Origin of the sequence: Chitinophaga sp. RAB17 (genome assembly GCF_052114225.1) — a bacterium.
Lineage (GTDB): Bacteria > Bacteroidota > Bacteroidia > Chitinophagales > Chitinophagaceae > Chitinophaga.
This window is the reverse complement of record NZ_JBFREI010000004.1, coordinates 461,372-576,714: the sequence shown is the minus strand read 5'-3', so window position 1 is coordinate 576,714 and position 115,343 is coordinate 461,372. Positions and strand designations below refer to the sequence as shown.

Annotated in this window: 103 protein-coding genes and 1 riboswitch (2 of these 104 running past the window's edge); of the genes, 46 read left to right on the top strand and 57 right to left on the bottom strand. The window is 45.3% G+C overall.

The window, feature by feature from the left end; all coding sequences use genetic code 11:
• The 4 genes from AB4Z08_RS17680 to AB4Z08_RS17665 form a co-directional block, all read left to right on the top strand.
• Nucleotides 1–2,613, top strand: the 3' portion of a protein-coding gene (locus AB4Z08_RS17680; RefSeq protein ID WP_441575090.1) for an efflux RND transporter permease subunit. It extends 492 nt beyond the left edge of the window; 2,613 of the gene's 3,105 nt are visible here — the last part of the coding sequence; its start codon lies off the left edge, out of view; its stop codon occupies nt 2,611–2,613.
• Nucleotides 2,610–3,842, top strand: a complete 1,233-nt coding sequence (locus AB4Z08_RS17675; protein WP_441575089.1) for a TolC family protein — start codon at nt 2,610–2,612, stop codon at nt 3,840–3,842. Before AB4Z08_RS17680 ends, AB4Z08_RS17675 begins: the two co-directional genes overlap by 4 nt.
• 80 nt (nt 3,843–3,922) lie before the next feature.
• Complete coding sequence (locus tag AB4Z08_RS17670; protein ID WP_441575088.1) at nt 3,923–5,101, top strand: efflux RND transporter periplasmic adaptor subunit; 1,179 nt, start codon at nt 3,923–3,925, stop codon at nt 5,099–5,101.
• 132 nt (nt 5,102–5,233) lie between these two features.
• Nucleotides 5,234–6,862 (top strand): hypothetical protein, encoded by a 1,629-nt coding sequence (locus tag AB4Z08_RS17665; RefSeq protein WP_441575087.1) that lies wholly within the window; start codon nt 5,234–5,236, stop codon nt 6,860–6,862.
• A 1-nt stretch (nt 6,863) separates the two neighbouring features.
• Here the strand turns inward: AB4Z08_RS17665 and nfi are convergent, their stop codons facing one another.
• From nfi to AB4Z08_RS17650, 3 genes are read right to left on the bottom strand one after another with little or no spacing between them, the layout of a single operon-like run.
• Nucleotides 6,864–7,553: a deoxyribonuclease V gene (nfi, locus tag AB4Z08_RS17660; RefSeq protein WP_441575086.1), complete on the bottom strand. Its 690-nt coding sequence runs from the start codon at nt 7,551–7,553 to the stop codon at nt 6,864–6,866.
• A gap of 24 nt (nt 7,554–7,577) precedes the next feature.
• Nucleotides 7,578–8,786 (bottom strand): DUF763 domain-containing protein, encoded by a 1,209-nt coding sequence (locus AB4Z08_RS17655; RefSeq protein ID WP_441575085.1) that lies wholly within the window; start codon nt 8,784–8,786, stop codon nt 7,578–7,580.
• 22 nt (nt 8,787–8,808) lie between these two features.
• Complete coding sequence (locus AB4Z08_RS17650) at nt 8,809–9,474, bottom strand: MgtC/SapB family protein (RefSeq protein ID WP_441575084.1); 666 nt, start codon at nt 9,472–9,474, stop codon at nt 8,809–8,811.
• A gap of 132 nt (nt 9,475–9,606) precedes the next feature.
• On the opposite strand from AB4Z08_RS17650, the gene AB4Z08_RS17645 reads away from it, so the two are divergent.
• The 3 genes from AB4Z08_RS17645 (at nt 9,607) to AB4Z08_RS17635 (ending at nt 12,035) form a co-directional block, all read left to right on the top strand.
• Nucleotides 9,607–9,804 (top strand): hypothetical protein, encoded by a 198-nt coding sequence (locus tag AB4Z08_RS17645; protein WP_441575083.1) that lies wholly within the window; start codon nt 9,607–9,609, stop codon nt 9,802–9,804.
• Between the two features lie 74 nt (nt 9,805–9,878).
• Nucleotides 9,879–10,121 carry a hypothetical protein gene (locus tag AB4Z08_RS17640; protein WP_441575082.1) on the top strand — a complete coding sequence of 81 codons (243 nt, stop codon included), beginning with the start codon at nt 9,879–9,881 and terminating at the stop codon, nt 10,119–10,121.
• A 141-nt stretch (nt 10,122–10,262) separates the two neighbouring features.
• Nucleotides 10,263–12,035 carry an ABC transporter ATP-binding protein gene (locus AB4Z08_RS17635; protein ID WP_441575081.1) on the top strand — a complete coding sequence of 591 codons (1,773 nt, stop codon included), beginning with the start codon at nt 10,263–10,265 and terminating at the stop codon, nt 12,033–12,035.
• 174 nt (nt 12,036–12,209) lie between these two features.
• Here AB4Z08_RS17635 and AB4Z08_RS17630 read toward each other — a convergent pair whose 3' ends face one another.
• Both AB4Z08_RS17630 and AB4Z08_RS17625 read right to left on the bottom strand, forming a co-directional pair.
• Nucleotides 12,210–12,683 carry an acyl-CoA thioesterase gene (locus AB4Z08_RS17630; protein WP_441575080.1) on the bottom strand — a complete coding sequence of 158 codons (474 nt, stop codon included), beginning with the start codon at nt 12,681–12,683 and terminating at the stop codon, nt 12,210–12,212.
• Nucleotides 12,684–12,713: 30 nt separating this feature from the next.
• Nucleotides 12,714–15,203 carry a TonB-dependent receptor domain-containing protein gene (locus AB4Z08_RS17625; RefSeq protein ID WP_441575079.1) on the bottom strand — a complete coding sequence of 830 codons (2,490 nt, stop codon included), beginning with the start codon at nt 15,201–15,203 and terminating at the stop codon, nt 12,714–12,716.
• Nucleotides 15,204–15,551: 348 nt separating this feature from the next.
• Between AB4Z08_RS17625 and AB4Z08_RS17620 the strand changes: the two genes are divergently transcribed.
• Nucleotides 15,552–16,310, top strand: a complete 759-nt coding sequence (locus AB4Z08_RS17620) for a DUF695 domain-containing protein (protein ID WP_441575078.1) — start codon at nt 15,552–15,554, stop codon at nt 16,308–16,310.
• 152 nt (nt 16,311–16,462) lie between these two features.
• Here the strand turns inward: AB4Z08_RS17620 and AB4Z08_RS17615 are convergent, their stop codons facing one another.
• Nucleotides 16,463–16,624, bottom strand: a complete 162-nt coding sequence (locus tag AB4Z08_RS17615) for a DUF1328 domain-containing protein (RefSeq protein ID WP_441575077.1) — start codon at nt 16,622–16,624, stop codon at nt 16,463–16,465.
• Between the two features lie 323 nt (nt 16,625–16,947).
• Here AB4Z08_RS17615 and AB4Z08_RS17610 point away from each other — a divergent pair, with 323 nt between their 5' ends.
• A complete protein-coding gene (locus AB4Z08_RS17610; RefSeq protein WP_441575076.1) occupies nt 16,948–18,696 on the top strand; it encodes a hypothetical protein in 1,749 nt (582 codons plus the stop codon).
• A 39-nt stretch (nt 18,697–18,735) separates the two neighbouring features.
• Complete coding sequence (locus AB4Z08_RS17605; RefSeq protein ID WP_441575075.1) at nt 18,736–19,800, top strand: NAD(P)H-dependent flavin oxidoreductase; 1,065 nt, start codon at nt 18,736–18,738, stop codon at nt 19,798–19,800.
• Here AB4Z08_RS17605 and AB4Z08_RS17600 read toward each other — a convergent pair.
• Genes AB4Z08_RS17600 through AB4Z08_RS17585 form a run of 4 tightly spaced genes read right to left on the bottom strand, consistent with a single transcriptional unit; the run spans nt 19,797 to nt 24,506 of the window.
• Entirely contained in the window at nt 19,797–20,348 is a 552-nt protein-coding gene (locus AB4Z08_RS17600; protein ID WP_441575074.1) for a putative glycolipid-binding domain-containing protein, read from the bottom strand. The genes AB4Z08_RS17605 and AB4Z08_RS17600 overlap by 4 nt on opposite strands.
• Before the next feature lie 3 nt (nt 20,349–20,351).
• Entirely contained in the window at nt 20,352–22,646 is a 2,295-nt protein-coding gene (locus AB4Z08_RS17595; RefSeq protein ID WP_441575073.1) for an FdhF/YdeP family oxidoreductase, read from the bottom strand.
• Nucleotides 22,639–23,487 (bottom strand): formate dehydrogenase accessory sulfurtransferase FdhD, encoded by an 849-nt coding sequence (gene fdhD, locus AB4Z08_RS17590; protein WP_441575072.1) that lies wholly within the window; start codon nt 23,485–23,487, stop codon nt 22,639–22,641. Before fdhD ends, AB4Z08_RS17595 begins: the two co-directional genes overlap by 8 nt.
• 8 nt (nt 23,488–23,495) lie before the next feature.
• A complete protein-coding gene (locus AB4Z08_RS17585; RefSeq protein ID WP_441575071.1) occupies nt 23,496–24,506 on the bottom strand; it encodes an NADP-dependent oxidoreductase in 1,011 nt (336 codons plus the stop codon).
• A gap of 149 nt (nt 24,507–24,655) precedes the next feature.
• Here AB4Z08_RS17585 and ypfJ point away from each other — a divergent pair, with 149 nt between their 5' ends.
• The gene (ypfJ, locus tag AB4Z08_RS17580; RefSeq protein ID WP_441575070.1) at nt 24,656–25,522 is read left to right on the top strand and encodes a KPN_02809 family neutral zinc metallopeptidase; all 867 of its coding nucleotides are present in this window, start codon (nt 24,656–24,658) and stop codon (nt 25,520–25,522) included.
• A gap of 102 nt (nt 25,523–25,624) precedes the next feature.
• Here ypfJ and pncB read toward each other — a convergent pair whose 3' ends face one another.
• The gene (gene pncB, locus AB4Z08_RS17575; RefSeq protein WP_441575069.1) at nt 25,625–26,800 is read right to left on the bottom strand and encodes a nicotinate phosphoribosyltransferase; all 1,176 of its coding nucleotides are present in this window, start codon (nt 26,798–26,800) and stop codon (nt 25,625–25,627) included.
• Nucleotides 26,801–26,863: 63 nt separating this feature from the next.
• Between pncB and AB4Z08_RS17570 the strand changes: the two genes are divergently transcribed.
• On the top strand, nt 26,864–27,259 hold the full coding sequence (locus tag AB4Z08_RS17570; protein ID WP_441575068.1) for a hypothetical protein: 396 nt from the start codon (nt 26,864–26,866) through the stop codon (nt 27,257–27,259).
• Nucleotides 27,260–27,263: 4 nt separating this feature from the next.
• Here the strand turns inward: AB4Z08_RS17570 and AB4Z08_RS17565 are convergent, their stop codons facing one another.
• The gene (locus AB4Z08_RS17565; protein ID WP_441575067.1) at nt 27,264–28,094 is read right to left on the bottom strand and encodes an ion transporter; all 831 of its coding nucleotides are present in this window, start codon (nt 28,092–28,094) and stop codon (nt 27,264–27,266) included.
• A 136-nt stretch (nt 28,095–28,230) separates the two neighbouring features.
• Here AB4Z08_RS17565 and AB4Z08_RS17560 point away from each other — a divergent pair, with 136 nt between their 5' ends.
• Genes AB4Z08_RS17560 through AB4Z08_RS17550 form a run of 3 tightly spaced genes read left to right on the top strand, consistent with a single transcriptional unit; the run spans nt 28,231 to nt 29,810 of the window.
• Nucleotides 28,231–28,683, top strand: coding sequence for a MarR family winged helix-turn-helix transcriptional regulator (locus AB4Z08_RS17560; RefSeq protein WP_441575066.1), 453 nt, complete (start codon nt 28,231–28,233; stop codon nt 28,681–28,683).
• 28 nt (nt 28,684–28,711) lie between these two features.
• Nucleotides 28,712–29,155 (top strand): DinB family protein, encoded by a 444-nt coding sequence (locus AB4Z08_RS17555; protein WP_441575065.1) that lies wholly within the window; start codon nt 28,712–28,714, stop codon nt 29,153–29,155.
• 7 nt (nt 29,156–29,162) lie between these two features.
• Nucleotides 29,163–29,810 (top strand): phosphatase PAP2 family protein, encoded by a 648-nt coding sequence (locus AB4Z08_RS17550; RefSeq protein WP_441575064.1) that lies wholly within the window; start codon nt 29,163–29,165, stop codon nt 29,808–29,810.
• On the opposite strand, the gene AB4Z08_RS17545 is transcribed toward AB4Z08_RS17550, so the two are convergent.
• The 3 genes from AB4Z08_RS17545 to AB4Z08_RS17535 all read right to left on the bottom strand — a co-directional run bounded on the left by AB4Z08_RS17545 (nt 29,799) and on the right by AB4Z08_RS17535 (nt 32,445).
• Complete coding sequence (locus AB4Z08_RS17545; protein ID WP_441575063.1) at nt 29,799–30,287, bottom strand: hypothetical protein; 489 nt, start codon at nt 30,285–30,287, stop codon at nt 29,799–29,801. The genes AB4Z08_RS17550 and AB4Z08_RS17545 overlap by 12 nt on opposite strands.
• 752 nt (nt 30,288–31,039) lie before the next feature.
• Complete coding sequence (locus AB4Z08_RS17540) at nt 31,040–31,873, bottom strand: phosphatase PAP2 family protein (RefSeq protein ID WP_441575062.1); 834 nt, start codon at nt 31,871–31,873, stop codon at nt 31,040–31,042.
• 56 nt (nt 31,874–31,929) lie between these two features.
• Nucleotides 31,930–32,445: an FUSC family protein gene (locus tag AB4Z08_RS17535; RefSeq protein WP_441575061.1), complete on the bottom strand. Its 516-nt coding sequence runs from the start codon at nt 32,443–32,445 to the stop codon at nt 31,930–31,932.
• Between the two features lie 96 nt (nt 32,446–32,541).
• On the opposite strand from AB4Z08_RS17535, the gene AB4Z08_RS17530 reads away from it, so the two are divergent.
• The 3 genes from AB4Z08_RS17530 (at nt 32,542) to AB4Z08_RS17520 (ending at nt 35,566) form a co-directional block, all read left to right on the top strand.
• Entirely contained in the window at nt 32,542–33,618 is a 1,077-nt protein-coding gene (locus AB4Z08_RS17530; protein ID WP_441575060.1) for a PCMD domain-containing protein, read from the top strand.
• Between the two features lie 80 nt (nt 33,619–33,698).
• A complete protein-coding gene (locus AB4Z08_RS17525) occupies nt 33,699–34,778 on the top strand; it encodes a PCMD domain-containing protein (protein ID WP_441575059.1) in 1,080 nt (359 codons plus the stop codon).
• 17 nt (nt 34,779–34,795) lie between these two features.
• Nucleotides 34,796–35,566 (top strand): porin family protein, encoded by a 771-nt coding sequence (locus tag AB4Z08_RS17520; protein ID WP_441575058.1) that lies wholly within the window; start codon nt 34,796–34,798, stop codon nt 35,564–35,566.
• 98 nt (nt 35,567–35,664) lie between these two features.
• On the opposite strand, the gene AB4Z08_RS17515 is transcribed toward AB4Z08_RS17520, so the two are convergent.
• On the bottom strand, nt 35,665–37,188 hold the full coding sequence (locus AB4Z08_RS17515) for a S10 family peptidase (RefSeq protein WP_441575057.1): 1,524 nt from the start codon (nt 37,186–37,188) through the stop codon (nt 35,665–35,667).
• 72 nt (nt 37,189–37,260) lie between these two features.
• Nucleotides 37,261–38,079 carry an AraC family transcriptional regulator gene (locus tag AB4Z08_RS17510; RefSeq protein ID WP_441575056.1) on the bottom strand — a complete coding sequence of 273 codons (819 nt, stop codon included), beginning with the start codon at nt 38,077–38,079 and terminating at the stop codon, nt 37,261–37,263.
• Nucleotides 38,080–38,165: 86 nt separating this feature from the next.
• Here AB4Z08_RS17510 and AB4Z08_RS17505 point away from each other — a divergent pair, with 86 nt between their 5' ends.
• From AB4Z08_RS17505 to AB4Z08_RS17495, 3 genes are read left to right on the top strand one after another with little or no spacing between them, the layout of a single operon-like run.
• The gene (locus AB4Z08_RS17505; protein ID WP_441575055.1) at nt 38,166–39,500 is read left to right on the top strand and encodes a TolC family protein; all 1,335 of its coding nucleotides are present in this window, start codon (nt 38,166–38,168) and stop codon (nt 39,498–39,500) included.
• Between the two features lie 3 nt (nt 39,501–39,503).
• Nucleotides 39,504–40,574: an HlyD family secretion protein gene (locus AB4Z08_RS17500; RefSeq protein WP_441575054.1), complete on the top strand. Its 1,071-nt coding sequence runs from the start codon at nt 39,504–39,506 to the stop codon at nt 40,572–40,574.
• Between the two features lie 2 nt (nt 40,575–40,576).
• Nucleotides 40,577–42,175 (top strand): MFS transporter, encoded by a 1,599-nt coding sequence (locus AB4Z08_RS17495; RefSeq protein WP_441575053.1) that lies wholly within the window; start codon nt 40,577–40,579, stop codon nt 42,173–42,175.
• Nucleotides 42,176–42,184: 9 nt separating this feature from the next.
• On the opposite strand, the gene AB4Z08_RS17490 is transcribed toward AB4Z08_RS17495, so the two are convergent.
• Nucleotides 42,185–42,925, bottom strand: coding sequence for a LytR/AlgR family response regulator transcription factor (locus tag AB4Z08_RS17490; protein ID WP_441575052.1), 741 nt, complete (start codon nt 42,923–42,925; stop codon nt 42,185–42,187).
• A gap of 6 nt (nt 42,926–42,931) precedes the next feature.
• Nucleotides 42,932–44,074, bottom strand: coding sequence for a sensor histidine kinase (locus tag AB4Z08_RS17485; protein WP_441575051.1), 1,143 nt, complete (start codon nt 44,072–44,074; stop codon nt 42,932–42,934).
• 298 nt (nt 44,075–44,372) lie between these two features.
• Between AB4Z08_RS17485 and AB4Z08_RS17480 the strand changes: the two genes are divergently transcribed.
• From AB4Z08_RS17480 to AB4Z08_RS17455, 6 genes are all read left to right on the top strand, one after another.
• Nucleotides 44,373–46,835: a TonB-dependent receptor domain-containing protein gene (locus tag AB4Z08_RS17480; protein WP_441575050.1), complete on the top strand. Its 2,463-nt coding sequence runs from the start codon at nt 44,373–44,375 to the stop codon at nt 46,833–46,835.
• Between the two features lie 114 nt (nt 46,836–46,949).
• Nucleotides 46,950–47,474, top strand: a complete 525-nt coding sequence (locus AB4Z08_RS17475; RefSeq protein WP_441575049.1) for a hypothetical protein — start codon at nt 46,950–46,952, stop codon at nt 47,472–47,474.
• A 297-nt stretch (nt 47,475–47,771) separates the two neighbouring features.
• Entirely contained in the window at nt 47,772–48,377 is a 606-nt protein-coding gene (locus AB4Z08_RS17470) for a hypothetical protein (protein WP_441575048.1), read from the top strand.
• An 18-nt stretch (nt 48,378–48,395) separates the two neighbouring features.
• Nucleotides 48,396–49,046 (top strand): hypothetical protein, encoded by a 651-nt coding sequence (locus AB4Z08_RS17465; protein WP_441575047.1) that lies wholly within the window; start codon nt 48,396–48,398, stop codon nt 49,044–49,046.
• Nucleotides 49,022–49,822 (top strand): sensor histidine kinase, encoded by an 801-nt coding sequence (locus tag AB4Z08_RS17460; RefSeq protein WP_441575046.1) that lies wholly within the window; start codon nt 49,022–49,024, stop codon nt 49,820–49,822. Before AB4Z08_RS17465 ends, AB4Z08_RS17460 begins: the two co-directional genes overlap by 25 nt.
• Nucleotides 49,819–50,475 carry a response regulator gene (locus tag AB4Z08_RS17455; protein WP_441575045.1) on the top strand — a complete coding sequence of 219 codons (657 nt, stop codon included), beginning with the start codon at nt 49,819–49,821 and terminating at the stop codon, nt 50,473–50,475. The genes AB4Z08_RS17460 and AB4Z08_RS17455 overlap by 4 nt, the downstream gene beginning before the upstream one ends.
• A 98-nt stretch (nt 50,476–50,573) precedes the next feature.
• Here the strand turns inward: AB4Z08_RS17455 and AB4Z08_RS17450 are convergent, their stop codons facing one another.
• The 6 genes from AB4Z08_RS17450 to glk form a co-directional block, all read right to left on the bottom strand.
• Nucleotides 50,574–51,968, bottom strand: coding sequence for an alkaline phosphatase family protein (locus AB4Z08_RS17450; protein ID WP_441575044.1), 1,395 nt, complete (start codon nt 51,966–51,968; stop codon nt 50,574–50,576).
• Between the two features lie 118 nt (nt 51,969–52,086).
• Complete coding sequence (locus AB4Z08_RS17445) at nt 52,087–52,746, bottom strand: hypothetical protein (protein WP_441575043.1); 660 nt, start codon at nt 52,744–52,746, stop codon at nt 52,087–52,089.
• Nucleotides 52,747–53,443: 697 nt separating this feature from the next.
• Nucleotides 53,444–53,863, bottom strand: a complete 420-nt coding sequence (locus tag AB4Z08_RS17440) for a RidA family protein (protein WP_441575042.1) — start codon at nt 53,861–53,863, stop codon at nt 53,444–53,446.
• A gap of 36 nt (nt 53,864–53,899) precedes the next feature.
• Nucleotides 53,900–54,307: a VOC family protein gene (locus AB4Z08_RS17435; protein ID WP_441575041.1), complete on the bottom strand. Its 408-nt coding sequence runs from the start codon at nt 54,305–54,307 to the stop codon at nt 53,900–53,902.
• A gap of 50 nt (nt 54,308–54,357) precedes the next feature.
• A complete protein-coding gene (locus AB4Z08_RS17430) occupies nt 54,358–55,644 on the bottom strand; it encodes a voltage-gated chloride channel family protein (RefSeq protein ID WP_441575040.1) in 1,287 nt (428 codons plus the stop codon).
• A gap of 43 nt (nt 55,645–55,687) precedes the next feature.
• Nucleotides 55,688–55,759, bottom strand: a riboswitch (Fluoride riboswitch).
• Nucleotides 55,760–55,771: 12 nt separating this feature from the next.
• Nucleotides 55,772–56,827 (bottom strand): glucokinase, encoded by a 1,056-nt coding sequence (glk, locus tag AB4Z08_RS17425; RefSeq protein WP_441575039.1) that lies wholly within the window; start codon nt 56,825–56,827, stop codon nt 55,772–55,774.
• Nucleotides 56,828–56,995: 168 nt separating this feature from the next.
• Between glk and AB4Z08_RS17420 the strand changes: the two genes are divergently transcribed.
• Entirely contained in the window at nt 56,996–58,777 is a 1,782-nt protein-coding gene (locus AB4Z08_RS17420) for a glycoside hydrolase family 15 protein (protein WP_441575038.1), read from the top strand.
• Nucleotides 58,778–58,878: 101 nt separating this feature from the next.
• On the opposite strand, the gene AB4Z08_RS17415 is transcribed toward AB4Z08_RS17420, so the two are convergent.
• The 4 genes from AB4Z08_RS17415 to AB4Z08_RS17400 all read right to left on the bottom strand — a co-directional run bounded on the left by AB4Z08_RS17415 (nt 58,879) and on the right by AB4Z08_RS17400 (nt 64,710).
• Nucleotides 58,879–61,065 carry a bifunctional alpha,alpha-trehalose-phosphate synthase (UDP-forming)/trehalose-phosphatase gene (locus AB4Z08_RS17415; RefSeq protein ID WP_441575037.1) on the bottom strand — a complete coding sequence of 729 codons (2,187 nt, stop codon included), beginning with the start codon at nt 61,063–61,065 and terminating at the stop codon, nt 58,879–58,881.
• Nucleotides 61,066–61,291: 226 nt separating this feature from the next.
• On the bottom strand, nt 61,292–62,191 hold the full coding sequence (locus tag AB4Z08_RS17410; protein WP_441575036.1) for an EamA family transporter: 900 nt from the start codon (nt 62,189–62,191) through the stop codon (nt 61,292–61,294).
• Complete coding sequence (locus AB4Z08_RS17405) at nt 62,184–62,801, bottom strand: CGNR zinc finger domain-containing protein (RefSeq protein WP_441575035.1); 618 nt, start codon at nt 62,799–62,801, stop codon at nt 62,184–62,186. Before AB4Z08_RS17405 ends, AB4Z08_RS17410 begins: the two co-directional genes overlap by 8 nt.
• Before the next feature lie 277 nt (nt 62,802–63,078).
• Entirely contained in the window at nt 63,079–64,710 is a 1,632-nt protein-coding gene (locus AB4Z08_RS17400) for a hypothetical protein (RefSeq protein ID WP_441575034.1), read from the bottom strand.
• A gap of 108 nt (nt 64,711–64,818) precedes the next feature.
• Here AB4Z08_RS17400 and AB4Z08_RS17395 point away from each other — a divergent pair, with 108 nt between their 5' ends.
• The 4 genes from AB4Z08_RS17395 to AB4Z08_RS17380 are packed head-to-tail and all read left to right on the top strand — an operon-like array spanning nt 64,819 to nt 68,381.
• Nucleotides 64,819–65,706 carry a decaprenyl-phosphate phosphoribosyltransferase gene (locus AB4Z08_RS17395; protein ID WP_441575033.1) on the top strand — a complete coding sequence of 296 codons (888 nt, stop codon included), beginning with the start codon at nt 64,819–64,821 and terminating at the stop codon, nt 65,704–65,706.
• Nucleotides 65,706–67,037 (top strand): FAD-binding oxidoreductase, encoded by a 1,332-nt coding sequence (locus AB4Z08_RS17390; protein ID WP_441575032.1) that lies wholly within the window; start codon nt 65,706–65,708, stop codon nt 67,035–67,037. The genes AB4Z08_RS17395 and AB4Z08_RS17390 overlap by 1 nt, the downstream gene beginning before the upstream one ends.
• A 28-nt stretch (nt 67,038–67,065) precedes the next feature.
• Nucleotides 67,066–67,797 carry an SDR family oxidoreductase gene (locus tag AB4Z08_RS17385; RefSeq protein WP_441575031.1) on the top strand — a complete coding sequence of 244 codons (732 nt, stop codon included), beginning with the start codon at nt 67,066–67,068 and terminating at the stop codon, nt 67,795–67,797.
• Nucleotides 67,794–68,381: an HAD family hydrolase gene (locus AB4Z08_RS17380; protein WP_441575030.1), complete on the top strand. Its 588-nt coding sequence runs from the start codon at nt 67,794–67,796 to the stop codon at nt 68,379–68,381. The genes AB4Z08_RS17385 and AB4Z08_RS17380 overlap by 4 nt, the downstream gene beginning before the upstream one ends.
• Nucleotides 68,382–68,493: 112 nt before the next feature.
• Here AB4Z08_RS17380 and AB4Z08_RS17375 read toward each other — a convergent pair whose 3' ends face one another.
• The 9 genes from AB4Z08_RS17375 to AB4Z08_RS17335 form a co-directional block, all read right to left on the bottom strand.
• Nucleotides 68,494–70,197: a sodium:solute symporter gene (locus AB4Z08_RS17375; protein WP_441575029.1), complete on the bottom strand. Its 1,704-nt coding sequence runs from the start codon at nt 70,195–70,197 to the stop codon at nt 68,494–68,496.
• Between the two features lie 133 nt (nt 70,198–70,330).
• Nucleotides 70,331–70,507 carry a hypothetical protein gene (locus AB4Z08_RS17370; RefSeq protein WP_441575028.1) on the bottom strand — a complete coding sequence of 59 codons (177 nt, stop codon included), beginning with the start codon at nt 70,505–70,507 and terminating at the stop codon, nt 70,331–70,333.
• Nucleotides 70,508–70,520: 13 nt separating this feature from the next.
• On the bottom strand, nt 70,521–73,001 hold the full coding sequence (locus AB4Z08_RS17365; RefSeq protein ID WP_441575027.1) for a PIG-L family deacetylase: 2,481 nt from the start codon (nt 72,999–73,001) through the stop codon (nt 70,521–70,523).
• A gap of 193 nt (nt 73,002–73,194) precedes the next feature.
• A complete protein-coding gene (locus AB4Z08_RS17360; protein WP_441575026.1) occupies nt 73,195–74,640 on the bottom strand; it encodes a RagB/SusD family nutrient uptake outer membrane protein in 1,446 nt (481 codons plus the stop codon).
• Nucleotides 74,641–74,647: 7 nt separating this feature from the next.
• Entirely contained in the window at nt 74,648–77,890 is a 3,243-nt protein-coding gene (locus AB4Z08_RS17355) for a SusC/RagA family TonB-linked outer membrane protein (protein ID WP_441575025.1), read from the bottom strand.
• Between the two features lie 220 nt (nt 77,891–78,110).
• A complete protein-coding gene (locus tag AB4Z08_RS17350; RefSeq protein ID WP_441575024.1) occupies nt 78,111–79,139 on the bottom strand; it encodes a FecR family protein in 1,029 nt (342 codons plus the stop codon).
• A 108-nt stretch (nt 79,140–79,247) separates the two neighbouring features.
• Nucleotides 79,248–79,814 (bottom strand): RNA polymerase sigma factor, encoded by a 567-nt coding sequence (locus AB4Z08_RS17345; RefSeq protein ID WP_331967645.1) that lies wholly within the window; start codon nt 79,812–79,814, stop codon nt 79,248–79,250.
• Between the two features lie 147 nt (nt 79,815–79,961).
• Entirely contained in the window at nt 79,962–80,291 is a 330-nt protein-coding gene (locus AB4Z08_RS17340; protein WP_106531455.1) for a DMT family protein, read from the bottom strand.
• Nucleotides 80,292–80,472: 181 nt separating this feature from the next.
• Nucleotides 80,473–81,027, bottom strand: a complete 555-nt coding sequence (locus tag AB4Z08_RS17335; protein ID WP_441575023.1) for a carboxypeptidase-like regulatory domain-containing protein — start codon at nt 81,025–81,027, stop codon at nt 80,473–80,475.
• 255 nt (nt 81,028–81,282) lie between these two features.
• Between AB4Z08_RS17335 and AB4Z08_RS17330 the strand changes: the two genes are divergently transcribed.
• The 3 genes from AB4Z08_RS17330 (at nt 81,283) to AB4Z08_RS17320 (ending at nt 86,282) form a co-directional block, all read left to right on the top strand.
• On the top strand, nt 81,283–81,825 hold the full coding sequence (locus AB4Z08_RS17330; protein WP_441575022.1) for an RNA polymerase sigma-70 factor: 543 nt from the start codon (nt 81,283–81,285) through the stop codon (nt 81,823–81,825).
• A gap of 71 nt (nt 81,826–81,896) precedes the next feature.
• On the top strand, nt 81,897–82,877 hold the full coding sequence (locus AB4Z08_RS17325; RefSeq protein WP_441575021.1) for a FecR family protein: 981 nt from the start codon (nt 81,897–81,899) through the stop codon (nt 82,875–82,877).
• 21 nt (nt 82,878–82,898) lie between these two features.
• Nucleotides 82,899–86,282, top strand: coding sequence for a SusC/RagA family TonB-linked outer membrane protein (locus tag AB4Z08_RS17320; protein ID WP_441575020.1), 3,384 nt, complete (start codon nt 82,899–82,901; stop codon nt 86,280–86,282).
• Nucleotides 86,283–86,456: 174 nt separating this feature from the next.
• Here AB4Z08_RS17320 and AB4Z08_RS17315 read toward each other — a convergent pair whose 3' ends face one another.
• Both AB4Z08_RS17315 and pyrR read right to left on the bottom strand, forming a co-directional pair.
• Entirely contained in the window at nt 86,457–87,386 is a 930-nt protein-coding gene (locus tag AB4Z08_RS17315) for an aspartate carbamoyltransferase catalytic subunit (RefSeq protein ID WP_133809654.1), read from the bottom strand.
• Nucleotides 87,387–87,437: 51 nt separating this feature from the next.
• Nucleotides 87,438–87,968 (bottom strand): bifunctional pyr operon transcriptional regulator/uracil phosphoribosyltransferase PyrR, encoded by a 531-nt coding sequence (pyrR, locus tag AB4Z08_RS17310; protein ID WP_441575019.1) that lies wholly within the window; start codon nt 87,966–87,968, stop codon nt 87,438–87,440.
• Between the two features lie 203 nt (nt 87,969–88,171).
• On the opposite strand from pyrR, the gene AB4Z08_RS17305 reads away from it, so the two are divergent.
• Nucleotides 88,172–88,690: a peroxiredoxin gene (locus AB4Z08_RS17305; protein ID WP_441575018.1), complete on the top strand. Its 519-nt coding sequence runs from the start codon at nt 88,172–88,174 to the stop codon at nt 88,688–88,690.
• Nucleotides 88,691–88,717: 27 nt separating this feature from the next.
• On the opposite strand, the gene AB4Z08_RS17300 is transcribed toward AB4Z08_RS17305, so the two are convergent.
• From AB4Z08_RS17300 to prfB, 3 genes are all read right to left on the bottom strand, one after another.
• Nucleotides 88,718–89,092, bottom strand: coding sequence for a hypothetical protein (locus tag AB4Z08_RS17300; RefSeq protein ID WP_441575017.1), 375 nt, complete (start codon nt 89,090–89,092; stop codon nt 88,718–88,720).
• 88 nt (nt 89,093–89,180) lie between these two features.
• A complete protein-coding gene (gene pruA / locus AB4Z08_RS17295; protein WP_441575016.1) occupies nt 89,181–90,812 on the bottom strand; it encodes an L-glutamate gamma-semialdehyde dehydrogenase in 1,632 nt (543 codons plus the stop codon).
• 160 nt (nt 90,813–90,972) lie between these two features.
• Nucleotides 90,973–92,068, bottom strand: a protein-coding gene (gene prfB / locus AB4Z08_RS17290; RefSeq protein WP_441575015.1) for a peptide chain release factor 2 whose coding sequence is annotated in 2 segments (ribosomal slippage) — nt 90,973–92,007 and nt 92,009–92,068 — 1,095 coding nt in all. Because the reading frame shifts where the segments join, the coding sequence is not laid out codon by codon here.
• Nucleotides 92,069–92,202: 134 nt separating this feature from the next.
• Here prfB and AB4Z08_RS17285 point away from each other — a divergent pair.
• The gene (locus AB4Z08_RS17285) at nt 92,203–93,006 is read left to right on the top strand and encodes a hypothetical protein (protein ID WP_441575014.1); all 804 of its coding nucleotides are present in this window, start codon (nt 92,203–92,205) and stop codon (nt 93,004–93,006) included.
• 44 nt (nt 93,007–93,050) lie between these two features.
• Entirely contained in the window at nt 93,051–94,709 is a 1,659-nt protein-coding gene (gene pgi / locus AB4Z08_RS17280; RefSeq protein WP_441575013.1) for a glucose-6-phosphate isomerase, read from the top strand.
• 133 nt (nt 94,710–94,842) lie between these two features.
• Here the strand turns inward: pgi and AB4Z08_RS17275 are convergent, their stop codons facing one another.
• From AB4Z08_RS17275 to AB4Z08_RS17235, 9 genes are all read right to left on the bottom strand, one after another.
• The gene (locus AB4Z08_RS17275; RefSeq protein ID WP_133809646.1) at nt 94,843–95,283 is read right to left on the bottom strand and encodes a DUF3276 family protein; all 441 of its coding nucleotides are present in this window, start codon (nt 95,281–95,283) and stop codon (nt 94,843–94,845) included.
• Nucleotides 95,284–95,440: 157 nt separating this feature from the next.
• Nucleotides 95,441–97,237 (bottom strand): ABC transporter ATP-binding protein, encoded by a 1,797-nt coding sequence (locus tag AB4Z08_RS17270; protein WP_441575012.1) that lies wholly within the window; start codon nt 97,235–97,237, stop codon nt 95,441–95,443.
• 154 nt (nt 97,238–97,391) lie between these two features.
• Nucleotides 97,392–97,967, bottom strand: coding sequence for a DcrB-related protein (locus AB4Z08_RS17265; RefSeq protein WP_441575011.1), 576 nt, complete (start codon nt 97,965–97,967; stop codon nt 97,392–97,394).
• 60 nt (nt 97,968–98,027) lie between these two features.
• Nucleotides 98,028–98,957 carry a phosphoribosylaminoimidazolesuccinocarboxamide synthase gene (locus AB4Z08_RS17260; RefSeq protein ID WP_441575010.1) on the bottom strand — a complete coding sequence of 310 codons (930 nt, stop codon included), beginning with the start codon at nt 98,955–98,957 and terminating at the stop codon, nt 98,028–98,030.
• A gap of 123 nt (nt 98,958–99,080) precedes the next feature.
• A complete protein-coding gene (locus AB4Z08_RS17255) occupies nt 99,081–100,448 on the bottom strand; it encodes an exonuclease domain-containing protein (RefSeq protein WP_441575009.1) in 1,368 nt (455 codons plus the stop codon).
• A 3-nt stretch (nt 100,449–100,451) separates the two neighbouring features.
• Entirely contained in the window at nt 100,452–101,627 is a 1,176-nt protein-coding gene (locus tag AB4Z08_RS17250; protein ID WP_441575008.1) for an ABC transporter permease, read from the bottom strand.
• Nucleotides 101,620–102,792, bottom strand: a complete 1,173-nt coding sequence (locus AB4Z08_RS17245) for an ABC transporter permease (RefSeq protein ID WP_441575007.1) — start codon at nt 102,790–102,792, stop codon at nt 101,620–101,622. Before AB4Z08_RS17245 ends, AB4Z08_RS17250 begins: the two co-directional genes overlap by 8 nt.
• Nucleotides 102,789–103,778 (bottom strand): HlyD family secretion protein, encoded by a 990-nt coding sequence (locus tag AB4Z08_RS17240; RefSeq protein WP_441575006.1) that lies wholly within the window; start codon nt 103,776–103,778, stop codon nt 102,789–102,791. The genes AB4Z08_RS17245 and AB4Z08_RS17240 overlap by 4 nt, the downstream gene beginning before the upstream one ends.
• A 13-nt stretch (nt 103,779–103,791) precedes the next feature.
• A complete protein-coding gene (locus AB4Z08_RS17235; protein ID WP_441575005.1) occupies nt 103,792–105,246 on the bottom strand; it encodes a TolC family protein in 1,455 nt (484 codons plus the stop codon).
• A 323-nt stretch (nt 105,247–105,569) separates the two neighbouring features.
• Between AB4Z08_RS17235 and AB4Z08_RS17230 the strand changes: the two genes are divergently transcribed.
• The 8 genes from AB4Z08_RS17230 to AB4Z08_RS17195 all read left to right on the top strand — a co-directional run bounded on the left by AB4Z08_RS17230 (nt 105,570) and on the right by AB4Z08_RS17195 (nt 110,042).
• Nucleotides 105,570–106,103 carry a YceI family protein gene (locus AB4Z08_RS17230; RefSeq protein WP_441575004.1) on the top strand — a complete coding sequence of 178 codons (534 nt, stop codon included), beginning with the start codon at nt 105,570–105,572 and terminating at the stop codon, nt 106,101–106,103.
• Nucleotides 106,104–106,212: 109 nt separating this feature from the next.
• Complete coding sequence (locus AB4Z08_RS17225; protein ID WP_441575003.1) at nt 106,213–107,145, top strand: ring-cleaving dioxygenase; 933 nt, start codon at nt 106,213–106,215, stop codon at nt 107,143–107,145.
• 1 nt (nt 107,146) lies between these two features.
• Nucleotides 107,147–107,776 (top strand): alpha/beta hydrolase, encoded by a 630-nt coding sequence (locus AB4Z08_RS17220; protein ID WP_441575002.1) that lies wholly within the window; start codon nt 107,147–107,149, stop codon nt 107,774–107,776.
• Between the two features lie 9 nt (nt 107,777–107,785).
• Complete coding sequence (locus tag AB4Z08_RS17215; RefSeq protein ID WP_441575001.1) at nt 107,786–108,187, top strand: OsmC family protein; 402 nt, start codon at nt 107,786–107,788, stop codon at nt 108,185–108,187.
• A gap of 2 nt (nt 108,188–108,189) precedes the next feature.
• Complete coding sequence (locus AB4Z08_RS17210) at nt 108,190–108,633, top strand: (4Fe-4S)-binding protein (protein WP_441575000.1); 444 nt, start codon at nt 108,190–108,192, stop codon at nt 108,631–108,633.
• Between the two features lie 10 nt (nt 108,634–108,643).
• Nucleotides 108,644–108,916, top strand: a complete 273-nt coding sequence (locus AB4Z08_RS17205) for a GNAT family N-acetyltransferase (RefSeq protein WP_441574999.1) — start codon at nt 108,644–108,646, stop codon at nt 108,914–108,916.
• A gap of 138 nt (nt 108,917–109,054) precedes the next feature.
• Entirely contained in the window at nt 109,055–109,630 is a 576-nt protein-coding gene (locus tag AB4Z08_RS17200) for a YeeE/YedE family protein (RefSeq protein WP_441574998.1), read from the top strand.
• 1 nt (nt 109,631) lies between these two features.
• Nucleotides 109,632–110,042, top strand: a complete 411-nt coding sequence (locus tag AB4Z08_RS17195) for a DUF6691 family protein (protein WP_441574997.1) — start codon at nt 109,632–109,634, stop codon at nt 110,040–110,042.
• 72 nt (nt 110,043–110,114) lie between these two features.
• Here the strand turns inward: AB4Z08_RS17195 and AB4Z08_RS17190 are convergent, their stop codons facing one another.
• From AB4Z08_RS17190 to AB4Z08_RS17170, 5 genes are all read right to left on the bottom strand, one after another.
• The gene (locus tag AB4Z08_RS17190) at nt 110,115–110,687 is read right to left on the bottom strand and encodes a DUF4142 domain-containing protein (protein WP_441574996.1); all 573 of its coding nucleotides are present in this window, start codon (nt 110,685–110,687) and stop codon (nt 110,115–110,117) included.
• 240 nt (nt 110,688–110,927) lie between these two features.
• Nucleotides 110,928–112,052, bottom strand: coding sequence for a zinc finger domain-containing protein (locus AB4Z08_RS17185; protein ID WP_441574995.1), 1,125 nt, complete (start codon nt 112,050–112,052; stop codon nt 110,928–110,930).
• An 87-nt stretch (nt 112,053–112,139) separates the two neighbouring features.
• Complete coding sequence (locus AB4Z08_RS17180) at nt 112,140–113,252, bottom strand: SPFH domain-containing protein (RefSeq protein ID WP_441574994.1); 1,113 nt, start codon at nt 113,250–113,252, stop codon at nt 112,140–112,142.
• An 82-nt stretch (nt 113,253–113,334) separates the two neighbouring features.
• A complete protein-coding gene (locus tag AB4Z08_RS17175) occupies nt 113,335–114,180 on the bottom strand; it encodes an alpha/beta hydrolase (RefSeq protein ID WP_441574993.1) in 846 nt (281 codons plus the stop codon).
• Nucleotides 114,181–114,667: 487 nt separating this feature from the next.
• Nucleotides 114,668–115,343 carry the 3' portion of an SGNH/GDSL hydrolase family protein gene (locus AB4Z08_RS17170; protein WP_441574992.1) on the bottom strand. The gene runs 80 nt beyond the window's last position, so 676 of the gene's 756 nt are visible here — the last part of the coding sequence; its start codon lies beyond the right edge, outside the window; its stop codon occupies nt 114,668–114,670.

Sequence of the window (115,343 nt, the reverse complement as noted above, 5' to 3'; positions counted from 1 at the left end):
GGTACACCCGGTGTGGCAGAAGTCAACAGCTTTGGCGGTTTGCTGAAGCAATACCAGGTAACCCTGAATCCTGATAAACTGCGCAGTTACCAGCTGAGCATTGCAGATGTGTTTAATGCACTGGAAAGAAATAACCAGAATACAGGCGGTGCTTACATAGATAAAAAGCCTAATGCTTATTTTATTCGCAGTGAAGGCCTGATTGGCAATCTGGCGGATATAGAGAAGATTGTGGTGAAGAATATCCCGAACGGATTGCCTGTGCTCGTACGGGATGTGGCGACGGTACAGATAGGTGATGCCGTACGTTACGGGGCATTGACCCGCAATGCAAGTGGTGAGGCCGTAGGCGGCATCGTGATGATGTTGAAAGGAAAGAACTCCAATGAGGTGGTAAAAGCAGTAAAAACCCGGATTGCACAGATACAGAAGACGTTGCCTCCGGGAGTGGTGGTAGAGCCTTTCCTGGATCGCAGCGAGTTTGTAGGCAGGGCAGTAGGCACGGTACAGAAGAACCTCATAGAAGGGGCGCTCATCGTTATTTTTGTATTGGTGCTGTTCCTCGGTAACCTCCGCGCAGGGCTGATTGTAGCCTCGGTAATTCCTTTATCCATGTTGTTTGCCATTTCCATGATGTACCTGTTTGGGGTATCCGGTAACCTCATGAGCCTGGGAGCGATCGACTTCGGACTTATTGTAGATGGGGCGGTGATCATTGTGGAAGCTACGCTGCACCACCTGGCCGGTAGAAATAAATCTAAAGGTCTGTTACGGTTATCACAGGCGGAAATGGACACGGAAGTATACGATGCTGCCAGCAAAATACGCAGCACTGCTGCTTTTGGTGAAATCATCATCCTGATCGTTTACCTGCCTATCCTCGCGCTTACAGGTATCGAAGGGAAGATGTTCCGCCCGATGGCACAAACCGTTTCTTTTGCCATCCTGGGCGCGTTTATACTATCACTCACCTATGTACCGATGATTTCGGCCTTACTGCTGAGTAAAAATCTGGATAATAAAGTAACGATCTCGGATCGTATGATGCGTTTCTTTCAGCGTATATACGACCCTGTTATAAGGGGCGCACTACGTGCAAAAGCCCTGGTAACGGGTACTGCCATCCTGCTTTTTGTAATAGTATTATTTTTATTTGGTAAGATGGGGGGAGAATTTATTCCTACCCTGGAAGAGGGCGACTTCGCCGTAGAAACCCGCTTACTCACGGGGAGTTCATTGTCAGAAACCATTGACAAAGTAAGTCTGGCTTCCGGCATATTGATGAAGCAATTTCCGGAAGTAAAAGAGGTGATCGGTAAAATAGGCGCCGCGGAAATCCCCACGGACCCTATGCCCATGGAGGCCTGCGATCTGACCATTTTATTGAAACCTAAAAAAGAGTGGATCAGCGCCCGCAGCCGGGAAGAGCTGGCCAATAAAATGCAGGAAGCGCTGGAAGCTATACCAGGCGTCAGCTTCGGCTTTAGTCAGCCTATACAGCTGCGGTTTAATGAACTGATCTCCGGCGTAAGACAGGATGTGGGGATCAAAATCTTTGGGGAAGACCTGGCCACGCTGGCCGGGCTGGCAGATAAGATTGGCGGCATTGTAAACCGTACAACCGGCGCCAAAGACCTTTATGTAGAACAAACAGGCGGCTTGCCACAGATAGTGGTAACAGCTGATCGAGATAAGATAGCCCGTTACGGACTGGACATTGCCACCATTAACCAGGCGATCAACACCGCCTTCGCCGGACAAAGCGCCGGACTGGTATATGAAGGCGAGAAGCGCTTCGACCTGGTACTCCGGCTGGATCAACAGAGCCGTCAGAGCCTGGCAGATGTACAAAACCTATACATTACCACTCCCTCGGGCAACCAGGTACCGCTGGCAGAAGTAGCCAACGTGAGTATGACGATCGGGCCTAATCAGGTGCAACGGGAAGATGCCAAACGCCGCACCATTGTAGGTTTCAACGTACGCGGACGCGATATTGCCAGCGTAGTTACCGACATTGAAAAAGCGATAGATAAAGAAGTGAAATTACCAGCCGGCTATTTTATACGATATGGCGGTCAGTTTGAAAATCTGAAAGAAGCCAATCAGCGTTTATCCGTGGCCGTGCCCATTGCATTGTTACTCATTTTCGGATTGTTGTATTTCACTTTCCGATCTGTAAAACAGTCGTTGCTGATTTTCACTGCCATCCCTATGTCGGCCATAGGAGGGGTGTTTGCCCTGTTACTAAGAGGACTGCCTTTCAGTATTTCTGCCGGCGTAGGATTCATTGCCCTGTTTGGCGTAGCGGTATTGAATGGTATTGTGCTGATAGGAGAATTTAACCGTTTAAAACAATCAGGCCTTCGTGATCTGAATAGTATTGTACTAAATGGAACGGCTACACGCTTACGGCCAGTATTGATGACAGCATTTGTTGCGTCACTCGGATTTTTGCCGATGGCCCTGGCCACCAGTGCAGGTGCGGAAGTACAGCGGCCGCTGGCCACTGTCGTGATCGGAGGATTGATTACTTCCACATTGCTGACACTATTGGTATTACCCTGTTTATACATCTATTTTGAAAAAGGCTTTTCAAAACAAAAATTATGAGCATCAGGATATTCATCTTATTAATGTTTCCATTTTCGGTATTGGCACAAACGCAGCCACTCACCATGGAAACTGCTGTGCAACAGGCTTTACAGCAAAATAAAGGACTCAAATCGGCAGATGCGTCTATCGATTATTACCGGAAACTGGTAGGTACCAGTGCCGAACTTCCCAAAACGGAATTGAGTCTGCAATATGGGCAAACGAATAGTTATGTTTCCAATGATAATAATTATAGTGTCTCCCAAACGATACCCTTCCCGTCTTTATTTGGTGCCAGGAAGCAACTGAATAATGCACAGGTAGAGAAGGCCGTATGGTTAAAAGCTTCCACAAAAAATGAACTCGTTTACCAGGTGAAACAGGTATACGTACAGTTGCTGTACCTGCAGGAAGTCAGGGCATTGATCGTTCACCAGGATAGCCTGTTTACCAATTTTGCCCGCAGCGCCGATCTGCGCTACAGAACCGGGGAAAGCAGGATGCTGGAAAAAACAGCAGCAGAAGGCAGATTAAATGAAGTGCGTAATTCCCTGCGGCAAAATGAAGCAGATATCAAGATCTATACTGCGCGCCTGCAAGCCCTGTTGGGTACCACCACACCAGTGACTATTTCTGAGTCTGTGATCCCGGAAGCCAATATGCTCCTGAGCAGTGACTCCGTAGCCGTAGCGGCTAATCCGCAACTGCAATACCTGAAACAGCAAATCAATATTGCAGAGAAACAGCAGAAGGTATTCAAAGCCGCTATACTGCCGGATATTACCGTGGGCTATTTTAACCAGTCATTTATAGGTAACCCGCTAAATACCTCCGGATCGCCGCTGGCGACCAATAGTAACCGGTTCCAGGGATTCCAGGTAGGACTGGCGTTACCACTCTGGATGGGTCCTCTCAAAGCAAAAGTGAGGGCGGAAGAAAAGCAGCAACAAGCCGCTAGTCTGCATTACGATAATAACGTGATTCAGTTGCAATCGCAATATGAACAGGCCGTACAGCAGTTTATTAAAAACCGCAACAGCCTGGAGTTTTACCAGCGTACCTCGTTGCCCAATGTAGAATTGTTATTGAAACAATCCGAGAAATCATACAGTAGCGGCGATATTGGCTATGCCGAATACTTTCTGAACCTGGAACATGCGCTGGCTGCTCAGCAGGGCTATTTGCTGGCACGCAACGATGTAAAACAGGCAGAGTTGTATATGGCTTTCCTCGCAGGACAACCGTAACTAAGACGTAGCACTGTTAGTAATAAACCGACTGCTTCGTCTTAACCGGCCGGCAGTCAACATTCATAAAACGATCCATCATGCAACAATTAAAAAAATATATCCTCCTTCCTGTTATAGCAATGGCTGCTGCCATGTTAGTGGTTTCCTGCGGTAATAAGCCGGACGCCAATAAAGCGACGGAGGCCCACGACCATGAAGAAGAAGCCGGGGTAGTAGAACTGACCGCCGAGCAATTTAAAACAGTGGGCATCACCTATGGTAAACCGGAAAGCCGGCAGATCAGCGGCGCTGTAAAAGTAAACGGACTACTGGATGTGCCTCCGCAGCAGCAGGTGAGCATTGCAGTGCCTATGGGTGGCTTTGTAAAACAAACGAGTTTACTGCAGGGGATGCGGGTAAAGCAGGGACAGGTAATAGCTGTCCTGGAAAATCTCGACTATATACAAATGCAGCAGGATTACCTGGAAGTAAGAAGCCAGCTGGAATATGCCACGAAAGAACACGAGCGTCAGCAGGAGTTGGCCAAAGAAAACGTAAACGCCCTGAAAACATTGCAACAGGCCAAGGCTACATGGCAAACCCTGCAAGCTAAAGAGAATGGGCTGAAACAGAAATTAGCGGTGTTGAACATCAATCTCGCCTCTCTGGAAAAGGGGAATATACAACGCACTGTAAACATCACTACGCCTATCAGTGGGTACGTTACACAGGTAAACGTGAACCTGGGGCAGTTTGTAACGCCTGCGGATATCCTGTTTCGTATTGTGAATACAGAGCATCTGCATGCCGAGCTAACCGTATTTGAAAAAGATATTCCCAAGCTGAAACTTGGGCAACTGGTGCGTTTTACTTTGGCGAACGAAACTACCCAGCGTACAGCCACCGTGCATCTCATAGGCCGTGAAATCAGCCCGGAAAGAACAGTGAGGGTACACTGCCACCTGGAGCAGGAAGATACGCAATTGCTGCCAGGCACCTATTTACAGGCCATGATTGAAACCGGCGCCGGTAACGTGAAAGCATTGCCCGATGCAGCCGTTATTAATTTTGAAAACAAGGCGTATGTGTTTATGAAAAAGCCAGCCACAGATAGTAGTTTCCATTTTAATATGGTGGAAGTGCAAAAGGGCAACAGTGAACAGGGATACACAGAAGTTAGCTTTCCTAAAGATACGCCGGACGCTGATATCGTAGTAACGGGTGCATACGATCTGCTGGCCAAGCTGAAGAACAGCGGCGAGCATGAAGGACATTAGACGGTTTTTTATAAGGTGATCTTCAGGCAGCTACAGCTGCCTGAAGATTTTAACCCGGATTCCGCCACAAACGTTCCTATGCTTTAAGATTTAAATAATTTCATATATTTGAAATTATTAATCAATAAAGCGATGAGTTATTTAAGATGGCCGGTCCTTTTAGGGGCATTACTCTTCAGTACCCTGGCATTTGCCCAGGTACCTGTTGTAACATTAGGGCCCGATTTCGGGGAGCCGGGAGATGGTTGGGATAAACTGATGCAGTTAAAGAATGGTAATACCTTCTACCTGCATTTTTCAAAAAAAGAAGGGCTGTCGGTATCAGTATATAATGCGGCGCATGAATTAACAGTAACGGATACACTCCACACACAGCAATGGAACAGCAGCGATCTGGAGTCCACGGAAATAGATGGTATTTATGAAATAAACGGGCAGCCGGTTATCTTCCTGCAACAACTGGTAAAATATAACCCGGTGTTATACCGGTTGGTACTGGATGGCGAAACAGGTAAACTTGTACGTGAAGACAAGCTCGGGGAATTGCCGTCTATTCAGCATCGCAGCGTGTTTGTAGAAGACAACCTGGCATCGCATGATATTTATGTAGAGAAAGATCCTAACAGTGACTATTACGCAGTGGCGTTATTTTCCGGGGCTGCTATTCAGAAAAATGACAGCATTCATGAACGCATACAAATCCTGCATTTTTCACCCACACATGACATCATCAATAAAGGTTGGTTTTACGTAGCAGATACTTCGTATAGCTATTTCAGTTATATCAGTATGGCGGTAGCGGGCAAAGCGCAGGTATACCTTGGTACGGTAGCATTCAATGCTAAACGTGCGGAAGGGGATGCTGGTCCCAGGGTGCTCTTTTCCATGTTGTCGGCAGACTCGGCCACCTTCGCCCATCATGTGCTGGATTATACTGCCGGCGCAGGTAATGTAGGCGGTTATATTCAGGCAGCGCCGGCAGTCGGGCAGGTACGCATGGTATTGTATATACCTGCTAAGCAAAAAGAAGGTGGCAGCGGTATCATCATGAATACTTTTCAGGCGGCTACCGGCAAGTTGAAGAAGCATGTACAACTGGCATTTCCGGAGCTGGCCCGCAACGTAGAACTTAATCTGGGGTATAAAGATCCCTATAAAGGAACACCACAACGGTTACTACTAAACGAAGATGGCAGCAGCACTTTGTTAATGGAAAATCTTTCTTTCTTTAAGCAGGGGAATTCGCAGATTAATAAACTCCATACTAACCTGGGAGATATTGGTATTGCCCTGCTGGACACTATCGGGAGAGAGAATACCACCATGGCTGTTTCCAAATACCAGGTGATTACAGGCATCTGTGAGCCCTTCCAGTTGCAGCGCCGTACTAAAAGTGAATGGATGTTCCGCAACAAAATTGCAGCGCTCAATACCAACACCTGGCTTTCCTATGATTATATTCCGCGCCCGGATGTTTCTTTTGTATTGTTCAATGATTACCTGCAATACCTGGATACCGGTGGGTCCGATAAAGTCCGTAAGCCGTTGAAATTCGCTACAGACGCTAATTTCGTTTGTTACCGTTTTTATAAAGGAAAAATGGAAAGACTATTTTTATTCGGCGTTCCGGAAGTAACAAAAGGATATGCATGTATGATGGGCGCAGCAGACTACAATGCACAAAACGGCGTATATGCTACAGTATTGATTTCCCGTAAAGGATTGGATAAGAAAGCAAACATTGCTTGGATAAAATTCTAAATTATAGCTCACTCCATCCTGCAGGAATTTCTCCCAGCCGGAATTGATTCACCGCATTGTGCGCCAGGCGTGTAGGTTCCGGCAGTCGGTATCCTTGAATGCATTGCTGTAAGATATCGAGGCTACCAGCAACATCTGTCAGGTGACCCGGAGATATAAAAATTGGTTTGACCTTATTTTTGCTGCGCAGTACATGACCCAATATTTGCCCCTGTTTATCTGTCAATGGCGTATGGCTGCCTTTCTCCGGTGCAGGTTCTTCATAATTACCAAACAGTTTTTTCTTGGCACTGCCTATCGTGGGCTGGTTGGTCAGTACACCAAAATGTGTAGCAATGCCCATGCGCCGCGGATGCGCGATGCCATGACCATCTACTACTAAAATATCTGGTTTTACAGGAAGCTGCTCCCAGGCATCCAGCAGGGCGGGCACTTCCCGGAAAGCAAGGAAGCCAGGTACATAAGGAAACAATACTTCCTTTTTTACGAGGCTATAGCCAACGGGTGTAAGCGATGGAAACTTTAGTAATACAATGCCCGCATATACGGTGGTGCTGAATTTATTAAACGAAATATCAGCACCTGCTATGTAATTTATCGGACCCTGATAGGGAACGATCTGTATTTCGGATTGCATTTCCCGCTGAATACGGGTGGCTTCTGGTACCGTTAGCTCATTATAGTTGATCATGAATTCCGCTGTTTATGATTCCATTCAGAAAAGCTTCAGCTGATCACCGTTCTTTGGTGGGGCTGGTTTTACCGCCTTCCCAAAAACAGTTCTGCCGCCGTATCGCCAGGAGTCTTGTCGTTCCTGTTCTACGACTTTATCAAAATTGGTATTCGGCTCAAAGTCCTTTTCTATTTGCTGGGAGAGGGCAGACAGTTTGCGTATAGCATCCTTCTTATCGGACTCACCTATTTTGGCCTTATGCAGGGCTTCTTTGAGCGTATGAATGGTTTCATCGTAAATCCTGGTAGGCACCGGGAAGGGATGACCATCCTTACCTCCATGGGCAAACGAAAACCGGGCCGGGTCTTCAAACCGGGAGGACGTGCCATGTATTACTTCACTTACCAGCGTGAGTGACTGTAACGTTCTCGGACCTACGCCTTCCAACATCAGCAGGGCTTCAAAGTCGGCTGGATTCGTATCATGTGCCAGTGCCAGCACACTGCCCAGTCTTTTCAGATTCACATTTTCTGCTCTCACATCGTGGTGAGAAGGCATCAACAGGTTGCGTATCTCCGGCAACAGGTGTACGGGCTTTTCCTTTGTCAGCTGGAGAATACCTGATTTGGTGGCGTTGGCCTGCAGATCGGTCAGGTTCAGGATCTGTCCCTGGTTACGTCCGTAAATAAAAGTATGAGGAGCCTCGGTAAACGATTTAAAGGCAGAAGAATGCCAGTGGTAACGCCTGGCCATACTGCTCGCATCATTCATTCCCTGTTGTACCACTGCCCATTCGCCATCGTCAGAGAGGATAAAAGAATGCAGGTATAACTGGAAGCCGTCCTGTATGGCGGTATTGTCTACTTTGGCAGTGAGCTTACTGCTATATACAAGCTGATCTCCCGGCAGGCCGGTTTTATGCGCAATGGCAGTCAGTTCCGCCGGTGTTTGTTTACTGTAGCGACCTTTACCTCCACAGATATAAATACCCAGTTCGGCTGAGCGGGGATTAATGGCTTTCTTTAAAGCCCCCATTACGCTGGTGGTTATTCCTGAAGAGTGCCAGTCCATGCCCAACACACAACCCAGGGCCTGAAACCAACAGGGATCGCTAAGCCGCTTTATCACTTCCCCTTTACCGTAGTCGGTCACAATGGCCTCTACAATAGCGCCGCCCAAAAGGCTCATGCGCTTTGCCAGCCAGGGTGGTACCTGTCCATAGTGTAAAGGCAGATCTGCATATGATGGCATATCAAATTAATTAAGAAGATGGTTACAATGGATTCGCCTGCACCTGGTACTGAAAGATATTTGCATTCTGTAGCAAAAACTCGTCTAGCTTTTCCATTTTGCTGCGGTGGCCCCGCACTGCGTAATTTACTTCTATGATATTTTCTTTCCGGACTACCATCAGTTTTCTATACTTCAGATGGAACCCCTGTAGGATATTGTCAACATCCATGTGTGGAAATTTCTCTTCATAAAAGTAAAGTGTGTAGAGACGCTTATCATTTATTTCCGCAATTTTTCTTTCCAGTATTTCCAGTGTTATCAATACGATGAGTGAGCCCACCAGCGCCGCTATGGCCAGCCAGTACTGGCTCATTCCAACCGCCATCCCTATCGCGGCAGCAATCCAGATGGCAGCCGCAGTGGTAATACCATCGATCGTATAATCTCCTTTAAAAATTACACCTGCACCGATGAAACCAACGCCTGTAAGGATGTTGGAGGCTACACGGTCCGGAGAATTGGGGAATCCCAGTTCTGCAGAAAGTATGGTAAATACCGCACTGCTCATACATATCAGCGTCATGGTACGCATTCCTGCGGCCTTGCGTTTATATTCCCTTTCCAGCCCCAGTAATGCTCCCATAACCAGTGCTATCAGCACTTTCAGGATCTGATCTTCTTCTATGACCTGCAAAACATGCTTCATACGGTGAAAATATATTATTACAAATGTACGCGTTGGCACAATTCTTTCCTGTAAGAAAAAATGACAGCCATTTAAACTGTTTGTCCTGATGAGTGTTATGACGACAGTTGCTAACCATAAATTTATTTTATAATGGAACCCTTTTTCTATAAGACTTGTGTGGTATTATGTATAGCCGGAATGCTCAGCATTTTTCTTTTTGCCTGTAGCGGCTCTAAGGAAGCCAGCAGGGAAGCTGATTCTGCTGCGGTGTCTATCCCTAAAGTTGATAGCACCAGCGTGATTCCCGTTGATACTACCAGGACCAGGCCCGATACCGCCCGATTATAATCAATGATCCTGTTTAAGGTGTGACTTTGTTAACTATACGAACCTGATTTACTTCACCCTTAAACAACGGTATTATGAAAAAAGTCACGAACACGTTCATGCTGGCCGGAGTAGTAGTGTTATTCCTCGCAGCATGCGGCAACGGTAATAAGCCGGCATCAGATTCAACGGTCACTATAGAAGATACAGCAGGCCTCATAAATCCAGACACGGTTCCGGCAGCGCAAGCGCCACCCGGGGCTATCAATCCCGGGGAAGATTCTTCCCGTTTCGGTACAGGTGCCGGGGATTCTTCCAAAAACAGACCGCGGCGTTAATTTCGCAGCATGACGCCTCCGGCGTTTGTTTTTCTGCAAAAAGAGAAACAAACACCGGAGGCGTTATAAATTTTATACCGCTTTTTGCAATATATTTGGATACACTTCGTCTACCTCTATTAACAAAGACTTATATCCGAAATGCAAAACGACCTTACATCCACGTCACCCAAAAAGCCCATTAAAGTGGCGTCCCTGAAAAAAACATTCCGTCTGTTCCGTTATGTTAAACCCTACTGGCCAGAATTCGCACTGGGCTTGCTTTTTCTCTTTATTTCCAGCCTTGCCGGACTAGCTTTCCCAAAACTATTGGGCAACCTGGTAGATCCTGGCAGTAATACACATCTGATTAATGGCATGAATAAGGCTGGCGTCATGATGATTGCCGTACTGATCGGGCAAGCCATTTTCTCCTTTTTTCGTATTGTATTATTTGTAAATGTAACAGAGAAAACACTGGCCACACTCCGCCAAACCATTTACAGTCACCTGATCCGGCTGCCCATGAAATTTTTCCTGGAAAGAAGGGTGGGAGAGCTGAGCAGCCGCATCTCATCTGATATTTCGCTGTTGCAGGAAACATTCACCACTACCCTGGCTGAATTTATCCGGCAAATGATTATCATCATCGGAGGTGTAGTCATATTACTGATTACCTCTCCTCAGCTGACCGCCTTTATGCTGGCCATTTTACCGGTAATGATGTTAGGCGCCGTATTTTTTGGAAAGTTCATCCGCCGCTTTTCCAAAGAAGTACAGGAAAAGGTAGCTGCTTCCAATACAGTGGTGGAAGAAACGTTGCAGGGAATTCTGAACGTAAAAGCATTTGCCAACGAATTTTTTGAAATAGCCCGTTATCGTCAGCGGACCAATGAAGCCGCCACTATTGGGATAAAAAGTGGTAAGTATCGCGGTGCTTTCTCTTCTTTTATCATCATGGGTATTTTTGGTGCGCTGGTAGCGGTGATCTGGAGAGGGGTAGCCATCGGCATGCCCACCTCCTCCCTGTTATCTTTTGTGTTGTATTCCCTTTTCATAGGCGGCTCCATTGCTGGTCTGGCGGAGGTATATACCAACCTGCAGAAGAGCATCGGGGCAACAGAACATTTATTGGAAATACTTGATGAACCGGCAGAACCCATCACACCGGTAACAGAAATTGCACGGGAAAACCAATTGGATGGGCAGATCAGCTTCCGCAATATCTCTTTTCATTATCCTTCCCGTCCGGATCTTTCCATCATGAATAACGTGTCATTTGATGTATATGCCGATCAGAAGGTAGCATTGGTAGGCCCTAGTGGTGCAGGTAAAAGCACCATTGTATCCTTACTGTTACGCCTGTACGATCCGGTGAGCGGCAGCATCCTGTTTGATGGTAAAGAAAGTACTTCTTTCCCTTTATCACAGCTGCGTTCACAAATGGCAGTGGTGCCGCAGGATGTATTCCTTTTTGGCGGTACGATCGCTGAAAACATTGCTTATGGTAAACCTGGCGCCACCTTTGAAGAAATGGAAGCCGCAGCGAGACAGGCCAATGCCTGGGAATTCATACAGCGGTTCCCGTTAGGACTAAACACAGTAGTAGGTGAAAGAGGCATACAGCTTTCCGGTGGACAGCGGCAACGCATCGCCATAGCGAGAGCGGTATTAAAGAATCCCCGTATCCTGATCCTGGACGAAGCTACATCTGCACTGGACTCCGAATCTGAAAAACTCGTGCAGGATGCATTGGATAAACTGATGGAAGGACGCACCTCTATCGTCATCGCACATAGACTCGCCACCGTAAGACAAGCCGATAAAATTATTGTGCTGGACAAAGGGCATATAGTAGAAGAAGGTACCCACAGCGAATTAATAGGACTTGATGGATTGTACAGAACACTGAGCGATATGCAGTTTGCGAGTTAAGCTGTTAGCCGTTAGCTGTTAGCTTTTAGCAAATGCAGCGGAGACCAAGATATATTTTAATAGAAGAAGCCCTTCCAATATGCGGAAGGGCTTCTTCTATTGATATTAATATAATCTTCGCTTGTTTCCGCTGCATTTGCTAAAAGCTAAAAGCTAACCGCTAACAGCTATTCCTCACATATATGGTTTCATTTCTTCATCAATATCTTTACGTAAATCCATTAGCTTTTTCGCATAGCCTTCCATGCTGATTTCACTGGCGGTTTGTGGGATCCATTTAGGCACTGTCACTGTTTTACCGGTATCGTCTACGGCTGCAAAAACCATCACGCAATGGGTCGTCTTTGTTTTTTGCTGTTGTCGCGGATTGCCGGCAAATACATCAATGGAAATATGCATGCTGGTGTTGCCGGTATAAATAATTTTAGCGTTTATTTCTACCAGGTCTCCGATAGAAATAGGCTTAAAAAAACGAATACCTCCCACATAAATTGTAACAGCATACTGTCCGCTCCAATTGGCCGCACAGGTATAACCTGCCTGGTCAATCCACTTCATAACAGAGCCTCCATGTACCTTTCCGCCGAAGTTTACGTCTGATGGCTCGGCCAGGAAACGTAGGGTGATAGTGTGATAAATAGAATCCATAAGTGTTGTTTACGGACTACAAATTACGAATTAAAAATTATCACCTCCGCCCATTTCACCATTGTTTTCTTTGGACTTGTTATTCTTCCTTTTAAACAGGTTGGTGTCCATTTTGCCGAAACGCCAGGTAGCATTCAGTTTCAGCTCACGGGTAAGGCGTTTACGGTAGTTTTCCTGCTCTGAAAAAGAGGTGGTGGTATAAGAAAGATTACGGTCAGTATTGAAGATATCACTGATGCCAAGTGAAATAGACAGGGCTTTGTTTTTCAGCATATCTTTTTTGATCGCCGCATCTGCAGACCATTTCGGCTCCCTTTCTCCCTGTGGCATAATTTGTTTGGACTCATATTCCGCACTGACCTGAAAGGTGAGGTTCCAGGGCAGCTTAGTGTTGCTGTTTAATTTACCGAACCAGGTAATCCCCTGGTTAGATAAGTTGTTACCATTGCTGGTGGCATCGATCTTTGTCTGAGCGAGGTTGATGTTGGTTGTCAGATCCCAGCTCTTCGTCAGCTGACTTCTCAGGGTAAATTCTGCTCCGTAGGAATTCCTCGTACTGGCGTTGATAGGATACTGCAGCAATACATGTTGTACCTGTCCGTTCAGATTAAGGGTGGTATCTACATAAAAATCTGTGATGGCATTGGTGGTATTACGATAGTATAAAGATACCAGCAGGTTATGCTTATGCGCAAAATCTTTCAGGTATGACAACTCAAAGGAATTGGTGAATTCAGGCTTCAGATCCGGATTACCGGTGCTGGCGCTTTGGCCGCTATAGTCGATCGTAGGCAGCAGGTCCCTGAACCAGGGGCGGCGTATACGGCGGCTGTAATTCAGTTGTACTTCGTTATCTCCCTTGAATTTCTGTGACAGGAAGACGCTGGGGAAAAAGCTTACCGGGTAGCTGATCTTATAGGAAGATTTTTGTCCCAGTCTTGTTTCACCATCGTAGTTAGACTGCTCTGCTCTTAAGCCCACCTGGTAGCCGAAATTATCTTTGGCGCCGGTATAGCTTATATATCCCGCATTGATCTGTTCCTGGTAATGATAATTATTGGAGAGGGCAGAGTCCAGGGTGAATGTACCGGAAGGATAGTTCTGTCCGTAGGTATTCGTGAAATTATCAAACTTGCGGGTGTTGCTGCGCAGCCCCATTTCAATTTTGGATCTTTCCGTCAGCGGTCTCACGTAATCCAGCTGGGCGGTAAGATAGGTCGTTTTTCCTTCGCCGCTGCCATTGCGTAATTCCGGCTTCTTTGGGTCATAGATCGGCTTGCCGGACAAGTCGAAATATGTCAGTGAATAGTTAGAACTATTGTCGCCTGTGGCATAGTTATAAGTGAAATCGGCGGTCAGTTCTTCACCTTCTCTGGCAAAAGTATGTTTGTATCCCAGCTGAGTGGTATAGTTACGGAAACCGTTTAATGTATTGTCGATACCGGTTCCATAACGCACTTTCTGTTGTTTGGCATCCAGTTCATTCACTGTTTGCTCATTGTACTTATTAAAGTTACCGCCGGTAATATTCTCTGAAACTGTAATGGTATTGCGGTTATCAATGAACCAATCGAATCCTATACGGCCAGTCTGAAATTTGCGATAGAAGTCACCGTCTTCCAGTTGTTCGGTGTAGGTAGTGGTATCAGCGCCTATATTTTTTCTGTACAGGCGGCTGGTCATCGGTGATTTACGGTTGCGGACATTGTAGTTGAGGAAGAAATTGAATTTCTCCTGGCGAAGGTTGAAATCAATGCCACCATTGGTGCTGCCGAGGGAGGTAGCGCCCGCGCTGATCACACCGTTAATGCCTGCTTTTTTATTTTTTTTCAGCACGATGTTTAAAATGCCGCTCATGCCTTCTGCATCATATTTGGCTGAGGGATTCGTCACTACTTCAATATTCTGAATAGCATCTGCAGGGATCTGATCCAGCGTGAGGGTAGATGGGCGGCCATCAATAAAGATAGTAGGCGTACCATTGCGAACGGTGACGTTGCCGTCAATGTCCACGTTTACAGAAGGCACCTGTTTTAATACATCTGTGGCAGTACCACCAATGCTCGACAGGTTTTTATCTACATTAAATACCCTTTTATCTATCGCCATGGTAAAGGCAGGTCTTTCGCCTACTACATTTACCGCAGCGAGTGATTTTACATTTGCTTTCAGCTTTACATTGCCAATATCAATGCTGCCGGTTTTGGCAGAAAGAACAGCGACTTTATAAATCGTCTCATATCCGATAAAATTAAACTTGAGGATATATTTGCTGAGGGCAATATTTTCGAAACTGAAATCTCCGTTTGTTTTGGAGAGCATGCCTGTTTGCACGGAAGAATCCGGACGTAACAATGCTACAGATGCGTACTCAATAGGTTTGCCGGTTTGTGCATCCAGGAGTTTACCATAAATAACACCAGTGCTGGTGGGGGCAGCCTTCCCTCCGGGTTGTTGTGCCATAGCGGTAAAACAACATAACAATAGCCAGCCTGTAAATAACGATACAATTTTTCTCATAATAGCTTCCAACAATTTATAGCCCCGTAAAATTAGTTTTTATGAATGAGGAAATACCCGTTTTTGGGATGAAAGGTTGAATGGAACCCTTTACAGTCCGCTGTTTCAACTACAGAATTGAGCAGGATTCTTTGTGGTAGCAGGTTGCGGGAAGATTGGGTAAAAATACCCCAAATGTTAATTAGTGTTAAGCCCTCCTTATATCCGGCGTAATTGTATGGAGGCCAACGTAAAGCATACGCTAAATTTTGTGGATAAAAAAGGGTTCAATACAAGTTTATCTTTTCCGTTGTAACGGAGAGCAACGTATCTTTACAGCCAGCTGTTGCGTTATTTTAATTTTTTTATATGCATAAGGATTACCGCCCGGACTGGGATATTTATACGTGCCATATTGAAGAAAGTCCAGCAGTAATAGGCCTTGACCTTGATCTGAGACGATTTGCGCCATTAAAGGAAAAGCCGAATGCCATATATATAACAGTATATCTTAACAATCCACGTGAGGACGGATTCCCGCAGAACGATGAATTTGCCATCATGGGTGAAATTGAGGACAGTTTGGTGGAGCAGTTGCAAACCAGGCTGGATGCGCATTTTGTAGGTCGTACTTTTTCCAATGGTGTACGTGACTTTTACTTTTATGCGGGTACTACATTGCTGCATGATAAATTCATTGCAGATGCAATGATTAGTTTCCCGGATTACAGGTATGATTACGGTGTGAAGGAAGATAATAACTGGGAATTATATTTCGATTTCCTCTTTCCCGACGTATACGAATTTCAACGTATACAAAACAGGAAAGTTTTACGTATGCTCCGGCAGCACGGCGATGCTTCTGAAAAAGAACGTCCAATTGAACACTGGATTCATTTCAGAACAGAGGAAGATAAGGTCGCCTACTGGGAACATATTAAAGAAAATGGTTTTACACTTGCCAGAGAAGATAAAACAGATAACCCGGAGTTTCCCTATAAACTATGTATTTCCCGCCCGGACAAAGCCAGCGAGGCAACAATAGATAGTGTAGTGATGAGTCTTTGGGAACTGGCACAACAGGTAAATGCAGAATATGATGGCTGGGAAACGAGTATAATGAAATAGCTGTTAGCAGTTAGCTTTTAGGAAATGCAGCGAACATCGGCATATATGAGGTAGCTTTTGGCTTTTAGCAAATGTTATGTTGAGGATCATATGCCGATGTCCAACATAACATTTGCTAAAAGCTAAAAGCTAACTGCTAACAGCTGTTAAAACTATTTTCTCAGCATCCCTGCCAGTAAAGAAATTGCAAATAACACAAGGAAAATAAAGAACAGAATCTTGGCAATAGAAGCCGCGCCTGYTGCAATACCACCAAACCCAAATACGGCGGCAATGATGGCGACGATAAAAAAGATGAGTGCCCAGCGTAACATAAGTAGATGCTTTTATGGTGAACAATTGGTATCTGTAACTTTCTTACAAGTCATTCGTTCAATTTTTTATACAATTATCATTCCGCAAGAACAATATTTGCAGTAGTTGCAATTCCAGTTTTTTTCAATATAATTGTTGCCTGCTGCTAGCCTTGATGAATTATTTTAAAATATGGCCTACACTAACTGTCTTCTGCTGGCTTATTAGCCTGCATTGTCCTGCATTGGTATCTGCAGAAGGACTACAGTCCCCGCATTCAGGGGATACTATCCCGCATAAAGGTAGTGGCCTGTTTAGAAAAATCGGGGAATACCGCGATTCCATGCGCAACAAGGAGTACCGCCAAACGCTTATTAAGCGTATTACCAGGCAGGATGAACCCGTACGCTCCAACGATAATGACAGTACTATTATTAAAAGTGAGGCATATTTTACCCCCTTTGCGGGCAAAGTGATCAGAAATATCTACTATAGGAAGGTAAAAGTATTTGGTCCCAGCAACATCAATGATACCACTTTCTCCACCAGCATGAAATTAATTCACCTGGCCAACCGCCTGCATTATGACTCCAGAGAATGGGTAATCAGGCAATCGTTGTTTTTCAGGGAGAATCAAATGCTGGATCCTTTTGAGATGGCAGATAATGAACGTTATCTGCGTAACAGACCTTTTATCCAGGATGCCCGCTTATATATCCGAAACATGGATGGAGACTCCCTGGATGTGGAAGTCGTAACAAAAGACCTCTTTGAATATGGTGTTGACCTGTCACAGTTCAGCGCAAAAGATATCCGGGCAAGTGTGTCCAACAACGATCTGTTCGGAGCAGGGCAGGGCCTTAAAGTAGGTATGCAATGGCGTTCTGATTATTCTCCTACCTGGAATACCGAAGTACGCTATACGAAATATAACTTGCTGGGATCTTTCATCGATATGACCGTAGGGTACACTACCCTGAATAATTATGCCCAGCTGGACACCAATTCCTTTGAAGGTGCCGTGTTTATTAATTTAAACAGACCTCTGTACCGTAATGCAGCCAAGCTGGTAGGTGGTTTCGCCATGTCTAAAAACTGGTCTATCAATATCAGGGGAGCTATACCTTCAGAAGGAGACAGCATTTTCAGGGATTATAATTACACTGTCATAGATGGTTGGATCGGTTATAACTTCATTAATCACTATAAACATGACGGCACCATCGGCAGTAAGCCCAACTTCGCCGTGCTGGCCAGGCACTATAATTTATCTTTCCAGCGAAAGCCGGATCAGCTGAGGTATAAAGACGATCCACTTTATAACGACCATCGCCTTTATCTCCTGGAGTTGCAGGCATACCGGATTGATTATTTCAAAGCACACTATTTCTTTGGTTTTGGCCGTACGGAGGATATTCCTCTTGGCTACAATATCAGCGGCACCAGTGGCTGGGAGAGCTGGAAGGGGCGCAGGCGGCTGTATACAGGTTTGGAAGCACAGAAATTCTGGACCACCAGGCATTACGGGCTTTTTAACACCACTATCGGATTGGGCACCTATTGGTTGAAGTCCACAACAGAAGATGCTGTTATACATGCCAGACTGGAGTATTATAGTCGTTTGATCAATATCCGCAAAGCGCGTTTCCGGCAGTTTTTTAATGTTGATTATCTGGGTACTCCTAATCCTTTCTTTAATAAGCCGCTTAACATCAACATGGAATACGGCATATGGGGCTACAAGAACACTACCTTGAATGGTTTCCAACGACTAAACCTGGGTTCAGAAACGGTGTATTATAGTCCGCTTAAATTACTCGGTTTCAAATTTAATTTCTTCACGGCCCTGCAGGCGTCTGTACTCACCAAAAACAATGATGACCTGCTAAGAAATCCTATGTATCTTGGTATAGGGGGTGGTTTCAGGGTACGTAACGAAAACCTCTCCCTGAATACGATTAAAGTATCCGGCTACTACTATCCAAATGCACCGGACCCTATGAAGAAACTGATGCTGGAGATCACCACCATCGTGGATTTCCGTTTCGATGTTTCTGCATTGCGGGCACCTACTGTCCTGAATTTCCGGTAAGCGAAACTTCCGTATTTTTATAGTACTAAATTGTTGGTCATGGAATGGAAGAATGAATTAACCCGCCTGTTAGGCATTACTTATCCGTTGATACAGGCACCGATGTTAGGTATTACGACTCCCGCAATGGTAGCAGCTGTGAGCAATAGCGGCGGCCTGGGGTCTTTGCCGGTGGGAGGTTTGCCTCCGGAAAAAGTAACAGCGTTAATCCGCGAGGTAAAAGCACTCACGCAGCAACCGTTTGCTGTCAACCTGTTTACCTACGAACCCGCTTCCTGGCATGACCGCAAAGTTTTCGATGACATGCAGGATTTCCTCCAATTCCTTTGTGGGGCCAATGGTTTGGCAGCACCACCAGTGAATTTTGACAGCGTACCCTATTATTCCTGGAAAGTGCAGTTGCCTGTGCTGATAGCTGCGGGTGTTAAATACGTGAGCTTTACTTTTGGAATGCCGGATGCTGAAGGATTTGCGTTGCTGAAGGAGCATAAAATCTGGCTCATGGGAACGGCCACCAGTGTGGAAGAAGCGGTTGCGTTGAAAACCGCCGGAGCAGATGCTATTATTGCCCAGGGAATAGAAGCAGGTGGACACCGCGGTTCTTTTCTGCCCGGGGAGTTGCCAAAGACGGGTACCATGGCGCTGGTGCCGCAGGTAATTGATCGTGTACGCATGCCCGTTATTGCTGCCGGAGGTATTATGGATGGCAGGGGAGTAGCTGCCGCAAAAATGTTGGGCGCTGCGGCCGTACAAACCGGCAGTATTTATCTGCGTGCCCACGAAAGTGCCGCTACACCTGCGCATAAAGCTGCCCTGGCAGGTATAACGGATACGGATACACTACTTACACGCGCATTCTCCGGCCGCTGGGCCAGGGGAGTCCGCAACACCTTCATTACAGAAGTAGAGGCCTCGGGCCTGCCTGTCAGTGGGTATCCTTACCAGGACGTACTCACCCAGCCCATTCGCAAAGTGGCCAGGGAGCTGGATAATACGGCGTTTATAAATATGTGGGCAGGACAGGCTGCCGGCAAAGCCAGGGCCTGGAGCACGGCAGATATTTTTGCAGAACTGGTGCGGGAAACAGAGTTGTTGCTGCCTTAGTAATAGATACGTTTAAAGATCCCCGGATAATCTTTCACAATACTGTTTTCATCAAAAGGCAGGTCTGCCTTGAAGTCAGTCGTTACATTATCATATTGGTATTCCTGCTGGCCAAGTTTTGTGTAGCGCTGTTGTACTTTCTGTAATTCAAACTCAGGTAAATTGATATAGAGAATGTCCAGCATGATGCTTTCGTTGGCCTCCAGCTGCAGTCGCTTTACCGGTAAGGTATTGGTAAATGGTGTAAGTGAAATATCAATGTCGATGCAGTTATCAAAAGCATCAATATGGTTATTGTCTTTATCAAACCAATGACCATGGAGATCAGAGGTAAGCCGCAGTTCTGTTGGCGATAAGCCGTTTTGCCGGATATAAAAAGAGGAGACCTGCCAGGTTGGGGTAATCGCTATTTCATAATGAATACAGAATGGTTGTTCCTCTCTGACTCCGTTGATGCAGCCGGAAGCCAGCTTGCCTTGTGCGTTGTCCTGCAGGGTGAAATATTCCGTAGCCGGCCATTGTACCGCCTGCCATATGATGGGTTGCATGCGCTAATTTTTTATATTCGAAGATTTTATTTTTATAATCACGAGTTTGGACGTCGGTGTATTGCTTTTTGCAGCCACACTGTCTACCGGCACCAACACATTCGTTTCCGGAAAGTAAGTAGCTGTGCACTTTTCCGGTATGTCGAATGATACAATAATGAAGCCATAAGCTACACGTTCCGTCTGGCCGTGATAGTTATATAAATCCACGATGTCTCCCGGGTGAAAGCCCGCCGCAGCGATATCCGCAGGATTCATAAATATTACCCGTCTTTCGTGGTATACGCCCCGATAGCGGTCATCTAAACCGTAGATCGTTGTATTGAACTGGTCGTGGCTACGGATGGTCATCATCATGTATTCATCGATGGCCAACGGCGTTGTCAGTACCGCCGCTACGTTGAAATTAGCTTTTCCGGTAGAGGTATTGAACTGTCCTTTGCGTGCACCATTTGGAAGATAGAAACCGCCGGGATGTCTTACTCTTTTATTGTAATCATCGAAGCCGGGAATTACTTTTTCGATAGCATCACGTATGGCATCGTAGTGAAGGGCATACGTGGCCCAGGGAACATGTGATGCTTCGCCAAGCAAGGCTGTTGCCAGTTCACAGACAATCGCCGGTTCACTTTTTAAGGCGGAGGATACCGGCTGCAGATTGCCTTTGGACATCTGTATCACGCCCATAGAGTTTTCGCAGGTAACAAACTGTTGCTCATTTTGCTGCATATCTTTATCGCTGCGTCCAAGGCAGGGCAGTATAAGTGCTTCTTTACCATGCACTACATGACTGCGGTTTAATTTCGTAGATACGTGTACGGTAAGCTCGCAATTGCGCAGTGCCTGGGCTGTGTACAGGGTATCCGGTGTGGCAGAGAGGAAGTTGCCACCCATGGCCATAAACACCTTGGCATCGCCACGATGCATGGCATTAATGGCATGCACCACATCATAGCCATGTTCCTGCGGGGGCTGAAAACCGTATACAGACTGAATCTTTTCCAGGAAAGCGGCAGAAGGCTGCTCATAAATACCCATAGTCCTGTCGCCCTGTACATTGCTATGACCACGTACCGGGCAGGTGCCGGCGCCAGGCTTGCCTATACTGCCTTTCAGCAGTAATAGGTTTACTACTTCCCGGATGGTGTCCACTGCATTTTTGTGTTGAGTGAGTCCCATGGCCCAGCAGGCAATGATCTTCTTTTTATGGAAAAGTGCCTCTGCCGCCTGTTGTATCAGTTCAGGGGCCACACCACTATCTGCCATCAGTTGCGATAGCGTTTGTGTTTTCAGGTGCGCAATATAAGCTTCAAATCCCTTTGTATTGGCATCAATAAATGGCTGGTCAAATACGGTGCCCGGTGCACGTTCTTCCTGCTGTAACAGCAGCAGCGCCAGGGCTTTCAGCAGGGCCATGTCACCGTTGATTTTTACCTGAAGGAAAATATCCGTCAGGTGCGCCTTTATATTGAGTACCCCTTTTACGGTTTGTGGATTTAAGAAATTCAGCAAGCCGGTTTCCCGTAACGGATTAACGGAAATGATGGTAGCGCCGTTTGCCTTTGCTTTCTGTAACGCGGTAAGCATGCGCGGATGATTGGTACCAGGATTTTGTCCGAGGATAATAATCACCTCTGCCTCATAAATATCTTCCAGTGTCACAGATCCCTTGCCTATTCCGAGGGATTCACCCAGGGCTACACCACTGGACTCATGGCACATGTTGGAACAGTCGGGGAGGTTGTTGGTACCGTATTCCCTGACCATGAGCTGGTACAGGAAAGCCGCTTCATTACTGGTTCTGCCGGAAGTATAAAAAATGGCTTCATCCGGCGAAGCCAGCTGATGAAGATGCCGGGCAATTAATTGATAGGCATCTTCCCAGGAGATGGGCGCATAATGAGTAGCATCCGGTGCCAGGTACATGGGCTGAGCAATCCTGCCTTTTTTGCCTATCTCATAATCCGTTAATAATCCCAGTTCATCGATACTGTATTGCGCGAAGAAGTCGGGTGTTAGTTTTTTGGTAGTAGCTTCTTCAGCTACGGCTTTAGCGCCATTTTCGCAGTATTCTGCGATGCCGGATCTTTCATCATCCGGATCAGGCCAGGCACAACCCGGGCAGTCAAATCCATCTTTCTGATTCAGTTCCAGCAAGGCTTTCATGCCACGGAAGGCATTCATTTCTTCCAGGATATGCCGCATGCTGGATACAACGGCAGGAATGCCCGCCGCTACTGTTTTCGGAGGCCCCAGTTTAATACCGGTAAACCGGACTGGATTTTCTGCACTATCCATGAGTGGTGATATTTAATTTGAAATCAATTCTTTCCGGGCCGCTGTAAATATTGAACCGTTGTTCTTTTAAGAAGCCCAACAGGGTGATGTTCCACTGCGCCGCCATTTTTACGGCCATGCTGGAAGGAGCGCCTATGGCGGCTATTACAGGTATTTTCGCCATCGCTGCTTTTTGAATCAGCTCAAATCCGGCGCGGCCACTTAATAATAGTAAATGATTTTTTAAAGGCATTAAATGCTGTGCCATGGCAGCACCTATAATTTTATCTACTGCATTATGGCGACCTATATCTTCCCGCAATATCAGCAGGTGACCACTGTTATCGAAGAGCGCGGCAGCATGCAATCCGCCGGTGGTATCAAATAGCGCCTGTTCATTTCTTAACAGGGCAGGGAGACCGAATAAGCTGTCTGCAGAAAAACGGATATCGTTGTCATTAACGGAAACGGCTGTATGAATATCGGAGATGGCCGTTTTACCGCAAACACCGCAGGCGGCGGTAGCGGTAAAGTTGCGGGCAGTATTGCCTAATTGTGCAGTTACGCCGGGTTTCAGGTGTACGGTAGCAATATGGTCATCCTTATCTTCCGACAAAATTATTTCCTGGATATCATCCTGACCGGAAATAATACCTTCTGTAAAGAGAAAGCCGGCAGCCAGTTCCATATCTTCCCCCGGCGTACGCATGGTGACGGATATGTTTTGCTGCCGACGGTTATGAGAAGGCCCATGCACCAGTCTTATTTCGAGTGGTTCTTCTGCCGCCAGTATATCACTCGTGTCGGTGATACTTTCTACGGCTACTTTTGTAACGCGGGTATGAACAATTGCATTTGTCATACTCAAAATTACACTTTCACTACCATCTTACCACTGTTCTTGCCTGAAAATAATCCCAATAGTGCATCGGGTAGCCGATCAAATCCTTCTTCTACTGTTTCCGTGTATTTTATTTTGCCCGTCTTCACCCACTCAGATAGTTGTTTTACTCCTTCCCCAAAACGGGTGGCATAGTTACCAATAATGAAGCCTTGCATCAATATGCTACGGGTAACCATAACAGGCTGGATACGAGGACCTACCGGTACTTCTGTTTCATTATACAATGCAATCTGACCGCATAAGGGTACCCTGGCAAAGAAGTTGAGGTGCCTGATAACAGCATCTGAAATATCTCCGCCTACGTTATCAAAGTAAATATCTACGCCATTGGGACAAGCCGCAGCCACGGCGGCGTCCATATCTGTATTGCCTTTATAGTCAATGGCCGCATCAAAGCCAAAGGTATCAGTCAGCAGTTTGATTTTCTCGGCTCCGCCGGCAATGCCTACTGCGCGGCATCCCATTATTTTGGCTATTTGTCCTACTACAATGCCCACAGCGCCGGCAGCGCCGGAAACCACCACTGTTTCTCCCGCTTTGGGCTTACCGATATCCACCATCCCAAAGTAAGCAGTTAAACCGGGAACACCCAATAGTCCAAGGTAGTAGGTGAGGGGAATGCTGTTATCTATTTTCCGGAGATGATTGGCCGGGAAAATAGTGGCGGTTGCCCAGGGTAGAAAAGGACGAGGACCGCTGCTCATCACTGTTTCGCCAGCTTTGAAGTGGTCGTCTTTGCTTTCGATTACTTCCGCTACGCCACCGCTTTCAATGGGTTCGCCCACCTGGAACGGAGGAATATATGATTTGGCATCGTTCATACGGCCACGCATATACGGATCTACAGAAAAATAGAGCGGTTTTACCAATACCTCACCAGGCATAAGTTCAGGGAGGGTCGTTTCCACCGTTTTGAAATCAGCAGCCTGGGGTAATCCTTTGGGACGGGCGGCGAGCAGAATCTGTTTTATTTTCATACACGGAGGTATTTAGACGTAAATAAAAGCAATGAATAATTAACAGGCAAAAAATGCTTTTGTTTAGGACAAGGGAAAAGTGGGTGAATACATATGAAAAATGTACATTCGGGTTGAGAAACTTCACCACTTAATTTTAAAATCTATTTATGCGTCTTGATGATGAAGAAATGAGCGACAACGTCGAGAAACGTTCCGGTGGCGGCATGCGCAACATTGGTATCGGCGGCGGTATTGGCGGCATTATCATTATAGTGCTGGCGATGCTCTTTAAACAGGACCCGCAACAGGTAATGCAGGCGGTACAACAGGTGCAGGGCTCCGGAGAGGGGCAGGGAGGTACTGCTGAAAAGCTCACTAAAGAAAATGCCTCGCCGTTTGAGGTGATGTCTTCCAAGGTGTTGCGCAGTACGGAAAGGGTCTGGAAACTGGAATTCCAGCAAAAGAACAAGACTTATGAAGTACCCCGCATGGTGTCTTTTGAAAAAGGTACTGAATCCGGTTGTGGTTTCGCGGAATCAGCCATGGGACCGTTTTACTGTCCTGCGGATCATCGGGTATACCTCGATGTTTCGTTCTTTAACGAACTGGAACAGCAATTCGGTGTAAAAGGCGACTTTGCCAAAGCATATGTTATCGCACACGAGGTGGGCCATCACGTACAGAATCTGCTGGGAATCAGCGGAAGAATGCAGGCGATGCGCTCCCGGTTGAGTGAGAAGGAATATAATAAGCTGTCCGTCATGCTGGAGCTACAAGCCGATTTCCTCGCCGGGGTATGGGCTTATCGTGCCAACCAGATCAAACCATTCCTGGATCCGGGTGATATTGAATCCGGTTTGAATGCTGCCAGCGCCGTAGGGGATGACCGTCTGCAACAGGCGAGCACCGGGCAGGTGGTACCAGATGCCTTTACACACGGCACTTCCGCACAACGGATGTTCTGGTTTAAAAAAGGTTTTGAATCCGGGGATGTTTCCCAGGGGGATACCGGTATTGGGCTGGGGAGCTGGTGAGAGAAAATTACGAATTAGGAATTACGAATTACGGATTTGTGGGTAGACAACAGCAGATGATCAACATTTGCTATCTACCCACAAATCCGTAATTCGTAATTCCTAATTCGTAATTCCTTGTAGCGTCTCAATCGCCTGTTCAATCATTTTTTCGTCCCCGGTATATTTCCCGCTCACATCTGACAACTTCACTACTGGCGTCCATCTGGGCGCATCTTCAGGAAGGGCTTCATACATTTTAATCACGATATTCAGGGCCGGTAATCCCACATCATTGGTGAAATTGGTGCCAATACCGAATGACATTCCTATTTTCCCCCGGCAATAGTTGGCGATGGTAGCCACTTTTTCATAGTCCAGGCCATCTGAGAAAATAATAGTTTTGGTGAGCGGATCTACTCCCTTCCCTTTATAATGGGTGATGGTGCGGTCTGCAAACAGGATCGGGTCTCCACTGTCGTGACGCACGCCATCAAACAGTTTGGCGAATTTTTTGTCGAACTGCTCGAAGAAGACCGGTGTGGTATACGTGTCAGACAAGGCGATGCCCAGGTCGCCCCGGTATACCTGTACCCAATTTTCCAGTCCAAGCATATTGGCCATCTTAAAGCCGTATTTGGCGGCATGGAACATAAACCATTCGTGCGCATGTGTACCCACTGGCTTTACACCATTGCTCATAGACAGGTGAATATTACTGCTGCCGATAAAACAACCGTGACCATAGTCCCGGAGCGTTTTTACCACCAGTTTGTGCACGGCCAGCGAATGTCTGCGTCGTGTGCCGAAATCGGCAATAGTAATACCCATTTGTTTGTATTTCTCAATTTTTTCACGGGTAATCCGGATCACTTCTTCATCTGCTACCCGTTGTTGTCCGGTTAACTGGTAATAGAGTTCGCAGATAAGAGACATCAACGGCACTTCCCATAAAATGGTTCTATACCAATAGCCATCGGCATGTACTTCCAGTTCTTCTCCATGTTGTGCAATATGCACTTCTGCGGGATTATAGCGATAGCCCTGCAGGAAGTCCAGGTAGGTAGGATCCAGGTAAGGGCAGGTAACTGCGAGGTATTGTTTTTCTTCGGCAGTAAGTTGCAGGTGTTGCATATTATTCACGGCTTCTCTTAATGCTTCCGCAAAACCGGGAGGAAAGGCATGCTTGCCACGGTTAATAAAAGTATAACGGGCACGAGCCTTCGGGAATAATTTTATAACACCATGTTGCATGGTGAACTTGTAGAAATCATTATCGAGGATAGATGTGAGGATCATTATTTGCTGTTTAGATTCACAATAAAATTATATTTTTGTCATTAAATCATATTGTTAGTTACCATGCAGAACATTAAAGTAAAGTGGCCCCTTAACCCACAGGAAACCGTACTGTACAAAGTAAACGCCGTTTATCTCAAAAGTACCTGGCAGGCCAAACAAGGCGCCATATGCCTGACCAACGAAAGGATTGTGTTTGAAACAAAACCAATGATGATGTTTATGTTATTCGGCATCATTGGCTGGCTGCTTACCAAAAACAAAAAAACCGATGAATTCCAGTTGTCTGATATTACCAATTTCCAAAGAGGTAAACAAGGATTCAACAAGAAGGTAGCCGAGTTTGATCTGATTGATGGTAAGAAGTATCGTTTTGGACTTACCGGTAAATGGGAAGATTTTGATCTCGCTTACCAGAAAGCCATATTGGATGTACAACCGCTTTTCAGTGTGAAATAAACGCTTAGAGTTTAGTACCGCAATATTTGCAATAGTCCGCATTGGTGTCGTGTCCTTCACGCATACAATGCGGACAAATTCTGTGATCTACTTCTTCTTTGTTACGTATTCTGCTCATTTCTACCGTGACTATGCCGGTAGGTACTGCAATAATAGCATATCCCATAATCATAATAATAGCTGAAAATGTTTGTCCCAGCGGGGTGATGGGGGCTATATCTCCATAACCAACGGTGGTGAGGGTCACTACTGCCCAGTATACACTTACAGGGATGCTGGTGAAGCCGGAATTATGTTCAGATTCTATCACATACATGATAGCACCCAGCACAACGGTTAGCAATCCAATAAAGAACAGGAATACGAATATTTTTCTTTTACTTTTTTCCAGTGCCAGTGATAATTGTTTGCTTTCATTGAGAAAAGGCACCAGTTTAAAGATCCTGAAAATACGCATCAGGCGCAGGATACGGATGGTGAGCAGAAAATGGGCACCACCATAAAAAGCTTCCACATAAGTTGGCAGGATACACAGTAAATCCACTATGCCATAAAAACTGCGCATATAGGCGCTGGGCCTGTAACTACACCATACCCTGAACAGATATTCAATAGTGAAGATGATGGTAAATACCCATTCCAGTAAATGAAAAAGATCGCCGTATCGTGTCTGCAGCGGCACTACACTTTCCATCATTACTACTGCTACGCTGATAAGTATGGCGATGAGCAGTATGATGTCAAATATTCTTCCGGCAGTAGTGTCAGCCTCAAAGATGATGCTGTGCCACTTCTCCTGAAAGGGACTTAGTTGCCGTTTCGAATCGTTAGTCATCCTGCTGAGTTATGATGTTTAAACAAAAACTTGTTTATTTATGTTTAGTGAAAAATTATTAATTAGTTGAGATGCAACCGTTTTTTAACTTTGTATACTCCATGCGTGATGAATTGTTTAATCCTTTAACCATATTATGGCGAAATCTGATATCAGTGCGAAACTGCGCATGAACATTGCGAGCGCGGTTATTAGAACACATACTGCCTACCGGCTGAGATTACTGAATGTTTTTATGCAGGCCGGACTGGATCTTACGCCCGACATGTACTTTATTTTGCGTTACCTGTGGGGCGAGCAGGATGGCAGCCGTCAACAGGAACTGGCTGATAAAACAGGCAAAGATAAAGCCAGTCTTACCAAGTTATTGGACAACCTTGAAAAGCGGAACCTGGTGAAACGTACCGCTGACGAAACTGACCGGCGGAGTAAACGGATTTGGTTGACTGCAGCAGGTAAGAAATTAAAGGAAAAAGTATACCCGTTGGCGTTATCTGTAGTGGAGATGGCAGAGAGAGGGATTTCCAGGAATGAACTGCAGCAGGCGCAGGGAGTATTGGAATGTATTTATAATAATATTAAAAGATGATCATCGAAGCTTTTCCTATCTTTAGATTATGCTTACCGGTATATTGATTAATTTATTTGAGCGGGATCTCAGTAAACTGGAACAGGAGATCGCCGCGTATGACACCTCAGCAGCTGTATGGCGGGTTCCTCCCGGCATCACCAATGCTGCAGGCAATCTGTGTTTACACCTGTGTGGTAATCTGCAACATTTTGTGGGTGCTGTACTGGGAAAAACGGGGTATGTACGTAACAGGGAGCTGGAATTCAGCGACAGGAATGTGCCAACAGAAGACTTGCTGGTATTGATCAGCAGCACACGGCGTATAATCCTTACCGTTATTGCCGGCTTAACAGAGGAAGACCTGGAAAAAATTTACCCTGAAAAGGTGTTTTTTGATTCCATGACTACCGGGCATTTCCTGGTGCATCTGAGTACACATCTTAGTTATCATCTCGGGCAGATTAATTATCATCGCCGTTTAACCCAGTAGTTATTGCATGAATGCTTTTCTGCAGAAATTTATTAAAGTATATCAGCAGCTGAAATACTTTATATGGCCATATGCCGCCGTTGTATTTGTTGTGCTCTTTATCCGCCTGCTGTTCACTAACCGGGTAGACGCCTATTTTTTTATTAACGGGTTGCATACGCCGGCAGGAGATTTCCTGTTTCCCTATATTACAGAACTTGGAAGTACATCCGCCGCCGTATTGATTTCCCTGCTATTGTTACTGATCCGGAAACGTATGGGCGCTGTTATGGCTACGGCCTACCTGTTTACCGCTACCATTAGTTTCACGATCAAAGCGCTGGTAGGTTTTCCCCGCCCGCACCGCTATTTTACCGGCCGTTTACATGACATCTATTTTGTACCCGGCGTTGTTGTACTTGATAATTTCAGAAGTTTCCCTTCCGGACACAGTGTATGTGCATTCACCGCAGCAACGGTGCTGGCCTACTATGCCAAAAATAGATACCTGGGGCTGCTTTATCTCGTGTTGGCGATGCTGGTGGCTTATTCCCGTATGTATATGAGTCAGCATTTCCTGGAAGACGTAACAGCCGGATCTTTGGTGGGCGTATTTTTCACGATGGTATGGCTTAGTTTCTTCGGTCGTAAAGAAGCGCAACTATCAGGACAATAAATCTCTCTTCTGTTCAATTTCCTGTATAAGGGAATCCTGGTGTTGTTTCAGCATATCATTGTATAGCCTGGCCGGATTTGTGGGCTCGGGTACTCTTTCCTTATACCATACAGGTGTAGGTGTATATCTTGCCCATAATATTTCATAGCCAATATAGATCTGGTATTTGCCTTCTCTTACATTATCCGTGTGGCCCAGGCGTCTTTCCTCCCCGGGAGCCAGGTTTTCAATCAGGCGAGCCTGATGGGTGGTGCCCATCGTGGTAGTGATGACCTGGTCAATAGCTACTGTCATAAATCTTTTGTCTGACAGGTTTTTAACACTCCGCAAATATTTGGAGACACTGAAAACGCTGTTGGAAACACCCACTATCCTGGCGGCCTGCATGGCATCTTCTCCTGCAACAGGCTTTAATTTCTTTTCCTTAAAATTAGCGCTGCGGAAGCTTTGGGTTCTGAAATGGATATACCACATCATGAAAAAAAAGAAAATAATTACCGGAACATACATAGTTAATAGCTTTTGAGGACGGGGTTTGTTAAATCATAACTAGGCTACAGCAGGTCAACAGGATTTTAATTATCATTTTGATAGTGCTAAAATAACGGGAATCATTCATGGAATTGTAAATCCGATGTTAAAGAAAGTAAGATTATATTACCTCTTCACGGTAGCTTTTCGTAAAAATGAGTATTTTTTTCTGACGTTAACAATTAAATCACAAAATTTCTCGATAGAATCCTGCAACTTTGCCCCATTGCCAAAAACAGGTGTTTGTAACCAGGTCAGCTTTAGGGGTTAACCCCCATCTATTCTTCGCTTAATATTCCCCAAATTTTTTTAATATATATTAGTTGGGCATTTGCATGTCAATAAACTCATCCGGTTGTCGGTATGAGATATTTTTATCATGATCGGGAGATGGCGGACCAGGTTGGGATAAAGCTACAGTCTGGTAGCTGGAGCAGTCCTACTATGGCCGTTTCTCACCTCCATTTACCTTCTTATTCGGTAGTGCATCCGGAAGTCATCCCCGCATCAAGTCCACCTCATCCCCGTATCAAGTCCACCTCATCCCCGTATCAAGTCCACCTCAGCTGCTGTACTTCTATAGGTACATAGCGGGTGCCAGGCATAGGCTCGACGGGGCCTATATAAGGAAAAGGTAATGCTGACTATAATGATGGGGTTCTAATGAACTATTCCCAGGTTTTCAACCTGATCCGGGATTACCGTGGGAAGAAGATAAAACTAAGTCCGGCGCTGTGAAACTGGGGGTTATAGAATGGCATGATCACCTTGTCGGCCTTCCGGGAGCCGTCTTTAAATAAGGTTCGCTGTATCCAGGGATACATCCAGTAGGCGGCTTTGGTGCTTAACATGCCCACACCGGCGCCAGCCACTACATCGCTCAGCCAGTGTTTATTATTGTACATTCTCAGAGCCCCTGTGGCAGTAGCAGCCAGATAGCCGGCTACGCCATACCAGGGCGACACGTCTTTATATTCCTGCCGGAGGAATTCTGCCGCGGCAAAGGCGGTGGCGGTATGGCCGGAAGGGAAAGAAAGGAAATCGGATCCATCGGGACGTTCCTCATGCGACCAGTGTTTCACACCTTCTACGGTTCCAGCGGTCAGGATAGCTGAAATACCCAGGATAATGGTCCGGTCGCGCAAATTGTGTTTACCGTGTACACCGGCAGCATTCAGTATATATACTGCGGCTACGGGCGCATATTGCAGGTAGTTGTCGATATGTGTCCGAAAGGTGGGATGGTCCTCTTTCAGTTCTGCTTTAGTGGTGGTGTTGAGATCCCGGAGAGTTGGATTGTTCAGGGCAATTAAGCCATAGCCTATCATCGCTGCGGGAACAGCAATTTCAGCTACCGTTACGTGAAATCCGGATGTCCGGGTTTGGGTAAGCGGGTATTTAGGGACGGCTGTTACCATGCGAACGGAATCTTTTCCGGAAGGCAGGGAATCGGTATCCTGGGCTACTGCTACGCTGCTGGAGCAGGTAAAGGCGCCCAATGCCAATCCTGCTGAGAATATCATTTTCTTCATGCATCACTCCTTAGTCAGCCAAATGTATAGGCTAATTCTGGAGGAATTCTGAATCCCTATTCACCACCCCGGTCCAATTTAGGCAGGATCATTTCTGCTGTTTGCTTCGTATACTTATTATGGAAGATAAAGGTAATGAGTAATCCCAGGAGGCAGCCGGCCAGTACAGACAACACTCTTTCTACTGCGGTATCCCATACATGCGCACCGGCTTCATGTGTCATCACAATAATGGTAGCTGCCAGGGCAGTGCGGGTCGCGGCTTCAAGGTTGAGCAGGTTACAGATGATCACTGTAATGAAAACAGCTGTACACATCATCAGGATCATATTGGGATGCAACAGGATTAAAAGGAACCCGGAAATGCCACCTACTACATTGGCTTTAATGCGTGTAACCGCTAACGTTACTGCATCAGATCCATCGGGAGACAACACCAGCATCACAGAAATTAATACCCATATGATGTCTTTATAATCAAATGCCCATGACAGGCCAAGTACTACCAGCACGCCTGTGACGCATTTCGCCGCATAAATTAATAGCCGCTTTATTCGCTGTTGATCAACCATGTTGCAATGATAATAATTTATGGAAATATCCAGCGCAGGAAATAAATTGAACTTTTGACCGTTAGGGGTTGTTGTAATTACTCAACCAATAAGCGCATGAATATAAGAAAACTATGCTACCTGGCCACACTGATGTTATCGTTTCACGCCTGTATAAAAGATGCACCCATTAACCCGGAAGCTGATATTGAAACCTTTAGGATAGACCGCCAATATTTAACCGGAGACGTTTTCATAGACCAGGCAAATGCCAGAATTGTTTTGTCACTCACACCGGAAGCTTTTGATAGCGGTGTAAGGCCAACGATTACTGTTTCTTCGGGAGCATCTGTAGTGCCTGCATCAGGCGACTCACTGAAATTTAATGGCACAGGTACGAAGCAGTATGTAGTTACTTCTGCTAATGGTGCCAATAAGAAAACATATACAATCGTGGTTGCCAACTTAGGTGTATTTGCATGGGATTTTGAGCACTGGCTGGTGAATGATAAAGATAAATATCAGTATGTGGTAGAAATAGATAGTACTATAGCAGACACCAGTGAGTCATGGTCATCCGGTAATCCCGGGGTGGCGTTATCCGGTGTAAAGAAAGATCCGCTGGAATATCCGTTGCGGGCTACCACAGATGCTTATCACGGAAAATATGCTGCGGAGTTACTGACACGTGGAGGTACGGCATTATCAAACCTGGTGGGTATTAAATTATTTGCTGGTTCTCTTTTTCTCGGTGTATTTGATCCCACAAATGCGTTTGTGGCGCCGTTGAAAGCTACGCAATTCGGACAGCCCTACCTGGGTAAGCCTTCCCGTTTTACAGGTTATTATAAATATCAGCCGGGAGAGAAATACCAGGATAAGGCCGGAAATATTATTGCAGGCATGAAAGACAGTTGTTCGATTTACGCGGTATTGTACAGAGGAACGGTTCGTCTTGATGCAACTAACATTAACACATCAGACAGGATACTTGCCCGTGCCACTATCCCTGATGGTGGGCCCAGGAGCGCCTGGACAAAATTTGATGTACCGTTTGTAGAATTACAATCATATACAGGCAATGATAAAATGATGATGGCGATTGTAGCTTCTTCGAGTAAAGATGGGGATACTTATAAAGGCGCTATAGGCAGTCGTTTGGTGCTGGATAGCGTGCAGATTGTTCCGCAATAAATCATTCATGTGCAGCTATAGATGTGGTGCCTCCATTCATCTTTCGTACCTTTGCGAAGTTTTAACAAATCGAACGGAAAATGAATGTACGGAAACTATGTTGTATAGCGGCCTCGGTGGGCCTGCTACAGTCGTGTATTAAGGATGCGCCTCTCAATCCCGAAGCAGACATCGAAACTTTCACGGTAGCACAGAATCAATTGACAGGAGATGTTTTTATTGATCAGACAAAATCTCAAATCCGCTTGTATCTGACAGAGGAAGCTTTTGAAAAAGGAATTGCACCTGTTATCAAGGTAAGTGCCGGTGGCCATGTGTCACCTGCATCCGGCGATACACTGCGGTTTGACAATACCGGGATTAAAAAGTATGTAGTTACTTCTGCAACGGGAACAGAAAGAGCATATACAGTAGAGGTAGTGCAGACCGGTGTCTGGAAATTTGGTTTTGAAAGATGGGATACGTTGGTGGCTCCATCCGGCGGCTCCTGGAAATATGTAAACCCATTGGCAGAAGACGGCCGTAATATCTGGGCTTCGGGCAATATTGGCATCGCCATCACAGGCGTAACAGCAATCAATGATTTCCCTTTGCATGTCAGCACCAATGCTTTTGAAGGTAAGTATGCTGCTGAAATGGAAACCATGCCAGGTAATGCCCTGTCCGGATGGATGGGTATTCACCTGTTTGCCGGATCTATGTTCCTCGGCAATTTCGTAACCGACTACCTGATGGAAAATCCGCTGAAGTGTACCCAGTTCGGACAACCTTACAGGGGCATCATGCCTAAAAGTTTTACCGGGAATTATAAGTACCAGCCAGGTGCGCAGTTCATAGACAAAGAGGCGAATCCTGTGCCTGGACAAATCGATAAATGCTCCATCTATGCAGTATTATACAGTGGTACTACCAGGCTGGATGCAACCAATATTCTTACTTCCGACAGGGTAATCGCTACGGCTATATTGGGAGATGGAACCGCAAAGAGTAGCTGGACACATTTCGATATTCCGTTCACACCTGTTGCCGGTAAATCGGTCATTCCGGGCGAGCCCTTAATGTTGGCGATCATCGCCTCTTCCAGTGCGGAAGGAGACCATTACAGAGGTGCTGTGGGCAGCAAACTGGTATTGGATAATTTGGAAATTGTACACGAGTAAAGATTATATCTGAGCATATGAATATAAAAATATCAGGACTGATGCTGGGTATGCTGATGGCAGCTACTACCTTATTTGCACAGGATAACGGAAACGAACAAACGAAGAATAGCGGATTTAAGCGCGGGCTGGAACATCGTATCCTGGCGGGATTTAATTTCGGAGGAACTGCGCCGGTGGGCTTTCCCAATACCATCCGCAAAATAGAAGGCTTCTGGCCGGAATTCAGCCCGTCATTGGGTTATGAATTGTCTTTCCGCGCTACGGCTAAATGGGGAGCTGCAGTAGCCGTTAAACTCGATTACAAAGGAATGGGTACGAAAGATGAAGTACAGTATTTTCCTACTATCATCACCACCAGTGATGGAGGTCGTTTCGAAGGCGATTTCAGTGGTAAAAATAAAACCATTGTACGTAATGCGTATGTATCTTTTCCAATAAGTGCTGTCTTTACACCAAACGACAAATGGCGCTTTAACCTGGGAGGTTATGTTGCCTGGTTATTCAGTTCTAATTTCCACGGAACCGTTTCTGATGGCTATATCCGCAATGGGGGACCTACAGGGGAAAAGGTGATCATCTCAGAAGCAACCTTTGATTTCGGTACAGAAGTGCGCTCTTTCGATGCTGGTTTACAGGGTGGTGCGTCCTATCGGGTAGGTAAAAAACTCAGTATCAATGGTAACCTGGATTGGGGCCTGCGTCCTATCTTCCCAGGTGATTTCAAGGGTATGTCTTTCCCATTATATAATATCTACCTCACACTGGGAGTGGCGTATAAAATATAAGGGCTTACTGTTAAAGTATTGCGACTGACCCCATTTAGCGTTTAGGCTTTAGCGTTTGATTAACGCTAAAGCCTAAACGCTAAAAGCTAAAAGCCGGTTCAGTATTTCGCTGCCTGTCCTGTTTTAGGCAGAGAGGCATTTATAAATGCCCGGATATCATCATTACCTGTTGTCAGATCATCTTTGCGCAGGTACATCATATGACCACTGCGGTAGCCACGCCAGGATAGACGGTCTTTCAAACGCCCACCCGGATCCATTTGCCACATACTGTATTTAGCATTGAAGTAATCACAGGCGCCATCATAATAGCCGGATTGGATCATTACATGCAGGTAAGGATTAGCCGCCATTGCATCGCGCAGGTTTTCACCGGTATTGTCGCCATTGTTATCCCATGGATGTACCGGGCCAAACATCATGTACTTCAAATCAGTATGGAATTTCAATTCTTCTCTGAGGTAAATATTAATAGCAGGTGTAAACGCATGTAACCAGGAGGTCAGCTCTGCATTATAGTCCGGACCGTTCCCCGCATCTTCCCGATCGATACCCCTGTAGCGGGAATCCAATCTACCTACCGTATATCCTTTATCTCTCAGTAATTCTTTCCAGAAGAAACTGGGAGGTACATTCAGGTTATGCTGCAAAATTACTTTCTCCGATAAGCCGGAGTAGCGGGCCATTTTAGCGGCTATATTTTTACGCTGCTGCTCTTCCAGAAATCCACCCTGACTGATAGCTGGGATCAGTTCATGAATGGTAAATGCTTCTACCTCCGGTAAAACAGCAGTGAGGTCTTTCTGTTGCAGATCGGCTGGTAAGGCTTTATGATACCAGGCAGTAGCGGCAAAATAGGGGAGCCGCAAAGCAGCATCCACAGGCCCGTTGCGCTGAATTCCAAGTTCAGTGGGGGAGACCAGGATAACGCCGTTCAGGTACATCCATTGTGCATTCTGTAATTCCAGTGCCAGTCCGGATACACGGGTGGTACCATAGCTTTCGCCTATCAGGTATTTGGGAGATGCCCATCTGTTCTGACGGGACACGAAAGTATTGATCCATTCAGCGAGATACCGGATGTCTGCATTAACACCAAAGAACTTTTCCCTGGGCACATCTTTCCCAAGTAGCCTGGAGAAACCCGTGTTGGCAGGATCTATGTAAATGATATCTGCAATATCAAGAATGGACTCGGGATTTTCGTGTATGCCATAAGGTTGTACAGGATATCCTTCCTCATCGATGTTCAGCAACCGGGGACCGGTGTAGGCGATTTGCATCCATACAGAAGGCGTACCTGGTCCGCCATTGAAAGAGATGACCAACGGCCTTGTATTGCGGTCTTTCACATCGGTTCTTTCGTAATAGGTGTAAAATAGCCCTGCCAATACTTTGCCGTCCTGGTCCCAAACGGGTTGAGTACCGGCAATTGCTTTGTAAGGAATCTTTCTGCCTTTCACCGTTACATCGTGATAAGTAGTAACCGTGGTATCCGGATTAAGCGTCACCGACCAATGTGAGGGCAGATCTTCTTTTAAGGAAGGAGCCGGCAGACTCTTCTTTTGTTGGGCCTGTACAGTTGTCAGGCTCACCATGCCCGCCATTAGCAAGGGTAGCATGATTGGCTTTCTCATTAAATTCATGAAGCAGATCTTGATTGACTTTAAAGATTGTGTAAAAGCCCGATAAATTCAAACACTTTGGGATGGACGGTTTCCCTTTGGTTGAAAGTCACTGGGTCTTTTTCCCACCAGTTTATAGAAGGTATTGCTGAAGGCAGAAACGCTGTTATACCCGGTATCCCAGGCGATTTCGTTGATGGTTTTCTCCGTTTCCAGGAGGTAGCCCATGGCTTTAATCATCCTGGCCAGTTTCAGGTATTGAAAGAAGGAAATATCCATGGTGGAGCGGAATAACCGTGTCAGCGTACGTTCACTGTAGCTGAATTCGTGTCCTACGCTTTCCAGCGATAAGGGTTCCCCTAGGTTTTCCTGTATGTATTTTAAAACAGGCTTAAGCCGTGGATTGTCCGTGGTGGGCAACGTAATGGGCAAGGGCACGGAGCTGATTTCAGGCAGCATGTTCTTCATGGCTTTAATGAATATAAAGCGCTTGTCATCGGGCAGCACATCACCATCCCAGGAGGCAGTATGAAGAATCATTTCCAGCAACAGATTGCTGACCGGATAAATGCCTGTTTTCGTATAGAAAGGATCGTCCTGGTCTCCGGGTTCACTGAAAAAGTAAACCGTGCGCACATAATTGGCCGGATACCGATGCTGGAAGTAATGTTCCACACCTGCTGGTACCCACATATAATGGCGGGCAGGAAGAAAGTAGGTTTTATCTTTTGTGTATAAAAAAGCCACACCACCCTCAACATACGTCAGCTGTCCTTTGTTATGCTTATGGTAGGAAAAATGATGCTCCGTTTTCCAGTGCCATACATATGCGGATTCCGGGATGGCATCAACATCTTCCAGTACCAGTTGTGGATTAATATCTTTCATTTGGCCGGATCTAACAATTTTATGGCAATTTATAGAAAATAAATTAACTAATAGGGTTGGAACTTTGCATCTTCATCACAATAGATATGTCTACAATTACTAATAAGTGGCTGGTGGGAGCGGTGTTTATCACAATATTCAGCACCCAAACAGCCTTTAGTCAGGACCCTGAGAAGAATACCCTAACGTTAACGGATGTATGGAAAAAAGCAGATGTTTACAACCGCCAGTTGCAAATTCAATACCTCCGTGTACAAAGCATGGACGAACGCACCAAAGCAGCCAAAGATGAGCGCTTACCGGAAGTAAAAGCCAATGGCGTGTATGCCCGTGTTTCCAATCTGGCCATCTACGAAGACGGCCTGCTTAACACGCCGACACAATATCCTGTTGTGCACGGCTATTACCAGTTTGGCGCAGATGCTTATCTCAATGTATACAACGGTGGTAAAACCACCCGGGAAATCAAAGTCAGACAAACAGAAGCCGAGCTGGCGAAAGAGCAGCAAAACCTTTCTACTACCGAAATCCGCTATAAAGCAGCCGCTCTTTACCTCGACATCTACCGGGGACGGATGTACGAAAAAGTAATGTTACAGGATATCAATGAAAGAGAGAAAGAACTGGAAGAGATCCGGCAGCTGCATAAGAATGGTGTAGTCCTTAAAAGTGACCTGCTCCGTGCAGAACTGAAGTTGTCTAAACAAAAGATGACACTGCTGGAAATAAGGAATGGCATCGCTATCGCCAACCAGCGGCTGAACATTATGATTGGCCAGGCCGACAGCATAGAGAATCAGCTGTCGATAGATACCCTGATAGCCTCCCAAACACCTGCACGTACCTACGAAGATTATGTGGCAGATGCCTACGAACATTCCTTTGCATTTAAGATTTCAGAAAAGGAAACGGCGCTGAGTGAATTGAAACTGAAGGATGTGAAAAGTAACATCCTGCCTAAAATAGGACTGTATGCCGAGTACGCCTATACATATCCGCAGATCCTCTTTTACCCTTATTCCATCGCCTTATACGGACTGGGACAGGTAGGCGTTAAAGCGGGAGTACCTATCTCCGCATTTTATCAGAACAAACACAGGAAGCAGGAAGCAAAGATAAACCTGGAGCGACAGGAAATTGAACATGCGGATACGAAGGACCAGGTAAGGCAGGAAGTGAAAGCGGCCTACCTGCGTTATACCGAAGCGATTACCCGCATAGGCGTTGCTAATGATAATATCACACAGGCAAAGGAGAATTTCCGGATTGTCAATAATACCTATTTCAATCAGCTGTCCTTATTAACCGACCTGCTGGACGCAGAAACGCAATTGCTGCAATCCCGCTTTGATCTTACCACGGCGCAAGTCACCGCACAATTGCAATACTATCAATTACTGAAAGCAACAGGCAACCTTTAATATATGAAGACGAACACCAACACGAAAACCAATAGAACTGACAGACTCATTTCACGTATCACCACGATCATCGCATCTATTGTAGTGGTATGCCTGGCTATCTGGGGAATAAGAACGTTACTCCATCAAATGAAATTTGAAGAAACCAATGACGCCCAGGTGGATGAATACATTAACCCGGTAGTGGCAAAGGTGACGGGTTATATAGAAGAGATCCGGTATGAAGAAAATCAGGAAGTAAAAAAAGGTGACACCCTGATTATCATTGATAACAGTGAGTATGCCGCACAACAACAGGAAGCAGAAGCCTCCCTGTTAAATGCAAAAGCACAGGTGGGTATACTGGAAAGTAATGTCAGCACTACCGCTCAGTCATCGAAAGTATATCAATCACAGATTGCCGCCGCCAAAGCAAAATTGACTCACCAGGAACAGGAATATGATCGGTATAAAAAATTATTTGATGTAGAATCTGCCACCAAACAACAACTGGAAAGGGTAGAGGCAGCACTGGCGGTAGCACGTTCAGATTACAACACTGCCATAGATGCCTATCAGGCTTCCCTGGCAAAAATCAACGATGCCAAAGTGCAGCAGAGCGCCCTGGAAGCGGAAATCAAGCGGAGAATGGCGGTAGTGACAAAGAATGACCTCAACGTTTCTTATACTATTATTACCGCCCCTTACAATGGTAAAATGGGCCGCCGCACGATTCAACCAAAGCAACTCGTGCAGGCAGGACAAGTACTGGCATATATTGTAGACTGGGAAGCCGGTAAATGGGTGGTAGCCAACTTTAAAGAAACGCAGATCCGTCATATGGCGGTGGGCGAAACTGCGCAAATAGCCGTGGATGCCTTTCCAGGAAAGAAACTGACCGGGAAAATCGAATCGCTGTCAGGCGCCACTGGCAGCCGTTTTTCATTGTTGCCGCCAGATAATGCTACTGGTAACTTCGTAAAAATTGCCCAGCGTATTCCGGTGCGTATCCGGCTGGATGGTACACCTGAGGAATTGAAATTATTATCTGCCGGTATGAATGTGAATGTATCTATTGCAAAAGAACGTAAATAATCATGGGGCAAAGTAAACAGATATTCCGCTCATGGGTGCCCGAATGGCTGATCAGACTGACTATCTTCCTGGTATTGTTTCCCACGGTGATGTTGTTCGCATTGTCTACAGCTAACGTGAACGCAGCTACGGGATTTTATGGGGCAGAGCCGCAGGATATACAATTTTCGATGCTGGTGTATTACGCATCTTTAGTGGCTTTCACGCCATTGGAGAAACGTTTTTTCAGCCGCATCGCCACCAAAGAATATTTTCTGATCTGCCTGGTACTACAGGTAATGGTGACTTACTGGTGCTATCACACCCGGGAGATTCCTGTTCTTTTCATCTGCCGTTTTCTGCAGGGAATACTGAACTGTGGTGTAACCAGCATTTGCTTAACCCTGCTGTTCAGCAGGCTGCAGTCTGAACACGCAAGGGAAGTAGGATACGCCATCTTTTATGGAATGATCCTCTGTTCAGGCTCATTGACCTCATTGGTGACCGCACCGCTGGTAGATGATTATGAATATAACGTGTTGTATAAAATGATCATTTATGCCTTTGTTCCGGGGGCGGTATTATTACTCCTGTTGATGAACAAAGTGCACCTGGTACGCCGCATGCCGCTATACCAGCTGGATTGGACCAGTTTCTTTCTATATGCGCCTATGTTGATGATGCTGGGATATATCCTGATATATGGGCAGCAATATTACTGGTTGCAGGATGCCAGGATAGTTGGATGTATGATCGGTGTAGTATTCCTGGCCGCCACTTTTGTGGTAAGGCAGTTGCATCGTAAGCGGCCTTTCATTAATATGGATGTATTTAAGTCGAGAGCATTCCTATTTGGTATTCTCTTATTGGGCGCGCTCTACCTGATCCGGGGATCGTTTAATGTAACGACCAGCTTTTTCTCGACCGTTTTGGGAATGGATCCGCTGCACACCTATGAGTTATTATCGTACAACCTGGTGGGGATTGTGATTGGCGCCGTGATCTCGGCGCGGTTGGTGATCAGGAAAAGACCGCTACAATTCATCTGGCTGGTGGGTTTTTTCGGGTTGCTGGTCTTTCATTGTTCTATGTACTTTCTGTTTGCTGCTGAGGCCGACCAGTCTACTTTTATATTACCACTGATCATCCAGGGTTGGGGGGCAGGCATGTTACTAACGCCCATCGTGCTGTTTATCATCTCTTCCGTACCGGAGAGTATCAGTGTATCAGCTTCCACTGCCGGGGTATTTATACGGTTTACTTTTTTCGCCATGAGCACTGCGTTGATTAATTATTTCTCTCTGTACTTCACCAAAACACATGCGATGCGGTTGAGTGATGGTATATCAGGAGTGGATAACGGGTTGGCGGAGCGGTTGCATACTTACCAGTCAGCCTTACAGGCGCGGGGCCTGATGGCAGATCAGGCGGCGAAACTGGCGCCGGGACTATTGGACAAAGCTATCCAGAAACAGGCATTTTTAAAATATGCAATGGACTACTACGAGTTGGTGGCCATCCTTATATTGGTACTGATGTTACTGATTGTGATGACGCCGTATATTATAAATCGTACAGTCATTAACGTGAAAGCCAAACAGCCGGCAGCAGCTACAGTTTAAGGAAGGGGCTCAGGAGAATTTTATTTTATCCCAGAGCTTATTCTTTACTACCTGCTCAATCACCTGTTCATGATAATTCCTGCTGATAGGGATGCGGTGGGACTGTATGAAAATTTCATTGCCTTCGATTCCTTCTATTTTGCTGATGGAAACAATGAATGATTTATGCACACGTATAAAGGCTTTCGGGTCCAGGTTCTGTTCCAGGCTTTTTAAGTATAACAGGGTTACATACTTCCCTTTCCTGGTGTAAATGTTAATGTAATTCTGCATAGCTTCTACATAGAGTATATCATCGAAACAGATTTTCTCATATTTACTACCGGATTTTATAAAGAAGTAGTCGGCATGTTTTTCCATTTGCGATGTATCAGGTGTAGCGGGCTTTGTGATGAGCTGGTGATAATCTTTTGCTTTATTGACAGATTTAAAAAAGCGATCAAAAGTAATAGGCTTTAACAAATAGTCGAGTACATTCAGCTGGAACCCTTCCAGGGCATAGGTTGGAAAGGCAGTAGTGATAATTACCATGGGGGGCTTTTGCACTATTTTCAGGAAGTCAATACCATTCATTTTGGGCATCTGGATATCCAGGAAGATAAGGTCTATTGGATGTTCGTCCAGTAACTTCATCAATTCTATCGGATTTTTACAGGTGGCCGTAAGATGTAAAAAATCGATCTCTCTTACATAACTCGCTATTCCCTCCCTTGCCAGTGGCTCATCATCAATAATTACACAGTTTATCATGGTCAACTATTTATAGGTTAAAGCCAGCTGCTGATTCGCAGGCGCTTGCTTGAGTGGAGTAAGATTTAATTTGAATCGTACGGTAAACATATTCTCATCGCGATCTATGTCCAACTCATATTGTCCGGAATAAATTAAGTCCAGTCGGCGCTGCACATTCTTTAATCCGATGCCTCCATAGTGCACTACTTCATCTCCCATATCAGGAGCGGTGCTGTTGGAAATGGTCATATCCAGTTGCTGCTGATCCAGCTGCATGTTGATGTGTATCCAGTTGGGAGCGTCAGTATGTTTAGAAACATGTTTAAATGCATTTTCCACAAAGGTCATGAGTATAAAAGGGGCTATCAGCAAGTGTCCGGTGTGTTGCTGATTCATCTGAACCGTAACTTCCATGTTATTATTCTGCCGTAGTTTTTCCAGCTCAATGAAATTTTCCAGGTAGGAGATCTCATTGCTTAGCGGGATTTGTTTGTCATTGCAATCATATAACTGATATCGGAGCAGATCAGAAAACTTGGCCAGGGAAGCAGAGGCCATGTCCGGGTTTTTATGGATGAGAAAGAATATGGAGTTGATGGAGTTGAAAAGAAAATGGGGGTTAAACTGGTACTTCAGAAAATTCAGTTCTGTCTCCAGTTTTTCTTTTTCAAGCAGTTGTTGGCGCCTTTGTGTTTGCAGCCAGTTCCTGGTCAGCGTAATGCTCATCGCCAGCGTCATCACCGCTAAGGTAGAGGGAAGGGCGGTACCAAAAAATTGATATATACAGCCTGCGGTCTCTTTACCGTAAAGCTCTGTCATTGTTTGGCCGGCAGCCATCGCACTAAAATAGTAGCCGGGAATAATTAAACAGGTAGCACATAAAATAGTAATGATCAGGGAGATGATATACACAGTGAACCTGCCTTTTTCCAGGTATTTTGGAATGAGGACGTACAAATTAAAATAGACAGCTGCTGCCTGGAAAATAAGATAGAAAAGAAACTTTATAGTAAACGGAGAAAAGAACATGGCGCTGGCCGCCTTTACAGGATTGCCGATGGCTACTGTCCACCACAGATAGTTATATGCCACCCAAAATGGAATATGGTGTAGCTTATATCTGAATAGCCAATAACGCGTTGATTTGCTATATGATGGAGTACTCATTTCATGTACTGATTTATACGGCAGGGGATGAGAACGCCCCTTCTGAAGTTACGCCAATCCGTAGGAATTTTAAACCCCTGCTATATGAATTCCCCTAAATAATTGACAAAATACCCTTCAGGGTATATGACGGGTGAAATATCGCCGCGGACAGCGGTTTCCGATCTTGCGACCGTTTTTTTTGCGGGTTGTCAATTATATCCAACGGGTGGTCATTCCCTTTTTTTAAATCTTCCGGCTACGCATTTCTTTGTCTCGAAAGCCCCTTCAGGCGATTTCCTTCTCAAAAAATAAAAGCATGAAAAACAGGATCTTTCCTTTGTTACTATTTTGTCTCGCGCAAAATGCCCATGCCCAGGTATCCGGAAAGCTGCTGACTCCCGGCGGGCAGGCAGTTCCTTTTGCTAACGTGCTGTTGTTAAAGGCGATGGATACCTCCATTGTAAAAACCGCTTTATCGGACGAAAAGGGCAGCTACCTGTTATCCAGCCCGGAACCAGGAAGGTATATCCTGCGCCTGACCAGTATGGGTTATGAATCCTGGGACTCACCTGTATTCGAGCTAACCGTCAGCCAGCCCGGGAAAAATTTTGAGACGCTGATATTAAAGGAAACAGCCAGGCAGCTGGGAGCAGTAACGATAGCCGCGACAAAGCCCTTGTATCAGCAGCAAGCAGAAGGAATAGTAATGAACGTAGAGAGTAGCGTACTAACAAAAGGCAGTTCTGTCTTAGCGCTGTTGGAGCGGTCACCTGGGGTAACGATAGACTATCGCAATAACAGTATTGCATTGAATGGAAAAAGTGGTGTAGCGGTCATGCTGAACGGGAAGCTGATGCGCCTGCCGGTGGACCAGGTGGTGAACCTTCTGACAGGGATGAGCGGGAATGACGTAGAGAAAATAGAGCTGTTAACCACACCTGGCGCGAGATACGATGCAGAAGGAAGTGCCGGGATCATCAACATTGTACTGAAAAAAAACAGGCAACAAGGCATGAACGGTTCTTTGACAGTTACGGGAGGATACGGTAAAGGAGAAAAGGGAATGGGGAGTATCCGTTTGGCTAATAATTCGGCCGGTAGCCACCTGTATGGATCTTATAACTTTTCGCATAACCGTACGTATAGCGATATGTATATTGACAGCGACCAGGATATGCCGGTATTTGGAGGACAGATGAATGTATTGGGTTGGGATACAGCAAGAATAGCGCAGAATAACCATGATGTATCGCTGGGGTTTGACAGGAATATAACCCCCAAAGTCCTTATAGGCGTGAGTTTATCCTATAATAACAGTAGTACATCTTCTGCTACGGTAAACCGTGCTATCTATCATGTATTACCAGATTCTCTGCTGAATTATGCAGGAGCTGTTAAAGGGATGAACCGCTGGAGAAATGGAGTGGGAGCCGTTTACATAGAAAAAGAAATAAGAGAAGGTGAAAAAATAAATGTAGATGTTGACTATCTTTTTTTCAAAAACAGTAATCCTTCAGTAGTGCAAAGTATTTTTATGAATAAGACCGGAACCACCGCCGGAGGCAATGATCCTCTTTTTTCACCGCAACAGAGAGGCTTTGCCAATACGGCTATTCATGTTGCTGTAGGCAAAGTCGATTACACAAAAACGTTGGCTAAAAATGTGAAACTGGCAGCCGGGGTTAAGGGCACTTATACAAAAAGTGCCAGCTCATCCAGGATAGAAAGCATGATCGATCATGAGTGGGTAAACAGGATAGAAACAGCAGAAGATATTGAAATGAAAGAAGCAATAGGTGCGGCCTATGCTACGGTTACCACGCAAATAAATCCCAGGGTGAGCCTGACTCTTGGCGCCAGGTATGAGTATGCGAATACCAAAATGAGTAATCCCGTAACAGGAAAAAATCCCCTGAACAGACGCCAGGGAGTATTGTTCCCGGAAATATCCTTTTCAAAAAAACTGAACGAAGCGTCTGCGCTGCAGCTGTCTTACAGCAAAAGAATCAGCAGGCCGTCTTACAATGACCTGGCGTCTTATGTAACCTATAGTGATCCTACTGCGGTGTACACCGGTAATCCATTACTGCAGCCAACGATCACCAATAATATCAAGTTGGGGTATAACTATAACGGATATACATTTTCCCTGTTATTCAGCAGAGATGAGCATCCGATAGCCAGGTATCAGCTGACCGAAAGGCCGGCAGCGAACCTTTTGTATGTCTCTCCCCAAAATCTCCTTTACCAGAACAATATCACTTTGCAGGTTAATTTACCCTGGAAGGTAACAGACTGGTGGAATATGGATTATGGGTTTAGCGGCGGGCTGCGGCAGTTTAAGCTGGACTATACCAGGGAACCTGTTAACAAAGCCTATTTTGGTTATACACTGAATTTCAATGAGTCCTTTGAGTTACCTGAAGATTTTACTATGGAGCTTTCTGGTTGGTACAATTCCTTGTTCTATAACGGATCTGTGAAAGTTGGAGGTATGGGTGCGCTGAATGCAGGTGTAAAAAAAGAGCTGAAAAATAACTGGGGGACTATTCAATTAGCCTGGACCGATATACTACGGACCGTTAAGATTAATGTGTACTATGGCACGTTGACGGAAGAAGCGTTTGCCATAAAAAATCACGTGGCTATCCATACAGAATCCGGTGTAGCGAGTGTGCTCAAGTTGACCTATACGAAGTCATTTGGATCGGGAGCTAAAGGGCCGGGAAAAAGAGATATTGGATCTAAAGCTGAAGGAGAGCGGATCCGGAAGGAGTAGAGGGATGATTTTTAATGGTCATTGAACCCTTTGTGTCCCGGGCGTGTTAATCAATTGTCCCTTCGCATAAACTTCCTGGCACCATCTCTCATTCAACCTTATAATTATTAATGTATGAAGAAGATCCTGGTTATTAGCGTCCTGATCGGCGCATCTTTTACGATGTTTGCGCAAAATGTGGCCAATTTGAATCTACGGAGAGTAGATAAAAAAGTAGTCCCGGTAGAAGTGACAGGGGCGGCAGAAAGAGAGTTTCGGGATGGGAGCATAACGACTTATTTCGCCGTACCTGCTCAGTATACAAAGGAGGATTGGCTGGTAACATCCAATGGGGCAAAGCCCGGGAGCAATCCGGACTATTATTCTGTGAGTGTAGAGAAGAATGGTGATACTTATTATGCCTTGTATGATAAGAGTGGTGCCAAGCTCGCCTCGCAGGTAAAAGTGAAGGATGTACCTCTGCCTGATAACATTGTAGCGGCTATAAAAAAGACATACCCGGGCTATACCATTGAGTCGGATAAGTATACACGGCTGGTAAGTGAAACAACAAGGAAATCTTACTTCAGGGTAACAGTAAAGAAAGGGAATACCGTGAAGAAGTTGTTCTATAATACAGATGGTTCGCCTGTAAAATAGTTTTGTTGGTTATTTAAATGATGCCAGCGGGAGCTTTTTCCGCTGGTTTTTTTATGTAGGGAGATGAATACCACCGTGTTGGTAGCGGATGCCCCGATGTTTGTCCGTATATGTACCCTAAAAAAAGGCTGCTACGAAGTTGTTTTCCACCTTTTCCGGTAACGCGGGGTCAATGATCTTTGAGTCGCAGGATATTTAAACTTTCCAGGTTTTGCCTTACATTGAGTAAGATGTGCTGACCCGAAACGTTCTGAATACCTGATCCATAAAATATTTATTCCCTGCTAATTTGTTTTTATGACTTCCTTGAAAATCTATGTTGTTGCAGCCATCGCGCTTATTGTTGGTATAGCATCCGGATGGATGGCCTCCCGTAAATGGCCGGCACCTGTTCAGTCTTTCTGTAATAATGCTGCAGTTCCGAAACATGCATTGTTGAGTTTTGAACAGGCCTGTCGCTACGTCGCCAATTATGGGAAGCTGGTGGATACGATACCAACGCAAGGTCCCCGGGGTTCTGATGTGGTTGATCTTCTACCAAACACCCGCTGTATTTGGTTTGATAAATCGCGGATAAGAGATTTGATTTGTCAGCTGGACCAGGACGGAGGAGATGGCATGCGGTTCTATTTCGCTACCTATGACAGTACCTATTCCCCCGGCAATTTGAAGACTGAAGGTGTATTAGCGGAGCCTGCACCCGCGCCTGATTATTGGGGACGCAATACGCTGGTCATTGTTTCTACAAAAAATAAAGTTGATTATTTCGGGGATTCTACTTTGCCGGCAGGTACACAGCAACGCAAAGGCTTTTTGTTAACGATAGAAGACAATGCGGAGAACCACGGTGAATTATGTCCACCTCCGGCCAAGTGCTATGGCGCCAGGTTGTTGAAAAATTAATGAAAACACGGAGCCATCATGCGATACTTCACTGTTAACACCGTGGCGGAATGGATCTGCTTTTTCATCGGTCTTGTTTGTCTTACGGCAGACAAAGACCTTTTGTGGAGGCGCTTTCCAGCTTACCTTCTCATTGTATGCCTGGTGGAAACCGGGGGGATTTATTTCCGGGAAACGCTGCATCTTCCCAACACACCTTTGTACAATGGATTAGTGCCACTGGAGTGTATTGCAGTCAGCAGTATGTTTTACTATTTGTTGAAACCCTTTTGCCTGAAGCAGCGTGTATTGATTGGCTGGTTTATATTGGTGGGCAGCAGTTTCCTGATAGAAACGTTGCCCGGCCGGTTTTCCCGATATGCACATCATACCATCGTCCTGATGGCAGTGGTGTTCATTGTGGCGTCACTCTATTATTTTTACCTGGTGCTGAAAGATGATCATTACGTAAACCTTTTCACCTATGCGCCTTTCTGGTGGGTGAGTGGTACACTCATATTTTATTTCGGAGGAACGGCTACGAATACATTCTTTGAATACCTGGTGAACGATCACGTAGCGGATAGTATTCAATATTCGCTGCGGTATCATATTTTTAAAGTACTGAACGTGTTATTGTATGGTTGCTGGTCATACGCTTTTATATGCAGGTATCGTCAAATGAAATAATGACCCTGATCGGTTGGATCAGTTTAATTTTCCTGATAGCACCGGGATTCCTCATCGCGTACATTAGCGTGTATAACCGCCGGAAGAAGAAACACCATGAAGAGACCCTGCAACTAAAACAAACCTTCCAGCACGAATTACTGAAATTGCAGATGGAGGTGCAGGAGCAAACATTGAAAACAATCGCCACGGATTTACATGATAACATTAACCAGATCCTTGGCCTGGCCGTACTTACACTGAGTGCAGTGGACCTACAGGATACGAAGCAGGCTTCTCAAAAAATACTGGCAACCGAAAATCTTACCCGTCGTGCTATCCGGGAGATCCGGGCCTTGTCTGGATTACTTCATGGAGAAGAACTGATCGGCAAAGGGCTGGTGCACGCCATCGGGTTTGAACTGGAGTGGCTTGAAAAATCGGACCGTTTCCAAATCATTCGGAAAGGAGAAATGAAACAACTGCCATCGCAACCGGATAAAGAATTAATTATTTTTCGCATCTTCCAGGAGTCCTTACACAACATTATCCGGCATTCCCAGGCTTCCGTTATTGTAGTGGAGCTGGCGCTGACGAATGATCTGCTAACGCTTCGGCTGGAAGATAATGGCATCGGGTTTAATGCTGAAGCGGTCGTGATGCAGCATAGCGGCATGGGATTACAGAATATCCGTAAGCGGGCGGCCATGATAGAAGGAGCAGCCAGTATTGTTTCCACACCAGGACAGGGCACTAGTGTTACTATTTCCATACCATATTCAATCAAAAGTGAATGACAAACAAAACCAGTATAACCATCGCCATTGTAGATGACCATACATTATTTCGGCAGGGACTCACCAGTCTGTTATCAGAATACAGCGAAATCAATATTGTATTTGAGGCTGCAAATGGAGCAGAAATGAAGGAGAAAATTGTGCTGCACCCCATCCCGGAGGTAGTACTAATGGACATCAATATGCCGGTAATAGATGGTTATCAGGCCACGCAATGGTTGAAGCAACATTATCCTGGTGTAAAAATTCTGGCGTTGAGTACTTTTGAAGACGATAAGCCTATCATCAATATGCTGAAAAACGGTGCTGGGGGCTATCTGCTAAAGGAATCAAGGATTGCGGAGGTCGTGAAAGCTATAACGGTTATCCATGAACAGGGTTATTTTCTCAATGAATTGATCTCTGCTAAAATGTTGCGTAATATCCAGGACGACGGAACCTTTCGTGATTCCTCTATGCAGTTAAGTAAGAATGAAATTACGTTTCTCCGGCTATGTTGTTCCGAATTGACATATAAGGAAATAGCCAACGAAATGAAGTTAAGTCCGCATACAATTGATAATTACAGGCAGGAGCTTTTTGAGAAACTGGAGATTAAGTCAAGGACGGGGTTAGTATTGTATGCGATTAAGAATGAGATTTTTACTCCTTGAAAAATCATTGTAGGGTACAGTTTAATTGTTAAATCAAACGAATGGCAGAGATAATAACATCTCTGCCATTCGTTTCAGTTTCACCCGTTGTACCGGAATTATTTATTTTTTGAAGCCAGGTGCCTCCAGCTACGCGCCATGATGAGGTGATGCAGGTCACTTATTTGTGCGATGGTAGGTGCTGGTTGGGGGCATACGGGCGCCGTTACAACAGGTACATCCTGACGGGGTGAGGTCAGATTGAGTACCTGCTCAAATGTAGGTGCCTGGTTTACACGTTCACCGAGATTCCATTGAGCGCGGTCTATCTGCATCCAGCTCAGCACAGTAGCAATTAGAGACGTATGATCGAAAGGAGTCTGGCCTTCAGGCATACGGAATACGCTGCCTGCGGGCACCCAGGGGGAAATAAGAATAGCAGGAACGCGCACACCGAATGTATCAAAACCGAAACCATATTGACCCGGATCATTTGTAGGAGGAGCTGCTTTCTGTGCAATAGGTACATGATCATATGTGCCGCCATGTTCATCAAAAGTAATGATGAATAATGTTTCGTTCCAGGCCGGCCCTTGCGACAGCGCATCATACACTTGTTTTACAAATGTTTCACCAGGGCATACATTTCCGGGTGGATGATAATCGGATCCGTTAATACCCAGTTTCCAGTACATGAGGCCCCAGTCAGGTTCCAGGAAAGTATAGGAGGGCAGTGTGCCTGCAGCAGCCTGGGTATAAAACTGTTGTATAGGCGCAAAATTCTGATCAAAGTCGCTGCTTCCCAGGTTCTGCTTAAACAGATCACGCGTGAGGCAATAATTATGCGCCCACCATAGTTGACTATAATATATCATCCAGTCCTGAGAAGTGCCTTTCCCATTTTCAGAGAGCACATTCCAGTGAGTGGGTAACGTAAAATCGACCATGAATGAATTATCCACCCAACCCTGCGTGGTTCCCGTGAGCCAGTGTTTACCCACTGAGTTGCCAGCCGCAGCGAATGCACGGTTGCAGAAGGTTTGGGAAGGCACAGAGGCATACCATTTGTCGCAGACGGAGAAATTCCTGGCCAGGCCATTTAATACAGGAAGGTCGGCAGGTGAGTAGGCCATCATGATATCATCCGGGCTATCAAATGCTGATGCATAGTCTATATAAAATCCACCCATTTCAGGCGTAGTTCCCACGGTGCCGCCCTGTAAAGGGGTATAGCATTGTATTTGCACATGCTTAAAAACTTCATAGGGATCAAATGGGGGAACAGTGAGATTTCCGGGAGGCGCCACACTAACGAAGTGTTTGTTGCCATCTGCATCTATATTATACAGGTCTGATGTAAGGCCGTTGAATTGAGGCGGGCTTTGCACATCAATGAGGTTTACCGCGGGCTGGTTCCCGGTATCTGCATATAGCCAGCCCAGTACATTATCGAAGGACCGGTTTTCGAGCATGAGATGTACTACATGCTTGATCTGGGACATTATCTGAGACATGGAGGGTATTTTTGTTACTGTTATTTAGATCATTTTACTGCGATAGAAAAGTCAGTGGCGATTGTAAAAATATTCCACTGGCTTTTCTATTCATTTTTTATCCCGCAGGGATTAATAGTTAGTTAATCACACACGCAGATACTGCGAGCGTAGCATCCGCTACGGCCTGGGCCACCAACGCGCCCAGAATAACTATTTCAGCGATGGCCGCAATACCGTCTGTAGCCAGCCATGCTGTTACCTGCGCTGTGATTACAGTGCCCATAAGCACCCATTCATACCAGGCCATATTATGTTCAATGGCTCCCAGAATCTGGCGAATACCAGTTACCTTATATACACCGGAGAAAATGGTAAAGATGGCTTTGGCTTTATCTGTCAATGAATCTGCCTGCTCAAGCGCAAGAATATCCTGTTCCAGACCGGTAAGCGCTTCGGTGGGGATGTCCGCCACAATAGCTTCTGCGGCATCTTTTGTAACAGACTCCGGTACACCCGCCGCTTGTAGTACAATAGATACAACATCGATCACACAGGTAACAATAGCGGCTATACAAGCACTGGAAAGATCAGTTGTACGGGGAATGATAGTGCCTTTCTGAAAGCTGAGGTCATATTTTCCATGTATCATTTTATACATGTCTTCCAGGGCCTGTTCCTTACGAATTGTTTTTCCGGCGAGGGATGGCTGATGATCTACCAGGAACTGATCCAGTGAGGGAGTCAATTGCAAGGCAAAGGCGGGAGCGTTGAGTTCTTTAATGTTTACGGTACTCATTGTTTTTGGTTTTAGATGATGAATGAATTGTGTACTGAGCAGAGTATGATTTTAATCAATTCAAATTTCCGCATAATGGCGCGCGGGTGACAGGTGGAAAAGAGCTTTTAGATCACCTGTTTTCAGGAGAAAAAAACAATGAAAGTGGTATAGGATATCGCAGGTTGATGTTTGATTATAAATCCTGGGGGGAGGTTGTCCCACCAGAAACGTTGATAGTCTCTGAGGGGCATAGGGAATATGGGTTAATAATCATTATATTTGAACTGAGTTGTTCTATTTAACATAATATAAATTATAAGGATAACTTGATTCCGTTTTAAGTCTTTTAAAAAGTCTCTAATTCAATGGGGCAACTTTTGAGTTTTGGCAGGCGCTCGTGGCAAAAATTGATCCTATTTGAGTCCGTCTTTGGTCTAAGTCACTATAATTCATTGAAAATGAATGTGCTGAGGTTTGGGTAAAAATAAATATCCGAGGTATCCCCTGGTTTATTTCATTCTCAGCGCCTTTATTTAAACACAAAAAATCCGTTTTAAATGGCCGTGAATACTCACTCCCATTTAAAACGGATTAAATAAACGATTTGACGCTTGTGCTCACAGAAAATCTGCCGCGTTACAGCCACTGGACGATCGTTAGAATTGTAAGCACCGTAATCGGCTTTATGGTGCCTCAAAACGACCCTGGATGACTGCTATGAACGTTTTACCGCCAGCATTTCAATTTCGATCAGCATACCATCCAGCGCTAAGCGCGGTACCGGAATCAGTGTATTGACCGGAAATTTTTTATCTGTCCAGATGAGCGAAGTTTCTTCTCCTAGTATTTTTAATTTGTCTTCATCATGATCAACCACCAGTGTAGTTTGTTTTACAACATCCCGGAAGGTCAATCCCTGAGAAGCTAATGCTGTTGCCAGGTTACTGAAAGCCTGTTTTAACTGTGTCCGGAAATCATTCACCAGATTGCCATCAGCCGTTTCACCGCCTTGTCCGGATATGTATACCAATGTATTATCAGCAGGTACCGTGGCCATATGAGAATATGCGTTCGGTGTAGGATCATACAATCCCGCGGGATTGATGAGTTGTGGAGCACTTGTTTCTTTTTCCATTCTTTTGATTTTTATCTTACAAAATAAAAGGAAATATCAGCAGTGAAACCCACACAATACAAGTGAATTCCTTACAGTAAGCGCTGGTTCTCCCAGGAGCAGTACTGATGGCGGAACACAGCTGGATGCTCCTAAAGCAATAGCCTCGTTATAAGCCACGGTGGCGTCTTTTACAGTAAGTGCAAAATGTAATAGCGCACCGGCTACCGGTGTTTCTCCTGCAATCGCCTTGCGTCCCTGGGTAGCTACATTGGCACCTTTATCAAATACTTCTATATAAGAAGTCGTACCTGGTATGTTCAACAACGCGGCGTACTCAATATTGAATTCCGGTAAAACCCAGCTGTGGTACAAGGTAAGCCCCAGTGCCCCGTAAAACTTTATCGTTGCTTTGTAGTCTTTCGCCTGTATGGCAATATGATGTATACCCGTAATATTTGTCATATGCCAAAGGTAAAAGCCCTGTGGTAAAGAAAAAGGTACTAACAAAATTGTTAGCGCAACTTCTTCACTTCGAGCCGCTGTGCGCCGTAGATGCCCGAATGTCCGCTGAAATAATAAGCGGTGAAACAAGCGATGGCAAAATATAAAACGTGCGTAGTCCCAAATAATTCAACACCCATTAAAGTACAGGCAATTGGAGTATTTGTAGCACCAGCAAAAACGGCAATGAATCCAAGTCCCGCGAAAAGGTCTACAGGAGCGCCTAACAGCAAAGCCAGGGTATGACCCAATGCTGCGCCTATAAAAAAAAGAGGGGTGACCTCTCCCCCTTTGAATCCCATTCCAAGTGTAATTGCCGTGAAAACCAGCTTCCAGAGCCAACTCCAGTCGTTTACACTGCTATTCGCCTCAAATGCAGCCAATATACTGATACCATCCGGTGATTTACTACTGACGCCTAAGCCCAGGTAGTCCGTTGTACCAGCCACATAACTCAATAATATAATGACAACACCACCAATAACAGGAATCAGCCAGGGTATTTTAATATATGCATTGGCGTTATATTTAATGCTATGCATGAGTTTCGAGAACAAAAAACTACTCAGCCCAAAGGCTACGCCACAAACAATTACTTTCCCTAACAACCAGAGATCCAGATGAATAAAGGGCAACGCCTCCATGAAAGGCTGACCAATATAGGTGATGCTGTAATGTGTATGATGAATCCCCCATGCACTACATACGATGTCTGCAAAAACAGAAGCAATCAAACAAGGTACCAATGCCTCATAACGCATCACACCTATTGCCAGTACCTCCAGGGCAAACACCGCTCCGGTAAGAGGTGTACCAAATACGGCCCCGAAACCAGCCGCGATTCCCGTCATTAATAAAATTCGTATATCCGCAGACGATAGTCCCAGTTTCTTCCCGATCAGCCCGGCCATACTACCGCCAATCTGTACTGCTGTTCCTTCACGTCCGGCGGAACCTCCAAATAAATGAGTAATAATAGTGGTGAGTAATACCAATGGAGCCATGCGGGCAGGTACTCCGCCACCGGGTTGATGGATCTCTTCCATGATAAGGTTGTTGCCCTTATCAGCCTGTTTGCCGCCAAGGCGGTATAACCAATAAATCAGCAGGCCAGCCAGTGGTAATCCAAATAATAACCACTCATGCTCCCAGCGTATATGCGTTACCTGGTCCAGCAACCAGAGAAATAATGCCACCAGCGATCCGACCACGATAGCAACGGGTGTTACCAATACAGTCCAGCGCAGCAGCTGATAAGCTACTGTCAATTGCTCCAACGAAGTTTTCAGTTTATTCATATCCTACAAATAGCAGCGTTAAATGGTAGTACGTACCATTCTAATATTTGTAGGCGCCATCAGACAGCTCCAGGCTGACGGTTTGGGTCAGGAAGACACCATTTCCTGTTATGTCGCAAAAATAACTTTAATCTTTTAATAATCCAGCATAAAATGCTGCCCCCCATAGCGCTGACTTATCATTATTGACAATATGAATGGGGACACTCGCCAGTAGCTCCGCCATCCGATCTCCCTGCATATAATGATGATAGAATTCTCCGGTTTCCAGCAGTACCGCTATCTTTGGTGGAATTCCCCCACCCAGAAACAATCCTCCCGTGGCTTTCATTTTCAATACCAGGTTGCAGGATTCCCTGGCCAGGTAACGTACAAACAACTCCATTGTTTTCACACATACCGGTATTCTGCCTGCAATAGCAGCTTTACTTATTTCTGCGGAAGGGTCTCCCGCATTCATAGCAGCCCGCAATTCCGCAGGTTCTTCCATTCCTTTTATATCTCTTAAAAACTGGTAAATGTCATACAGGCCAGGCCCGCTGATCACCCGCTCCCAGCTCACCACATCATATTTCTCCTGCAGATATCTCAGCAACAAAATGTCCAGATCTGTTCTTGGTGCAAAATCGGTATGTCCGCCTTCCGTAGGAAATGGATGATGATGCTCACCGTCCCAATAGAGTCCTGCCATACCCAAACCTGTACCTGGTGCAATAATGGCTATATTACCAGTATGTTCTGCTGCGCCACGGTGAAGTGTTGTCAGCTGTTGCGGTGCCAGGGTCGCCAATCCGTAAGCAGTAGCTTCCAGGTCATTGATCAGGGCCACGGCCGTGATCCCGGTGCTCTGCCTGATTTCATCTTCACTCAGCTCCCTGGATAAATTGGTCAGCTCCACTTTTCCCTTCACTACCGGACCAGCTACGCCAATGCATATACGCTGCGGTGGCGTGTCCCTGCTTTCACTGATAAAGTGCTGGATGATCTCAGAAAAATTAGCATAATCACGGGACGCATATTTCTGCTCCCGTATCATATCCAATTCCCCGTCAACAGTACTGAACAGTGCCAGATTTGTTTTGGTACCGCCCAGATCCCCTGCCAGCAGATAGGTTTTGGTATCCCCACTATGGGTTGGCGCAATAAACTGTGGCAGGTAGTGCTGCTTTTTCAATGTTTGCATCGTTGTGGAACTTTATACTTAAAAATAAGGGATTCCGGTAAGACTTCAGAATGATATGTTTTGTTAATAAATGAAGATAGAAATCCTGCGGGACATTATTGGAACAGCTTTTGTTCCGGGATGAACAATTTTAAGTGAAAAGTGTAATTCAAACAAATCACAGGCCTCATGGAAAGACATACTTATCAGACAGGAATTATTGGCAACTGCGCTTTTCTGGCGCATGTAAACAAGAATACTAACATTGATTGGCTTTGCTGGCCCCGCATGGATAGCTCTTTCGTTTTTGGCGGACTGCTGGATAAAAAGAAAGGGGGTGAATTCTCCATCCTTCCTGAGGCCGATTACGCTTCTCATCAGTACTACCTGGAAAATACAAATGTACTCTGTACAGAAATTACGACCACAGAAGGCAGCTATCGCATTACCGATTTCGCCCCCCGCTTTCTGCAGTATGAACGTTTTTTTAAGCCGCTGATGCTTATCCGGAAAATAGAACCGCTGGAAGGCTCGCCGCGCATCCGGGTAAAATGTGAGCCTGTTTGTGATTATGGCGCAGAGAAACTGAAACGGCTACGGGGCAGCAGTCATATTGAATTCGGTGGCTGTGATGAAAATATCCGCCTCACCACTAATATCGCTGTCAGTTATCTTTTTGAAGAAGAATATTTTGTGCTGAATGATACCCGTTACCTCATCCTTACCTATGGGCACCCGCTGGAAGCCCCATTGGTGAGTACGGCAGAACGATTCCTGCGGGAAACCATCTCCTATTGGAGAACCTGGATCAAGCACTCTTCTATTGCCAACTATTTCCAACCATATGTTATCCGTTCTGCGTTAACGTTGAAAATACACCAGTATGAAGATACTGGCGCTATCATTGCTGCCAGCACCACCAGCTTACCGGAATTCCCGGAAAGTGGACGCAACTGGGACTATCGTTACTGCTGGATGCGTGATACCTACTATGTGATCACCGCCTTAAACCATATCGGGCATTTTGAAGAAATGGAACGCTACTTTGGTTATATAACAGATATCTCCTTCTCCGGCGATTTCCGTTACCAGCCACTGTATGGTATCACCGGCCAAAAGACTTTATCCGAAACCATCCTCCCCCACCTGGATGGCTATCTGGGTAATAAACCCGTACGAATCGGCAACCAGGCCTATGAGCATATTCAGAATGACATTTATGGACAGGTATTAATATCGATGCTTCCTTTATATACTGATCATCGTTTTGTTTTTTCTGAGAGAAAAGATTCCGACCGCTGGATAGAACTGCTGTTGAAGAAGATTGAAAAAACAATCGATGAAAAAGATGCAGGCATCTGGGAGTTCAGAAACATGGCTAACATCCATTGCTATACGAATCTCTTCCAATGGGCTGGCTGTGCCGCCGCAGAAAAGATGGCCCGGACCATCGGCAATGAGCCTCTCCTGCAAAAGGCAGTGGAACTTAAAAATCGTGCTGCCGCACATATTGAAAGCTGCTATGATCCGGTAAGAAAAGTATATACTAATGCTGCCGGCAGTCAGCACCTGGATGCCAGCACGTTACAACTGATCATGATGAATTACCTGGATCCGGCTTCCGAACGTGCGCGTGATCATCTGGTTGCATTGGAGAAAGAACTCAAAACTCCGGAAGGCTTATTTTACCGTTATCGCCACTCCGATGATTTTGGTAAACCTAAAACTACCTTTCTCGTATGTGCGTTCTGGTATGTAGAAGCGCTTGCCTGTGTAGGCCGTTTGGATGATGCCCAACGCGAATTCGGTAAGCTGCTGCAATACTCAAACCACCTGCTGCTTTTTAGTGAAGACGTAGAGGCTGAAACCGGCAGCCAATGGGGTAACTTCCCTCAAGCGTATAGCCATGTAGGTTTGATGAACGCCGCTTACAGGATATCAATGAAACTGGATATGCCGATATTTTTATAGCTTTCAGCCATTAGCTTTTAGCTTTTAGCAAAATGCAGCGGAGATAGACATATATTATGTTCTCCGCTGCATTTTGCTAAAAGCTAATGGCTAAAAGCTATTTACGCTTCCCTGCTTCTGAGGGTCCTCAACAGGTGTCTTACTTCATGATAGCTTCTTAAGTAATACTGGGCAGCGGATACCTGGCTGCCTACTTTAATGGTAATGGCTTTTGGCGGAAGCGCTTTAAAGATGTCTTCATCTGTTACATCATCTCCCATGGCCATTATGAAATCGTACTTTTTATGATTCAGCCAGCTGAGTGCTGCTTTACCTTTGTTGATCTCCACGTTTTTCACTTCAATCACTTTATCACCGGGCAGTACCTGTAGTCCTTTTTCCACGGTGTAATAGCGCAGGGTATTCATCAGTTCATTAGCACGTAATTCGCCCAGGCCGGATTCTACTTTACGGTAATGCCATACGAGAGAGTAGCTTTTCTCTTCTATAAAAGAGCCCGGAGTACGGTCAGTGGCCAATTCCATGATAGGCTGTATTTCCTTCTTCCACTTATCCGTTAAACCCGGCAGCTGGTACCACTCTCCTTCCTTTGTCTTCTGCCAGGCGCCATGTTCCGCGATCAGGTCCAGTTTCAGATGGCCGAACCACTCCCCTAATGTTTCATGGTTTCTGCCACTAATCATTACGAGGTCGTTACCTGGTATGCTGGCCAGCTCCCTGAGCAGCTGGTACAGATCCGGATCCGGCGATGCCATATCGATGTTCGGTTGAAAACCCACCAGCGTCCCATCGTAGTCCAGGAAGATAATCCGCTTTTTTGTACTAAAGTATTGCTGCCTTATTAATACAGCCGTTTCCTGGTTCACGCGGCGGGCGAGCATATTCTTTTGCATTTCATTTACTTCATCCAGCCGCGTCATGAATAATTTTACCCAGTGATTAATATTGAACTTGGCAACTATTGAGCGCATTTGTTTCATGCGGCGTTGTTGCTCCGGGAGCGGCATGTTGAGTGCATCTACGATAGCACGGGTAATGGCGCCAATGTTATTGGGATTTACGATGATGGCGTCTATTAATTCTTTAGATGCACCAGCCATCTCGCTCAAAATCAACACTCCGTCATTGTTATTGCGACTGGCCACATACTCCTTGCTTACCAGGTTCATGCCATCACGCATAGGCGTTACCAGGCAGATGTCTGCAAAGTTATAAAGGGCAGATAAGGTTTCCAGCGGGAACGAACGATAGAAGTACTGGATAGGATGCCAGGCCAGGGTACGGAAGCGGGCATTGACATTCCCAACATACTTATCTATCTGATCACGCAGCTCCTTATATTGTGACACGGTATCACGGGAGGGCACCACAATCATATACAGCACTACCTTCCCAATATACTCCGGGTGCAGTTGTAACAGCAATTCAAATGCTTCCAGTCTTTGCAGGATCCCTTTGCTGTAATCCAGGCGATCAATAGACAATATTAACCGGTCCTCTGCCTGGAAGTTTTCCTTCAGGTGCTGCATCTGTTGCAGTACTTCCGGATCTTTACCCATGTCGGCATACTTATTAAAATCAATGCCCATAGGGAATGTTTCCACCACAATGGCCCTGTCATTATAAGACACCACATTCGCGGAGGTGTTAACAGGTAGCAGACGGCTGGCCGCATTCAGGAAATGGCGGGTATCATCAAAAGTATGGAAGCCCATCAGGTCTGCGCCCAGCATACCTTCCAGTATCTCTGTGCGCCAGGGGATCAGGCGGAATAATTCGTAAGATGGGAAAGGGATATGTTGAAAGAAACCGATGGAGATCTCCGGCATTTCGGCCCTGATCATCCCCGGCAATAACAGCAGCTGATAGTCGTGTATCCAGATAATGTCTCCGGGCTCCGCTACCTTCATAATAATATCCCTGAATTTTTTATTTACCTGGTAATAGGAATCCCAATGGTCCTGTTCATAGTGTGCATATACGGCCATATAGTGGAAAACAGGCCACAATGTTTCATTTGAAAAGCCCTCGTAAAAGTTGTTAATTTCATCCTGTGTCAGATAAACCGGCATCAGGTTCATTTTACGCAACTGCTTCGTCATTTTTTCCTGTTCCTTCGGATCGGTGATTTCCTGTCCCGGCCAGCCTATCCAGATATTATTCCCTTCTCTGTAAATAGATCCCAAACCTGTTGCTAAGCCGCCTTCGCTGGGCTGTAGCGTATAATCACCGTTTGTTTCTGAAATCTTTACTGGTAGCCTGTTCGATACAATAATGGTCTTTCGCATAGTCAGTTTATATAATCTATTATCTAATTACGTTCAATCGGAATAGCACCAACAAAAACAAAAAATGCACCCAAAAGAGCGGAACCTACATATATAAATAAATACAATGCTGCTACAATGACTATGGTTCTTCAACAGGGTTTATCCCGAGAGGGATAAGGGCTATACCTGTACAAGTGTGAAACCACAATATAGTCATTATCAAGGGGAAAAGAAAGTAGAAAGCTTATTTACGCCCCAGGGTCATCATCACGACTCCGCTGATAACGATGGCGGCAGACAGTCCTACCATCCCCGTAATCGCTTCATTGCCGATAGCCCAGCCTAGAAATAAGGCGACAATAGGATTTACATATGCATAAGTGGCGGTGAGTCCTGGTGGCGCATTTTTAGACAACCAGCTGTAAGAAGTATATCCTACCAGGGAGCCGATGAGTACCAGGTAAACATAAGCCTGCCAGGCTTCCATCGTCATAGCTGGCAGGGTTCTGATGGCGCCGGGTTCAAAGATCAGGCTGACAAAGAAAGAGAAAACGCCTCCTGCCAGCATTTGAATGGCGGTACTGGTAATTTGCGTGGGCATGGGTAAGCGCTGCACAAATAAGGTACCTGCCGCCCAGCAGATATTACCTGCTACGACTACTGCCACCGGCCATAATGGAAAGGTGCGCGCTTCATGATGTGTAAAGGGGTTAAACAACAGGAAAAGACCTGCAAAGCCTATGGCAATACCCAGCAATGTTAATCCGGAAGGACGCTGCTTACTGAAAAAAGCCCAGTCCATTCCCATGATCCAGGCAGGCATGGCAGCTACCATAAGTGCTACCAGCCCGGATGGCATATAATGTACCGCCAGGGCTACAGTTGTATTACCAATACCGATAAGGGCAACTCCCACAAAGCAGGCAGATAAAAACTGCTGACGGTTTGGCCAGGTCTTTTCCCTAAGGCATCCGATGGCCAGCAACAGAGAACCTGCTACCAAAAAGCGCATAGACGACAGAAAGAACGGAGGCACCACTTTGGTGGCGATCTTCATTCCAAGGTAAGTGGAACCCCAAATAATATATACGGCTAAAAGGCATAGAATCATCTTGGATGATAAACTGCCAGGCTTCTTATCCATTTTTCTTTCTTTTTGTACGCTGATAATTCCGGGTTACTTTATCTACATCTCCACAGGTACTCATGCTGCACCACTTTCGGGAGCCATTACGACTCTTATCGAGAAAAAGCCATCCACAGGCGGGGCATTCTTTTATCTGTGCGGGTTTATCTCCGGTATATAATTCTACTGCCGATTTTACCAACCACCAATACACCTGCTCCAGTGCTGGTGCATTAAACTGTAATTTTCCGGTGCCCGCTGACCAACTGATTTCGATGTTGGCATATGCTTCCCCAAGATAAGTATTGAACTGCACCAGATCACCAGCCGCCGGATTTTTGCCTGCAATCATGTCAGTAAATAGCCGATGCAACAACTCCCGCAACGCCAGGCTTTTTTCAAAAACAATCGCTGCTTTTTGCGGATAGTCTTTTGCAAGCCGTTCGAGAGTATGAATAATTTTGGGAGATAAGGCTTTGGTATGTGCATACCATTGCAGCAATTCTTTGAAGCCGGAAAGGTAATCACAGGTTGTTGATTTCTTACGGTTGTCAACCGTATTGACGAAGTCAAGACACAAAATTCCGCCGTCAAGCCGGAGTGCAGAAATGGATTTGGGAACAGACATATCTCCTTCTTTTTAAGTCCTCCCAACAAAGGTAAATTTAATTATTAACCGGCAAAACTTATTTTACTGGTTAATAAAAAAGGAGGCATAAAACAAGATTTTATCTACCTAAAACAATACTTAAATATTCGCTTATTAATTATTTAAAAATCAATTATTTATAAAAATAAAAACAGCCCTTCAGTGGGCTGTTTTTTATAGACTATTGATACTATTTTAATAACTGGAAATGAAAAATGTTCCCTGATTCAGGAAATGTCTGTTAAAGATACATAATTTATTTTATATATACTTCAATAATTGCATTTGTAGGTCTTCTTGGTGCAAGAAAACTATCTACCTGGTGGTAATGCAACTTCAATTCATCTCTCAATGCAAAAGGGAAAAAGTTATTTAGGCCTGGTGCGTATTCAAATAAAATGATGTCATAATGATGATCCTGTACCTTCTGTTTATAGATCGCCAACTGCCTGTTGAACATCCCTACTCCCAAATGATACCACAACGGACAGTCCGGTCCCGTTTCTGGTTTGTAAGGAATAACTACTGCTAAAGGCGTCAACTCGGACATATTCAGCACCTTTAAATCTGACTTATTGTCCTTTACTACAGGTAAGGCCATGATCCGATCCATCCCTTTTACAGTGGAAGGTGGCATATATATTTTACGGAAAGGCTTCAGATCTGAAAATATCCAGGATGAAACAGGAACATCTGTTGTGTCTTCATTGATCATATAGTTTCGCCTGTTTACTACATTCTCATGATTCGGATTATGGGCATCCACCATTTCCTGTGCGGGGAAAAGACGGTCAGTAAAACGTCCGATATACTTCCACCAGGTACCTGACCACCAGAACAGCACCAGCAAAGTACCTATCAGCAATGACCTGGGACTGTCTACATATACATGCAGCAGCTCACATAAATAAGTGGCCACGAAAGCAAAAGCGAAACTGTGAAAAAAGATGTTATTGTCTGGCGGAGTGTAGCTGGTTACCTGGAAAATAGCCGCCTCTCCTAAAATACCCAATGTCAGTAAAACAAATAATACTTCCCGGCGTTGTTGTAACCAGGTATTCCATTGTTTCACTTTGGCAACAATACAAAACACCACCAACACCACATATGCTTTGATCCAATTGGAGCTTCCGAAAATTTCATCCGTAAAATCGTTTAGGGCTAACCGTGAGCTATGAGGAGGTTGTCCGTGATTAAACCAATAGCCGAATCCTGGCATCAGTGGAACAATAAAGAATACCGCTACCAGTCCAAACATCCCAATGAAGATGGGGAAGTCCACCCAGCGGCGGGTCTGGTAACAGTTATACGCCAGGAACAACAGGCAAAGCATAAAGGCCATGCCTCCTCCGTCTTGTTTGGTAAAAACGGACAGGAAGATAAAAAGCGCCGCTGCCGCCATCCATAGGTAACTACGGGTACGGTTATCCGAAAAGAAAGATTTAAACAGGAAACTGATCCCTATCAGCTCAAACACGATCACGGTATGATTATACCAGGGCCAGAAATTGAAAAAGGAATAAGACAATACAAACACCAACAATGAGAGCAACCTGATTCCCGGCCGTATGTCCAAACTTTTCAGGATGGAACGAAAAGCAAAACCTGCCATTATATTAATAAGTACCTGAGCTTTGACAAGGGAAACCATCTCCGGCCCGAAAATTTTAAAGAAGAGTGCAGGGATGATCCAGAATCCATAACCCAATGGCGATCCAAAATCCTTGAAGGGAATCTGACCTGAGGAGATACGATAAGCTCCTTCCCAGGAAAGGAAAATATTCACACGGTATGGAAATGTAACAAATAATGGCACGAGCGCCAGCAAGACAATAATCAGACTTTCGGTAATGGTCCACTTGCGACCTTTCAGGGAATAAATTGACATAGAAGATTGGGATTTGCTGTAATTGTAATAATCCGCTAATATGAATGGGGGCAAAAGTAATCGAATAAATTGTATCTTGACCCGTCAGAATCAACTTTTTAGTTCCCCATGAAATACATCAAATTACTTAGACCAAAACATTGGGTAAAAAATGCATTCCTGTTTATTCCACTTTTTTTTGCAGGAGAAATATTCAACACTGCCAAGTTGCTGCATTTATTGATAGGCTTTATTGCCTTCAGCCTCATTGCGAGCAGCATTTATATTATTAATGACTACAAAGATATTGAAGCGGATAAACAGCATCCCGTTAAATGTAAACGCCCGCTGGCTTCCGGCGCCATATCCAAACCAACAGCCCTTATCCTTTTTGCATTATGTGTGCTGGGTGGAGCTGGCATTGCCACTTTCCTGGGTGTCAAGTTCGCATTTGTGCTGGGTATTTACTTCGTACTCAATCTGCTCTATTGCTTCGGCTTAAAGAATATATCTATACTGGACATCATGATCCTGTCTACCGGATTTGTGTTACGGGTAAAATCAGGTGGTGTTGCAGCCGATGTAGCCATGTCTGAGTGGTTGATGATTATGATCTTCCTGCTGGCACTTTTTATGGCGATAGCGAAACGCAGAGATGACATCCTGATTAAACTGGATTCCGGGAAAGAAATGAGGAAGGCCGTCAGCGGATACAATATGGATTTTCTGAATGTAATGCTGGCATTGGTGTCTGCAGTGATCATCGTATGTTATCTAATGTATACCATTTCGCCTGAAACCCAGACCAGGTTTCATACTTACCGGCTATATTACACCACCCTCTTTGTAATTGGCGGATTATTACGATATTTGCAAGTAACCTACGTGGAGAACAATACAGGTTCTCCCACTAAAATCCTATATAAAGACCGTTTTATTCAATTGACCATACTCCTGTGGGTACTTAGTTTTTATGTATTAATTTATTTACCGACAGATAAAACATTTTTTGAATAATGCAAAAACGGTTAGCGAACTGGGGAAACTACCCCGCTGTTGCCAGTGAAGAAAGCGTATTTACACAGGAAGATCAACTCCGCAAATATGTGGTAGCTCACTCCCACATGATTGCCAGAGGCAACGGTCGGTGTTATGGTGATGCCTCTTTAGGCCAGCATAGCATTTCCATGCTGAAGTATGATAAGATGCTTTCTTTCGACGCGACAAATGGCATTATTGATTTGCAAGCTGGCGTAACACTGGACCAGATCCTCGATATCATTGTCCCTAAAGGATGGTTTTTACCTGTTACACCCGGTACCAAGTATATTACTGTTGGTGGCGCCGTAGCTTCCGATGTACATGGTAAAAATCACCATGTTGATGGCGCCTTCTCCGGCCATATCATTGATATGGACGTATTAACCGCCTCCGGTGAAACGATCTGCTGTGCAGCAGGCACCCATGATGATTTGTTCTGGGCTACCTGTGGCGGCATGGGCCTGACCGGGGTAATTACCCGGGTAAAATTCAGTCTTAAAAAAGTGGAAACCGCCTACATCAAACAAACGCAGCTGAAAGCCAGGAACCTGGAAGAAGTAATTCGCCTGTTTGACGAATATAAACACTACACCTACTCCATGGCCTGGATTGATTGTCTGCAGAAAGGTGATTCCTTTGGCCGGAGTATCCTGATAGTAGGCGAACATGCCACCCCGGAAGAACTGAGCGAACAGCAAAAGAAAGCACCACTCACCCTCCCGGCTAAACGAAAACTGACGCTCCCCTTTAACCTGCCTTCCTTCGCATTGAATACTTTTACTGTGAAGGCTTTCAACTGGTTATACTACGGGAAGAATTATAAAAAGGTGATGCATAAGGTAATCCCTTATGAGCCCTTCTTCTATCCGCTGGACGCCATCCTGCACTGGAACCGCGGTTATGGCAAAGCTGGATTCGTACAGTATCAGTTTGTAGTGTCTCTGGAACAAAAAGAGGGTCTGATAGCTATTCTTAAAAGGATCAGCGATAAAGGCTGGGGATCTTTTCTGGCTGTACTCAAAGTATTTGGCAAACAGGATAGTCTTATTTCCTTTCCGATGGAGGGCTATACACTGGCGTTAGACTTCCCTATCCGCAAAGGACTCTTTGAATTCCTGGATGAACTGGATGAAATTGTACTGCAATATGGTGGTCGCTTATACCTGTCTAAAGATGCCAGGATGAAGCCCGAAATATATTGGAACAGCTATCCGAATGCGGGCAGGTTTGCTGATATTGTAAAACAGTACAACAGCGAGGCCCGGTTTGAATCGCTGCAATCCGAAAGATTGTCATTGATAAAATAGTTTTCCTCTGATTAACCAAACACCTCTCATGCCAACAGTTTTAATACTAGGCGCAGGTTCGGACATGGCAGTAGCCATTGCCAGAAAATTTGCGTCCGAGAAATATGATATTCAATTAGCGGGTCGTCAGATGGCTGCGCTACAGCCGCAGCAACAGGATCTGCAGGTACGCTATGGCATTACTGCCACTGCGCATACATTTGATGCCAACGACTTTAACTCTCATGCTGGTTTCTATACCAGTCTGACGGCTCAGCCAGATATTACCATTTGTGTATTTGGTTACCTGGGTGATCAGGAGAAGGCCCAACACAACTGGGCGGAAGCTGCTGCTATTATCAATACCAATTATACCGGTGCTGTCTCCATATTAAATGTAGTGGCAGAAAGCTATGCGGAAAAAAAGCAGGGTATCATTATAGGTATCAGCTCTGTAGCAGGTGAAAGAGGCCGGCAAAGCAACTATATATATGGTAGCGCGAAAGCCGGTTTTACTGCTTACCTCAGCGGACTGCGTAACCGACTTTTTCGTACTGGCGTACACGTGATGAGTGTACAACCAGGCTTTGTAAATACCCGGATGACACAGCATCTGACACTTCCTCCCCTGCTCACCGTACAGCCGGAAGCTGTAGCGGACGCTGTATTTAATGCGATGAAGAAAAGGAAAAATGTGTTGTATGTAAAGTGGCATTGGAAATATATTATGCTCATTATCAAATTAATACCAGAAGGTATTTTCAAAAAACTTTCACTGTGACGATTGCCTTTTTTGACTTTGACGGTACCATTACCAACAGGGACACCCTCTGGGAAATCATCCGTTTCCACAGAGGCAGGGCTGCCATGTATGCCGGTATGGTACAACTGTTGCCGGCATTGCTGCGGTTCAAATTAAAAATGACGCCGGCACAGGAAATGAAGGAACAGGTGTTGGATTATTTTTTTGGAGAGATGTCTGCCTCGGATTTTGCCGCAGGCTGCGAAGACTTTTGCCGGGAACGTTTGCCTTCCCTTATCCGGCCCCTTGCGTTAACGGCTATACGAAAACATCAGCAACAGGGACATCATGTAGTGGTTGTCACTGCCTCTGCGCAGGACTGGGTAGCGCCCTGGTGCCGGAAGGAAAACATTGTATGTCTGGGTACCCGACTGGAAGTGAAAAACAAACAGATCACAGGTAAGATCCAGGGTATCAACTGTAATGGAGAAGAAAAGGTAAATCGCATCCGTCATGCATACCGGCTGGAAAACTTCGGAGAAATATACGCCTACGGCGATAGTGAAGGTGATCGCCCTATGCTGGCACTGGCGCAATATGCCCATTTTAAGCCCTTTCGATAAGCTGATTTAGCTGTTAGCAGTTAGCTTTTAGCTTTTAGCAAAATGCAGCAGAGAACATAATATGTCTATCTCCGCTGCATTTTGCTAAAAGCTAAAAGCTAACTGCTAACAGCTAAATCGGTTCCTCTCTCGCCGCAGGCGGAAAAACATAATGAAAGAGCAATGCCAGTATAACCACCAGCAAGCACCCAATGGCATTGAGCCACAGAAATGAAACGCTGCCCGTCCAGTAAATAACCAACACCGCGACTTCCGCAATGATAGCTGACCAGAAAGTAGCGGTTCCTCCTACCTTCTTTAAGTAGAAAGCTACCATGAAAATACCCAGGGTAACTCCATAAAACCAGGATCCCAGCACGTTTACCACTTCTATCAAACTACCCAGGCTGCCTGCAAACTGCGCTACCACAATACAAAACACTCCCCATATCAAGGTCCAGAGTTTAGACATTTTGAGATAGTGATCTTCTGAGGCATGCTCATTATACAAACGCTTGTACACGTCAATTACCGTGGTGGAAGCCAGCGAATTCAGTGCAGCAGCGATACTCCCCCAGGCGGCCAGGAAGATAATGGCAATAAGTAAACCTACCAGTCCTTTCGGCAAACTGTTCACCACAAAATGCAGGAATATATAATTGGTATCGTTCGTATCAGCAGTAGGATCAGATGCTTTGATCAGCGACAACGCCTCTGTTCTTATCTGTTGCGATTTATCATCGGTTTGTTGCAAGGCCTTTTTGGCGATGGCCACCTGTGCACTGTTGTCTGTTTCCAGTGCAACAGCCAATTGTCTTACCTGCTGCTGCTTCAGCTGTCCCAACTCACTGTATTTATCCTCGAGCTTTACCAGTGCCGGCCCCTGTTCAGTTTTATGTACTCTGGCCAACTGCGCTTCATTAAAGAAGATCGGCGCTTTGAAGTACAGATAAAACACAAACACCAGGGCGCCAATCAACAGGATCAGAAACTGCATAGGTACTTTCACCAGGCCGTTCATCAGCAATCCCAACCTGCTTTCCTTCACTGATTTGGCAGTCAGGTAGCGACCTACCTGCGACTGGTCCGTACCAAAGTAAGACAACGCGAGAAAAAATCCCCCGATGATCCCACTCCATATATTGTATTTGTCTTTCCAGTTGAACTTTGTAACAATCACATTCAGTTTATCCATTTTTCCGGATACCTGTAATGCCTGTTTGAAACCGATATTTTCCGGCAGCAGGTGTACTACCATCCAGCCTGCGAGAAACATGCCCCCGAAAATGATCACCAGCTGAAAGGTTTGCGTATAGGCTACAGCCCTGGTGCCTCCCACTACAGTATAGATAATGAGCAATCCACCCATAATCATATTTGTCCAGTAAAGATTCCAGCCGAGCAAAGAAGATAAGATAATGGAGGGTGCGCAAATACTGATACCGGTAGATAAACCACGTTGTATCAGAAAGAGCGAGGATGTCAGCGTACGTGTTTTCAGGTCAAACCGCTTTTCCAGGAATTCGTAAGCAGTATACACTTTTAGCCGGTGAAAGATGGGGACAAAAGTGATACATAACACAACCATGGCCAAAGGCAACCCGAAATAATACTGGACAAACCGCATCCCATCTGTATAAGCCTGGCCTGGTGCAGATATGAAGGTAATAGCGCTGGCCTGGGTACCAATAATAGATAGCAGTACAATATACCAGGGCATAGACTGGTTATCCAGGAAATAGCTTTCCATGTTTCGCTGGCCACGGCTTTTCCAGACGCCATAAAATATAATTATTGTGAGTGTACTTATCAGTACAATCCAATCTAAAGGGCTCATGAAAAGGTTTTGGTGAATAAGTAGAAGAGTACAATCAGTAATACCAACCAGGCTATTACCAATACGTACCAATAATTCCATGTAGGAAAAATCGGTGGTTTCTCTTCGTGCAGGTTGTCAGCTGCCATAGACGTTAATCGTTTGAATTACTTTTACTCCACATACTTCCTGTCAACAGCCCCAGCGCAATCCCTATCACTAAACCTACCTGTACCCGTTTGATAGAAAAGCCTATCAGCAAGCCGAGTATTATACAGAAGATAGCCGCTATTCTCAATCTGGGCCGATGTTGTTGGTGTTTATTGCTCATTTTCGTTCAATCCCTATTTTACAGAAATCAGGTTTACAAATAACCGGTATGCACCTGGTACACCAGCAGGCAGCTGCCTGAAAAATGATAGGCCGGTATATACATAGCTTCCTTTACCATAATGTGCCACCAATGTAGAACCATCCAGTGCAGATTCTCCTTTATCATTCATGGTAAAGAGCTTATCATAAGCCTTATCAGCGTTTACCGTGTAATATAACCCCCTTTCCTGAACCCAGCCATTGAAATCAGCGGTGGTAATTTCATTGGGATAATGGAATACGGGGTCTTTTGGGTTGATGAAATGCACAGGGGCATTTTCATCTGTAACCCTGTCACGGGAAAGCCCGAATGGATAAGGTCCCATATCATTGATGACCAATGGCCCGTTTACATTATACTGGATAATCAGCTTGCCGCCTTTGTTTACGTACTCCATCAGCCTTGGTTGCCAGTATTTCATACGTGCGTTTACGTTATATGCACGCACACCGGCAATAATCGCATCATATTGCTGCAGGTTACCACTCATGATATCTTTTTCCCCCAGTTCAGTTACATCGTAACCTACCTGGCGAAGCGAAGCTGCCACCATATCACCGGCGCCTGGAATATATCCCAGGCGGTTACCGTTATGTTTCAGGTTCACGGATACCAGCCGGGCCTGTGCTGCAGGGAATAAAGTAATGAGCGGAATATGATCGTAGCGAATCTGTTGTAGGCTCTGCGTGTATTCTTTACCGTTACACTCCATTACTACCGTGAACGTATCTACGTGATTATCACTCACTCCCTTAACAGGATTAATATTAAAACGAAGCTCTACTTCATCGCCTTTTTGAGCAAGCGTATAGGCAATGCTGTTGTTGGCGGCAGTGAAGCCGGCAGGTAATTGCAGATGTACAGTACCTTTCACATTATCCGCCATTGCTTTTATTTTCACGGGTACAGATTGAGGCCTGGTATCGGTAAATATATATACCTGGCTGTTGAGGTCAGCTACTACCGGAGGTGCAATGACCAGCGGCTGGTAGATCTCTCCTTTAACCGGATCGGTGTATTTGTATTGCAGTGGGCGGCTGATGGTAAAGTCTTGGTCACCGATGCGCAGGTGAATTTGTGCCTGCAGCGCGGGTATATTTTCCGGATTGCCCACCAGTAAAGGATCTTTAATGATGTACATGCCTACGGGATGTGCATCCGCCAGCCAGTAGGGCTGTGATTCCGGTGTATTAGCCGGCACAGGCAGGGTTTGGGAAATGCTGGTAAATTTATTGAATGCCAGGTCCTGTTTACCGGAGGCGTTAGGTTTGCCCGGCAGGTCGATCTGTTGCAGGGTTACTTTAACATTGCCTCTGTTGATCAGTTGTACAGTAGCTTCCATGTTATTGCCCGGCACTACAGTGGGTGAAGTGCTATAGGCTTCTGCCCACAAACCTGCGCAGGCATATATGAGTTGTTCTGTTTCTTTGAGCTTCAGATTGCGCCAGTAGCCGTCGGGCAGGGACTGGATAGCGCGGCGTATTTCCAGCAATGCAGGAACAGAGGCGGTAGGATCTTCCATGTTGTAGGCTGCGAGTGCAGCATCCACCAGCGCTCCTACTTTGCTTCCACCCGGAATCCTTGACCAGCTGGTATTTACATCATCGAGCAGGCTGTTTTTAGGCGTATTTCCTTTTATCGTGAGAAAATATTCCTGGGAGCTGCCGCGGGAAGCCGGAACGCCAAATCCCTGGCTTTTGTGCTGGGAGCGGCTTTCGGCGGCTATTTCCCCGAAGCCTTTACCCAGCAATGGGTTAAAGGTACCTACGTCCATTTTGAACTGGTCGTCTGCTGTGGTGTTGACATTGCCGAAGTTAAAGGTATTCCACAGGATGCGTTTGGCCTGCCAGGGTTTCACCAGGGTGAGTTGTTCCGGAAAGCGTTTGGGATCTGCGGCGGCGGTGTAAGCTTCTTCCGCGAGCATAGCCGAGGCAGTATGATGACCGTGACCGGCACGGCTATCCGCCGGGAAACGGCAGATGATCACGTCCGGTTGAAATTTGCGGATCATATATACTACATCTCCCAAAATCTTCTCCCGTTCCCAGATAGTAAATGTTTCCTGCGGATTTTTAGAGAAGCCAAAGTCCTGTGCGCGGGTAAAGAACTGCTCCGCCCCATCGATGCGGCGGGCGGCCAGCAGTTCCTGTGTGCGGATCAATCCCAGCAATTCGGACTGTTCGTTGCCAACGAGATTTTGCCCGCCATCACCACGGGTCAGAGACAGGTAGCCGGTACGGTACAATTTCTCTTTCGCCAGGTAGCCTAACAGACGAGTATTTTCGTCATCGGGATGGGCGGCAATATACAATACGCTACCGAGCGTATCCAGCTTTTTCAGTTGAAGTTTAATGTCAGCAGCATTCCATACGGGAGAAGGTTGTGCCATAGCAGGCAAACCCATTGCTGTCAATAAAATTATAACCAGGGCGGTGTAACGTCTTATAAACATTTGGTGGTACGTGAATTTACAGATTGCCAAAAGTAGTAATTAATTGGTGGCAGGAAAGGATAAATTGGTTGAGTGGCGGAAATCATGGCTAAAAAATAAAAGTCCCGGTTGGACCACCGGGACTTTCTTTCTTCATAAGCAAAAACCAACCAGCTTAAAGCAAAAACCAATTATTAACAAAGGCGGTTTAGATTTAATTGTACCCTTCGTTCTGCTGGTTGCGAATATTGGGGTTAGCATCCAGTTCTCTCTGTGGGATGGGCAGTATCACTTTGGTACTGGGCCAGGCCACTTGTATTGTTTTGTCACTCGCCAGATATTTGGTGAATGATCGTTTTGTTCGTATTAAATCAAATAGGCGATGTCCTTCAAAAGCAAGCTCCTTGCGTCTTTCCAACAGGATAGCGTCCAGGAGTGCTTGCCCGGTAACAGTTACCGGTAAGGCATTGCGATCGGCACGTTGTGCCACTACATTCAGATCAGCCTGCGCTTCCGGTGCTTTTCCAAGGTGAGCCAGTGCTTCCGCACGGATCAGGTACAATTCTGCCAGCCGCATCACTTTTATTCCTTCTGAGAAAGTGCTGACATCACTGTATTTCGAAATGACATTGGCGGGGTTTTCTCCGCCATTGCCAGCGCGTTTACTTTTCTGCAGAAAATTCCGCCGTACATCGCCGGAAGTATAAATATTAAATACATTATTTGTTGCCAGTACATCTCCATAGCCGTCCTGGTTGAACATATAGCCCAGCCCATCTGTGCCGGGATTGTCTACCGGGGTATTGATAATTTCAAAAATCGTTTCGCTGTTGCCTGTAATTTTAAAATCACTGACCAGTTTGTCGCCTGTCAGCAGCGAATATTTATTGCTTTTGATCACTGTATTGGCCAGTGCCTCCGCGTCCTCCCAATCCTCTTTGTACAATAATACCCTCGCCAACAGTGCTTTTGCAGAATACACATTAAGTCTTGCTGAGGAGAAAGCAGTACTGTGACTTTCTTCAAATTTCCGGATAGCGGTTCTCAGGTCGTTGATAATCTGCGCATAAGTATCTTTCATACTACTGCGGGAAGGCGACTGCACAGAGTCTACATTGGTAATCGTTACAATGGGAATCCCCATATGTGAGGCATTTGCCGTAAAATTATAGGGCTGTGCATACATGCGGGACAGATCAAAAAATACCTGCGCCCTTATCGCATATGCCTCTGCCACTATCTGTTTTGCTTCGATGCTATCTGCTGCTGATGGTAACAGTGAAATAGATGGTCCTTTCGAAATAACCATATTCGCGTTCGCTACCACACTGTATAATTGATTCCAGGAGTCTGTAGTATACACGTCATTAGCGGTAACGATATACTGGTCCTGATTGCGATAGCGGTTGGTGTTGATCACACTGACAAAACTATTATCAGCCCTCAGATCCGGGAGCAGTGGCATGGTTCGTCCATAATAGTTGGCACTCTGCATCAGCGAATACACACCGCTGATGGCTGCCTGCAGACCGGGAAGATCTTTGATAGCACGACCTGTTTCGGTAGACTGGTCCGGTTTTAATTCCAGAAAGTCTTTGCTACAGGCGCCTAACAAACCTGTCAGCAGTAGCATGATACCATATGTATATTTCTTCTGCATGAATACTTTAAAAATTTACATCCAGTCCTACCAAAAATGTTTTGAATACTGGTGGTCTTTGATCGTAATCCCCTGTTACCGGTACTTCCGGATCCATTGTGAGACGCTTATCTTTTACGTACGTCCATAAATTATTACCGCGTACATATACTTTCACTTCGTTGATACTGGCTTTCTTCAGCCAGGTTTGTGGCAGGCTGTAGGCCAGCATCACATCTCTGAGGCGGATAAAGCTGCCATCGTAGAGGAAGCGGGAAGACACCTGGTTACTAAGCCCCGACTGTGTGCCACCAAATACTACTTTTGGAACGGAGGTGATATCTCCGGGATGTTGCCAGCGATTTTCGTAAGTAAGACGAGACATTTTTGAGCCGCCGCCAAATCCGCCGCTACCATCTGATTCTGTGAAGGGGCCCCAGTTATCGAACACTTTATTACCCCAGTTATAGAAGAACTGGAAGCTCAGTTCAAAACCTTTGTAGCTGAAATAGTTGGTGATACCACCATAAAATTTGGGTAAGGCACTCCCCTGATAAAATCGTTGTGCTTCGCCATAAGACTTAGTGGTGCTGGTTTTAGAAGCATCCTTATACCAGAGCGCTTCTCCGGTTTGCAGATCAGCTCCTGCAAATCCAACCAGGTAAAACTGGTAAAAATCTCTGCCTACTTCTCTTCTGTAGTTAAGATAGGTAATCTGATTATCCAGCCTGGTAATTGTATTTTTCAGCGTAGAGAAATTAGCATCTGTACGCCATGAAAATTCATGTTCATTTTTAGCGATGATATTGCGGGAAGAAAGTGCTATCTCCATACCGCTGTTTTTCATCTCTCCGTTATTCCTGAAAACGGTGGTAATGCCATTAGAAGAAGATACCGGTACATTCAACAGTAACCGTGAGGTAGTTCTGTTATAGTATTCAATGGTACCTGATAAGCGATTCTTCAACACCGCGAAATCGAGTCCTAAGTTGAATGGCCTGTTCTGTTCCCAGGTAAGGAAAGAATTGGGGTATTGCGTGAGCACGTACCCCGGTTTCCCATTATAATCATTACCGGGACTATACAGTGATAAAGATGCATAGTTGTCAATAGCCTGGTTTCCGTTGCTGCCGTAGCTGGCTCTTATCTTTAATTCGTTGATGCCTGAAATATTCTGCAAAAAGGGCTCCCTGTAAATATTCCAGGCAGTTCCCAATGACCAGAATGCGGCGCTTCTCTTTTGACTGCCAAACCGGGAAGAGGCGTCTCTTCTGATAGAGGCTGTGAAATAATATTTTTGTTTGTAATCGTAGCTGTTGTTCAGGAACACGCCTGTTAAAGAATTGGCATTAGACACGGAAGTTACTTTTTCCGGTTTTGATGCATCCGCCAGTGATTCCATTCCCGGAAGCAGGTTAGATGCCTCGGAAGCGTTGCCGGTGTTGGTGGTTTTTTGTGCCTCATAACCAATGAAAGTACTGATGCCGTGGTAACCCCAGCGTCTGCTGAAGCGCAGGATATTAGTAGATACCCAGTTGTTCCATAAACTATTATTTACCGATACCCAGCCATTGGTATTTCTGCCGTCTGCAAAGCCCGGTGCAAAAAATAAATTGCTGCGGGCATAGTTCAGGTCAAGGCTGATCTTTGTTTCAAACGAAAGGAAATCTGTAAATGAATATTTAGCGGCGGCGCCTCCCAGCAAGCCATATGTGCTGCCTGTCCGGGAGTTCCCATTCATTACAGCTACCGGGTTAAAGCTATTATTATAACTAAAATCATAGCTGCCATCATTGTTGTAAACCTTCAGCCAGGGCTGTATCCGGACTAATGAACGTACTGGGTTTCCCATGAGTCCCATATCCGCTACTGCATTTGCACGCTGGTAGGATAAAGACAGGTTTACATCAAACGATAAACGGTTGGTGACCTGGTTACTCAGATTCAGCTTACCTGTCATACGTTTATAGTCCACTCCTTTCAGGGCTGATTTAGAATCATATAACCCTCCGGAGACGTAAAATTTTGTTTTATTACTTCCGCCTGCGGCAGATAGATTCGCCTGTGTATAGCTTCCATGGCGGGTCAGCACATCCATCCAGTTGGTATTTACAGTAGTATCCACGCCACGTGCGCGGATTTCCTGCTGGAAGCCTGCTTCTCCGGTCCCATCTGCCTTGTTGATCCAACCTTCCCGCAACAGCTCCATCATCTCTTTTGTATTGAGCGGATAGTTGGCCTGCGGAATAGTGAGTTGGTTGCTACCTCTTTGTATGGAGGCGCTGATCTTTGTTCTGCCCTGGCTACCAGTTTTGGTGGTAATTAAAATTACCCCGTTGGCAGCGCGGGAGCCATAAATCGAAGCAGATGCGGCATCTTTTAAAATAGAGATGGAGGCGATATCTGCGCTGTTGATTCCTGCCAGGGAATTAACATTGTAATCTGTAAGATTGTCCGTTACTACGGGTACGCCGTCTACTACGTAGAGCGGCGAGCTACCTGCTGTAATGGAACCTATACCACGAATATGAATACTCGGTACGGAACCGGGTTGACCGGAACCGTTGGTAGATTGTAAGCCGGTTACATTGCCTTGTAAGCTTTCCTGGAAGCTGCTACGGGGTGCTTTATCATACAATGAAGCATTTACCATAGTAGCTGATCCTGTCAAAGAACTTCTTGTTTGCACACTATAAGCGACTACCACCACTTCATTCAATCCTTTGGAATCGTCTTTCAGCACAATGTTGAAGTGGGTATTGTTACTTACCTGCACTTTTTGTTCTTCATAACCTATGAATGAACAAATCAATGTAGAGAAAGAAGGTACTTCCATATGGAATAGACCATTCTCATCTGTAGTGGTGCCTTTGTTAAGGCCCGCAATACGCAAACTCACACCTGGCAGCGGATGTCCGAAAACATCTGTTACCGTTCCGTTGATATTGATCCCTGTGATCACTTTGTCTTCCGGCGCTATGGCGACCAGGTTAGCAGAAAGCTGCTTAAAAGTGAGACCGGTATTCTTCAATATCTTTCGTAAAATATCTTCTGTCAAAGCATTACTTACATCGATAGAGACCTTGCTGTTAGCCGGGATCAAATCATTGCGGTACACAAAACGGTAACCGCTTTTCTTTTCAATCAGCTTTAGCAGCTTGGTCAATGGCAATGATTCAGCTTTGATAGAGATGCGACGGTCCTGTTGACCGAAGGCATCTCCTGCTATTTGCAAACAGGTAATAAGAATAATAAAGGACACCAGTTTCATTATCAGTACAACTTTTCCCAATGTTTTTAGACGCAAAAGGATTGCATAATGTATGAATTTTTTCCATACATTTAGGTTGTAAAAGGTCATAAAACTACGACAGGACTACATTGCCAAGTGAAGCTAACTGCCGTTTGATCTCAACAAAGGGGGTAAATGTTTGCAGCATTTGCCCTTTTTTTATATGAGAGGTATCGATTTTTAGTTTTTTTTCAACCCCTTATTGGGTAATAAATACTTCATTACTCACTATCCGGCAATGAAATGTTGTTGTAACCTTCAGCGCTTCCAGTACTTCCGGAAACGACTCATCTTTAAATGTGCCGGTAAAATGGTAGTTCTTTAACCTGTCACCGAGATGTATTTTAATTCCATACCAGCGTTCCATTTTAAGGGCAATATCTTCGAACTTATCGTTATCAAATATGAGGAAATTATCACGCCAGGCAGTTTCCACCACCATGCTATCGGGTTGATTACTGCGGATCGTTTCTACTTTATAACCTGCTACCAGGTTGGGTTTGGATAACTTGTTTCCATTGCTGTGCTGCAGAATAATTTTTTGATTCGGCAGCAATTTCACGTTCCGTTCCAGCCCATCATTCAGGGTTACTTCCACCGCACCTGTGATAAGGGTAGCTTCCGTTGTCTGATCCTGCGTATAGGCTTTGACGTTAAAAGAAGTGCCCAATACTTTTATGCCCATTTTAGTGGTATGGATATAAAATGGTTTTCCGGCATTCTTTGCAACATCAAAAAAGGCTTCTCCTTCCAGCGTCACTTCCCGGTCGTCCAGGTTGTTCATATCAGGATTATAGGTTAAACGGCTGCCTCCATTGAGCCATACTTCTGTCCCATCCGGTAGTTGCGCCTTAGAGCGGGAACCATCCCGGGTAAAAATAGCGGCCATCGCCTTCTTGTCGCCTTTCAGCGGGGCTTTGTTTGCCAGCAGGTAAACGCAATAGCTTCCCAGTAACAGTACCAGTACCGATAATAGAGATACGACTTTACGGATATTTCTGCCTTCTCTTTTCACAGGCAGTTCTGCCGATGGAAGCGTCATCTCCATTTTATGAAGATGCCTTTCCAGGGCATTGTCTATTTTATGATCCCATTCTTCACTATTGGCTGGTTGCGGCCAGCTGCTTAAAACGGAAAGTTTATATCTCAGGTCCGGATCCTTCCGCAACAGCTCTTCCAGCTCACGCAGCTCTCCCATCGTGGCTTCGCCCGATACCTTTCTTCCCATCAAAAGCCATATTCTTTCCTGTTCCATGTGTATGATACAAAAGCATGATTATATAGAAGGACAAGTAAATTTTGAAAATCTACTACTCCATCTAAAAAAAAATTAAAATTATTTTGTTTTGATAAAGGAGAGGTTAATGACTTCGCTGATCTTTTTGAGGGCCTGGGCCATGTGTACATCAATGGTATTCACAGAGATATCGAGGATTTGGGCTACCTCTTTATACTTCAGACCATCTTCCCGGATGAGCTTAAAGATCATTTTCCTTTTTGGAGGGAGGGCATTCACAGCCGCTTCTATTCTTTTAACCATTTCACCCGAAATGAAAATCTGTTCCGGAGTAGCGTAGCTTACGCTGAAATCCACGGCCAGTTCGTCCAGACTGAAATGTTGGGTACGCGCGGCTTTATTGAGATAGTTGAGGGCAATATTTTTAGTGGAAACATAGAGGTATACCCGGAGGTTCTCTACCTGAAGTAACCGCTCCCTGTGATTCCAGACGTTCATAAATACGTCTGATGCGATTTCTTCTGCAGACTCCCAGGATTTGATAATGGAATAGGCAAACTGACTCAATGGCTTGTAAAACAACCTGAACAACGCTTTGTAAGCCTGCTCATCCCCTAAGGATGCCACCCGTTCCACCAGTAGCTGTATATTAGCTTCTTCCCTCAATGATTTCGTTTTTGGTTGAAAGTTGATCCCTAAAGATAATACGGATTAATATTAAATTAATATTGTTTTACATCTTTTTTTGTGTAATATATCGTCTGGCTAATATAGCGGACTCTACTGCGTTAAGATGGCAGTCATTTCTCCACCCTATTTTTTAAACATAAAGTAAACCGCTCCTATCAGGAAGAAAAAAGACACCAGGTAGTTCCAGCGGAGGGGTTCTTTCAGAAAGGTGACGGCAAAAATGCTGAAAACGGTGAGGGTAATGACTTCCTGTATCGTTTTCAGCTGGAAGCCGCTGAATCCTTCCTGGGCGCCATAGCGGTTGGCCGGAACCATGAAGCAGTATTCAAAAAAAGCAATGCCCCAGCTGATGAGGATCACCTTCCAGAGGGCTACGTCCTGGTGTTTGAGATGGCCATACCAGGCAAAAGTCATAAAAGTATTGGAAATGGTGAGAAGGATGATGGTGCGCATGAATCGATTTTTATCAGCATCTAATATATAGGCGTCTGGGCAAGATCCCAAAAATCATTTTCAAATTTTATGATAGGACAAAAAAAAGAGGGACCGTATCGGGTCCCCCTGGATCAAACAAAATGGGTTTCCACATTGAATGATGTTGTGTTGTTGGTTGCTATTTCAATTTTAATTCAGACTATTGCTCCAGTTTAATTTCGCCCAGATCTGTAGCCTTTCCGTCTTCTACTTTTACATCTTTAATCACGGCATTTTTATATGGGCTTTTACCGAGAATGGTAATAGTATAAGCACCGGCTTTTGCAGCAGGGATGGTAAATGCACCCTGGGAGATAGCACCTTTCAGCTTATCTGCACCATTTACGGCTTCTACTTCAGCAGCACCGTCAGCGGGTGTAATTTTACCGGTGATAGAACCACCTTCTACGGCAACACTTTTCAGTGAATCGAGACCCTGTAAAGAATCTACACGCTGTAAAGAATCAAATCTCATTAATGAGTCTGTACCTTTTAAGGAGTCAAGACTTTGTAAAGAATCTACACTTTGCAAAGAATCGAGTCCATAAACTTTCATGGAGTCCAGGCGAACAAGAGAGTCTACGCCTGCGATTGAATCCACCATTGCGGCGGTGCTGTCAACAGACTTTACTGCGGCTACGTCTGCACTTTTAAAAGCGGACATTCCTACTACCATTGTTGCTAATGCGAGCATTCCTACAATTGATTTTTTCATGGCATTCAATTTTTTGTATGGTTAATATTTAATGATGACTTTTATCCGGCCCTGATAGATGTGCATGGTTTTTGATATATGCCCTCATCGTTGGCTGCCGTATAATAACAATACATCCAGATATTCACTTACCATTAGTCAAAGAAATGTTAAAGTGAAAAAAAGAATACGGGGCGGTAAACAGGTAAGCGTTCGTAATTAGTAATTTTAAAAATTATCTTCGCACTACGGAAACAAATACAAAAGATCAAAAGCATGTTGCAATTGAGTAATGACGAAATAGTAAAAGGCATCCGGAGCAGAAATAAAGATGTATTTGAAGCTGTTTATAAACAGTTCGCCCCTTCTATGTATAATATTGCCGTGAGGTATGTGAAGAATGAAGATGATGCTAACGATATGGTACAGGATGTTTTCCTCAATTTGTGGAAAGGTGCGGAAAATCTGGATGAAAGAGCCCCTATTAATCATTACCTGGCGAGAGCTACGGTGAACACCTGTTTAAACCGTATAAAAAAAGAACAACGCCAGGAAGTGTACACCAAAGAACAAATGCTCCATGCCAACCAGGCGGCAAATAATCACTCCCTGCTGGAACATAAAGAACTGGAAGCACAATATCGCACCGCACTTGAGAAATTACCGGATCAATGTCGCCGCGTTTTTGAAATGAGCCGTCTTAAAGGATTGTCACCGGCCGAAATCGCAGAACAATTAAACATCTCTATTAATACGGTATACGCCCATCTTACCACAGCTTTAAAACGATTACGGGTGGATCTGATTAATAAATCATGATCCCAGCCAAAATTTTTTTTTGTACCGCTTAATGGTATAACGTTCCCTGGTTGTATTACTAATAAGTAGCCATGAATAATCAAACTGACATAGATATAGTAGTCCGTTACCTGGAGGATCCGGAAAATGAGCAGTCCAAAAAACTGCTCAACGAATGGATTCAACAGGATGCTGGTAACCTGGATATTTTCCTGGATATGAAAGCGATGTGGCATGGTGATCCGCTCCCTGCTCCCTCCACTTTCGATACACATGGAAAATGGCAGGAGCTCAATGCCACACTGGACAAGGTGCCGGTACCGACTACATCTCCGGCTATCACCAACACCCGTGTCATTAAAATGAACCGCCGATACTGGTGGGCAGCCGCTGCTGTACTGGTCATTGCCGGCACATGGACCTGGCTCGGACCCGGCGGTTATAAAACATATGCTACCACACAGCAACAGGATAGCCTGCGCCTGCCGGACGGTTCTATGATGTACCTGAACGCACATACACAGATACGCTATGCGCGCGGATTTGGAAAAGAAAACAGACTGATTAAAATAGATAAGGGAGAAGCGTTCTTTGATGTGACAAAGAATGATGCCCTCCCCTTCATTGTAAATGCCCCTGAAGTAGAAGTACAGGTATTGGGTACCGCCTTTAACGTGAAAGCCGCCAACAGTGGCGTAAAAGTATTCGTGCAGTCCGGAAAAGTAAGTGCTGCCTACAAAGGCACAGAGAAAAAAGTTATTCTCACCCCTGGTGTAGAAGCCTCTCTGAAGCATAATGGCAATACAATTGACACCCGCATACACAAAAAGAATAATAACATCCTGGCGTGGAAAACCCGGACCCTGACCTTCGATGATACCCCGCTGAATGAAGTTGCGGCGTCATTGGAAGATTTTTATAATGTGCAGATAAAGATCAGCAATCAGCAACTGGCTGATAAAAAACTGCTGGCTACCTTCCCTAATATGTCGCTGGATGAGGTACTGGACATTATGAGAAAAACCCTCCAAATTAATATTACGCATAAAAACGACCTGGTAGACATCTACTAATACGCGCCTGACCTCTTGCTTATGCAGCATTTATTGCTACAGGCGCGTTGCTCCAATACCAGGTTTGGGTGCGTGCCTGATTTTATTTTCGTTGTTATCCTGGTATTGGCCAATGCTGTAGCTATGGCTCAAAATCCTGTTGCCCAACCCAAAAGAATTTCCCTGCAGTTTAGCAATGCCAGTCTCAAAACGGTGATCCGGGAAATAGAAAAACAAACCAAATATACTTTTGCTATATCCTCAGAAGAGCTGGAAACCCGCCACGGCGTTAGCTTACATGTGCACAATGCCACCTTGCAGGAAGTACTACCCAGTATCTTCCCTTCTACCAAATATAAAGTGGAAATAAAAGACGGGCAGATCATCGTCATCCCGCTTAATACTACCGCATTAGACATCACGCCACCAAATAATAGAAATCCCGACAGTAACAAATGGACTATTACGGGCACTGTCAGCGATGGTATGCAACCACTGAGCGGAGTATCTATCCGGGAGAAAGGCAGCACCAATGGCACAGCCACCACAGAGAATGGTACCTTTAAACTGGATGTCGTCAATGGCCAGGCCGCGTTGCAAGTATCCCTGATCGGCTTTGAAACAAAAGAAATTTATGTCCGTGAACGCAGAAATATTTCCGTCCTCCTGCAACCCGATCTTCGAAAACTCAATGAGTTGGTCGTATTGGGATACGGCTTACAAAAACGGGCCAATATCACCGGCTCCATTGCACAGGTAGATGGTGTACGCCTCAGAAGCAGACCCGTAGCCAACGTAATGGCTGCTTTACAAGGTACCGCCACTGGCCTGGTAGTGACCCGCAGCAACGGACAACCCGGACGTGAAGGATTCAATATCCAGGTAAGAGGTGTCAGCTCCGCTTCCGGCAATACGCCTATTATAGTAGACGGTGTACCTGGCTCCCTGGCGGTATTAAATCCGGATGACATTGAATCAGTGTCTATCCTGAAAGATGCTTCCGCTGCCTCCATATATGGCGCGCGCGGCGCTGGTGGCGTAGTGCTGGTGACCACCCGTACCGGCAAACCCGGTAAACTCAAAGTTGATTTCAATACCCTCGCCGGATTTGAAACACCTATTCGTTTACCTAACCGCTTGCCATCCTGGAAAGCCGCCACCATGCAAAACGAAGCCGCTGTAAACGCCGGCGAGTCCGCCCCCTGGGATCCCGCTGAAATTGCACTGATGCAGTCCGGCAACCATTATGCAATAGATTACCAGCATCCGGATAACTATAAATACTACTATAATTTTGATCCGATACCTGTGCTCACAAAAAGTAAAACGGCCGTGCAGAATTATAATGTGTCGGTTAAAGGAGGTGATAGCTCCAACCAGTTTGCCGCATCTGTAGGGTATTTCGGCAGACAAGGACTTTTCGCTGTTGGCCCCGACAGAACCCACCGCGTGAATGCACGCGCAAGCATGAATAATCGTTTCAATAAACACTTCAGTCTGGAAACACGTTTGTCTTATGCACAAACAAATACCTTTTCTCCCTCGCAGGCGGTAGAAGGTCCCAAAGGCTTACTGGCCGGGCTTTACCGTGGACCGGGTAATGTACCGGTATACGTACCCAATACTAATCATTATGCCTACGGCGCAGCACCTACCTACCCCGTACTGGAAGATGGTGGCGAGCGGGACGAAAAGAATAATTACGCCGATGCCGTATTTACCCTGCGGGCCGATAGTTTGGCCAAAGGCCTTACCCTTCGGGTTATTTATAGCCCGCAGCAACATACACTGCAGGATAATCTGGGAAGAAATACGATTGCTTTATGGAATCGTGTAGACACAGCTTTCCTGGTACAACCCAATAACCTGCTTCAGAAAAGCAGGCTGGTAGCCAAAGGAGGTAACCTGCAGGTGTTGGCCGACTATGATGTTAAAAAAGAAAAACACAATATTCATCTGTTGGGAGGCTATACACAGGAGACCTATAAAACAACACAGCATACGGATGCTTCGTACAATGTGGCACCAGCCGATATCAACAATAATAATTTTACTAACGCGCCCGAATATACGCAGTTATTAGCCGCCACCGGTTCTCTGCAATCTTTCTTCGGTAAGCTGAATTACAATTACGATAACCGTTACCTGCTCGAAGCAAACCTGATAGGTGCCCGTTTAACGCAATACAGTACCTCCTTTCAGGGTGGTAAACAATGGCAGGCATTCCCTTCTTTTTCTGCGGGATGGCGCTTAAATAATGAAACCTGGTTTAACCGTGCGTTTCCCTTTTTTAACGAGTTTAAACTGAGATGGTCCTGGGGCAGGTTGGGTAATGTGAACAGCTGGAACAGCATTCCTAATGACGAGCGGTTACAGACCTTTACTTTTAATGACTCCTGGCGTATGCTTCCATTCGTTTATAAGAATCCGGTTATACAGGCACATGGCTGGGAAAATATCTCTACAAATAACTACGGATGGGATGCCACACTTTTCCGTGGCCGGTTAACATTGGCAGCAGATTATTTTGTTAAACGAAACAGGGATATGCAAATCCCGGTGCTGACTGCCTCTACACAAGGTGCGTGGCCAATAGCCTTCCACCGGGGAGAAATGAAAACCTGGGGCTGGGAAATTAATGCAGGCTGGAGAGATGATCGTGGCCCCTTTACCTGGTATATCAATGCCAATTTGTTTAACAGCCAGAATAAAGTATTGCGTAATGACAACGTTGTCCCTCAGGCAGGCTGGAACCAGGGTATAGCAGGTTATCCTTACTCCTCACTGTTTGGTTACCAGTCCGATGGTTATTTCCAGACAGCCGGCGAAGTGCAGCAGCATGCCTACCAGAGTGCGCAAACGGGTCCCGGTGACCTCCGTTATAAAGATATCAACGGCGATAACAAAATAGATAACGCCGACCTGGTATATCTGGGAAGTACGGATCCTCAGTTTTCCTATGGTATAGATGCCGGGTTTGCCTGGAAAGGATTTGATTTTTCTGTTTTCTTCCAGGGGGTGTCTAACCGCAAAGTAATGCCGGATCCCCGTTATAATATACCGTTTACCGGTACATCGCAGCAACCCTGGGATATTAACCAGGACTATTGGACGCCGGAACATCCTAATGCCCTCTTTCCACGCTTATACCTCAACGATCAGCACAATACGGTGCCATCTTCTCACTGGGTAATGAATGGGGCTTATATCAGGCTTAAAAACCTGCAATTGGGCTATACTATACCGAAAGAGTGGCTACAGAAAATCCGCGTGAGCAGTTTGCGTATTTATTTCTCAGGGCAGGACTTATGGGAAACGACGAGGATGAAAATAAAATATTATGATCCGGAACAGGCTGGCGGATATAACGGGAATGTATATCCGTTTTTTCGTTCCTATACGATTGGACTGGGGGTAAGTTTTTAAGCGGATATTGTCTTTGTCCAGGATTATACTGATTACACTGATTTCTATTTTGATTTATAAAAATAAAAGATGAGGGGAAATATAAGCAGATAATCGCTTATGTCTCCCCTCATCTTTTATAATCAAAAAATAGAAATCAGTGTAATCAGTATAATCCTGGACAAAGACAAAATACTATTCGGTCTTCTTACCTGCCAGTAAATACAACGCCGCCATACGAATCGCCACGCCGTTTTCTACCTGGTCCAGAATGATGGACTGACCAGAGTCTGCCACATCAGAATTTATTTCCACGCCACGGTTAATAGGTCCGGGGTGCATAATGACAATCTCTTTATTCAGGCTATCCAGCAGCTGCCGGTTTACACCGTAAGCGAGAGAGTATTCCCGGAGGGAAGAGAATAAAGGCGTGTTTTGTCTTTCCAGCTGAATACGCAGTACGTTGGCTACATCACACCACTGCAACGCTTCACGAATATTGTAGCTCACGTTTACACCAAGTGCTGCAGCCATGTATTTGGGGATCAGCGTAGGCGGACCTACCACGGTTACTTCTGCACCCAGTTTCTTGAGGCAGTAGATGTTGGAGAGGGCTACCCTGGAGTGCATGATATCGCCACAGATGGCTACCTTTTTGCCTTCTACACTACCCAGTCTTTCGCGGATAGAGAAAGCATCCAGCAATGCCTGCGTGGGATGTTCATTAATACCATCGCCCGCATTGAGGATTGGCACATTGATGTGCTTGGCCAGGAAATGCGGTGCACCGCTGGCAGAGTGTCGCATCACCACCATATCCACTTTCATGGACAGGATGTTATTGACGGTGTCTATCAGCGTTTCGCCTTTGGATACAGAAGATCCGGAGGCAGAGAAATTAACGGTATCTGCACCCAGACGCTTTTCCGCTAACTCAAAAGAGATGCGTGTGCGGGTAGAATTCTCAAAAAATAAATTAACAATTGTTGTATCGCGTAGCGTAGGAACCTTTTTAATAGGCCTTTGTAAAACCTCCTTAAACTGGTCGGCTGTTTGAAAAATAAGCTCTATATCCTGGCGCTGCAGATCGCGAATTCCGAGTAAGTGTTTTACAGAAAGTGACATTAATGTGCAAATATAAAGGGTGAAATCTGAATTCTGAAATCCGGATTCATTTTAGTCAATTAGAATTACTTCGTCATTACCATCTCTTTCGTTCCATAATACCCTTACTTTCTGGGAAATGAGGGCATCAATGGTACGTCCGGTATAGTCGGGCTGAATGGGCAGCTGTCTGCTGAAACGTCTGTCGATCAACGTAAGCAGCTCCACAGAGGCCGGCCGGCCGAAATCCAGCATTGCATCCAGGGCAGAACGGATCGTGCGACCTGTGTACAACACATCATCTATCAACACCACCTTTTTATTTTCTACAGAAAAATCAATACTCGTTTCACTGGGTACATGCAACGTTTTGCTTTGATTAAAGTCGTCCCGGTAAAAGGTAATATCCAGTTTACCGTAGTCGATATGCGCACCTGGTACCAATTTCAACAAGGTCTGATGAATTCTGCCGGCTAAATAAATTCCCCTCGGCTGCAGTCCAATCAGCACGGTTTGTTCAAACTGTAAATGATTTTCTATCAACTGGTGACAAAGCCTGTCTATCGTGATAGCCATCTGCTTGCCGTTTAGTATGGTTTTCAAAACACAACGTTTTAGGCGCCAAAAATAATGATTAAATGCAACAGATAAAAAGCTGAATATGAGAAAAGCCTGATAAACAATGGAATATTTCCTTTTTGATAATATTTTTATATTATATATTAATTTAAGATAACAGATAGTGTAAGAAAAGAAGCTGCCGGACTCCCCTTCTCTTCGTACTTTAGCAGTATCAATATTCAGATATGAAACTTATTAAGTCAATTATAGCTATGGCCGCTTTCTTCCAGCTCTGGGGCACCGATTCCCAGGCGCAAATTAAAACAGGAGATAAAATACCCGCTTTCTCCTTACAGGATCAGAATGGAAAAACTTTTGATATCAATACCGTGCTGGGTAAACAGCCCCTGGTCATTTATTTTTATCCAAAAGATGAAACCAGCGTATGTACCAAAGAAGCCTGTTCGTTCCGTGATTCCTTCCAGGATTTTCAGAAATACGGTGCTATGGTAATAGGTATCAGTTCTGATGACGTAGCCTCTCATAAAAGCTTTGCCACGCATCATAACCTTCCTTTCACCCTGTTGAGCGATACTAAAAATGAAGTACGCAAATTATTTGGTGTGCCTAAAACTTTTGTGATTCCGGGTCGTGTTACTTATATCGTAGATAAGAAAGGCGTGGTGGTACATGAGTTTAATTCAATGCGCGATGGAGAAAAACATGTAACGGAGTCACTGGCTGCCTTGCAGAAAATGCAATAGTGTCTGGCTATCCGGGAAGTTGAGATACTATAATCGTCTTAAATCTTTAAACGTGCTGATCTCTTCTTTCAGCGCAAATAGCTGGATGCCCCATATCAATCCGCGCACCAGTGCAAAAGCTACCAGGGCAAGGGAAAAGGATACCTGCATAAAGCTGCCTTCTTCGCGGTTGGTAAGGGTAATTACGCGGATCAGCATGATGAAAGCAACTACGAGAAAGATACCTGCTTTAACACCGGTGGTACGCATTTGCTTGCTGAAATATTCATCAAATCCTTTGGCAGCAGCAATGCTGGCTTCCGGATTTGGGGTACCATCAGCAAGGAGCCGTTGTTCCAGATCCGCTACCCGGCGTTGTTTATGATGTTCAGTGAAGTATGTTTTAATGATATCTGCCTGCATAGTTTCCGTGATTGTCAATTGAGGCTGCAAGGTACAAAAAAGGCGATGGATATAGATCCACCGCCTTGATATAAATCATGAACATTTACTAAGCTTCTTTCAGGAACGGATACCGGTAATCGGTAGCTGGTACAAAAGTTTCTTTGATGCTTCTTGCACTCAACCAACGGTAGAGGTTCAGCATAGAACCTGCCTTATCGTTGGTACCGGATGCACGGGCACCGCCAAATGGCTGCTGTCCTACAACGGCGCCGGTTGGCTTGTCATTGATGTAGAAGTTACCTGCACTGTTCACCAGTTTGCGGGTAGCCAGTTCCACTGCATAACGATCCTGTGCAATGATAGCACCGGTTAATGCGTATTCGGAAGTGGTATCTACTATCTGCATAATCTCTTCGAATTTATCTGCTTCGTATACATGTATAGTCAGCACTGGTCCGAAGATTTCCTCACACATGGTTACATACTTAGGATCGGTGGTTTCAATAACAGTAGGTTCAATGAAGTAACCTTCTGATTTATTGTAGTTACCGCCTGCAATGATTTTCGCTGCAGGATCTTGTTTCGCATTATCGATGTACTTCGCAATTTTATCGAAAGAACGTTCATCGATCACTGCATTGATAAAGTTGCTGAAATCCTCTGTAGTCCCCATTTTCATGGTTTTCAGTTCAGCTACCAATTTTGATTTTATATCGTCAGCAAGATTGTTTGGTATGTATGCACGGGAGGCAGCAGAACATTTCTGGCCCTGGTATTCGAATGCGCCGCGGGCTAAAGCGGTAACGGCAATATCAACATCGGCTGATTTGTGAATGAGCACGAAATCTTTACCACCTGTTTCACCCACTATGCGCGGATAAGTTTTGTATTTATGGATGTTTTCACCGATGGTCTTCCACATGGTCTGGAATACACCTGTAGAACCGGTGAAGTGGATACCTGCGAAATGAGGATCTGCAAAACAGATTTCGCCGATAAGCGGACCGCCGGCATATACCAGGTTGATAACGCCATCAGGTAAACCTGCTTCGATCATTACCTTCATGAATACCTGTGCAGCAAATACCTGGGTATTGGCGGGTTTCCATACCACCACATTACCGCACATGGCAGCAGAGGCAGGGAGGTTACCGGCAATAGCGGTAAAGTTAAACGGCGTTACGGCCAGTACGAAACCTTCCAGTGGACGGTATTCTACCCTGTTATGGATACCAGGCGCGCATACCGGCTGTTGACGGTAAATTTCACTCAGGAAGTGTACATTATAACGAAGGAAGTCGATCAGTTCGCAAGCACTGTCTATTTCAGCCTGGTAAGCATTTTTGCTTTGTCCAAGCATGGTAGCAGCATTGATGTGGTAGCGGTATTTGGTGGCGAGGAGTTCTGCGGCGCGCAGGAAGATGCCGGCACGTTGTTCCCAATCCATATTAGCCCATTTTTCACGTGCTTCCAAAGCTGCTGCAATGGCGGATTTCACGTGAGAGGCATCACCCACATGGAATTGACCTAATTTGTGTTTGGTTTCATGCGGGGGACGCAGGTCTACGGTATTACCTGTACGTACTTCTTTACCGCCGATGTACATTGGTATATCAGCTACTTCTCCCTTAAATGCGGCTAATTGTTTCTTTAGTGCAATTCTCTCAGCGGAACCGGGCGCATAAGACAACACGGGCTCATTAGCCGGCGCTGCGTACTCAAAGTATCCTGTATTCATTGTAACCTGATTTTAATATTCGTTTATTTGGTTATTTGTCTGCTGAATCAAACATCCAGATAACAAACAACCAAATAAACAAATGATTACGTGTTTTGTTTCCGCTGCAAAATTAATGGTTACAACGCCTACGCGCTTATTAATTATTAGTAGATACTTATTAATTATTGTCCTCTTCCTTCTGCATCATCAGATATGCTTTGACAAATCCGTTCAGTTCGCCGTCCATAACAGGACCTACGTTACCTACTTCAAAATCGGTACGGTGATCTTTGATCATTTTATACGGATGGAATACGTATGACCTGATCTGTGAGCCCCATTCGATTTTGCGTTTGTTGGCGTTGGCTGCATTTTTCAGCTCTTCTCTTTTACGGATCTCTTCTTCATACAGGCGTGACTTTAACATGGTGAGTGCCTTTTCGCGGTTCTCTCCCTGTGTACGTGCCTGCTGACATTCGATGATGATACCTGAAGGAACGTGCTTCAAACGTACGGCTGTTTCTACCTTGTTTACGTTCTGTCCTCCCTTACCACCTGAACGGTAAAATTCCCATTCCAGGTCTGCGGGGTTGACAGCAATCTCGATAGTATTGTCTACTAACGGATACACATATACGGAGGCAAAAGACGTGTGCCGGCGGGCATTGGAGTCAAATGGTGAAATACGTACCAGACGATGCACACCGCTTTCTGCTTTCAGATGACCGTAAGCAAAGTCACCATCAAATTCCAGTGTAGCGGATTTAATCCCGGCACCATCACCATACTGCGTATCAATTTCTGATACTTTCCAACCTTGTTTTTCACCATACATGCGGTACATACGCAGCAGCATTTCAGCCCAATCCTGGCTTTCTGTGCCGCCTGCACCAGAGTTAATGGTTAATACTGCAGGCATTTCATCTTCCGGCTGGTTCAAAGTAGATTTAAATTCCAGATCGTCCAATGCCGCTACAGCAGCACCATAGGCCTGTTCTACTTCTTCCTCGGAAGCTTCTCCTTCTTTGAAAAAATCATTCAATACGGCACTATCATCGATAGCAGCGTTTACATGATCGTAAAGGTCAACCCAATATTTGTTTACCTTAATTTCCTTCAGAATCGAAGTGGCTCTGACGTTGTCATCCCAGAATCCGGGCGCCAGGCTTAGTTGTTTGTCGTTTTCTATTTTAGCTAATCGGTCAGGTACGTTAAAGAAAACCTCCCAGGACATATAAACGGTCCCTCATAGCTTTAAGTTGCTCAGCTGTCATAGCTGGCAAATGTATGTAAAAATACAGATATCTGCTAATGTCACGGAACTTTGTTTTATTGTCCATTTTAGCATAATATTTGCGTGACAACATGGTAACCATGTCGCTAATATTATAAAAAGTACCCATCTATTATGGTAAGCCATGAAACCCTCCACTTCAAAAATAAATCCATATTCAACACGCTCGGGTATATTATAATGATAGCTGCAAACGTACTGGCAGTGGCACTTCCCATTAACGGCAAAACTACTGCACAGATATCGGAGGAATATCCCAACCTTTTTGTACCAGCTGGTTTTACGTTTTTTATATGGGGCATTATCTATCTTTCACTACTTGCATTTATTATATATCAACTATGGCTGGCATTCTCTGATAAACATCCCGAAGCACTCTCGCGACTGATGCAAAAAATGAAAGACTGGTTTCTCATTTCATCAGTAGCCAATGCCTGCTGGCTATTTGCGTGGCACTATCACCTGATACCTGTAAGTATGGTTATTATGCTGATGCTGCTGATCTCTCTGGTGATTATACAGCTGAACTTCAGTATTGGCACCGCCCCCGCTACCCTGCCCGAAAAAGTATTCATTCATTTTCCTTTCAGTCTTTACCTCGGATGGATTGCTATTGCCACTATCGCCAACCTAACCACACTGCTGGTGTATGCCGGCTGGGAAGGCAACCTCCACAGCCAGATTATATGGACGATTATCATGATAGGCGCAGGCACACTCGCCAGTATGGCCATGATACTGCTACGCAACAATATCGTTTACGCGCTTGTTAGTGTATGGGCATTTTATGGCATCCTGGTAAAAAGAAAAGCGGCAGACGTGCTGGATGAGAATTATATTATCCATGCCTGTATCATTGCCATTGGAATTATTGCGATAACAATTTCCTGGCAATTCTATAGGAAACAGAAATCCTGATACTAAAAGATTATTTTTGATGCGCATTTAATATATACAATACTATGTTTCCATCTACCAATCCAACTACCACTAAATCGTGGGATGCTTTAAAGAAGCACGCCGAAGAAATGAAAAAGGTGCATATGCGCGCCTTGTTTATGGAAAATAAAGAACGCTTCGGTGAGTTCTCTCTACAGTTTGAAGACATCCTTTTTGATTATTCCAAGAATATCATCACTGAAGATACCCGCACCCTGTTGTTAAGCCTTGCCGCTGAATGCGGCGTAGCTGATGCAATCAAAGCTATGTTTGGTGCAGAGAAAATCAATGTAACAGAAAATCGTGCAGTACTGCATACCGCATTGCGTAACACTTCGGATAAACCCGTTTTACTGGATGGCCGCGATGTAATGCCGGATGTAAAAGCAGTACTGAACAAAATGGATCACATCTGCCGCCAGATACATTCAGGTGAATGGAAAGGATATACGGGTAAGCCTATACGTTATATTGTAAACATCGGTATCGGTGGCTCCGACCTCGGCCCGGTGATGGTAACAGAGGCACTGAAGCCTTACTGGAAACCGAATATTCAGACCTACTTTGTTTCCAACGTAGATGGCACCCACATCGCTGAAACGCTGAAGAAAATAACACCGGATGAAACACTGTTTCTGATAGCCTCCAAAACCTTTACCACACAGGAAACCATGACTAACGCACATACTGCGCGCAGCTGGTTCCTGGACCATGCAAAAGACGAAAAGTTTGTAGCCAAACATTTTGCGGCATTATCTACCAACGAAAAAGCGGTAACTGCTTTCGGTATCGACCCTACCAACATGTTTGAGTTCTGGGATTGGGTAGGTGGCCGTTACTCCCTCTGGTCCGCTATTGGCTTGTCTATAGCGCTGACTATTGGCTTCGAAAACTTCACCGAATTACTGGATGGTGCACATGCGGCAGATAATCACTTCTCCCGTACACCACTGGAACAGAATATTCCCGCTATCATGGCGCTGATAGGTATCTGGTATGGTAACTTCTTTGGCAGTGCTACCGAAGCAATCCTTCCTTATGACCAGTACATGCACCGCTTTGCTGCATATTTCCAACAGGGAAATATGGAAAGCAATGGTAAATCAGCAGATCGTTTAGGCAAGCCCGTTAGTTATGAAACCGGCCCTATCGTATGGGGTGAACCAGGTACCAACGGACAACATGCCTTCTACCAACTCATTCACCAGGGTACACGCCTGATCCCCTGCGACTTTATCGCACCGGCTATCAGCCATAACCCTATCGGTGATCATCATGTTAAACTGTTGTCCAACTTCTTTGCGCAAACAGAAGCACTGATGAATGGCCAAACCGAAGCGGAAGTACGTGCTAAACTGGAAAAGGATAATGTACTGGCAGATGAAATTGCTAAGATATTACCTTCTAAAATATTCAGCGGCAACCGCCCTACCAACTCATTCCTGCTAAAGAAAATCACTCCCCGCTCACTGGGTTCACTGATAGCCCTATACGAGCATAAGATCTTCGTGCAGGGTGTCATCTGGAATATCTATAGCTTTGATCAATGGGGTGTGGAACTGGGTAAACAATTGGCCAGTAAAATACTGCCGGAGCTGGAGAATAATGACATAGTGTTAAATCATGATGCCAGTACCAATGGTTTGATCAACGCCTGGAAAGGGATGCGGACCAAAGCATAGTACTTTGTAACATATGTAAAGAGAAAAGGGGAAAGCGAAAGCCTTCCCCTTTTCTCTTTATCCCAAAGAAAAACCCCCGGAGAAATCCGGGGGTTGCCTATTATTTTTAAGTAAAAAATTTAAGTAAAAAATCTTACCATTTGTCTACCTCGTCTGAGCTATGTGAAGCCGGGGCGGCTACTGACGCCTCAACAGGAACAACTTCTTCTTCCACAGCTGCTGAAGCGCGTACTTCAGATCCATCTGCTTCTGTTTCGTCCTGTTCTTCCTGCACATAATCATGGTTGTAGGCATCAAAGTCGAAATCGGGCATCAACTCAGTCTTAACATAGTTGATGGTTTCGGTTAGTGCGTTCAGGAACTTGTTAAAGTCTTCCTTGTACAGGAATACTTTATGCCTGTCATAACCGTTGTCATTAAAACGTTTCTTACTTTCTGTTATAGTAAGAAAATAGTCGTTTCCCCGAGTGGTCTTTACATCAAAGAAGTACGTTCTTCTTTTGCCCGCTTTCAATCGTTTAGAAAAGATGCTATCATTGTTTCTTTCCTGTTGATTGTTGTTTTCGTACGCCACAGTTGATAGATTTAAGTGTTAACGAATCAAATCCTGTTACAATAAGAGACAAATATACTATTGTTTTACAAATATCAAAATATTTTTAAATGATTTTGAAAAATCATAAAAGCCGCGTGTAACCGGCCTCCGTAGGGGATATACAAGAACATGATTGTTATTCAGTTATGCTTTCGTCTTCTCCGGATTGCTGGCGCGCGTATAACTCTGCGTAATATCCATTCAATGATAATAAATCATTATGCGTACCTTCTTCTACGATCTTTCCTTCATCCAGCACAATGATTTTATCGAATTCAAATAACGCAAAGATGCGGTGGGTAATGATGATAGCGGTTTTATTTTTCAGATAGGCGTACAGGTTGCCTATGATCTCTTTTTCGGTACGCGCATCTACAGCAGACAGGCAATCGTCAAAGATAAGAATATGCGGATCCTTGATGAGGGCGCGGGCGATGGAAATACGCTGCTTCTGTCCGCCGCTGAGTGTTACCCCCCGCTCTCCTATTTCCGTATCAAACCCTTCATTGAAACCGAGAATATCTTTTTCTACAGATGCCTGCCTGGCGGCCGTTTGTACGGTCTGCAAATTGGCGGAAGGATCTCCGAACCGAATGTTATTGGCAATGCTGTCGGAAAACAGGAACACGTCCTGTGGTACATAACTGATCTGACCACGCAGATTAGACAGCTCCAGGTAACGTACATCGTGCTCATCTACCATTACCTTTCCTTCCTGCGGATCGTACATACGGATGAGCAATTGGGCCAGCGTACTCTTGCCTGCACCTGTTCGTCCAATAATCGCCACTTTCTGTCCGGGGGCAATGTGCAGATTGAAATTGCGGATGGCGGTAATACCGGTATGCGGATACGTAAAGGTTACATTTTCCAATCGTACCCCTCCCTGCAGTTTCGCAGCTTTGGCATTGGGAGCATCCTTAATAACCGGCTCCATCTGTAAAAATTCGTTTATACGTTGCTGTGAGGCAGCCGCACGTTGTATCATGGATGCTACCATTCCGATGGAAAAGAAGGGAAACATCAGCATATTCACGTAAATCACAAACTCCGCCAGGTTGCCCACGGTGATGTTGCCATGAATCACCTGGATACCACCAATGAAAATGGTGAGTATAACGCTTAATCCGATCATTAAGGCCATGGTAGGCTGAAACAGGGCATCTGTCTTCGCCAGACTGATAGAGCTGTCTTTATACGCTTCGCTGGCTTCCTCAAAATGTTTAGCACTGGCGTCTTCCTGTATGTAGGATTTTATCACCCGGATACCGCTGTATGATTCCTGCGCAATGGAAGTGATATTAGACAACTGTGATTGTATCCTTTCGCTTTTCCGGTGAATGATCCGGTTAACGTAGTAAATAGTCAATGCCAGCAAAGGCAGCGGTGACAAAGTATATAGTGTCAGTAAAGGATTTACTTCCAGCATCAGGTACACAATGATCACAATGAGGAACAAGGTACGGGAAGCATACATAATAGCCGGTCCTACGTACATGCGTACGCGTGATACATCTTCCGTGATACGGCTCATCAGGTCACCCGTACGATGCATTTTGAAAAAATTCAGGTCCAGCTTCTGATAATGCTGATATACTTCATTCTTCAGGTCGTACTCTATATGGCGACTCATCACGATCAGTGTTTGTCTTTGCAGAAAAAGAAAGAATCCACTAAGTAATGCAAAGATCAGAATGCTGACGCCATAAAATGCCAGCACATGGGTAAAATCCGCCCGGAATGCGCCTTTCAGCGGTGTATCACTCAACAGTCTGTATTCGTCAATATTGTGAGAGAGCAGATCAAAAATCTGTCTGACCATAATAGGTTGAAAAACGCTGAAGACAATGGATATCGCAGTAAACAACAATCCCAGGATCAGTCGCCATTTATTGGAGAGAAAATATTTATTAAGTGCCGCAAGGTGTTTCAATGGTGAATGCTTTAGGAACAAAATTAAGGTATAAGTAGCAGAAAGCGGAAGGCAGAAAGTAAAAAGCTATTGTAGCGAAGATAGAAGCGATTATTTACAAATACGCTTAAGTCTTCTCTACAATAGCTTTTTACTTTCTGCCTTAAGCTTTCGCTTATTTCGCTGCGAAGGAATTCAGTATTCCATCGAGTTGCGGCGCATATTTTTCGAGTTCATCGGCAAGGGTAGTCAGTGTAATGGCATAGGCAATATTATTCTTTACCAGTATCGTCACGACTATATTCAGTTTTGTTCCCGTTTCCTTGTGAACGTACTGGCATTTCATCCATTTCGCTTTCACATCGGTCACGGTGCGTTCTCCATCGTCGAGCTTCTTGTAGTTGTCGAAGTAGTTTTGCATTTCCTGTTGGGTGGTAGCCATGTATTTATCCAGCGTAGACCCACTTTTCAGCTCCTGGGTAATGATATTTACGTTGGCCTGAAATGCGTTGCCTGGCTGCAATGGTGCCATCATAAAGGTATATTCCACCCGGCTGATCACCGTATCCTTCTTGGTCCAGCCTTCAGGTGTTTGCACGGTGAAGGTACCGTTGCCGGCATTCATGCCCGGTGCTTTTCCGGCGTGTTCCAGTATTTCAGCGGAGCTTAATTCTTTGGGAGATTTGGAGCTATTGTTACAGGCGGTAATGCTTAACAAACAAACTGCCGCGGAGAGTAATTGTATTTTCATCGTGCACATAAGGGATAAAATCGCTCCGGCATTCACGCAACACCGGAGCGACTAAAATGATTATAAACTTTTCAGTGCAGCTATTATTCTGGATTCTGCATCCGCAGCCGCCACTTCTTCTTTCACAAATTTCTGACCGGTAATATTTTCGAACAGCTCAATGTAACGCTCACTTACGCTGCTTACAAATTCATCTGTCATTTCCGGCACCTGTTGTCCGTCTTTACCCTGGAAACCATTTGCCATCAGCCACTCGCGAACAAACTCTTTGCTGAGCTGTTTCTGCTGTGTACCATTTTTCTGGTTTTCTTCGTATCCTTCCGCATAGAAATAACGGGAAGAATCCGGTGTATGAATTTCATCAATCACATAGATGGTATCACCGATTTTACCAAACTCGTATTTGGTATCTACCAGGATCAGTCCACGTGCTTTGGCCATTTCCTTACCTCTTTCAAACAGTGCGAGGGTGTACTTTTCCAGTTGCTCGTAGTCTTCTTTGCTTACCAGTCCCTGCGCAATGATTTCTTCACGGGAAATATCTTCGTCATGTCCTTCGTGCGCTTTGGTAGTTGGGGTAATGATGGGTGTTGGGAAGAAGTCGTTTTCCTTCAGGCCTTCCGGCATTGTAACACCGCACAGTACACGTTCGCCGGATTTGTAAGTTCTCCAGGCATGGCCGGTAAGGTTTCCACGTACCACCATTTCCACCGGGAAAGTTTCACATTTCAGTCCGATCGTTACATTTGGCAGTGGTGATGATTTTACCCAGTTAGGAACGATGTCCTTAGTAGCTTCCAGCATAATGGCGGCTACCTGGTTCAACACCTGACCTTTGAATGGAATCGGGCGGGGCAATACTACGTCAAATGCAGAGATACGATCACTTACTACCATTACCATCAGCCTGTCTTCAATGGTGTAAACATCGCGTACTTTTCCTTTGTAAAAGGCAGTTTGACCTGGCAATTTGAAACTTGACTCTAACATGAATAAAAAAATATTAATAATTAAAGATGAAAATCACGGTTACGAGTTGCAAAAGTAATCAGGAATCACATGATTTTTTGCGATTGCGGATTTTTTTTTCCTGACGCCGGTAAAACTGATCATTTAGCTCATGCCCGCCAGCTGCCGACTGTTGCTGGCATATGGCCTGAGCAGGCTAATGATCACCTCATTTTCGGCATATGGGATCAGGTATTCCCGGAACGCTTCTACTTCGGTGGTATTCACTTCTGCAGGCATATAGCCCATTCCGTAAAAACGGCCTTTCTCCATGAGGATACAGCTTTTCTCGTTGCTGTGGCGGCCTTTGTCTACAATGATCACAGATGGTTGTTGTTCCTGCAGGAAGGCGATGGCCGCTTTCATGCGTTCATTATAGGTAGCCGGCGCTTCTGCTTTTTCACAGGCGCCCTTACAGGTAGCAGCGGTAATACCGGCACAGGTACCATTACCTTTCTGGAGGAAACACAATTTGGGGCATAGCTCAAATTCCCTGATGAGCGAGCGTAACAACCGGTGTCCGTCTATTAACAGGTTAAAGCTATGCACCGGGTGCGAATACTTCCGTTTCTTTTCTATGGCCAATCTCAGGTAACCCTGCTGGTCTTCGAACAGGTAGAAACCATATCTGAACTCTACTCTTTTCTGGGAATAGTTGAAAACAGGCCACAGGCGCTTGATCTCTACCGACTCCAATATACAGGCCATTAACTCGGTAGCTGTTTCCTGGTGGGTAATGCTATGAATGGTACGTAAAAAATTCTGTCGTTGCCGGCTGGTGCTATTGCCTGTAAAATGGCTGTTGACGCGCTTCTTCAGATCTTTGGCTTTGCCCACGTATACGATCTTTCCTTTCTGATCATGGAAATAGTATACGCCTGGCCGGTCTGGCAGGGACTTCACCTGTTCCGGTGGCAGATTAGGTGGCAGGAACTGTTCCTTGGATCCAACCTTTAAGGCAGCAGCGATCACCTTTTCTTTGTCGTTGGCCAACATCAGACCGAAAAGCTGTGTGGTGGCTTCTGCATCTCCGCCTGCGCGGTGACGGCCATTGACCGGAATACTGAAGTGCCGGCAGATGTTGCCGAGACTATAGGATTTCAGGCCGGGAAATATTTTACGTCCCAGTCTTACCGTACACAGCTTTTTGCATTGCAGATCATAGCCTGCATTACCCAGCTGGTGCTTTATAAAGGAGTAGTCGAAGTTTACATTATGTGCCACAAAGATCCGGTCTTTCAGCAAATCATATAACAGGGGTGCGATCGCTTCAAAGGGCGGCGCTTCCGCTACCATACTATTACTGATACCGGTCAGTGATTCTATGTAATAAGGAATGGGGATACCAGGGTTCACCAGGGTTTGGTAATGCTGTGTGATTTCCTTCCCGTCATACAGGAAAACGGCGATTTCCGTAATACCATTGGCGCTGGCATGGCCGCCTGTCGTTTCTATATCTACAATTGCATACATCCGTTACAAAGATAGGGATTGTTGTTGCTTATTCAAACGCCTTAATCCAAGCAGCGCCAGCAACGTATAAAAAGCGGATAGCCCCAGCAAATGCAGTACAGACGGCACATTATCGGCCAGGGTACCGCCGGTTTGCACAATAGACTGGTACACCCGGAGAAACGGAGTGGTAGGCACCATAGACGAGAGCCATTGCAGCGGCACCGGCAACGACTCATAAGGCCAGGCATAGCCGGCAATAAGAAATACCGGATAGGTAGAAAAAACCATCATCTGTGCAGCCATCAGCTGACTCGGAAACATGCTCCCCAGCCATACTCCCAGCGGTATGAGTGTGAAAAAGAAGATGAAAAATACGACGGCCACATCAAAGGCATGACCCCGGAAAGGGATATGCAATGTGGTATAATTAACTGTCATAAAGAAAAAGGCGTAGCAACAAAAAAGGATCATGTAAAAAAGCCCTTTGCCCCAGAGGGTGGCAGACAAACCACCTCCGCCGGCACCAACCATTTGCGGAATTTGCAATCGCTCTTTATCAAGCGCCATGCTCTCCGCCAGGCCGATCAGTAAAGTCTGTTGCAGTATCAGCGCCAGCAACCCGGGCAACAGGAAAGCACCGTAGCTGGACCGGGGATTATACATAGGGCGGTAATCAAGATTCACCGGCTGAGTCTCCCGCATCGCCATCTGTGAATTCAGTCCCTGCCTTTCATTATATTTTAATCGCACCCCTGCCCCTACTGTGAGTGCCAGTGTGGTTATGGCGCCGGCCAGTTCGCTGGAAGGCAGGAACCGCGCCGCATTTACCGCCAGTACAATATCTCCCTGTTGCAAAGCCAGTACTTTCTTTTGTACACCGTTAGGAATATAGAGAAACCCCTGGCATTCGCCGTAGTACATTTTCTCCTGGGCATCCTTTAAATCCAATGCCCCCACCACTTCCACAATCTGCATTTTAGTGAGCTGCTGCAGAAAAGTACGCGACAATTCACTTTTATCATCATCCGCTACGGCCAGTAATACTTTTTCTTCTACCTTATAACTATATATACTGCCATAGAAAAAAGCATACAGGAGCGGAGCTATCAGCAAAGTGAGTAACAGGCTATGGTCTTTAGCTACCAGCTTTACTTCCCGCAGGAACAACCGGCTAATATGACGAAAAAAATCACTCATGCTGCAATTGGAGTTTATTCAATCTGCGCTGCAGAAACAACAGCGCCACCGGGAATGTGACAATAATATAGATCAGCAACTGCCCTATTTCCTTATGCACGTAGTGCAACGGCAATTGCATAAAGTACACTTTGAAAAATCCATCGAGGAACGGGGTAAAAGGCATCAGCCATGCATAATACTGGTCGTACCAGGGCATGGCCCAGCGGGGAAAAGTAAACCCACTGAATACAAAAGCCGGGGAAGTATAGAACAGGCCCAGATCACAGGACACCATTACATCACTGACGATAGCAGACACCATAAACCCTATACTGATACATCCCAGGATAAGGAGAGTAAAGATGGTGAAAAGCGCCCAGGACCCACCGATCCGCCCACCGGCAAAAACAGGATACACAATACAGGTGACCAGGATATAATGCAACCAGCTTACACTTAAAAATGCGAGTCCTTTTCCCAGCAGGATATTAGATGCGGAGCCGTTGGCCGCTTCCTTCAGCTCCCAGAGCGTACCTCTCTGGCCTTCCAGGTTGATGGCCAATACCGTCACCATGATCATCATCATTTGAAGTGCTACCGCAATAAGACCGGGTACCAGGTACTGCAGGTAGCTGAATTGCGGATTATAGAGCAGGTAAGAATTGAGTTTGATGGGCTGTACCAGCGCCATGGCCTTTCCGGCCGGCATACCGGTTTTCATAAATTTTTGCAGCGTCACCCCGGAACCGGCGGTGATCAACACTTTCGCAGCATCTTTATAAATCAGTTTACCCGTTACCACTGCGGCCGTGTTAGTATACAAGGTGATGTATACCGGTTGCCGGCTCTTGATATGATCATCCATCCGGGCAGGGAAGTGAATAGCTCCCTGGATCACACCCCGCTGCATCATTTCTTCTATGGTAGCTTCATTATGTACCTGTTGAGTAATATGAATACTTTCCGTTTGTTCCAGCATGAAGCTAAACTTGCGCGATAAGGGCGAGTTGGCTTCATCCCAGATGGCGACAGGCATGTCGCGGGCAAACTGGTTGTGGTAAATATATCCGTATAGAAAGCATACCAATGCCGGCAGTACCAGCAATACCAGGTAATGTTCCGGGAGGGTAAGTATGCGCTTCCATTCCCTGATCGTGATATTAATAATGGAACGCAGCATCATGGCAAAATCATAGAGGCCGTCATACCAGGACGCAGTCCCCGGATATCGGCCTGATTGATGGGTTTCAGGTCCACAGTGAAAGTGCGCAGTTCAAACTTGCCCTGATCTTTTACCGGTACCCAGTTAGCGAATGTAAGGGAGGGTGACACCTTGGACACTTCCGCGTCAAAGCTTTCCGGTTCACAGCCTGGTACCCGCATTTTAAATTTAGTGCCCAGGGGAAATGCTTTCATGTCATCCTGCCGGATGTTGTAGGTAATATGATAGGTAGCGGGTTTCTGTATGGTCATCAGCGGATAACCGATGGAAACGATTTCTCCTTCTTCTATCACCATCGAGGTAATGATGCCATCTGATGGCGCGTGGATATAAGTGTTATCCGATAATGCCTTGGTGAGTTCATAGCCCTGCTCCGCCTGTCGCACGATGGCCGCCGCTGTGGTAATGAGTTCTGGTCTGCTGCCTTGTTGCAGCATATCCATATTCAGTTTGGCTGTCTCCATTTCCTTTTTGGCAGCCTGCAGTTTAAAATATACCAGGTCTTTTTCCTGTCCGGAAATGACATCATCATTAAAGAGGTTTTGCATACGCTGATATGTTTTCTGCATCAGCTCATATTGTTGCTGGGTAATGTTATACAGGTTATCGGCGGCTTTGATGGCTTCCGGCCTGGCGCCTTTCTGCAACAGGGTAAGTTGTCCCTTGGCGGCATCTATGGCAGCTTCCGCCTGGTTACGGATCGCATTTATTTCGGTAGATCTGAGCACACCCAGTAATTGTCCTTTGCGGATGGTATCCCCTTGTTTTACCAACAGGCTATCCAACCTGCCGGGAAATTCCGCTGCCACATCTACATAATCTGCATCTACCATACCTATCACTGATTTATCCGGCGCGGCAGGTTTCTTTACAAAAAAGATCAGCGCTATAATTAATATGGCAATGGGAATTAACAGGGCCCAGTAATTTTTTAATACAGCTCTCATGAATTATATCTGTTTATCTGTCAACGTAAGTAGCAAATTGTTCCGGTGTACCAATTACATTCCAGTATTCTGCCAGTGCCAGGTAATAGCCCATCACGGCGGTATAATAGATCTTCTGCATTTCTTCTTCCTGCAGGAGTGCATCGTTTACATCTTTTACGGATGACAGCTGGTTCTGCATCCTGTCCGTTACCAGGGTCGTGGTGGTATGTGCCTGTTGCCTGGCACTATCGAGTGAAGCCACATCATTTTGCAGCGCCTTCATTTTATTCATGGCGATGCGCAGTCTCAGCTCCAGTGTTGTTTTAGTATTGGCCGCCGCCAGTTGAGCTTCTTCTACCAGCATTTTAGACGCCTTGGTGCGTTTGAACTTCTGGAATCCATCGAAGAGGTTCCATTGCATTTCCACGCCAATCAGCCATGGGGGGATGGTAACGGGTAAATCTTTCTGATAAAGATTCAAACTACCAATCGCAAATATGTTGGGCAATGCCAGCGAGCGGGAAGCTTTCAACCCTACATTGGCCAGGTCTGTTTTGTTTTCTACCAGTCGGTAAGTAGGATTGTTTCGCAGCTGCTCCAGCTGACCGGTTTCGGTGACTGGCTTCAATTCATATTGCAGAGTATCGTCAATGAAGATGGGTGTTTCCAGTGGCTGGCCCAGCAGGTTGTTCATCTCCAGCAGGGCATTTTCTTTTTCAAGTCCCAGATTACTATAGCGGTTAGTGGCCTGTACATAGGCTACCCTGGCCCAGTTGAGCAGGTAGGGTGGCAATATCTGGTTATCTTTCAGGGAGGTAGCGTAATCCCTGTTTTTCTTAAATGCTTCCACAATCACCTCCTCATGTGCCATGATGGTATTCAGGTAAAGTATGCGGAGGTACTGCGCGCTGATAGCGAAATACAACCCTTTCTCCACTACCTGCTGATTAAATTGTCCGGCAGCTACCTGTGTACGTGCCAGCTGCTGGGCGGCGGCAATTTTTCCGCCAAGGTATATCGGCTGCCTGAGTGCCAGGGCAGCGGTAAAATAAGATTGTTTGGTGAGCTCAGGATTATAATCCGGATAGAATGTGTTGATGATACCTTTGGTTGCATTATAGATAACATCTTTAACGCTTTGTGGAAGGGGCTGCCCGGTGACCTGCTGAAAAACGGTATTGGCAGTATTTACACTCTGAGCGGAAGAACCGTTTACCACGCCGTCTTTAACCTGCTGCAGATTTATCTCCAGTGGTTTACCCAGGTAATTATACCCTGCAAGTAAATCCACTTTCGGATAATATAACCTGTTTTCAGCCTGCAGCGTATATTCCCGGGCCTGCAGGGATCGTTGTGCCTGCTGGACTAAAGTATTTCCCTGCTTTGCGAGTTGATAACATTGCTTTAAAGTCAGCTGTTGCCCATTTTGCTGCGCCTGTGTATACAGTACGGTCATTAAAGGCAATAAAAACAAGTAGTATCTCATACGGTTTTCTTTTCATCAGGCAGGTCTCCCAAATGACCTTAACACCTCAAAACAATATTTCATGAATAATGTTTGAAGTATTTGAAAAAAATTATACATAATTTGATAATAAAGTACTTACCTTAAAATCCTTATCTTTAATGGCTGCTGTAAATAGTACATCAATTACAGTATTTGATCCATTTAAACCCTGACATTATCACCCGATATTTGTGATACAAAAACATTGAACAATAAGTATAGATGCTTGTTAAGATATAGCCCTGCAGCGATTTTCGAGGCAACAATAATTTTCATTGAATCATTTAAAACTACATTTACTTATGGCAAAACAACAATGGGCAATAGATGCTGACCACAGTGAACTTGGATTCAAAATCCGCCACCTGATGATCACCAATATCAATGGTAAATTCTACAACTTTACGGTGGACGCTGAAACGGAAGAAGAGGATTTTATGACGGCAAAGGTGAAGGTAACGATAGATGTAGATGCTATTTCTACTGGTAGCGAAGACCGCGACAAGCATCTTCGTGCGCCTGATTTCTTTGATGTAAATAAATACCGGAATATCACATTCGAAGCTACTAAGTATGAAAATGTGGACAATGATGGTTCTTATGAATTATATGGAGATCTGACCATCCGTGATGTCACCAAAAATATCAAGCTGGCCGTAGAATTCGGTGGCGTGGTGAAAGACCCCTGGGGCAATACCAAGGCGGGTTTTACGATCAATGGAAAAATCAATCGCAAAGATTTTGGCCTCAACTGGAACGCAGCCACCGAAACAGGCGGCGTACTGGTGGGTGACGATGTGAAGATATACTGCGAAGTGCAGTTGATTAAAAAATAGTGGTTAGCTATTAGCTGTTAGCTGTTAGCTTATCATATGTTGGTAATATAGCGATGAACAGCATATGATAAGCTAAAAGCTAAAAGCTAACCGCTCTAAAAACGGAACTATGAACGAAATAACAGGACTCCATCACATTACTGCTATCTCCGGCAATGCTAAAAAAAATTATGATTTTTATACCCGGGTAATGGGCTTACGTTTTGTCAAAAAGACCGTAAATTTTGATGACCCGCATACTTATCATTTTTATTATGGAGATGAAACCGGTACTCCCGGTACTATCCTTACTTTTTTCCCCTGGGAGGATATTATGGCAGGACGCAGGGGCACTCATATGGCCACTGAAATAGGGTATTCTATACCGGAAGGCAGTATTGATTTCTGGTTAAAAAGACTGGAGAAAGAGAATATTATTTACAATAAACCTTCTTCCAAATTCGGGGAAATATACCTGACTTTTATAGACCCTGATGGTTTGAAAGTAGAACTAACAGTACCGGAAAAACCGGACAGCAGAAAACCCTGGGTGACTACCGAAGTGGATGAAGAAAATGCTACGCGTGGCTTTCACCACGTAACACTTACCCTGGATGATGTGCAGCCTACTGCTGATCTGCTGGTATCTGTATTTGGATATAAACTTGAAAAAAACCACACCAACCGTTACCGTTTCGCCAGCCCTGCCGGTGATACGGCCAACTATATCGATCTGGTAGAAGCCAAAGGCGAACCCCGTGGTCATGTAGCGGGTGGAAGTGTACATCATATTGCCTTCCGGATGAAAGATGATGCTATGCAAATGCATTACCGGGAATTACTGGAGGCACGTGGTTTAGATGCGACGCCGCAGCTGGATCGCAAATACTTCCGGTCTGTTTATTTCAGAGAACCGGGCGGTGTTTTATTTGAGCTGGCTACGGACGTACCGGGGTTCACAGTAGATGAACCGGTAGCAGAACTGGGTACTCACCTGATGCTGCCACCTCAGTACGAAGCACAGCGGGAAGAGATTGTAAAAAGACTGATTAAACTGGATTAATATGGATTTCAGACCAATGCAATATGTATACGAGCCGGTTGGTAACGAGTCTGCCTATACGTTGCTGTTATTACACGGTACTGGTGGAGATGAGCGTGATTTGTTACCGCTGGCAGGATCGTTGGGAAAAGGATTCAATGTAGTGAGTCTGAGAGGCAATGTAGAAGAAAATGGCATGCCCCGTTTCTTTCGCCGTTTAGGCCTGGGCGTATTTGATGAAGAAGATGTACATTTCAGGACACATGAGATGGTGCATTTTCTGAAAGAGCTGGCTGCAACAGAAGGTTTTGATATCAACAAACTAATTGCAGTAGGCTATTCCAACGGCGCCAACATTGCAGGGGCCGCACTAATTTTGTATCCTGAGTTGCTGGCCGGGGCAGTGTTATTTCGCCCTATGCAGCCGCTCAGCGGCCTGGAAGACTCTTTTGAAACCCAGCGGCAGCAACCCGTGTTCATGAGTTCCGGAACAGAAGACGGTATGGTAGACCCGGCCGCTACGGCTGCCTATGCAGCCCTGTTAAGTGCAAATGGATTCCAGGTAAGCGCCTACAATATCAATACAGGTCATAACCTGGTACACCAGGATATTACGTTAGCCGCCGAATGGATGGCCAATCATTTTCAGTAAAAAAAACACATGGACCAGGAAGTTAAAATAAATTTATCCGGGCATCCCTACCAGGTATCAATAGAAGCAAGGGATCATCGCTGGCTGGCAGACGAACCAGAGGAAGCAGGTGGCGGTGACACCGGCCCTCAGCCCGGAGAATTGCTCCTAAGTAGTTTGGGCGCCTGCACCGCAGTAACAGTAAAGATGTATGCTAACCGGAAAAAATGGCCGCTGGATAATGTGGAAGTGGAGCTACGATTCAATAGTGAAGGCAAGCCGGATCCGCTCACTACTGTGATAGATATGGAAGTTCATTTTACCGGCAACCTGACGGAAGAACAGCTGGCCAGGCTATTACAGATAGCCCACTCCTGCCCTGTTCATAAAATACTGAGCAATCCTATTATAGTGAATACAAAAGCTGTTTAACGATGAAAGACATTACCAAACACTACACCAATGGCGACGTCACAATTGTATGGAAGCCAAATGTATGTATCCATTCAGAGGTTTGCTTTCATGGTCTTCCGGCAGTATTTAACCCAAACCAGAAACCCTGGATCAATGCAGCAGCTGCCACTACAGAAGAAATTGTAACGCAGGTAAAGCATTGCCCTTCTGGTGCGCTTACCTATTTCATGAATGCGGAAGTAGCCGCTCAGGGAGGCACAGAACCACAAATTTCTGCGGAAAGCATTGTAGAACCCACGCCCAACGGCCCGCTGCTGGTGTACGGTAATATTGTTGTAAGAGATGCCAACGGCAAAGAAACACATAAAAACAAAGTCACCGCTTTTTGCCGTTGTGGAGGGTCTTCCAACAAACCTTACTGCGATGGTACCCATACTAAAATCAATTTCTCCGACAAATCTTAAAGCACCCGATATGGAGCTCACTATTCAAAACAATACTGCCAAACATCAGTTTGAAACAGTGGTGGATGGACATACTGCACTGATTGCCTATACACTGTTTCCGGGTGGTATCGCCTATGTTCACACAGAAGTACCGCCGGAGCTGGAGGGCAAAGGTATTGCCGGGCAACTGGCTAAATATGTACTGGAATATGCAAGGGAAAATCACCTGAAGGTAAAACCTTATTGCCCTTACGTAAATGCCTATATGAAAAGACATCCGGAGTATAATGATCTCCTGTAAATAATTACGAAATAGGAATTACGAATTACGGATTTGTGAGTAGATAGTAAACCGGAATAATAGCTTTCCGCTTATGTCTACTCACAAATCCGTAATTCGTAATTCCTAATTCGTAATTTCACCAAAACAATCCTCTTTATGCAACTATTAAAATTCATCCAGCAACCCTGGCATTGGTCGTTGTCGGGGCTGTTAATAGGGCTTACGGTGCCGGCGTTGTTGATACTGGGCAATAAGGCCTTTGGTATTTCTTCATCGCTGCGGCATATCTGCGCTGCGTGTTTCCCGGCCAATATTTCATTTTTCAAATACGACTGGAAAAAGGAATCCTGGAATCTCTTCTTTGTAGCGGGTATAATGCTCGGTGGTTTCCTCGCAGGGCATTTCCTGCAGGATGGCAACGACATACAGGTAGCCGCCGCCACACAGGAACGGCTGGCCACTTACGGTGTACATGACTATAGTGCGCTCCTGCCGCCGGAAATATTCAGCTGGTCCAATCTTTTTACCTGGAAAGGATTGATCTTTTTTGTATTCGGTGGCTTCCTGGTAGGTTTTGGTACCCGTTATGCCGGTGGTTGTACTTCCGGGCATTCTATTATGGGCATGTCTAACCTGCAATGGCCTTCCCTGGTAGCTACCTGCTGCTTTATGGCCGGAGGATTTTTCAGCGCCAATGTATTGATCCCTTTTATTTTTAAATGTTTTAATTAAGATGAAGAATATAAAATTTCTGATAGCAGGTATTTTCTTTGGTATAGTGCTGGTGAAAGCGCAGGTGATCAGCTGGTTCCGGATACAGGAAATGTTTCAACTGACTTCTTTTCATATGTATGGCGTTATTGGTACAGCGGTGGTAACAGGTATTATTTCACTGCAGCTGATCAAACGATTCAATATAAAAACAATTGCCGGTGATCCTATTACGGTAGCACCGAAAACATTTAATAAAGGGCAGGTTTTCGGCGGCCTGATATTCGGACTGGGATGGGCTATCACAGGGGCTTGTCCGGGACCACTCTTTGCACAGATTGGCACTGGTTTTACAGTAGTAGTGATTACTTTATTGAGTGCTATTGCAGGCACCTGGGTATATGGTGCGTTGAAATCTAAATTACCTCATTAAAAAAGAAAGCTTCAAGGAGCTGGCCCTTGAAGCTGTAGTTGCAATTCTCTGGATTCACTAATAGTATTTAGTTTATTTTTTCCAACTGTCTTTAATTGCTTTGGCAGAATCCAGGTGTGCCTTTAAAGTAGGCAATGTGTTACGGGCCCATGTTTTCAGGTCATCATCTGTTACATTATCTGACGCCTTTTCAAACTCACTTACTACATTTTCATGGCCATCTACCATCATATCAATGTAGTGCTTGTCAAAGTCCTTTCCTGTTTTCTTAGCCATATCATCGATATGCTTTTTATCATCGGTAGATAATTCTGCTGGCAACGTAATATTCTTCTTCTGTGCCATCGCTTTCAGTTCATCGCCTGCTTTAGTATGATCGTTCACCATCATGGTACCAAAAGCCTTCACTCTTTCACTCTGTGCTTTCTCTTGTGCCAGTTTTCCCATAGCAACTTCTTTCATACCAGCATTAGCTGCATCCACTGCGAACTGGGATGATTTTTCATCTACAGGTTTCACTGTTTCATTAATACTCTGTGCGCTGTCTACCGGCTTTTCCGACTGTGGATTCTTAGCATTATTACCGCAGGACTGCGTCATCCATACTGCTAAAAATGTTGCTGATAAAATCACTAACTTCTTCATTGCTTATTGTTTTGGGTTTGTAATAGGTGTGCTTGTTTACAGGGATAACTTTGCAAAAACGGTACCCGGAAAAGGAGATGCCTTTAAAACGCAATCAGGCCAGGGGTTTCGAAGGATAGTTAAAAGTATAGCGGACACAAAATGCTGTAGACTGTTTTCCCCAGAGCGCGAAAAAAAGCTGGTTATTCAGTTTTCATTCAATGAAAACTGAATAACCAGCTATCTGTAATTAAAAGATGATTATTTTGATTGCGCTATCGAGTAAATAACAACGATCGCTAAAATAATACCCAGGATAAGGCCGACAATCTTTATCCAGCTATATGGACGATCGCCGGTTACTTCACCGGTGCAGGCATTTACTACAAAATGGTACAGCTTTCCATTGTAACGGTAGGCGCTGATCCAAACAGGGAGTAACAGGTATTTTAAACCGAGGTTGTTGTAATCCACATCGTAGTTATCGATACTCTGTTCATCACCGCCGATGTCGTCACGGATTTCTTCCCTGATAACGGGATCCATTCTTTTCTTGGCGATCACCAGTGCCTGTTCAGCATCAGTTTGATAGAGCTCTGCGCGAAAGCCGCTCAGATAACGGCCATCATACTTCTTAAGCTGATCCAGCAGCCAGGGTTCCAGGATCTCCGCCATTTTAAGCGGTAAGGAAGGACTGGCAGACACCAATACATCACGGAAGTTGTTATTCACGCGACCGGAAGCAGGATACCAGGCAGTATGCCGTACCTCTCTGGTCCGGGTAACTGTCTTTCCATCTTCCTCTGTGGTATAGCTTTCCGTGGTGTAGTAATATTCACCCCGTTGTCCGGTATACTCAGTGTCTGTATCCGTATCGTAGCTCCAGTGAGGGATGTAGATACCCTTCAGTTGCTGCGAAGAGCCATCTTTCACCTTCTTTACCATGTCTGAAGGAGCAAACCAGAGTTTACTCATCCATGTCCGGAAATACTGCAATGCCTCGCTGTCTTTCACTGCGAATGGCAATACATAATGCGGTTGCAGAATGGCGGTGGTTTGAGTGGTATCTATCACCAGTGGTGAAGCGCAAAACGGACAGGAATCTGCCGTTACATTGGGCAACATGGTAGTGGAGGCGCCGCAGCTGACACATTTCACCACTACGGCCTGTTGGGTAGCTTCTGTATGGTTTTGCTGCGATGCAATAAATTCATCATAGCTGACAGGTTGAATAGCGGCAGGAAGTGTTTCTTCTTCAATCTGATTCACTGTTCCGCAGTATTCGCATTTCAGGCTATTGGTACCTGGTGCATAATGCAGGATAGATCCACAGTTCTGGCATTTCAGCGAGTTAACTGTTTCGCTTGTTTTTTCCTCAAAAGACATAGGAATATTTTGGGCCCGGATCAGGAAAGTGATGGATTATTTTGTTTCAAAACAATCCATCACTTCATCACCGGATCATTAGTTTTTTTATGGTAATGGTGGAGGTACGGTAGCTAACACCGGTGCGAGTTCAGGTACAGTGCCGGCGGCAGACCAGGCGGCCATACCGGTTTTCCATACCAGTGTTTGTGCATTCAGGCTGCCTGCAGCCGCCAGTTGACGGAGCTGTTCCTGGTCAAAAGGACCACTTTGTTTACCATCTACTGCTACAAAGAAAGGAGCAGCTGTTGGTAATGGTGGAGGTGCACCACCACCGGCATTCGCCTGTTGTTGGTTATTATTCTGGAAGATATTACCTACCTGTCCCATCATCGCTGCGCCCATGCCAGCACCCAGTCCGGCTGCTGCGAGTCCGCCACCGGAAGGATTTTCCGCTGCTTTCTCCATAGCGTTTGCTGCCTGGAACTGAGAATATGCGCCCAGGTTTCCTACAATGCCAATGCTGCTGCGCTTATCCAGTGCGGCTTCTACTTCAGGCGGCAGGGAAACATTTTCAATGAGGAACTTGGTCAGTTCCAGTCCCAGTTCATTGAATTCAGTACCTATCTTACCAGTGATGGCGGTAGATACCTCTTCGTAGTTGGCTGCCAGGTCAAGTACAGGGATTTTGGCCTCAGCAATGGCTTCCATACCGCGGGATACTGCCAGGTTACGTAACTGCTCGTTGATCCCTTCCACAGTAAATTCGGGGTTGGTAGCAGCTACTTCTTTCAGAAAGGCGCCTGCATCTTTTACACGGAAAGCATAACTACCAAAAGCCCGGAGTCTTAATGGCCCGAACTCTGCGTCGCGGAGCATTACCGGGTTCTTGGTTCCCCATTTCTGATTGGTGAACTGACGCATGCTTACAAAGAACACGTCTGCCTTAAAAGGGCTGTTAAAACCATATTTCCATCCCTGCAGCGTGCTCAGTATGGGCATATTTTGTGTAGTAAGCGTATACATGCCGGGTTGAAAAACATCGGCAATCTTACCTTCATTCATAAAAACAGCTACCTGCGACTCCCTCACGGTAAGTTTGGCGTTCATTTTTATTTCATTCTGGTAGCGGGGAAACTTCCACACAATTGTATCTGTGGACGAGTCTGTCCACTCAATAATATCAATAAATTCGTTCCTGAGCTTATCAAAAATTCCCATAGTAACAGGTTTTATAGTCCGTCAAATTTAGAGAATTATTTATTCGAAAAGCTACTTCTGAAAAGTTATAATTTCCCCAAACTTACTTCACGGTTGTTTTCAGCCATTTTTCCAGGAGACCAGGCCAGGCCTCTGCCGCAGGGTTACCCGGACGTAAACCGTATCCATGGCCGCCTTTGGCGTAAAAATGAAGTTCTGCACTGGCTTTGGCATCCCGGAGGGCACCCGCCATTACCAGGGCACTATTGCCATAAGGATCATCAGAAGTAGCAAAAAGAAATATGGGAGGCGTTTCACTGTCTGGTTTCAGCTCCGGTGTCAGGGTTCTGTTTTCCCCTTTATCCAGGTAAGCCGGGTACACAAGAATGCCAAAAGCAGGACGGGCGGACAAACTATCGGCTTTGTCGAACGGCGTGTAAGCATTTACGTTATATAGTGTGGCAGCCCTGGCGGTGAGGCTACCACCAGCAGAAAAGCCCATTAAACCTATCTTGTTGGCCTGCAACTTCCATTCTGCAGCACGACTGCGTACTATCCGGATAGCCCTTTGCGCATCCTGGAGCGCACCGGCTTCTTTCTTAGGCACCCGGTATTGCAAAACAAATGCAGTATACCCCAGTTTATTCAGCCACGCAGCAATTTCATAACCTTCCAGGTTAATAGCGAGGATGCTGTAGCCTCCGCCGGGGCAAATGATAATGCCAACCCCATTATTATTATTTGCAGGCGCCGGAAACACTTCCAGTAAAGGATCAGTTACATCGGTCAACCGTTTTACATTGTTGCTCCCATCTGCAGTTACCTGCGCCATCTGTTTGGCACCAGGTTCTCCCGGTACTGTTCCCGGCCACAGATGAATGGTTTGCTGTTGCGCGCTGATAGCGGTATTAAGTCCTAACATAATGAATAAAATACCTAATTGTTTCATAACTGGAATTTCATGTGATAACAACAAATGTAATAAATGTTATGGCCAGATAAAAGGGCAGCTTTCTTAACAGTGCCAACCAAACCAAAAGGATCTGCATAGCTATTTCAGACACCCGGAGGGCTCATAGAGTAGTGAAAGAGTAGTGAAAGAGTAGTGAAAGAGTAGTGAAAGAGTAGTGAAAGAGTAGTGAAAGAGTAGTAAGAGTGTAGGGAAAGTGTAGTAAGAGTGTAGTAAGAGTGTAATCCAACAGTAGTAGCAATGTAGTGGGACAGTATTGGTAATACGATGCATAGACGAGTCCTAAGTATCTGAGAAGTATCCGAGAAGTATCTGAGAAGTAGTAGTAATGTGCAAAAATCAATGTTTTACCGGACAAATTATCGAAATAGGCCGCGGAGGAAGAATAATTGCACCGGGCCTAGAAGCCCGGTGCTGAAAATCAATGATCGTTATTTATTACACACCTGCAAGGGCGATCATATATTTATTTTACACATTGGAGCCAGGCTTCGGCCATCAGCTGGGCGCCGGCTACACTCGGATGAACGCCATCAGCGGTCCAGTAAACTCCCGGAGCCGATTTTTGAGCTTTATCAAAAACGGATTGATATGGGATGAAGACCGCCTCGTACTTGTCGGCTAAGGCACGGGCGGCTGCACGGTACTCATCAAATGCAGGATACCATTTTTCATCTACGGCTTTCACACCTGTTACTGCAAAAGGCTCTCCAATGATCAGCTGTACATCCGGCAACTGCTCTTTGGTATGCCTCAGTAATTTATCATAATCTTCTTTGTAGGTTTGAATGGTGCCTTTGTAGTTACCATTCAGCGTATGCCAGAAGTCATTTACGCCCACGAGAATACTGAGTACATCCGGCTTAATGACCAGACAGTCGATATCCCAGCGGTCGGCCAGCTGAAATACTTTATTTCCACTGATTCCCTTGTTGTATACTTTCAGATTTTTATCGGCATTCTTAAGTAACAGGTCAGATGCGGCCATCAGCGCATAACCGCCGCCTAATGCAGCACCGGTATTGGGCTGGTCATTATCTCTTTTACGCCCGGCATCAGTAATAGAGTCTCCCTGGAATAACACCACCCCTTCTTTTTTGAGTGTGACTTTTTTGTGTTTTTCTGCGGATACCGCTGCGGAT

What these genes read in the sequence shown, in the direction of transcription:
- AB4Z08_RS17675 (WP_441575089.1), top strand. Translation starts at nt 2,610, where the DNA reads ATGAGCATCAGGATATTCATCTTATTAATGTTTCCATTTTCGGTATTG.
- AB4Z08_RS17670 (WP_441575088.1), top strand. Translation starts at nt 3,923, where the DNA reads ATGCAACAATTAAAAAAATATATCCTCCTTCCTGTTATAGCAATGGCT.
- AB4Z08_RS17665 (WP_441575087.1), top strand. Translation starts at nt 5,234, where the DNA reads ATGAGTTATTTAAGATGGCCGGTCCTTTTAGGGGCATTACTCTTCAGT.
- nfi (WP_441575086.1), bottom strand. Translation starts at nt 7,553, where the DNA reads ATGATCAACTATAATGAGCTAACGGTACCAGAAGCCACCCGTATTCAG.
- AB4Z08_RS17655 (WP_441575085.1), bottom strand. Translation starts at nt 8,786, where the DNA reads ATGCCATCATATGCAGATCTGCCTTTACACTATGGACAGGTACCACCC.
- AB4Z08_RS17650 (WP_441575084.1), bottom strand. Translation starts at nt 9,474, where the DNA reads ATGAAGCATGTTTTGCAGGTCATAGAAGAAGATCAGATCCTGAAAGTG.
- AB4Z08_RS17645 (WP_441575083.1), top strand. Translation starts at nt 9,607, where the DNA reads ATGGAACCCTTTTTCTATAAGACTTGTGTGGTATTATGTATAGCCGGA.
- AB4Z08_RS17640 (WP_441575082.1), top strand. Translation starts at nt 9,879, where the DNA reads ATGAAAAAAGTCACGAACACGTTCATGCTGGCCGGAGTAGTAGTGTTA.
- AB4Z08_RS17635 (WP_441575081.1), top strand. Translation starts at nt 10,263, where the DNA reads ATGCAAAACGACCTTACATCCACGTCACCCAAAAAGCCCATTAAAGTG.
- AB4Z08_RS17630 (WP_441575080.1), bottom strand. Translation starts at nt 12,683, where the DNA reads ATGGATTCTATTTATCACACTATCACCCTACGTTTCCTGGCCGAGCCA.
- AB4Z08_RS17625 (WP_441575079.1), bottom strand. Translation starts at nt 15,203, where the DNA reads ATGAGAAAAATTGTATCGTTATTTACAGGCTGGCTATTGTTATGTTGT.
- AB4Z08_RS17620 (WP_441575078.1), top strand. Translation starts at nt 15,552, where the DNA reads ATGCATAAGGATTACCGCCCGGACTGGGATATTTATACGTGCCATATT.
- AB4Z08_RS17610 (WP_441575076.1), top strand. Translation starts at nt 16,948, where the DNA reads ATGCGCAACAAGGAGTACCGCCAAACGCTTATTAAGCGTATTACCAGG.
- AB4Z08_RS17605 (WP_441575075.1), top strand. Translation starts at nt 18,736, where the DNA reads ATGGAATGGAAGAATGAATTAACCCGCCTGTTAGGCATTACTTATCCG.
- AB4Z08_RS17600 (WP_441575074.1), bottom strand. Translation starts at nt 20,348, where the DNA reads ATGCAACCCATCATATGGCAGGCGGTACAATGGCCGGCTACGGAATAT.
- AB4Z08_RS17595 (WP_441575073.1), bottom strand. Translation starts at nt 22,646, where the DNA reads ATGGATAGTGCAGAAAATCCAGTCCGGTTTACCGGTATTAAACTGGGG.
- fdhD (WP_441575072.1), bottom strand. Translation starts at nt 23,487, where the DNA reads ATGACAAATGCAATTGTTCATACCCGCGTTACAAAAGTAGCCGTAGAA.
- AB4Z08_RS17585 (WP_441575071.1), bottom strand. Translation starts at nt 24,506, where the DNA reads ATGAAAATAAAACAGATTCTGCTCGCCGCCCGTCCCAAAGGATTACCC.
- ypfJ (WP_441575070.1), top strand. Translation starts at nt 24,656, where the DNA reads ATGCGTCTTGATGATGAAGAAATGAGCGACAACGTCGAGAAACGTTCC.
- pncB (WP_441575069.1), bottom strand. Translation starts at nt 26,800, where the DNA reads ATGATCCTCACATCTATCCTCGATAATGATTTCTACAAGTTCACCATG.
- AB4Z08_RS17570 (WP_441575068.1), top strand. Translation starts at nt 26,864, where the DNA reads ATGCAGAACATTAAAGTAAAGTGGCCCCTTAACCCACAGGAAACCGTA.
- AB4Z08_RS17565 (WP_441575067.1), bottom strand. Translation starts at nt 28,094, where the DNA reads ATGACTAACGATTCGAAACGGCAACTAAGTCCCTTTCAGGAGAAGTGG.
- AB4Z08_RS17560 (WP_441575066.1), top strand. Translation starts at nt 28,231, where the DNA reads ATGGCGAAATCTGATATCAGTGCGAAACTGCGCATGAACATTGCGAGC.
- AB4Z08_RS17555 (WP_441575065.1), top strand. Translation starts at nt 28,712, where the DNA reads ATGCTTACCGGTATATTGATTAATTTATTTGAGCGGGATCTCAGTAAA.
- AB4Z08_RS17550 (WP_441575064.1), top strand. Translation starts at nt 29,163, where the DNA reads ATGAATGCTTTTCTGCAGAAATTTATTAAAGTATATCAGCAGCTGAAA.
- AB4Z08_RS17545 (WP_441575063.1), bottom strand. Translation starts at nt 30,287, where the DNA reads ATGATGTGGTATATCCATTTCAGAACCCAAAGCTTCCGCAGCGCTAAT.
- AB4Z08_RS17540 (WP_441575062.1), bottom strand. Translation starts at nt 31,873, where the DNA reads ATGAAGAAAATGATATTCTCAGCAGGATTGGCATTGGGCGCCTTTACC.
- AB4Z08_RS17535 (WP_441575061.1), bottom strand. Translation starts at nt 32,445, where the DNA reads ATGGTTGATCAACAGCGAATAAAGCGGCTATTAATTTATGCGGCGAAA.
- AB4Z08_RS17530 (WP_441575060.1), top strand. Translation starts at nt 32,542, where the DNA reads ATGAATATAAGAAAACTATGCTACCTGGCCACACTGATGTTATCGTTT.
- AB4Z08_RS17525 (WP_441575059.1), top strand. Translation starts at nt 33,699, where the DNA reads ATGAATGTACGGAAACTATGTTGTATAGCGGCCTCGGTGGGCCTGCTA.
- AB4Z08_RS17520 (WP_441575058.1), top strand. Translation starts at nt 34,796, where the DNA reads ATGAATATAAAAATATCAGGACTGATGCTGGGTATGCTGATGGCAGCT.
- AB4Z08_RS17515 (WP_441575057.1), bottom strand. Translation starts at nt 37,188, where the DNA reads ATGCTACCCTTGCTAATGGCGGGCATGGTGAGCCTGACAACTGTACAG.
- AB4Z08_RS17510 (WP_441575056.1), bottom strand. Translation starts at nt 38,079, where the DNA reads ATGAAAGATATTAATCCACAACTGGTACTGGAAGATGTTGATGCCATC.
- AB4Z08_RS17505 (WP_441575055.1), top strand. Translation starts at nt 38,166, where the DNA reads ATGTCTACAATTACTAATAAGTGGCTGGTGGGAGCGGTGTTTATCACA.
- AB4Z08_RS17500 (WP_441575054.1), top strand. Translation starts at nt 39,504, where the DNA reads ATGAAGACGAACACCAACACGAAAACCAATAGAACTGACAGACTCATT.
- AB4Z08_RS17495 (WP_441575053.1), top strand. Translation starts at nt 40,577, where the DNA reads ATGGGGCAAAGTAAACAGATATTCCGCTCATGGGTGCCCGAATGGCTG.
- AB4Z08_RS17490 (WP_441575052.1), bottom strand. Translation starts at nt 42,925, where the DNA reads ATGATAAACTGTGTAATTATTGATGATGAGCCACTGGCAAGGGAGGGA.
- AB4Z08_RS17485 (WP_441575051.1), bottom strand. Translation starts at nt 44,074, where the DNA reads ATGAGTACTCCATCATATAGCAAATCAACGCGTTATTGGCTATTCAGA.
- AB4Z08_RS17480 (WP_441575050.1), top strand. Translation starts at nt 44,373, where the DNA reads ATGAAAAACAGGATCTTTCCTTTGTTACTATTTTGTCTCGCGCAAAAT.
- AB4Z08_RS17475 (WP_441575049.1), top strand. Translation starts at nt 46,950, where the DNA reads ATGAAGAAGATCCTGGTTATTAGCGTCCTGATCGGCGCATCTTTTACG.
- AB4Z08_RS17470 (WP_441575048.1), top strand. Translation starts at nt 47,772, where the DNA reads ATGACTTCCTTGAAAATCTATGTTGTTGCAGCCATCGCGCTTATTGTT.
- AB4Z08_RS17465 (WP_441575047.1), top strand. Translation starts at nt 48,396, where the DNA reads ATGCGATACTTCACTGTTAACACCGTGGCGGAATGGATCTGCTTTTTC.
- AB4Z08_RS17460 (WP_441575046.1), top strand. Translation starts at nt 49,022, where the DNA reads ATGCAGGTATCGTCAAATGAAATAATGACCCTGATCGGTTGGATCAGT.
- AB4Z08_RS17455 (WP_441575045.1), top strand. Translation starts at nt 49,819, where the DNA reads ATGACAAACAAAACCAGTATAACCATCGCCATTGTAGATGACCATACA.
- AB4Z08_RS17450 (WP_441575044.1), bottom strand. Translation starts at nt 51,968, where the DNA reads ATGTCTCAGATAATGTCCCAGATCAAGCATGTAGTACATCTCATGCTC.
- AB4Z08_RS17445 (WP_441575043.1), bottom strand. Translation starts at nt 52,746, where the DNA reads ATGAGTACCGTAAACATTAAAGAACTCAACGCTCCCGCCTTTGCCTTG.
- AB4Z08_RS17440 (WP_441575042.1), bottom strand. Translation starts at nt 53,863, where the DNA reads ATGGAAAAAGAAACAAGTGCTCCACAACTCATCAATCCCGCGGGATTG.
- AB4Z08_RS17435 (WP_441575041.1), bottom strand. Translation starts at nt 54,307, where the DNA reads ATGACAAATATTACGGGTATACATCATATTGCCATACAGGCGAAAGAC.
- AB4Z08_RS17430 (WP_441575040.1), bottom strand. Translation starts at nt 55,644, where the DNA reads ATGAATAAACTGAAAACTTCGTTGGAGCAATTGACAGTAGCTTATCAG.
- glk (WP_441575039.1), bottom strand. Translation starts at nt 56,827, where the DNA reads ATGCAAACATTGAAAAAGCAGCACTACCTGCCACAGTTTATTGCGCCA.
- AB4Z08_RS17420 (WP_441575038.1), top strand. Translation starts at nt 56,996, where the DNA reads ATGGAAAGACATACTTATCAGACAGGAATTATTGGCAACTGCGCTTTT.
- AB4Z08_RS17415 (WP_441575037.1), bottom strand. Translation starts at nt 61,065, where the DNA reads ATGCGAAAGACCATTATTGTATCGAACAGGCTACCAGTAAAGATTTCA.
- AB4Z08_RS17410 (WP_441575036.1), bottom strand. Translation starts at nt 62,191, where the DNA reads ATGGATAAGAAGCCTGGCAGTTTATCATCCAAGATGATTCTATGCCTT.
- AB4Z08_RS17405 (WP_441575035.1), bottom strand. Translation starts at nt 62,801, where the DNA reads ATGTCTGTTCCCAAATCCATTTCTGCACTCCGGCTTGACGGCGGAATT.
- AB4Z08_RS17400 (WP_441575034.1), bottom strand. Translation starts at nt 64,710, where the DNA reads ATGTCAATTTATTCCCTGAAAGGTCGCAAGTGGACCATTACCGAAAGT.
- AB4Z08_RS17395 (WP_441575033.1), top strand. Translation starts at nt 64,819, where the DNA reads ATGAAATACATCAAATTACTTAGACCAAAACATTGGGTAAAAAATGCA.
- AB4Z08_RS17390 (WP_441575032.1), top strand. Translation starts at nt 65,706, where the DNA reads ATGCAAAAACGGTTAGCGAACTGGGGAAACTACCCCGCTGTTGCCAGT.
- AB4Z08_RS17385 (WP_441575031.1), top strand. Translation starts at nt 67,066, where the DNA reads ATGCCAACAGTTTTAATACTAGGCGCAGGTTCGGACATGGCAGTAGCC.
- AB4Z08_RS17375 (WP_441575029.1), bottom strand. Translation starts at nt 70,197, where the DNA reads ATGAGCCCTTTAGATTGGATTGTACTGATAAGTACACTCACAATAATT.
- AB4Z08_RS17370 (WP_441575028.1), bottom strand. Translation starts at nt 70,507, where the DNA reads ATGAGCAATAAACACCAACAACATCGGCCCAGATTGAGAATAGCGGCT.
- AB4Z08_RS17365 (WP_441575027.1), bottom strand. Translation starts at nt 73,001, where the DNA reads ATGTTTATAAGACGTTACACCGCCCTGGTTATAATTTTATTGACAGCA.
- AB4Z08_RS17360 (WP_441575026.1), bottom strand. Translation starts at nt 74,640, where the DNA reads ATGCAGAAGAAATATACATATGGTATCATGCTACTGCTGACAGGTTTG.
- AB4Z08_RS17355 (WP_441575025.1), bottom strand. Translation starts at nt 77,890, where the DNA reads ATGAAACTGGTGTCCTTTATTATTCTTATTACCTGTTTGCAAATAGCA.
- AB4Z08_RS17350 (WP_441575024.1), bottom strand. Translation starts at nt 79,139, where the DNA reads ATGGGAAGAAAGGTATCGGGCGAAGCCACGATGGGAGAGCTGCGTGAG.
- AB4Z08_RS17340 (WP_106531455.1), bottom strand. Translation starts at nt 80,291, where the DNA reads ATGCGCACCATCATCCTTCTCACCATTTCCAATACTTTTATGACTTTT.
- AB4Z08_RS17335 (WP_441575023.1), bottom strand. Translation starts at nt 81,027, where the DNA reads ATGAAAAAATCAATTGTAGGAATGCTCGCATTAGCAACAATGGTAGTA.
- AB4Z08_RS17330 (WP_441575022.1), top strand. Translation starts at nt 81,283, where the DNA reads ATGTTGCAATTGAGTAATGACGAAATAGTAAAAGGCATCCGGAGCAGA.
- AB4Z08_RS17325 (WP_441575021.1), top strand. Translation starts at nt 81,897, where the DNA reads ATGAATAATCAAACTGACATAGATATAGTAGTCCGTTACCTGGAGGAT.
- AB4Z08_RS17320 (WP_441575020.1), top strand. Translation starts at nt 82,899, where the DNA reads ATGCAGCATTTATTGCTACAGGCGCGTTGCTCCAATACCAGGTTTGGG.
- AB4Z08_RS17315 (WP_133809654.1), bottom strand. Translation starts at nt 87,386, where the DNA reads ATGTCACTTTCTGTAAAACACTTACTCGGAATTCGCGATCTGCAGCGC.
- AB4Z08_RS17305 (WP_441575018.1), top strand. Translation starts at nt 88,172, where the DNA reads ATGAAACTTATTAAGTCAATTATAGCTATGGCCGCTTTCTTCCAGCTC.
- AB4Z08_RS17300 (WP_441575017.1), bottom strand. Translation starts at nt 89,092, where the DNA reads ATGCAGGCAGATATCATTAAAACATACTTCACTGAACATCATAAACAA.
- pruA (WP_441575016.1), bottom strand. Translation starts at nt 90,812, where the DNA reads ATGAATACAGGATACTTTGAGTACGCAGCGCCGGCTAATGAGCCCGTG.
- AB4Z08_RS17285 (WP_441575014.1), top strand. Translation starts at nt 92,203, where the DNA reads ATGGTAAGCCATGAAACCCTCCACTTCAAAAATAAATCCATATTCAAC.
- pgi (WP_441575013.1), top strand. Translation starts at nt 93,051, where the DNA reads ATGTTTCCATCTACCAATCCAACTACCACTAAATCGTGGGATGCTTTA.
- AB4Z08_RS17265 (WP_441575011.1), bottom strand. Translation starts at nt 97,967, where the DNA reads ATGAAAATACAATTACTCTCCGCGGCAGTTTGTTTGTTAAGCATTACC.
- AB4Z08_RS17260 (WP_441575010.1), bottom strand. Translation starts at nt 98,957, where the DNA reads ATGTTAGAGTCAAGTTTCAAATTGCCAGGTCAAACTGCCTTTTACAAA.
- AB4Z08_RS17255 (WP_441575009.1), bottom strand. Translation starts at nt 100,448, where the DNA reads ATGTATGCAATTGTAGATATAGAAACGACAGGCGGCCATGCCAGCGCC.
- AB4Z08_RS17250 (WP_441575008.1), bottom strand. Translation starts at nt 101,627, where the DNA reads ATGAGTGATTTTTTTCGTCATATTAGCCGGTTGTTCCTGCGGGAAGTA.
- AB4Z08_RS17245 (WP_441575007.1), bottom strand. Translation starts at nt 102,792, where the DNA reads ATGATGCTGCGTTCCATTATTAATATCACGATCAGGGAATGGAAGCGC.
- AB4Z08_RS17240 (WP_441575006.1), bottom strand. Translation starts at nt 103,778, where the DNA reads ATGAGAGCTGTATTAAAAAATTACTGGGCCCTGTTAATTCCCATTGCC.
- AB4Z08_RS17235 (WP_441575005.1), bottom strand. Translation starts at nt 105,246, where the DNA reads ATGAGATACTACTTGTTTTTATTGCCTTTAATGACCGTACTGTATACA.
- AB4Z08_RS17230 (WP_441575004.1), top strand. Translation starts at nt 105,570, where the DNA reads ATGGCAAAACAACAATGGGCAATAGATGCTGACCACAGTGAACTTGGA.
- AB4Z08_RS17225 (WP_441575003.1), top strand. Translation starts at nt 106,213, where the DNA reads ATGAACGAAATAACAGGACTCCATCACATTACTGCTATCTCCGGCAAT.
- AB4Z08_RS17220 (WP_441575002.1), top strand. Translation starts at nt 107,147, where the DNA reads ATGGATTTCAGACCAATGCAATATGTATACGAGCCGGTTGGTAACGAG.
- AB4Z08_RS17215 (WP_441575001.1), top strand. Translation starts at nt 107,786, where the DNA reads ATGGACCAGGAAGTTAAAATAAATTTATCCGGGCATCCCTACCAGGTA.
- AB4Z08_RS17210 (WP_441575000.1), top strand. Translation starts at nt 108,190, where the DNA reads ATGAAAGACATTACCAAACACTACACCAATGGCGACGTCACAATTGTA.
- AB4Z08_RS17205 (WP_441574999.1), top strand. Translation starts at nt 108,644, where the DNA reads ATGGAGCTCACTATTCAAAACAATACTGCCAAACATCAGTTTGAAACA.
- AB4Z08_RS17200 (WP_441574998.1), top strand. Translation starts at nt 109,055, where the DNA reads ATGCAACTATTAAAATTCATCCAGCAACCCTGGCATTGGTCGTTGTCG.
- AB4Z08_RS17195 (WP_441574997.1), top strand. Translation starts at nt 109,632, where the DNA reads ATGAAGAATATAAAATTTCTGATAGCAGGTATTTTCTTTGGTATAGTG.
- AB4Z08_RS17190 (WP_441574996.1), bottom strand. Translation starts at nt 110,687, where the DNA reads ATGAAGAAGTTAGTGATTTTATCAGCAACATTTTTAGCAGTATGGATG.
- AB4Z08_RS17185 (WP_441574995.1), bottom strand. Translation starts at nt 112,052, where the DNA reads ATGTCTTTTGAGGAAAAAACAAGCGAAACAGTTAACTCGCTGAAATGC.
- AB4Z08_RS17180 (WP_441574994.1), bottom strand. Translation starts at nt 113,252, where the DNA reads ATGGGAATTTTTGATAAGCTCAGGAACGAATTTATTGATATTATTGAG.
- AB4Z08_RS17175 (WP_441574993.1), bottom strand. Translation starts at nt 114,180, where the DNA reads ATGAAACAATTAGGTATTTTATTCATTATGTTAGGACTTAATACCGCT.